Annotated in this window: 98 protein-coding genes (2 of these 98 cut by a window edge); 43 read left to right on the plus strand and 55 right to left on the minus strand. The window is 67.6% G+C overall.

Going from position 1 to position 115,343, the window contains the following annotated elements:
- On the minus strand, positions 1-94 hold the start of the coding sequence (locus tag C9424_RS04580) for a helix-turn-helix transcriptional regulator (protein WP_116765732.1). Its footprint begins 818 nt before the window's first position; 94 of the gene's 912 nt are visible here — the first part of the coding sequence; it begins with the start codon at positions 92-94; its stop codon lies off the left edge, out of view.
- A gap of 107 nt (positions 95-201) precedes the next feature.
- Here C9424_RS04580 and C9424_RS04585 point away from each other — a divergent pair, with 107 nt between their 5' ends.
- The 5 genes from C9424_RS04585 (at position 202) to C9424_RS04605 (ending at position 5,078) form a co-directional block, all read left to right on the plus strand.
- Positions 202-1,170: an ABC transporter ATP-binding protein gene (locus C9424_RS04585; RefSeq protein ID WP_116765733.1), complete on the plus strand. Its 969-nt coding sequence runs from the start codon at positions 202-204 to the stop codon at positions 1,168-1,170.
- 98 nt (positions 1,171-1,268) lie between these two features.
- The gene (locus tag C9424_RS04590; RefSeq protein WP_237563309.1) at positions 1,269-1,979 is read left to right on the plus strand and encodes an ABC transporter permease; all 711 of its coding nucleotides are present in this window, start codon (positions 1,269-1,271) and stop codon (positions 1,977-1,979) included.
- Positions 1,980-1,986: 7 nt separating this feature from the next.
- On the plus strand, positions 1,987-2,931 hold the full coding sequence (locus C9424_RS04595) for a COX15/CtaA family protein (protein ID WP_116765735.1): 945 nt from the start codon (positions 1,987-1,989) through the stop codon (positions 2,929-2,931).
- Positions 2,932-3,153: 222 nt separating this feature from the next.
- Complete coding sequence (locus C9424_RS04600) at positions 3,154-3,678, plus strand: hypothetical protein (RefSeq protein WP_237563291.1); 525 nt, start codon at positions 3,154-3,156, stop codon at positions 3,676-3,678.
- A 281-nt stretch (positions 3,679-3,959) separates the two neighbouring features.
- Positions 3,960-5,078, plus strand: coding sequence for an acyltransferase family protein (locus tag C9424_RS04605; RefSeq protein WP_237563292.1), 1,119 nt, complete (start codon positions 3,960-3,962; stop codon positions 5,076-5,078).
- Positions 5,079-5,168: 90 nt separating this feature from the next.
- Here C9424_RS04605 and C9424_RS04610 read toward each other — a convergent pair whose 3' ends face one another.
- Positions 5,169-6,131, minus strand: a complete 963-nt coding sequence (locus C9424_RS04610) for a heme o synthase (protein WP_091254060.1) — start codon at positions 6,129-6,131, stop codon at positions 5,169-5,171.
- 513 nt (positions 6,132-6,644) lie between these two features.
- Between C9424_RS04610 and tkt the strand changes: the two genes are divergently transcribed.
- The 6 genes from tkt (at position 6,645) to pgl (ending at position 14,908) form a co-directional block, all read left to right on the plus strand.
- Positions 6,645-8,762: a transketolase gene (tkt, locus tag C9424_RS04615; RefSeq protein ID WP_116765736.1), complete on the plus strand. Its 2,118-nt coding sequence runs from the start codon at positions 6,645-6,647 to the stop codon at positions 8,760-8,762.
- 62 nt (positions 8,763-8,824) lie between these two features.
- On the plus strand, positions 8,825-9,940 hold the full coding sequence (gene tal, locus C9424_RS04620; RefSeq protein WP_091254056.1) for a transaldolase: 1,116 nt from the start codon (positions 8,825-8,827) through the stop codon (positions 9,938-9,940).
- Between the two features lie 6 nt (positions 9,941-9,946).
- Positions 9,947-11,584 carry a glucose-6-phosphate isomerase gene (locus C9424_RS04625; protein ID WP_116765737.1) on the plus strand — a complete coding sequence of 546 codons (1,638 nt, stop codon included), beginning with the start codon at positions 9,947-9,949 and terminating at the stop codon, positions 11,582-11,584.
- Between the two features lie 15 nt (positions 11,585-11,599).
- A complete protein-coding gene (zwf, locus tag C9424_RS04630) occupies positions 11,600-13,162 on the plus strand; it encodes a glucose-6-phosphate dehydrogenase (RefSeq protein WP_116765738.1) in 1,563 nt (520 codons plus the stop codon).
- Complete coding sequence (locus C9424_RS04635) at positions 13,159-14,100, plus strand: glucose-6-phosphate dehydrogenase assembly protein OpcA (protein ID WP_116765739.1); 942 nt, start codon at positions 13,159-13,161, stop codon at positions 14,098-14,100. Before zwf ends, C9424_RS04635 begins: the two co-directional genes overlap by 4 nt.
- Positions 14,090-14,908 carry a 6-phosphogluconolactonase gene (gene pgl / locus C9424_RS04640; protein WP_116765740.1) on the plus strand — a complete coding sequence of 273 codons (819 nt, stop codon included), beginning with the start codon at positions 14,090-14,092 and terminating at the stop codon, positions 14,906-14,908. Before C9424_RS04635 ends, pgl begins: the two co-directional genes overlap by 11 nt.
- Here the strand turns inward: pgl and C9424_RS04645 are convergent.
- The 17 genes from C9424_RS04645 to C9424_RS04725 all read right to left on the minus strand — a co-directional run bounded on the left by C9424_RS04645 (position 14,861) and on the right by C9424_RS04725 (position 34,695).
- A complete protein-coding gene (locus tag C9424_RS04645) occupies positions 14,861-15,256 on the minus strand; it encodes an RNA polymerase-binding protein RbpA (RefSeq protein WP_091247868.1) in 396 nt (131 codons plus the stop codon). The genes pgl and C9424_RS04645 overlap by 48 nt on opposite strands.
- A gap of 114 nt (positions 15,257-15,370) precedes the next feature.
- Entirely contained in the window at positions 15,371-15,628 is a 258-nt protein-coding gene (secG, locus tag C9424_RS04650) for a preprotein translocase subunit SecG (protein ID WP_116765741.1), read from the minus strand.
- Between the two features lie 49 nt (positions 15,629-15,677).
- Positions 15,678-16,493: a triose-phosphate isomerase gene (gene tpiA / locus C9424_RS04655; protein ID WP_116765742.1), complete on the minus strand. Its 816-nt coding sequence runs from the start codon at positions 16,491-16,493 to the stop codon at positions 15,678-15,680.
- 130 nt (positions 16,494-16,623) lie between these two features.
- Positions 16,624-17,850, minus strand: coding sequence for a phosphoglycerate kinase (locus C9424_RS04660; protein WP_116765743.1), 1,227 nt, complete (start codon positions 17,848-17,850; stop codon positions 16,624-16,626).
- A gap of 10 nt (positions 17,851-17,860) precedes the next feature.
- On the minus strand, positions 17,861-18,871 hold the full coding sequence (gap, locus tag C9424_RS04665) for a type I glyceraldehyde-3-phosphate dehydrogenase (protein WP_116765744.1): 1,011 nt from the start codon (positions 18,869-18,871) through the stop codon (positions 17,861-17,863).
- Between the two features lie 265 nt (positions 18,872-19,136).
- Entirely contained in the window at positions 19,137-19,760 is a 624-nt protein-coding gene (locus C9424_RS04670) for a superoxide dismutase (RefSeq protein ID WP_018772998.1), read from the minus strand.
- Positions 19,761-19,863: 103 nt separating this feature from the next.
- Complete coding sequence (gene whiA, locus C9424_RS04675; protein ID WP_091247880.1) at positions 19,864-20,844, minus strand: DNA-binding protein WhiA; 981 nt, start codon at positions 20,842-20,844, stop codon at positions 19,864-19,866.
- A 10-nt stretch (positions 20,845-20,854) separates the two neighbouring features.
- The gene (locus C9424_RS04680; protein WP_116765745.1) at positions 20,855-21,874 is read right to left on the minus strand and encodes a gluconeogenesis factor YvcK family protein; all 1,020 of its coding nucleotides are present in this window, start codon (positions 21,872-21,874) and stop codon (positions 20,855-20,857) included.
- Entirely contained in the window at positions 21,874-22,797 is a 924-nt protein-coding gene (gene rapZ, locus C9424_RS04685) for an RNase adapter RapZ (RefSeq protein WP_116765746.1), read from the minus strand. The genes C9424_RS04680 and rapZ overlap by 1 nt, the downstream gene beginning before the upstream one ends.
- A gap of 121 nt (positions 22,798-22,918) precedes the next feature.
- Entirely contained in the window at positions 22,919-24,925 is a 2,007-nt protein-coding gene (uvrC, locus tag C9424_RS04690; protein WP_091247886.1) for an excinuclease ABC subunit UvrC, read from the minus strand.
- 68 nt (positions 24,926-24,993) lie between these two features.
- Positions 24,994-25,662, minus strand: coding sequence for a lysophospholipid acyltransferase family protein (locus tag C9424_RS04695; RefSeq protein ID WP_116765747.1), 669 nt, complete (start codon positions 25,660-25,662; stop codon positions 24,994-24,996).
- Positions 25,649-26,392: an HAD hydrolase-like protein gene (locus C9424_RS04700; RefSeq protein ID WP_202615769.1), complete on the minus strand. Its 744-nt coding sequence runs from the start codon at positions 26,390-26,392 to the stop codon at positions 25,649-25,651. Before C9424_RS04700 ends, C9424_RS04695 begins: the two co-directional genes overlap by 14 nt.
- A 170-nt stretch (positions 26,393-26,562) precedes the next feature.
- Positions 26,563-29,511, minus strand: coding sequence for an excinuclease ABC subunit UvrA (gene uvrA, locus C9424_RS04705; protein ID WP_116765749.1), 2,949 nt, complete (start codon positions 29,509-29,511; stop codon positions 26,563-26,565).
- A gap of 68 nt (positions 29,512-29,579) precedes the next feature.
- Positions 29,580-29,972 (minus strand): GntR family transcriptional regulator, encoded by a 393-nt coding sequence (locus C9424_RS04710; protein ID WP_116765750.1) that lies wholly within the window; start codon positions 29,970-29,972, stop codon positions 29,580-29,582.
- On the minus strand, positions 29,969-31,846 hold the full coding sequence (locus tag C9424_RS04715) for an ABC transporter ATP-binding protein (protein WP_237563311.1): 1,878 nt from the start codon (positions 31,844-31,846) through the stop codon (positions 29,969-29,971). The genes C9424_RS04710 and C9424_RS04715 overlap by 4 nt, the downstream gene beginning before the upstream one ends.
- A 113-nt stretch (positions 31,847-31,959) precedes the next feature.
- Positions 31,960-33,780 carry an ABC transporter ATP-binding protein gene (locus tag C9424_RS04720; protein ID WP_116765752.1) on the minus strand — a complete coding sequence of 607 codons (1,821 nt, stop codon included), beginning with the start codon at positions 33,778-33,780 and terminating at the stop codon, positions 31,960-31,962.
- Positions 33,781-33,915: 135 nt separating this feature from the next.
- Positions 33,916-34,695 carry a trans-aconitate 2-methyltransferase gene (locus C9424_RS04725; RefSeq protein ID WP_116765753.1) on the minus strand — a complete coding sequence of 260 codons (780 nt, stop codon included), beginning with the start codon at positions 34,693-34,695 and terminating at the stop codon, positions 33,916-33,918.
- Positions 34,696-34,840: 145 nt separating this feature from the next.
- Here C9424_RS04725 and C9424_RS04730 point away from each other — a divergent pair, with 145 nt between their 5' ends.
- From C9424_RS04730 to C9424_RS04740, 3 genes are all read left to right on the plus strand, one after another.
- A complete protein-coding gene (locus C9424_RS04730; protein ID WP_116765754.1) occupies positions 34,841-37,387 on the plus strand; it encodes a DEAD/DEAH box helicase in 2,547 nt (848 codons plus the stop codon).
- 87 nt (positions 37,388-37,474) lie between these two features.
- On the plus strand, positions 37,475-38,008 hold the full coding sequence (locus C9424_RS04735; RefSeq protein WP_116765755.1) for a GNAT family N-acetyltransferase: 534 nt from the start codon (positions 37,475-37,477) through the stop codon (positions 38,006-38,008).
- Between the two features lie 19 nt (positions 38,009-38,027).
- Positions 38,028-39,374 (plus strand): alpha/beta fold hydrolase, encoded by a 1,347-nt coding sequence (locus C9424_RS04740; RefSeq protein ID WP_116765912.1) that lies wholly within the window; start codon positions 38,028-38,030, stop codon positions 39,372-39,374.
- Positions 39,375-39,469: 95 nt separating this feature from the next.
- Here C9424_RS04740 and C9424_RS04745 read toward each other — a convergent pair whose 3' ends face one another.
- The 4 genes from C9424_RS04745 to coaE form a co-directional block, all read right to left on the minus strand.
- Positions 39,470-40,825 carry an MFS transporter gene (locus C9424_RS04745; protein WP_116765756.1) on the minus strand — a complete coding sequence of 452 codons (1,356 nt, stop codon included), beginning with the start codon at positions 40,823-40,825 and terminating at the stop codon, positions 39,470-39,472.
- Between the two features lie 87 nt (positions 40,826-40,912).
- The gene (locus C9424_RS04750; RefSeq protein WP_116765757.1) at positions 40,913-41,941 is read right to left on the minus strand and encodes a TerC family protein; all 1,029 of its coding nucleotides are present in this window, start codon (positions 41,939-41,941) and stop codon (positions 40,913-40,915) included.
- A 162-nt stretch (positions 41,942-42,103) separates the two neighbouring features.
- Positions 42,104-44,185: an excinuclease ABC subunit UvrB gene (uvrB, locus tag C9424_RS04755; RefSeq protein WP_116765758.1), complete on the minus strand. Its 2,082-nt coding sequence runs from the start codon at positions 44,183-44,185 to the stop codon at positions 42,104-42,106.
- A gap of 40 nt (positions 44,186-44,225) precedes the next feature.
- A complete protein-coding gene (coaE, locus tag C9424_RS04760; RefSeq protein ID WP_116765759.1) occupies positions 44,226-45,515 on the minus strand; it encodes a dephospho-CoA kinase in 1,290 nt (429 codons plus the stop codon).
- A 22-nt stretch (positions 45,516-45,537) separates the two neighbouring features.
- Between coaE and C9424_RS04765 the strand changes: the two genes are divergently transcribed.
- Both C9424_RS04765 and C9424_RS04770 read left to right on the plus strand, forming a co-directional pair.
- A complete protein-coding gene (locus tag C9424_RS04765) occupies positions 45,538-46,239 on the plus strand; it encodes an IMPACT family protein (protein ID WP_116765760.1) in 702 nt (233 codons plus the stop codon).
- Positions 46,223-46,828, plus strand: coding sequence for a GNAT family N-acetyltransferase (locus C9424_RS04770; protein ID WP_116765761.1), 606 nt, complete (start codon positions 46,223-46,225; stop codon positions 46,826-46,828). Before C9424_RS04765 ends, C9424_RS04770 begins: the two co-directional genes overlap by 17 nt.
- A 158-nt stretch (positions 46,829-46,986) precedes the next feature.
- On the opposite strand, the gene C9424_RS04775 is transcribed toward C9424_RS04770, so the two are convergent.
- The 4 genes from C9424_RS04775 to polA form a co-directional block, all read right to left on the minus strand.
- Positions 46,987-47,418, minus strand: a complete 432-nt coding sequence (locus C9424_RS04775; RefSeq protein WP_116765762.1) for a VOC family protein — start codon at positions 47,416-47,418, stop codon at positions 46,987-46,989.
- A gap of 602 nt (positions 47,419-48,020) precedes the next feature.
- On the minus strand, positions 48,021-49,496 hold the full coding sequence (gene rpsA / locus C9424_RS04780; RefSeq protein WP_091247946.1) for a 30S ribosomal protein S1: 1,476 nt from the start codon (positions 49,494-49,496) through the stop codon (positions 48,021-48,023).
- A 259-nt stretch (positions 49,497-49,755) separates the two neighbouring features.
- Positions 49,756-51,042 (minus strand): GNAT family N-acetyltransferase, encoded by a 1,287-nt coding sequence (locus tag C9424_RS04785; protein WP_116765763.1) that lies wholly within the window; start codon positions 51,040-51,042, stop codon positions 49,756-49,758.
- 106 nt (positions 51,043-51,148) lie between these two features.
- On the minus strand, positions 51,149-54,055 hold the full coding sequence (gene polA, locus C9424_RS04790) for a DNA polymerase I (protein WP_272914137.1): 2,907 nt from the start codon (positions 54,053-54,055) through the stop codon (positions 51,149-51,151).
- Here polA and C9424_RS04795 point away from each other — a divergent pair.
- Positions 54,054-54,518, plus strand: coding sequence for a hotdog fold thioesterase (locus C9424_RS04795; RefSeq protein WP_116765764.1), 465 nt, complete (start codon positions 54,054-54,056; stop codon positions 54,516-54,518). The genes polA and C9424_RS04795 overlap by 2 nt on opposite strands.
- 63 nt (positions 54,519-54,581) lie before the next feature.
- On the opposite strand, the gene C9424_RS04800 is transcribed toward C9424_RS04795, so the two are convergent.
- The 7 genes from C9424_RS04800 to C9424_RS04830 form a co-directional block, all read right to left on the minus strand.
- Positions 54,582-55,130 carry a dihydrofolate reductase family protein gene (locus C9424_RS04800; RefSeq protein WP_116765765.1) on the minus strand — a complete coding sequence of 183 codons (549 nt, stop codon included), beginning with the start codon at positions 55,128-55,130 and terminating at the stop codon, positions 54,582-54,584.
- Positions 55,131-55,222: 92 nt separating this feature from the next.
- Complete coding sequence (locus C9424_RS04805) at positions 55,223-55,444, minus strand: hypothetical protein (RefSeq protein WP_116765766.1); 222 nt, start codon at positions 55,442-55,444, stop codon at positions 55,223-55,225.
- Entirely contained in the window at positions 55,441-56,646 is a 1,206-nt protein-coding gene (locus C9424_RS04810) for an inorganic phosphate transporter (RefSeq protein WP_116765767.1), read from the minus strand. Before C9424_RS04810 ends, C9424_RS04805 begins: the two co-directional genes overlap by 4 nt.
- A 274-nt stretch (positions 56,647-56,920) precedes the next feature.
- Positions 56,921-57,607 carry a hypothetical protein gene (locus C9424_RS04815; RefSeq protein WP_116765768.1) on the minus strand — a complete coding sequence of 229 codons (687 nt, stop codon included), beginning with the start codon at positions 57,605-57,607 and terminating at the stop codon, positions 56,921-56,923.
- 97 nt (positions 57,608-57,704) lie between these two features.
- On the minus strand, positions 57,705-58,574 hold the full coding sequence (locus C9424_RS04820; protein WP_116765769.1) for a universal stress protein: 870 nt from the start codon (positions 58,572-58,574) through the stop codon (positions 57,705-57,707).
- Between the two features lie 294 nt (positions 58,575-58,868).
- Complete coding sequence (locus C9424_RS04825) at positions 58,869-60,182, minus strand: erythromycin esterase family protein (RefSeq protein WP_116765770.1); 1,314 nt, start codon at positions 60,180-60,182, stop codon at positions 58,869-58,871.
- Positions 60,179-61,561, minus strand: a complete 1,383-nt coding sequence (locus C9424_RS04830) for an MBL fold metallo-hydrolase RNA specificity domain-containing protein (protein WP_116765771.1) — start codon at positions 61,559-61,561, stop codon at positions 60,179-60,181. Before C9424_RS04830 ends, C9424_RS04825 begins: the two co-directional genes overlap by 4 nt.
- 322 nt (positions 61,562-61,883) lie before the next feature.
- Here C9424_RS04830 and C9424_RS04835 point away from each other — a divergent pair, with 322 nt between their 5' ends.
- Positions 61,884-63,623 (plus strand): long-chain-fatty-acid--CoA ligase, encoded by a 1,740-nt coding sequence (locus tag C9424_RS04835; protein WP_116765772.1) that lies wholly within the window; start codon positions 61,884-61,886, stop codon positions 63,621-63,623.
- Between the two features lie 49 nt (positions 63,624-63,672).
- Here C9424_RS04835 and C9424_RS04840 read toward each other — a convergent pair whose 3' ends face one another.
- The 3 genes from C9424_RS04840 to C9424_RS04850 form a co-directional block, all read right to left on the minus strand.
- The gene (locus C9424_RS04840; RefSeq protein ID WP_116765773.1) at positions 63,673-64,524 is read right to left on the minus strand and encodes a hypothetical protein; all 852 of its coding nucleotides are present in this window, start codon (positions 64,522-64,524) and stop codon (positions 63,673-63,675) included.
- Between the two features lies 1 nt (position 64,525).
- Complete coding sequence (locus C9424_RS04845) at positions 64,526-66,244, minus strand: multicopper oxidase family protein (RefSeq protein WP_237563293.1); 1,719 nt, start codon at positions 66,242-66,244, stop codon at positions 64,526-64,528.
- Positions 66,245-66,402: 158 nt separating this feature from the next.
- Positions 66,403-71,781: a peroxidase family protein gene (locus tag C9424_RS04850; protein ID WP_116765774.1), complete on the minus strand. Its 5,379-nt coding sequence runs from the start codon at positions 71,779-71,781 to the stop codon at positions 66,403-66,405.
- A 655-nt stretch (positions 71,782-72,436) separates the two neighbouring features.
- Here C9424_RS04850 and C9424_RS04855 point away from each other — a divergent pair.
- Positions 72,437-74,785: an FdhF/YdeP family oxidoreductase gene (locus C9424_RS04855; RefSeq protein WP_116765775.1), complete on the plus strand. Its 2,349-nt coding sequence runs from the start codon at positions 72,437-72,439 to the stop codon at positions 74,783-74,785.
- A gap of 403 nt (positions 74,786-75,188) precedes the next feature.
- Here C9424_RS04855 and C9424_RS04860 read toward each other — a convergent pair whose 3' ends face one another.
- The gene (locus C9424_RS04860) at positions 75,189-75,506 is read right to left on the minus strand and encodes a DUF6457 domain-containing protein (protein WP_116765776.1); all 318 of its coding nucleotides are present in this window, start codon (positions 75,504-75,506) and stop codon (positions 75,189-75,191) included.
- A gap of 118 nt (positions 75,507-75,624) precedes the next feature.
- A complete protein-coding gene (locus C9424_RS04865; protein ID WP_116765777.1) occupies positions 75,625-76,629 on the minus strand; it encodes a LysR family transcriptional regulator in 1,005 nt (334 codons plus the stop codon).
- A 131-nt stretch (positions 76,630-76,760) separates the two neighbouring features.
- Between C9424_RS04865 and C9424_RS04870 the strand changes: the two genes are divergently transcribed.
- Genes C9424_RS04870 through C9424_RS04915 form a run of 10 tightly spaced genes read left to right on the plus strand, consistent with a single transcriptional unit; the run spans position 76,761 to position 87,193 of the window.
- Positions 76,761-77,639, plus strand: a complete 879-nt coding sequence (locus C9424_RS04870; protein WP_116765778.1) for an FAD binding domain-containing protein — start codon at positions 76,761-76,763, stop codon at positions 77,637-77,639.
- A 5-nt stretch (positions 77,640-77,644) separates the two neighbouring features.
- Entirely contained in the window at positions 77,645-78,217 is a 573-nt protein-coding gene (locus C9424_RS04875; protein ID WP_116765779.1) for a (2Fe-2S)-binding protein, read from the plus strand.
- On the plus strand, positions 78,214-80,607 hold the full coding sequence (locus C9424_RS04880; RefSeq protein WP_116765780.1) for an aerobic carbon-monoxide dehydrogenase large subunit: 2,394 nt from the start codon (positions 78,214-78,216) through the stop codon (positions 80,605-80,607). Before C9424_RS04875 ends, C9424_RS04880 begins: the two co-directional genes overlap by 4 nt.
- The gene (locus C9424_RS04885; RefSeq protein ID WP_116765781.1) at positions 80,607-81,572 is read left to right on the plus strand and encodes an XdhC family protein; all 966 of its coding nucleotides are present in this window, start codon (positions 80,607-80,609) and stop codon (positions 81,570-81,572) included. The genes C9424_RS04880 and C9424_RS04885 overlap by 1 nt, the downstream gene beginning before the upstream one ends.
- Positions 81,556-82,296, plus strand: a complete 741-nt coding sequence (locus C9424_RS04890) for a nucleotidyltransferase family protein (RefSeq protein ID WP_237563294.1) — start codon at positions 81,556-81,558, stop codon at positions 82,294-82,296. The genes C9424_RS04885 and C9424_RS04890 overlap by 17 nt, the downstream gene beginning before the upstream one ends.
- The gene (locus tag C9424_RS04895; protein WP_202615770.1) at positions 82,293-83,216 is read left to right on the plus strand and encodes an AAA family ATPase; all 924 of its coding nucleotides are present in this window, start codon (positions 82,293-82,295) and stop codon (positions 83,214-83,216) included. Before C9424_RS04890 ends, C9424_RS04895 begins: the two co-directional genes overlap by 4 nt.
- Positions 83,217-83,245: 29 nt before the next feature.
- Positions 83,246-84,499 (plus strand): vWA domain-containing protein, encoded by a 1,254-nt coding sequence (locus tag C9424_RS04900; RefSeq protein WP_116765916.1) that lies wholly within the window; start codon positions 83,246-83,248, stop codon positions 84,497-84,499.
- Positions 84,490-85,284 carry an SRPBCC family protein gene (locus C9424_RS04905; protein ID WP_116765783.1) on the plus strand — a complete coding sequence of 265 codons (795 nt, stop codon included), beginning with the start codon at positions 84,490-84,492 and terminating at the stop codon, positions 85,282-85,284. Before C9424_RS04900 ends, C9424_RS04905 begins: the two co-directional genes overlap by 10 nt.
- A 9-nt stretch (positions 85,285-85,293) precedes the next feature.
- On the plus strand, positions 85,294-86,421 hold the full coding sequence (locus C9424_RS04910; RefSeq protein WP_116765784.1) for an XdhC family protein: 1,128 nt from the start codon (positions 85,294-85,296) through the stop codon (positions 86,419-86,421).
- Between the two features lie 10 nt (positions 86,422-86,431).
- Positions 86,432-87,193 (plus strand): DUF5134 domain-containing protein, encoded by a 762-nt coding sequence (locus C9424_RS04915; RefSeq protein WP_116765785.1) that lies wholly within the window; start codon positions 86,432-86,434, stop codon positions 87,191-87,193.
- Positions 87,194-87,239: 46 nt separating this feature from the next.
- Here C9424_RS04915 and C9424_RS04920 read toward each other — a convergent pair whose 3' ends face one another.
- On the minus strand, positions 87,240-87,788 hold the full coding sequence (locus C9424_RS04920) for an NAD(P)H-dependent oxidoreductase (RefSeq protein WP_116765786.1): 549 nt from the start codon (positions 87,786-87,788) through the stop codon (positions 87,240-87,242).
- A 387-nt stretch (positions 87,789-88,175) separates the two neighbouring features.
- On the opposite strand from C9424_RS04920, the gene C9424_RS04925 reads away from it, so the two are divergent.
- Positions 88,176-88,796 (plus strand): L-threonylcarbamoyladenylate synthase, encoded by a 621-nt coding sequence (locus C9424_RS04925; protein ID WP_116765787.1) that lies wholly within the window; start codon positions 88,176-88,178, stop codon positions 88,794-88,796.
- Positions 88,797-88,856: 60 nt separating this feature from the next.
- Here the strand turns inward: C9424_RS04925 and C9424_RS04930 are convergent, their stop codons facing one another.
- From C9424_RS04930 to C9424_RS04940, 3 genes are all read right to left on the minus strand, one after another.
- Complete coding sequence (locus C9424_RS04930) at positions 88,857-89,120, minus strand: hypothetical protein (protein ID WP_091248003.1); 264 nt, start codon at positions 89,118-89,120, stop codon at positions 88,857-88,859.
- Between the two features lie 185 nt (positions 89,121-89,305).
- The gene (locus C9424_RS04935; protein ID WP_116765917.1) at positions 89,306-90,148 is read right to left on the minus strand and encodes an AfsR/SARP family transcriptional regulator; all 843 of its coding nucleotides are present in this window, start codon (positions 90,146-90,148) and stop codon (positions 89,306-89,308) included.
- Positions 90,149-90,611: 463 nt separating this feature from the next.
- Positions 90,612-91,559 carry a S1C family serine protease gene (locus tag C9424_RS04940; RefSeq protein ID WP_116765918.1) on the minus strand — a complete coding sequence of 316 codons (948 nt, stop codon included), beginning with the start codon at positions 91,557-91,559 and terminating at the stop codon, positions 90,612-90,614.
- Between the two features lie 151 nt (positions 91,560-91,710).
- On the opposite strand from C9424_RS04940, the gene C9424_RS04945 reads away from it, so the two are divergent.
- On the plus strand, positions 91,711-92,316 hold the full coding sequence (locus tag C9424_RS04945) for an HtaA domain-containing protein (RefSeq protein ID WP_116765788.1): 606 nt from the start codon (positions 91,711-91,713) through the stop codon (positions 92,314-92,316).
- Positions 92,317-92,357: 41 nt separating this feature from the next.
- Here the strand turns inward: C9424_RS04945 and C9424_RS04950 are convergent, their stop codons facing one another.
- Positions 92,358-93,107 (minus strand): ABC transporter permease, encoded by a 750-nt coding sequence (locus C9424_RS04950; protein WP_116765789.1) that lies wholly within the window; start codon positions 93,105-93,107, stop codon positions 92,358-92,360.
- Positions 93,108-93,268: 161 nt separating this feature from the next.
- Between C9424_RS04950 and C9424_RS04955 the strand changes: the two genes are divergently transcribed.
- Positions 93,269-95,182 (plus strand): amylosucrase, encoded by a 1,914-nt coding sequence (locus C9424_RS04955; protein WP_116765790.1) that lies wholly within the window; start codon positions 93,269-93,271, stop codon positions 95,180-95,182.
- Positions 95,183-95,447: 265 nt separating this feature from the next.
- Complete coding sequence (locus tag C9424_RS04960; RefSeq protein WP_116765791.1) at positions 95,448-96,941, plus strand: sensor histidine kinase; 1,494 nt, start codon at positions 95,448-95,450, stop codon at positions 96,939-96,941.
- Here the strand turns inward: C9424_RS04960 and C9424_RS04965 are convergent.
- Both C9424_RS04965 and C9424_RS04970 read right to left on the minus strand, forming a co-directional pair.
- Complete coding sequence (locus C9424_RS04965) at positions 96,886-97,599, minus strand: response regulator transcription factor (RefSeq protein ID WP_116765792.1); 714 nt, start codon at positions 97,597-97,599, stop codon at positions 96,886-96,888. The genes C9424_RS04960 and C9424_RS04965 overlap by 56 nt on opposite strands.
- A 114-nt stretch (positions 97,600-97,713) precedes the next feature.
- The gene (locus tag C9424_RS04970; RefSeq protein WP_116765793.1) at positions 97,714-97,959 is read right to left on the minus strand and encodes a hypothetical protein; all 246 of its coding nucleotides are present in this window, start codon (positions 97,957-97,959) and stop codon (positions 97,714-97,716) included.
- Between the two features lie 284 nt (positions 97,960-98,243).
- Here C9424_RS04970 and C9424_RS04975 point away from each other — a divergent pair, with 284 nt between their 5' ends.
- Both C9424_RS04975 and C9424_RS04980 read left to right on the plus strand, forming a co-directional pair.
- Positions 98,244-98,546, plus strand: coding sequence for a DUF4193 domain-containing protein (locus C9424_RS04975; RefSeq protein ID WP_091248015.1), 303 nt, complete (start codon positions 98,244-98,246; stop codon positions 98,544-98,546).
- A gap of 169 nt (positions 98,547-98,715) precedes the next feature.
- Positions 98,716-101,034: a putative bifunctional diguanylate cyclase/phosphodiesterase gene (locus C9424_RS04980; RefSeq protein ID WP_237563296.1), complete on the plus strand. Its 2,319-nt coding sequence runs from the start codon at positions 98,716-98,718 to the stop codon at positions 101,032-101,034.
- A 13-nt stretch (positions 101,035-101,047) separates the two neighbouring features.
- Here the strand turns inward: C9424_RS04980 and C9424_RS04985 are convergent, their stop codons facing one another.
- Positions 101,048-101,995 carry a cation diffusion facilitator family transporter gene (locus C9424_RS04985; RefSeq protein ID WP_116765795.1) on the minus strand — a complete coding sequence of 316 codons (948 nt, stop codon included), beginning with the start codon at positions 101,993-101,995 and terminating at the stop codon, positions 101,048-101,050.
- 224 nt (positions 101,996-102,219) lie between these two features.
- On the opposite strand from C9424_RS04985, the gene C9424_RS04990 reads away from it, so the two are divergent.
- The 3 genes from C9424_RS04990 (at position 102,220) to C9424_RS05000 (ending at position 104,115) form a co-directional block, all read left to right on the plus strand.
- Positions 102,220-102,618 carry a cupredoxin domain-containing protein gene (locus C9424_RS04990; RefSeq protein ID WP_116765796.1) on the plus strand — a complete coding sequence of 133 codons (399 nt, stop codon included), beginning with the start codon at positions 102,220-102,222 and terminating at the stop codon, positions 102,616-102,618.
- A gap of 47 nt (positions 102,619-102,665) precedes the next feature.
- A complete protein-coding gene (locus C9424_RS04995; RefSeq protein ID WP_202615771.1) occupies positions 102,666-103,076 on the plus strand; it encodes a hypothetical protein in 411 nt (136 codons plus the stop codon).
- 259 nt (positions 103,077-103,335) lie between these two features.
- Positions 103,336-104,115: a CDP-alcohol phosphatidyltransferase family protein gene (locus C9424_RS05000; protein WP_202615772.1), complete on the plus strand. Its 780-nt coding sequence runs from the start codon at positions 103,336-103,338 to the stop codon at positions 104,113-104,115.
- Here the strand turns inward: C9424_RS05000 and C9424_RS05005 are convergent.
- Together C9424_RS05005 and C9424_RS05010 are read right to left on the minus strand one after the other, a co-directional pair.
- On the minus strand, positions 104,080-105,600 hold the full coding sequence (locus C9424_RS05005; RefSeq protein ID WP_116765798.1) for an FAD-dependent oxidoreductase: 1,521 nt from the start codon (positions 105,598-105,600) through the stop codon (positions 104,080-104,082). The two genes, C9424_RS05000 and C9424_RS05005, sit on opposite strands and share 36 nt — an antisense overlap.
- Before the next feature lie 82 nt (positions 105,601-105,682).
- On the minus strand, positions 105,683-107,113 hold the full coding sequence (locus C9424_RS05010; RefSeq protein WP_116765799.1) for a DUF2252 domain-containing protein: 1,431 nt from the start codon (positions 107,111-107,113) through the stop codon (positions 105,683-105,685).
- A 323-nt stretch (positions 107,114-107,436) separates the two neighbouring features.
- Here C9424_RS05010 and C9424_RS05015 point away from each other — a divergent pair, with 323 nt between their 5' ends.
- Both C9424_RS05015 and C9424_RS05020 read left to right on the plus strand, forming a co-directional pair.
- Positions 107,437-107,778: a carboxymuconolactone decarboxylase family protein gene (locus C9424_RS05015; RefSeq protein WP_091248033.1), complete on the plus strand. Its 342-nt coding sequence runs from the start codon at positions 107,437-107,439 to the stop codon at positions 107,776-107,778.
- A 189-nt stretch (positions 107,779-107,967) separates the two neighbouring features.
- Positions 107,968-108,546, plus strand: coding sequence for a TMEM175 family protein (locus C9424_RS05020; RefSeq protein ID WP_116765800.1), 579 nt, complete (start codon positions 107,968-107,970; stop codon positions 108,544-108,546).
- 43 nt (positions 108,547-108,589) lie between these two features.
- Here the strand turns inward: C9424_RS05020 and C9424_RS05025 are convergent, their stop codons facing one another.
- The 3 genes from C9424_RS05025 to C9424_RS05035 all read right to left on the minus strand — a co-directional run bounded on the left by C9424_RS05025 (position 108,590) and on the right by C9424_RS05035 (position 111,430).
- Positions 108,590-108,937 (minus strand): GNAT family N-acetyltransferase, encoded by a 348-nt coding sequence (locus C9424_RS05025; protein WP_116765801.1) that lies wholly within the window; start codon positions 108,935-108,937, stop codon positions 108,590-108,592.
- 50 nt (positions 108,938-108,987) lie between these two features.
- Positions 108,988-110,022, minus strand: a complete 1,035-nt coding sequence (locus C9424_RS05030) for a pirin family protein (protein ID WP_116765802.1) — start codon at positions 110,020-110,022, stop codon at positions 108,988-108,990.
- Positions 110,023-110,146: 124 nt separating this feature from the next.
- On the minus strand, positions 110,147-111,430 hold the full coding sequence (locus tag C9424_RS05035) for an SAM-dependent methyltransferase (protein WP_116765803.1): 1,284 nt from the start codon (positions 111,428-111,430) through the stop codon (positions 110,147-110,149).
- 192 nt (positions 111,431-111,622) lie between these two features.
- On the opposite strand from C9424_RS05035, the gene C9424_RS05040 reads away from it, so the two are divergent.
- Both C9424_RS05040 and C9424_RS05045 read left to right on the plus strand, forming a co-directional pair.
- A complete protein-coding gene (locus tag C9424_RS05040; protein WP_116765804.1) occupies positions 111,623-111,970 on the plus strand; it encodes a hypothetical protein in 348 nt (115 codons plus the stop codon).
- A 146-nt stretch (positions 111,971-112,116) separates the two neighbouring features.
- Positions 112,117-112,482: a hypothetical protein gene (locus C9424_RS05045; protein ID WP_133247476.1), complete on the plus strand. Its 366-nt coding sequence runs from the start codon at positions 112,117-112,119 to the stop codon at positions 112,480-112,482.
- Here C9424_RS05045 and C9424_RS21625 read toward each other — a convergent pair.
- Both C9424_RS21625 and ligD read right to left on the minus strand, forming a co-directional pair.
- Positions 112,472-112,609 carry a hypothetical protein gene (locus C9424_RS21625; RefSeq protein WP_202615773.1) on the minus strand — a complete coding sequence of 46 codons (138 nt, stop codon included), beginning with the start codon at positions 112,607-112,609 and terminating at the stop codon, positions 112,472-112,474. The two genes, C9424_RS05045 and C9424_RS21625, sit on opposite strands and share 11 nt — an antisense overlap.
- 113 nt (positions 112,610-112,722) lie before the next feature.
- A complete protein-coding gene (gene ligD / locus C9424_RS05050; protein WP_116765806.1) occupies positions 112,723-113,745 on the minus strand; it encodes a non-homologous end-joining DNA ligase in 1,023 nt (340 codons plus the stop codon).
- Positions 113,746-113,804: 59 nt separating this feature from the next.
- Here ligD and C9424_RS05055 point away from each other — a divergent pair, with 59 nt between their 5' ends.
- On the plus strand, positions 113,805-114,506 hold the full coding sequence (locus C9424_RS05055) for an alpha/beta hydrolase family protein (RefSeq protein ID WP_116765807.1): 702 nt from the start codon (positions 113,805-113,807) through the stop codon (positions 114,504-114,506).
- On the opposite strand, the gene C9424_RS05060 is transcribed toward C9424_RS05055, so the two are convergent.
- Positions 114,503-115,343, minus strand: partial view of a macrolide family glycosyltransferase gene (locus C9424_RS05060; RefSeq protein WP_202615774.1) — the 3' portion only. 383 nt of this gene lie beyond the right edge of the window; 841 of the gene's 1,224 nt are visible here — the last part of the coding sequence; its start codon lies off the right edge, out of view; the stop codon is at positions 114,503-114,505. The two genes, C9424_RS05055 and C9424_RS05060, sit on opposite strands and share 4 nt — an antisense overlap.

Raw genomic sequence — 115,343 nt, forward strand, 5'->3', positions numbered from 1 at the left:
ACCCGAGGCGAGCAGCGCCGCGGCCGGACCGGGTACCGGGCGCAGCAGCTCCAGACACAGCGGCTCCAGACACAGAGGGACTCATGGAATACACAACACAATCATGTCGTAATTTACTCCGGCGATCCAGTAAGGCATGGCTTGCCTGCAGTTGGCGCCCGTTCCGGGGGAACGCCGTACTACATCGCGTAGAATGCTGTGGTGCGATCTCCCGAATCCCCCGTTCTGACCATCAGCGGGCTCGTCAAGGATGTTGGTCCACTGCCCACCCTCGACGGCAAGATGCTGCGCGTGGTCAGCGGCCTTTCCCTCGTTGCCGAACGCGGCCAGGTAACAGCCCTGCTCGGCGCCAACGGCGCCGGCAAGACCACCACCATCGAATGCGCCCAAGGGCTGCAGAAGCGGACCTCCGGCACCATCAGCCTGCTCGGCCAGGATCCGGACACTGCCGGAGCCGGCCTCCGTGCGCGCGTCGGTGTCATGCTGCAGGACGGCGGTCTCCCGCCGTCGGCCCGTCCCATCCCGCTGCTAAGGCACATTGCCGGCATGTACCAGGATCCGTGGCCGGTGGATGAGCTCATTGCCCGCCTGGGGATCGATTCGTTCAGCCGCACCTCAGTGCGGCGCCTGTCCGGCGGCCAGAAGCAGCGCCTTGCCCTTGCGGCGGCGCTGGTCGGCAACCCGGAGGTCCTCTTCCTCGACGAGCCGAGCGCCGGCCTGGATCCGCAGTCCCGCCAGATGGTCTTCGATCTCATCGCCGAGCTGCGTAACAGCGGGATGGGAATCATCCTCACCACCCACCTGATGGACGACGCCCAGCGCCTGGCCGACTACGTCTACATCATCGACGCCGGACGGAACGTCGCTGAAGGCACCGTCGCCCAGCTCCTGCAGCATCAGCTGCCCGCCGGCGACGACGGGCAGCACATCCGCACCCTGCTGTTTGAGACCGAACCGGGCCTGGACTTCACCGGCGTGCTGACCGACGGCGTCGAGGTCACCGAGGCCCGGGCCGGCAGCTACGCGGTGACCGGCGCACTGACCCCGGCGGACCTCGCGGCGATCACCGCGTGGTGGGCCGCGCGCGGGATCATGCCCAGCTCCTTGAGCCTTGAGGCACGCAGCCTCGAGGACGTCTTCCTGGACATCTCCGGAAGGGAGATCCGATGACCCGCGTTTCCGGCGGCGCGCCGCTGGGCAGTGCCCCCCTGGGCAGTGCGCCGCTCACAGCACACGGCAGCGCACCCGCTCCGCTGCTGCGCAGGATCATGCTGCAGGGGCGGTACGAAACCATCACCATGCTCCGGAACGGCGAGCAGCTGATCCTCGCGATCGTCCTGCCGCTGCTGGCCATGGTCGGCCTGACCGTGACGCCGCTGCTGGACGGGCTGGGTTCGAGCCGCATCAACGTTGCCGTCCCCGGCATCCTGGCCCTGTGCGCCATGTCCACCGCCTTCACGGGCCAGGGCATCGCCACCGGCTTCGACCGCCGCTACGGCGTGCTGCGCTTTCTTTCCACCACTCCCCTGGGCCGCGCCGGACTGATCGCCGGCAAGATCCTGGCCGTCCTGGCCGTCCTGTTCCTGCAGGTGCTCATCGTCTCGGCCGTGGCCCTGGTGTTGGGCTGGCAGCCCAACCCCGCGGGCTGGCTGCCCGGCATGCTCATCCTGGTCCTCGGGGCCGCATGCTTCACCGCGCTGGGGCTGCTGGTCGCCGGGACGGTCCGGCCGGAGGCGACCCTGGCCATCACCAACCTGCTCTGGATTCTGCTCGGGGCCCTGGGCGGGATCGTGATCCCGTCCGAACGGCTCCCTGCGCTCTCGCAGGCTGTGGTGCACTTCCTCCCCTCCGGCTCGCTGGGCCAGGCGCTGAGGGATGCTTTCCTGTACGGCAGCGTCAACGTTGCTGCCGTCTTTGTCCTGCTGCTCTGGACGGCGATCGCCGGCGGCGCGGCAATCCGTTGGTTCAAGTGGAATTGAGAAAACTGTGAGCACGGCGTCACGCACACCCCGGATCGTTTCCGGGTTCACCTCCCGGCTGCCCGTCACGGTCGACAACAGGATCAGGCGGCTGGCCGTGTTGTCCCTCATCGGCCAGATCGTCCTGGTGGTGACAGGCGGCGCCGTCCGGCTTACCGCCTCGGGCCTTGGCTGCCCCACCTGGCCGCGCTGTACGGAAGGATCCCTGGCCACCACGCCGGAAATGGGGTTCCACGGAATCATCGAATTCGGCAACCGGCTCCTGACGTTCGCGCTGGCCGCCGTCGCGGTGATGATGCTCGTGTACCTGTGGAACCTCCGCAAGGAACGCCGCGACCTCTTCCTGCTGGCCCTCGGCCTGCTCGCCAGCATCCCGGCCCAGGCCGTCATCGGCGGCATCACCGTCCTCACCCAGCTGAACCCGTGGGTCGTGGGCCTGCACTTCCTGGTATCCATGGCCCTCGTGGTTCTGGCAACCCTTCTGGTGAACCGCGCCTACGGCCGCACGGGCAAGGCCCGGACCGTGCAGCTTCCGGCCCTGCCGGGCGCCGCGCGCCCGGTGATGACCGCCGTCGCGTTCTTCTCCGCCGTGGCCGTTTGCCTGGGCGTGGTGGTGACCGGGGCCGGCCCGCATGCCGGCGACGCCAACGCCCCGCGCAATGACCTCGACTGGGACCTGTTCGCGCACATCCATGCCATGCCGGCGTACCTGGTGACCGCCGGAGCGCTGTTCGGAGTGTTCCTGGTGCTGCGCGGGCGTATCCCGGGGCCGTTCCGTTCCGCGGTGTTCATGCTCCTGGGCGTCACTGTGCTGCAGGCCATCATCGGCTTCACGCAGTACTACAACGGCATCCCGGCGCTGCTCGTGGGCGCACACATGCTGGCGGCGGCCCTGCTGATGAGCGCGGCCACCAACGCCGCGGACCTCGCCCGCTACAGCCCGGTGAAATAGGCGCACCAACACCTCCCCCAACAAACAACGCGGGGTGACTTACCGCTCGTTCCGCACCTGGCGGATGGGCCGTAGGTGACCCCGCGTTGCTTGTGTTTGTGGGCTCCGGTCTGGCCTCGGCGGGTTCCCCGGGAGCACTATGAGATGGCATGGATTTGGATCGTTGCGGTCGTGGGCATGTGGTCGTTCACTCCTGTGACGCTTACCGGAAGGCCTTCTCACATGGATCCCATCGAACCGCCCGTGACCCTGTCACCCGCGGCCCGCCAACGCGCGGCGAGCCTTAAAGAGCGGGTCTACATCATCTTTACGAGCCTCGCCGTGGTGCTGGCGCTTCGGAGCCACGCGGACGAGACGTCGCCCGCGGCCGCCGCCGCCACCCTCAGCATCGTGGTCATCGGTTCCCTGCTCGGGATTTTCGTCGCCGATCTCCTGAGCCACCTGACGGTCCATTCGACGCTCCCCACCGGTGAAGAACTGCACCATATGATCGCAGTCAGCGCCGGCGGTCTCGGCGTTCTGGTGACTCCGCTGCTCCTGCTCGCAGCGGCCGGCCTCGGGCTGTGGTCGACGGCCGTGGCTCTCGGCTGGGCGGTCGTTGTTCTCGTTGCCTCACTCATGGTCGTCGGGTACCTCGCGATCCGGCGCCTCGATATCCCGCTCCATCACAAGGCCGCCATCATGTTCGCCGAAGTCGTCTTAAGCCTTCTGGTGATCGGGCTCGAACTCATCGCCCACAACCTCTGAATCCCGGGCTGTTGCGGGCGAACGCACCACCAGACGGACCGTGGTCAGGTTTCGTCCAGCCGCGTCCGGGATAATAGCTAACGGCGCGGTGGCGCCGGAATCACATTCATCAGAAGAGTAACGGCACGGTTTTGCCTTGATTCAGCTGAAATAGAAACCGGCCGGAAAGAGGCTCCGGAGGTTATATGGCGTTACTAGTCGGCGAAAGGGCCGCCACGGCCGCCCTGCAATCTACAGACCAACACGCTACAACCAAACAAACCGCAAGCAAGCAATTCACAGTGCGTCCGCGGCTTGACGGCCTGGACGTCCTTCGCGGCGCTGCCGTTGGCGCAGTCCTGCTCGGACATTCCTGGCCTGGAATATTTCAAGGCGCCGGCATCATCGGCGTCATTGCGTTCTTCGTGCTGAGCGGATACCTGATCACGAACGTGCTGCTCAGGGACGTGGAACGGCATCGAAAGATTCGCTACGGCCGTTTCTATGCGCACAGGGCCTTCCGGCTCGTGCCGGCCCTGATCTCCCTCCTGGGCGTGTACGCCGTCGTCGAGCTGGCCACCGACGTCCTCGGGGACCGGTCCAAGGGCATCGTCGGGTACACCGTCCTCGCCGGCCTCGGCTACCTCAAAGACCTGCCGCTGCCCTTCGACGTCAGCATGGCCATCGGACCGCTGTGGACGCTGGCGGTGGAGGAACAGTTCTATCTGATCTGGCCCGCGCTGCTGGTTCTCGCCCTGCGGCGCAACCGGCAGGGCCGGCTGATCGTCTGGTCGGCCGCCGTCGCCCTGTCCCTGATGACGGCAAGCGTGCTGGCGATGGAGATCATGGCTCCGCAACTTCATTCACTGGTCTACGCGTTGCCCACGACGTGGGGGCTGGGCCTGATCCTAGGGTCGGCCCTGCGCCTCTACCGGGTCCGCGTCTTCGGCTGGTTCGCGGGCCGCCGGCTCAGGCTGGCCGCCCTGCTCGGCTCCTCGGCACTCCTGGTCGCGCTGGCGTTCTTCCCCAAAGCCAACGAAACACCGGCCTTCTTCTTCATCGGAGGCCCGCTCGCCATGGCTGCCGCGGCCGTCCTGGTGGCCCTCGCCGCCTCCCGCACCCGTGCGATGCCGACGTGGACGCGCCCGCTGCAGCTGCTGGGCACCGTGTCCTACGCCGCCTATCTCTGGAACTACCTCGTCATTCTCTGGCTCAACGGCGGGTCGACGGCGGATCTGCCGCCGCTCGTCGCGGTGTCGGCCATCGTGGTGACCCTGGTCATCGCGGTCATCAGCTGGCACACGGTCGAGAGGCTCGGACGGATCGCGCGCCATCGCTTCGACCAGCGGTACCCGGACCAGCGGCCGGCGGCCGGCGTCGTTCCCCCGCCCGGCCCGCGCCAGGAAGTAAGCGCCGACTAGGAGCAGCGCCCTCATGGCACTGCCGCAAAACAGCAGATGCTCCCTCACCACTGGTGAGGGAGCATCTGCTGTTTTAAGAACAGCTGGGACTCAGCCGCCCATGACCGCCGAGCCGATGAACGGGTCCACCGCCAGGGCAATGAAGAGCAGTGTCAGGTAGCTGATGGAGCCGTGGAAGACCTTCATGGCGCCCTTGTTGGAGACGTCGCCGGACTGGGCGCGGTTGTACAGGGCGTGCGACTCGTACAGGAACCAGGCGCCGGCCGCGACGGCGGTCACGGTGTACACCCAGCCAGCGCCGCCGGCCGGGATCAGCAGGAGCGAGCATGCCACCATGGCCCACGCGTAAAGCACCACCTGCACCGAGACCACCTTGGCGCCGGCGATGGCGCCCAGCATCGGCACGTTGGCGTTGCGGTAGTCCTCGCCGTACCGCATCGACAGCGGCCAGTAGTGCGGCGGGGTCCAGAGGAAGATCACCATGAACAGCACGACGGCGGGCCACTCCACCGTGTTGGTGACGGCGGCCCAGGCGATCAGGACCGGGAAGCAGCCCGCGGCGCCGCCCCAGACGATGTTCTGGGCGGTGCGTCGCTTGAGGATCATGGTGTAGATGACCACGTAGAAGACGATGGCGCCGAGGCCCAGCCATGCGGCGAGCGGGTTGGCCCCGAACCAGAGGATGGCGATCGCCGCGGCGCCCAGCAGCCAGGAGAAGATCAGTGCTTCGCGGGGGGTGACCTCGCCGGTGACCAGCGGCCGGTTCTCGGTGCGGTGCATGAGCTTGTCGATGTCGCGGTCGATGTAGCAGTTGAAGGCACCGGCAGAGCCTGCCGCGAAAGCGCCGCCCACGAGCGTGGCCAGAATCAGGCCGATCGAGGGGAATCCGCGCTCGGCGTAGATCATGGTGGGCAAGGTGCTGACGAGCAGGAGCTCGATGACTCGGGGCTTCGTGAGCGCCAGGTAGGCCTTGGCTTTGCGGCCGAAGCCCATTCTTGCCGAGGCCGGGGAGGCGTTCAGCGGCGTATTTGTTGTGCTCACGGTGGCAGTCACTCTGTTCTGTCTGGGCAGTTCTGTCTGGCTGGCAGCCCCGGGTGGATGTCGCAACGCTTCTTGCTGCAGAACGGGCTCTGCGCGCAGCGCACGCCCGTGTCCTTGCCCCAGTCGAAGGCCACCACCCATCATACCGTGACGCTGCGCGCACCCGGCCCGCCGCCGGGCCCCAATGATTCGGGCGCGTTAACGCCTGCTCACGGGCGCAATAGCGCGCGGTGATTCATATAAGCGAAATCAGGTCCAATTGGTGAGATATACGCTGACCACCAAGTGGAATGGGACTAGGCTGTTCTTAGATCAGCGCACACGGGCACGCACCAACGCAATTGCCGAGTAATTGCCCGGCAATTGCCGAAACCTGCGGCTCTGGATCTGCGTCTGAATGATAGATCAACGTTTCGATGGTGAACGGCTGGTACGTACTGCAGCGGGCACCGAACTGTGCCCGGGGTGGGACCAAGCGTACCGCCGGCCGTCAGCACAGAGAGGGGCCCGGTTTTCGTGCCACATTTGGAAGAGCAAGAACTGTCATGGACTACCTTGGACCAGCGCGCCGTGGACACTGTCCGGGTGCTGGCCGCGGACGCGGTGGAGAAGGTGGGCAACGGCCACCCCGGTACCGCGATGAGCCTGGCCCCGGCCGCGTACCTGCTCTTCCAGAAGCTGATGCGCCACGACCCGAAGAACCCGGACTGGCTGGGCCGTGACCGGTTCATCCTGTCCCCGGGCCACACTTCCCTGACCCTGTACATCCAGCTGTTCCTTTCCGGCTACGGGCTGGAACTGAAGGACCTGGAAGCCCTGCGCACCTGGGGCTCCCTGACCCCGGGGCACCCGGAGTACAAGCACACCGCCGGTGTGGAGATCACCACCGGCCCGCTGGGCCAGGGGCTGGCCTCGGCGGTCGGCTTCGCGTACTCCCAGCGCCGGATGCGCGGCCTGTTCGACGCCGATGCCCCCGCCGGCGAGTCCCCGTTCGACCACACCATCTGGGTCATCGCCTCCGACGGCGACCTCCAGGAAGGCGTCACGTCCGAGGCGTCCTCGCTCGCCGGGCACCAGGAACTGGGCAACCTCGTGGTGATCTACGACGAGAACCACATCTCGATCGAGGACGACACCGACATCGCCTTCACCGAAGACGTGCTGGCCCGCTACGAGGCCTACGGCTGGCACACCCAGCGGGTCGATTGGACGCGTACCGGCGAATACGTCGAAGACGTCGCCGAACTCCATGCCGCGCTGCTGGCCGCAAAGGCCGAGACCGGCAAGCCCTCGATCATTTCGCTGCGCACCATCATCGGCTACCCGGCGCCGAAGAAGCAGAACACCGGCAAGATCCACGGCTCGGCCCTGGGCGCCGAGGAAGTCGCGGCCCTGAAGAAGGTCCTGGGCTTCGATCCGGAGCGCGCGTTCCAGGTCGACGATGACGTCCTGGCCCACACCCGCGAGGCGCAGGCCCGCGGCGCCGAGGCCCGCACCGCCTGGCAGAGCAGCTTCGAGGCCTGGCAGTCCGCCAACCCGGAGAACGCCGCACTGCTCGAGCGCATCGAAGCCAAGAAACTGCCCGTCGAGCTCGACGCCGCACTGCCGGTCTTCGAAGCCGGCAAGGACGTTTCCACCCGCGCCGCGTCCGGCAAGGTTCTGAACGCGATCGGCCCGGTCATGCCCGAACTCTGGGGCGGCTCCGCCGACCTCGCCGAATCGAACAACACCACGATTGAAGGCTCGCCCTCGTTCATCCCGGCTTCACGCTCCACCGGGGCCTGGAAGGGCAACCCGTACGGCCGGGTGCTGCACTTCGGCATCCGCGAGCACGCCGCCGCGTCGATCGTGAACGGGATCAGCCTGCACGGCCGGACCCGGGCGTTCTCGGGCACGTTCCTGATCTTCAGCGACTACCAGCGCCCCGCCATCCGCCTCGGCGCCCTCATGGGCGTGCCGTCCCTGTACGTCTGGACGCACGACTCCATCGGCCTGGGCGAGGACGGCCCCACCCACCAGCCCGTGGAACAGCTGGCCTCCCTCCGGGCGATCCCGGGACTGGACGTCGTCCGCCCCGGCGACGCGAACGAGGTCGCTGCGGCGTGGAAGGTCATGCTGGAGAACCACGAGAACCCGGCCGGCATCGTCCTGACCCGGCAGAACATCCCCACATACGCCCGCGGTGAAGGCGACGCCAGCGGCGACACCTTCGGTTCCACCGCCGGCGTGGCCAGGGGCGGATACGTCCTCGCCGAAGCCTCCAAGGACGGCGCCACGGTCCCGGCCGAGGTCATCCTGATCGGCACCGGCTCCGAAGTCCAGCTCGCCGTGGCCGCCCGTGAGGCCCTGCAGGCCGAGGGCATCGCCACCCGCGTCGTCTCCATGCCCTGCGTGGAATGGTTCAACAAGCAGGACGCCGCCTACCGCGAAGCCGTCCTGCCGGCCGCCGTCAAGGCGCGCGTCTCCGTCGAAGCAGGACTTGCCCTGGGCTGGAAGGAATTCGTCGGCGACGCCGGCCGCTCCATCAGCCTTGAGCACTTCGGTGCCTCCGCGGACTACAGGCGCCTCTTCCAGGAATTCGGCATTACCGCCGAGGCCGTCACCGCTGCCGCGAAGGACTCGCTCGCCAGCGTCACCAACTGACCCACCCCCTGGTTCCGGGGGACGCTGTGCCCCCGGAACCCATCATTTCCAGGAGTTATGACATGACTACCCCCACCCAGCAGCTCTCCGACGCCGGCGTCTCGATCTGGCTCGACGACCTCTCCCGCGGCCGCCTGCAGACCGGTACCCTGCGCAAGCTCATCGAAGAGAAGAACGTCGTTGGCGTCACGACCAACCCGTCCATCTTCCATGCCGCCATCACCTCCGGCACGGACTACGACGCCGTCATCGCTGCCCAGGCCGCGGCCGGCTCCACCGTTGAAGAGACCGTCTTCGAAATCACCACCACCGACGTCGCCGACGCCTGCGACCTCTTCGCTCCCGTCGCCGCCGCGACCAAGGGCGTCGACGGCCGCGTGTCCATCGAGGTGGACCCCCGCCTTGCCTGGGACACCGCCGGCACCATCGCCGAAGCGAAGCACCTGTACAAGAAGGTCAACAAGGACAACGTCCTGATCAAGATCCCGGCAACCCTCGAGGGCCTCGAAGCCATCACGGCCACCCTGGCCGAGGGCATCAGCGTCAACGTAACCCTGATCTTCTCGCTGGAACGCTACCGCGCCGTCATCAATGCCTTCCAGTCCGGCCTGGAGCAGGCCAAGGGCAACGGCCATGACCTCTCCACGATCCACTCCGTCGCGTCCTTCTTCGTCTCCCGCGTCGACGCCGAAATCGACAAGCGCCTCGATGCCATCGGCACCGACGAAGCCAAGGCACTCAAGGGCAAGGCCGGGCTGGCCAACGCCCGCCTGGCGTACCAGGTCTACGAGGAGCTCTTCTCCACCGAACGCTGGGCCCTCCTCGCCGAGGCCGGCGCCCTGCCGCAGCGCCCGCTGTGGGCCTCCACCGGTGTGAAGGACCCGGCCTACCCGGACACCCTGTACGTCACCGAACTCGTCGCACCGGGCGTGGTCAACACCATGCCGGAGAAGACGCTGGACGCCACGTTCGACCACGGCGTGGTGACGGGCGACACCGTCACCCGCGGCTACGACGACGCCAACGCGACGCTGAACTCCCTCGACAACCTGGGGATCTCCTACAACGACGTCGTGGCACTGCTTGAGTCCGAAGGCCTGGACAAGTTCGTGGCCAGCTGGAAGGAACTCCTGGGCGACGTCGAAGGCGCCCTGGCCTCTGCACGGAAGGCTTCCTAACCCACCATGAGCACACTCAGCTACGACGCCACCGGCGCAGCCCGCCAGGCCCACGAACAGCACCTCCCCGCACTGCTGGAGGACCGCATTGCCACCCGGATCTTCGCGAAGGACCATACCCTGTGGGGTCCCGACGCCGAAGCCGAGTCGGCTGTCCGGCTGGGCTGGGTCGAGGCGGCCACCGTCTCCCAGCCCCTGGTCAGCGGGATCCTGGCACTCCGCGACGCACTGAAGGCCGACGGCGTGACGCGCATTGTCCTGTGCGGCATGGGCGGTTCCTCGCTGGCACCTGAAGTCATTGCGGGCACCGCTGGCGTCGAGCTGACCGTGCTGGACAGCACCGACCCCGAACAGGTCAGTGCCGCCCTCGTGGACCGGCTGGCCGAAACCGCCATCGTTGTTTCGTCCAAGTCCGGCTCCACGGTGGAGACCGATTCACAGCGCCGGATCTTCGAACAGGCATTCACCGATGCCGGCATCGACGCGAAGAGCCGCATCATCATCGTCACCGACCCGGGCTCGCCCCTGGACAAGGCCTCCCGTGAGGCCGGCTACCGCGCAGTCTTCAACGCCGACCCCAACGTCGGCGGCCGTTTCTCGGCGCTGACCGCGTTCGGGCTGGTCCCCTGCGGGCTGGCCGGCGTGGACATCCAGGCGTTCCTGGATGAGGCCGAAGAGGCCGCCGAGATCCTCAACGACGACTCGGAAGACAACATCGGCCTCGCCCTCGGCACGGCCCTGGGCGGCACCAGCCCGCTGCGCAACAAGATCGTCATCGCAGAAGACGGGTCCGGGATCGTCGGGTTCGCCGACTGGGCCGAACAGCTCATCGCCGAATCCACGGGCAAGCTGGGCACCGGCGTGCTGCCGGTCGTGGCCGGCCCCGCCTCCCCCGAAGCCACCCTGGGCGCACCCGATGTCCTCGTCATCCGGCTCGTCTCGGCCGACGCCGACGACGTCCAGCTCGGCGAGAACGAGGTTGCCATTGCCGGTGGCCTGGCGACGCAGATGATGGTGTGGGAATTCGCCACCGCCGTAGCAGGCCGGTTGCTGGGCATCAACCCGTTTGACCAGCCCGACGTCGAGGCCGCCAAGGTGGCCGCACGCGGCCTGCTGGACGCACAGCCGAAGCCGACGCCGGCGAACTTCACCGACGGCGCCATCGAAGTCCGCGGCGGCGACTGGCTGGGAAATGCCTCGACGGCGTCTGCCGCCGTGTCCGCGCTGCTGGCCCAGCTCGCAGAGGACAGCTACCTCAGCGTTCAGGCCTATTTCGACCGGCTCGCCTACGCAGGCTTCGAGGGTGTCCGTGACCAGCTGGCGGCGCTGAGCCGGCGCCCGGTCACGTTCGGCTGGGGCCCCCGCTTCCTGCACTCGACGGGCCAGTTCCACAAGGGCGGACCCGCGATCGGCGTCTTCCTGCAGGTCACGGCCGCGTCCGCCATGGACCTGGCCATCCCGGACCGCCCGTTCACGTTCGGCGAGCTGATCTCGGCGCAGGCCGCCGGGGACGCCCAGGTTCTGTCCGAGCACGGCCGTCCGGTCCTCCGGCTGCACCTGACCGACCGCGCCGCGGGTGTGAAGCAGCTCCAGGAGCTCGTCACCTCCCTTGCCGGCCAGGCCGCATCTTCCACCGAAAGCTAAGGCACCCAAGCAACCATGCCAGAAACCTACTACGGCGGCAGGACCTCGGCCGGCCGCGGGCGCAATCCGCTCCGCGACCCCCGTGACCGCCGTCTGAACCGTATTGCCGGGCCGTCATCTCTGGTTCTCTTCGGGGTGACCGGCGACCTCGCCCGGAAGAAGCTCATGCCGGCCGTGTATGACCTCGCCAACCGCGGGCTGCTGCCGCCGAGCTTCGCCCTGGTGGGCTTTGCCCGCCGGCAGTGGGAGAACGAGGACTTCGCCGCGGAGGTCAAGGAGTCCGTCAAGGCCTACGCCCGGACCCCATTTGATGAAACGGTCTGGAAGCAGCTCTCGGAGGGCATCCGCTTCGTGCAGGGCGAGTTCGACGACGACGAGGCGTTCAAGCGGCTGTCCGACACGATCGATGAGCTCGACGAGCAGCGCGGGACGCGCGGCAACCACGCGTTCTACCTCTCGATCCCGCCGAAGGCCTTCGAACAGGTCTGCCGCCAGCTCTCCAAGCACGGCCTGGCCCAGGCCGAGGGTGACAAGTGGCGGCGGGTGGTGATCGAGAAGCCGTTCGGGCACGACCTCGAATCGGCCCGGCAGCTCAACGACATTGTCGAATCGGTGTTCCCGCCGGACTCCGTGTTCCGGATCGATCACTATCTGGGCAAGGAGACGGTGCAGAACATCCTTGCGCTGCGCTTCGCCAACCAGCTCTTCGAGCCGCTCTGGAACGCTAACTATGTGGACCACGTCCAGATCACCATGGCCGAGGACATCGGCACGGGCGGCCGGGCGGGGTACTACGACGGCGTGGGTGCGGCCCGCGACGTCATCCAGAACCACCTGCTGCAGCTCCTGGCCCTGACCGCCATGGAGGAGCCGGTCTCCTTCAACGCCGATGACCTTCGTGCTGAGAAGGAAAAGGTCCTCTCCGCCGTCCGGCTCCCGCACGACCTCTCCACCCACTCGGCCCGCGGGCAGTTCACCGGCGGCTGGCAGGGCGGCGAGGAGGTCCTGGGCTACCTGGAGGAAGAGGGCATCCCGGCCGATTCGAAGACCGAGACGTTCGCCGCGATCCGGGTGGACATCAACACCCGCCGCTGGTCCGGGGTGCCGTTCTACCTGCGCGCCGGCAAACGCCTGGGCCGCCGGGTGACGGAAATCGCCGTCGTGTTCAAGCGCGCTCCGAACCTGCTCTTCACCGACCACGGCGAGGACGACTTCGGCCAGAACGCCGTGGTGATCCGGGTCCAGCCCGACGAGGGCGCCACGATCCGGTTCGGGTCCAAGGTTCCGGGCACCCAGATGGAGGTCCGCGACGTCACCATGGACTTCGGCTACGGCCACTCCTTCACCGAGTCCAGCCCCGAAGCCTACGAACGGCTCATCCTCGACGTGCTGCTGGGCGAACCTCCGCTGTTCCCCCGCCACGCCGAGGTCGAGCTGTCCTGGAAGATCCTTGACCCGTTCGAGGACTACTGGGCGTCCCTGGACGAACAGCCCGAGCCCTACCGGCCCGGCAGCTGGGGTCCCGCCTCAGCCGATGAACTCCTTGCCCGCGACGGACGAACCTGGAGAAGGCCATGATCGTAGATCTTCCCGACACCACCACCTCCAAGATTTCCAAGAAGATCATGTCCCTGCGCGAGCAGGGCGGCGTGATCGCCCTCGGCCGCGTCCTGACCCTTGTGGTCGTCACCCGCTCCGGCCTTGAGGAGGAGGCCATCGAGGCCGCCAACGAGGCCAGCCGGGAACACCCGTGCCGGATCATCGTCCTCGCCGACGCCGGGGCCTCCGCCCCGACCCGGCTGGACGCGCAGATCCGCGTCGGCGGCGACGCCGGGGCCTCCGAGGTCATCCTGCTGCGCGGCTACGGCGAACTCGCCGAGGAAAGCGAATCCCTCGTCGCGGCGCTGCTGTTGCCGGACGCCCCGATCGTGGCCTGGTGGCCGCACGGCGCGCCGCGGAACGCGTGCCAGACCTCGATCGGGGGCATCGCGCACCGCCGGATCACCGACTCCGCCAACGAGGCGGACCCGGTCGCGGCGCTGGAGAACATCCGCCGCACCTACAAAGCCGGCGACACGGATCTGGCCTGGACCCGCCTGACCAACTGGCGGATCCAGCTGGCCGCGGTCCTGGACCAGGTGGACGACTCACCGGTCACGGCCGTCGCCGTCGAAGGTGCCTCGGATTCCCCGAGCACCATCCTGCTCGCGGCCTGGCTGACCCTGGCCCTGGACGCCCCGGTCACGATCGTCGCGGACCCGGCCGGCACCGGCATCCGGCGGGTCCGGCTGACCCGAACCGGCGGCGACGTCCAGCTCTTCCGGCCGGGCCTGACCGTAGCGGAACTGACCCAGCCCGGCCAGCCGGCGCAGCGGATCTCCCTGCCCCGCCGCAGCCTCAAGGACTGCCTGGCAGAAGAACTTCGCCGCCTGGACCCCGACGAGGTCTTCGGCGAAGTGATTACTATGGGACTGCCACGTACCAATCTAAGGAGTGTCCGTCCCAGTGAGCGCTGACCCCAGAGTAAGCATCCATCCTGACTCGACCGTCCTGATGGCTGCGATCGCAGCCCGCCTGATCACCAAGCTCGTGGACATCCAGGACCGGCACGGCGAAGCCACGGTGGTGCTTACCGGGGGCACAATGGGCATCGGTTCGCTCAGGGCCGTGGCCGAATCCCCGGCCGCGAAGGCCGTCGACTGGTCCAAGGTGAACTTCTGGTGGGGTGACGAGCGCTTTGTGCCGGCGGATGACGCCGAACGCAACGCCCGCCAGGCCCATGAGGCTCTCCTGTCCCGCATCACGGTCGATCCGGCGCGGGTCCACGTGCCCGGTTCCACCGATGACTTCGGGAGCCCGGAAGAGGCTGCGGCGGATTATGCGCGCCGGCTCGCTGACGCGGCCGCCGCCGAGCACGCCGCGGACATGTCCGATGACCGGCCGGAACACCCGGGCCGGCTTCCGCGCCTGGACATTGTCCTCCTCGGCGTCGGCCCGGACGCGCACGTCGCGTCGCTCTTTCCGGAGCAGGCCGGCATCCGGGAGAAGGAACTGACCGTCGTGGGGGTCCAGAACTCCCCCAAGCCGCCGCCGGGCAGGGTTTCCCTGACCCTGCCGGCCATCAACACGGCCTTAGAGGTGTGGATGGTGGTGGCCGGCGAGGACAAGGCCGGCGCCGTGGGCCTGGCCCTGGCCGGCGCCAATCCCGTGCAGGTTCCCGCGGCCGGGCCGCGGGGCCGCCGGGAGACCTTGTGGCTCATTGACGAGAACGCGGCCTCACGGGTCCCCGAGCAGCTCGTCCGGAAGGGCCCGTCCGGCGCGTAGCCGTTCCAGCGCTCCGGCCAGTACGTCTTCGGCGTCCTGGCTGGAGCGCCGTTCTTTAACGTATTCCAGGTGGGTCTTGAACCCCTCCGTTGGCACGTCGTCCAGGGCGAACTTTGTTTCGTCGCGGGTTGCCGTGCCGCCGCAGCGCCGGCAGTCCCAGACTCCCGGGATCTGCTCCTCGGGGAGTTGGGCGAACACGAGCGCGGTTTCATGGCCTTTGGCGCACCGGTAGGAGACACGAATACGGGGCTGGCGTGCGCCGGCCCCGTTCATTGGCTCGTGGCGGGGCGATGCCCCCTCGGTGGCGCCCACACGGATTCCCTTGAATCCGGAAGCAGAATGCAGCATCGGGAACTCCTGGCTACTCAGCTGGTGGATTGGTGCTTGCCAGCGACAGTGTAGTTCGAAGTTCCCGATGCCGGGAGGGCCTCAAGCCCCTTATGAAGTTCTCGAAAAGACGTGCTAGGAATCGGCGCCTGTGCTGAACCGCATGATCAAGCCGAGGGCGATGATCACGACGCCCCAGGTGACACCGAGGATGACCGTGAACCGGTTGAGGTTCCGCTCCGCGACACCCGAGGAGCTCAGCCCCGAACTCATGCCGCCGCCGAACATGTCCGACAGGCCGCCTCCGCGTCCCTTGTGGAGCAGGATGAGCAACGTCAGCAGGAGGCTGGTGATGCCCAGGAGGACCTGCAGAATGACATGAAGAACGTCCACGACGGCCTTTCAGAAGAATTGGATTGCGGGGGCCAAGCCTGTGTCCGGACTAATCCGTCAGCAGGTGACTCTCGAACCTGACAATATTAGCAAACTCCGCAGCGTCCAGGCTGGCACCGCCGACCAGCAAGCCGTCGACGTCGCGCTCCTTCAGGATCGACGCCGCGTTGTTCGCCTTGACCGACCCCCCGTAGAGCAGGCGCGTCTTGGCGGCGACGTCGGCACCGAACAGGGTGGCCAACTCGGTACGGATTGCGGCGCACATTTCCTGCGCGTCTTCCGGGCCGGCGACCTCCCCGGTGCCGATGGCCCAGACGGGCTCGTAGGCGACGACGAGTTCGGCGGCTTGTTCCGGGGTGAGGCCTTCGACGCCGGCGCGCAGCTGGGCGAGCGTGTGGTCGACGTGGGTGCCGGCCTGGCGGATCTCGAGTCCTTCACCGACGCACAGGACGGGGGTGATGCCGTGCCGGAAAGCGGCCTTGGTCTTGGCGTTCAGGACGTCATCGGACTCGTTGTGGATGGTGCGGCGTTCGCTGTGGCCGACCAGGACGTAGCTGCAGCCCAGCTTGGCGAGGAACTGTCCGGAGATGTCACCGGTGTAGGCGCCCGAGTCGAACTGGGAGAGGTCCTGGCCGCCGTAGACGACGTCGAGTTCGTCGCCCTGGACGAGGGTCTGGACGCCGCGGAGATCTGTGAACGGAGGGAAGACGGCAACCTCCACCCGGCTGTAGTCATGCTTGGCGTCGGACAGGGTCCACGCGAGCTTCTGCAGGAGGGTGATGCCCTGGACGTGGTCCATGTTCATCTTCCAGTTGCCGGCGATGAAGGGCTTGCGATCGAATTTACCGTTGGTTGACGTGGTCACATGATCTCCAAGAGTGCTGATGGTATGAGCAGCCGGCAGGGTGCCCGGTCCCTTGCGGACGGGCACCCTGCCGGCTGGATTGCCTGACGGCTGCTGCTTTAGCGGCCAGTGTTTCTAGCGGTCGGTGCTTCTAGCGGTCGAGGACGCTCAGGCCGGGGAGTTCCTTGCCTTCAAGGTACTCCAGGCTTGCGCCGCCGCCGGTGGAAATGTGGCCGAACTGGTCATCGGCGAAGCCGAGGGTCCGGACCGCGGCTGCGGAATCCCCGCCGCCGACCACCGTGAATGCGTCCGTCTCGGTCAGTGCCTGGGCGATGGCCCGGGTACCGCCGGCGAAGGCCGCGAATTCGAACACGCCCATGGGGCCATTCCAGAACACCGTCTTGGCGCCCTTGATCCGTTCCGCGAAGGCCGCTGCCGAGTCCGGTCCGATGTCCAGGCCGATGCCCTGCACGCCGAAGCTGCTGGCCTCGATGGCGTCGGCAGCAACGGTCTCGTGCTCGGCGTCGGCGGCGAACTTGCTGGCCACCACAACATCGGTGGGCACCACGAATTCCGTACCGGCGTCCGCGGCGCGCTTCAGGTATTCCTGCACGACCGGGATCTGGTCCTCTTCGAGCAGGCTGCCCGCGACCTTGTGGCCCGCGGCGGCAAGGAAGGTGAACAGCATGCCGCCGCCCACCAGGATCGTGTCCGCCTTGCCGATGAGGTTGTCGATCACGGCGAGCTTGTCCGAGACCTTGGAGCCGCCAAGGACGACGACGTAGGGCCGCTGGGTGTCGGTGGTGAGCTTGCGCAGCACCTCGACCTCCGTGCGGACGAGGTCGCCCTGGTAGGACGGCAGCCGGGTGGCGACGTCGTACACGCTGGCGTGCTTGCGGTGCACTGCGCCGAAGGCGTCATCGACGAACGCGCCGTTGTCGCCGGTGAGGGCGACGAGCTCGTCCGCGAAGGCGCCGCGTTCGGCGTCGTCCTTGGAGGTCTCCCGGGCGTCGAAACGCACGTTTTCCAGGACGAGCACTTCGCCGTCCTGGAGGGCGGAGGACAGCTCCTTGGCCGACTCGCCGACCGTGTCGCCGGCAAGGGTGACCTTGAACCCGGCAAGCTCGGCCAGTCGCGTGGCGGCCGGCTTGAGCGAGTACTTGTCTTCGGGGGCGCCCTTGGGGCGGCCCAGGTGTGCTGTGACCAGCACGCGGGCACCGGCGTCCGTGAGCTTCGCCAGCACTGGCAGGGAGGCCTTGATGCGGCCGTCGTCAGTCACTGTAGAGCCGTCGAGCGGCACGTTCAGGTCACTTCTGACCAGAACGTACCGCCCGCGGACACCATCAGCGATCAGTTCGTTGAGGGTGTGGAATGTCATGAGTCTTACCCTAGCTCAGCTTGGACGCAACAAGCTCCGTGAGGTCCACGAGGCGGTTGGAGTAACCCCACTCGTTGTCATACCAGGACACAACCTTGACCTGGTTGCCGATCACCTTGGTCAGGCCGGAGTCGAAGATGGAGGATGCCGGGTCGCCGACGATGTCCGAGGAGACAATGGGCTCGTCGGTGTAGGTCAGCAGGCCCTTGAGCTCTTCGCTCTCGGAGGCTGCCTTGAGGGCGGCGTTGACTTCCTCGACGGTGGTTTCGCGCGAAACCGTGACGGTCAGGTCCGTGGCCGAGCCGGTGGGGACCGGGACGCGGATGGCGTAACCGTCCAGCTTGCCCTTGAGCTCGGGCAGGACCAGGCCGATTGCCTTGGCCGCACCCGTGGAGGTGGGGACCATGTTGATGGCGGCGGCGCGGGCGCGGCGGAGGTCGTTGTGCGGGCCGTCCTGCAGGTTCTGGTCGGCGGTGTACGCGTGGATGGTGGTCATCAGGCCGCGCTCGATGCCGAAGGCGTCGTTGACAACCTTGGCCAGCGGGCCGAGGCAGTTGGTGGTGCAGGAGGCGTTGGAGATGATGTGGTGCGCAGCGTCGTCGTACAGTCCGTCGTTGACGCCCATCACGATCGTGATGTCCTCGCCGGAGGCGGGGGCGGAGATCAGGACCTTCTTGGCGCCGGCGTCGATGTGCTTCTGCGCGTCGGCGGCCTTCGTGAAGAAGCCGGTGGACTCGATGACGATGTCAACGCCGAGCTCGCCCCAGGGCAGCTTGGCGGGATCGCGCTCGGCGAGGACCTTCACGGTCTTGCCGTCGACGACGATGTTGCCGTCCTTGACCTCGATGGATTCCGCCAGGCGGCCGCCGACGGAGTCGTACTTGAAGAGGTGAGCGAGGGCTTCCGGGCTCGTGAGGTCGTTGACCGCAACGATCTCAAGGTCGGCGCCCTGTGCGAGGGCGGCGCGGAAGTAGTTGCGGCCGATACGGCCAAAGCCGTTGATGCCAATACGGGTCGTCACGTTTTCAGTCTCCTTGGTGCTCTTGCGAGCACGACTAGTTGAGAAGGCGTTCAAGCCAACTAACAGATCCCGCACGCCATTGGGCAGAGATAATTACCAGATCGGAGGGCGACCAGCCACGTTGCTGAAGGCTAACCGCCTTCCGTGATCCATCTTACGTTTAACTGGGACTGCCCCCGCAAGTGCGGGGGCAGTCCGTCCACATTTCGGGCCGAAGCGGCCGTAATGTGAGCTTTGTTACAAACAGGAGTCGGTCCTGTCACGCTTACAGCGTGATGAGGCCCGTCGCGTTCTTGCGGGCGGCGTCGAAGCGCTTGGCGACGTCGGCCCAGTTCACGATGTTCCAGAACGCCTTGACGTAGTCGGCCTTGACGTTGACGTAGTCCAGGTAGAAGGCGTGCTCCCACATGTCCAGCATCAGCAGCGGAGTGGTGCCGAGCGCGACGTTGCCCTGCTGGTCATAGAGCTGCTCGATGACCAGGTTGCCGCCGATCGGCTCGTAGGCCAGGAAGCCCCAGCCGGAGCCCTGCAGGCCCAGCGCCGCGGCGCTGAACTGGGCACGGAAGGCGTCGAACGAGCCGAAGGCGTCGTCGATGGCTGCAGCGAGCTCGCCTTCGGGCTTGTCGCCGCCGTCCGGGGAGAGGTTCTTCCAGAAGACGGAGTGGTTGATGTGGCCGCCGGTGTGGAACGCAAGGTCCTTGGAGAGGCGGTTGATGTTGGCGAAGTCGCCCTTTTCGCGCGCCTCGGCCAGCTGGGCGAGGGCGTTGTTGGCGCCGGCCACGTAGGCCGCGTGGTGCTTGCTGTGGTGCAGCTCCATGATCTTCGCGGAGATGTGCGGCTCCAGCGCTGCGTAGTCATAGTCGAGCTGAGGCAATACGTACTCGGTCACAAAATCCTCCAATGTCGTGGACGGGTTGTCCGGTTCGGTAACTCTCGGATTGTGCATCCGGATGCGGGGCATCCGGAAATCTGTTCTTGATTCTAAGGTGACGCTAGTCGTCGAGCATTTCCGGCGTCACATTGGCTTCCGTGCCCGGGATGCCGAGGTCCTGGGCCCGCTTGTCCGCCATCGCCAGGAGCCGGCGGATCCGGCCGGCAATGGCGTCCTTGGTCATGACAGGGTCGGCGAGGCGGCCGAGCTCGTCCAGGCTGGCCTGCTTGTGCGCGACCCGCAGCTCCCCGGCGTACTTGAGGTGGTCCGGGACGTCGTCGCCTAGGATTTCCAGGGCACGGTCCACCCGGGCGCCGGCGGCGACGGCGGCCTGGGCGGAGCGGCGCAGGTTCGCGTCATCGAAGTTCGCGAGCCGGTTGGCGGTGGCACGCACTTCCTTGCGCATGCGGCGTTCCTCCCAGACCATGAGCGCGTCGTGGGCGCCCATGCGGGTCAGCAGCGCGGCGATCGTGTCGCCGTCGCGGATCACCACACGGTCCACTCCCCTGACCTCGCGGGCCTTGGCCTGGATGCCGAGCCGGCGGGCAGCGCCGACGAGGGCCAGGGCCGACTCAGGGCCGGGGCAGGTGACTTCCATGGAGGAGGAGCGGCCGGGCTCGGTGAGTGAGCCGTGGGCCAGGAAGGCGCCGCGCCAGACGGCCTCGGCGTCCGCGGCCGATCCGTTGACCACTACGGAGGGCAGGCCCCGGACGGGCCGCCCGCGGGTGTCCAGGAGACCGGTCTGGCGGGCCAGGGCCTCGCCGTCGCGGACCACGCGCACCACGTAGCGGCTGCCGCGGCGCAGGCCGCCGCCGGAGACGACGATGATCTCGCTCTGGTGGCCGTACACTTCGGCGATGGCGGCACGCAGCCGCCGGGCGGTCGATGCGAGGTCGACCTCGGCTTCGATCACAATCCGGCCCGAGATGATGTGCAGCCCGCCGGCGAAGCGGAGCATGGCCGATACCTCGGCTTTGCGGACCGAGGACTTCTTGATATCCAGACGGGAAAGTTCTTCCTTGACTGATGCTGTCAGTGCCATGGCACCTTTCCTAACTATTCCCGAAAATATCGTGGTACGCCGTCGCCAGCCGCAACGGATCGTGGACCGGACGGCGACCAGACGCCCCCACTTTACCCAAGACCACCTCGGCACCGAGCATTCCGGCCGCCTGCTCGAAGTCGGGCAGGTCCTGGACCGACGCCGGATCGGCCAGGACGACGTCGACCGTGAAGTCCGGCGCGTACTCGCGCAGCACGCGGAGGTGGTCCGCGGCGGTCATGCCGGCGGTCTCCTTGGTGTCGGTGGCGAGGTTCATTGTCAGGCAGCGCCGGGCCGCCGTGTTGCACAGGGCCTCGCGCATTTCCGGGAGCAGCAGGTGCGGCAGGACGGAGGTGTACCAGGAGCCCGGGCCCAGGATCACCCAGTCGGCCAGTTCGATCGCGGTCAGGGCTTCCATGCAGGCGGGGGCGTCCTCCGGCAACAGCCGGACGCGTTCGAGGGACCCAGCGACGGCACACTTGGCCTGCCCCGTCAGGGTCTGCAACGCCGTGGTGCCGTCCGGGGCCGTGACCCGGACCTGGCCTTCGATGGTCAGCGGGATGCTGGACATCGGCAGGACTTCGCCGCGTGCGCCGAGGAGGGCGCCGGCCCACTTCAGGCCGGCGACCGTGTCGCCCAGGAGTTCCCAGAGGGTGACGATCAGGAGATTGCCCATGGCGTGCTCGTCGAGGGAGCCGCCGCGGCCCTTGCCGGGGGCAAAGCGGTGCTGCATGACGTCGCGCCAGGTGCGGCCCCAGTCGGTGTCATCGCACAGCGCGGACAGGGCCATGCGGAGGTCCCCGGGCGGCAGGACGCCGTACTCTTCACGGAGCCGGCCGGAGGATCCGCCGTCGTCCGCGACGGTGACGATCGCGGTGAGTTCGGAGGTGAGAAGCCGCAGGGCGGACAGCGACGCGGAGAGGCCGTGGCCGCCGCCGAGCGCCACTACGGAGGGGCCTTTGTCCTGCTGGCTTGCGAATGCCGCGCTAGCGGGCGGGACGAGGGGCAGCGGGCCGGTCAGCAGCGCCATTATTCGCGGCCCAGGTCCCGGTGCGTGGTGGTCACGGTGACGCGCGGATACTGCGCCAGCCTCCGTGAGAGCTCGACGGCCACCGCGACGGAGCGGTGCTTTCCGCCGGTGCAGCCCACGGCGATCGTGGCGTAGTGCTTGTTCTCACGCCGGTACCCGTCCAGGACCGGTTCCAGGGCCAGGACGTAGCGCTCCACGAAGTCGCTGACGCCCTGCGCTTCCAGCACGTAGTCGCTGACGTCCTTGTCCAGCCCGGTGTGCGGCCGCAGCTGCGGCACCCAGTGCGGGTTGGGGATGAAGCGGGCATCGGCCACGAAGTTGGCGTCCACGGGCAACCCGTACTTGAAACCGAAGCTCATGACGTTCAGCCGCAGGGCCACCGGACCGGTCTCACTGAAGAGCTCGGTGATGGCCGTCGCCAGGCCGTGCACGTTGAGGGAGGACGTATCCAGGACGATGTCGGCCGTGTCCCTCAGCTCACGGACAAGCTCCCGCTCGGCGGCGATGCCGTCGAGGATCCGGCCGCCGCCCTGAAGCGGGTGCGGCCGGCGGCCCTGCTCGAAGCGGCGGACCAGGACGTCGTCGTTAGCGTCGAGGAACAGCACGCGGAAGGTTACCCCGGAGGCCTCGAGGGCGCGGAGGGCAGCGCGCATGTCCGCGAACAGTTCCTTGCTCCGGACATCCATCACGACGGCAAGCTTGGACATCGAGTGCGGTGTGCGCGACACCAGCTCCGCGAGCGTGCCGAGCATCTGCGGCGGGAGGTTTTCCACGACGTACCAGCCGTGGTCCTCGAGGGCGTCCGAGGCGGTGCTCCGGCCGGCTCCGGACATGCCGGTCACCACGAGCAGTTCCGCCTCGACGGGTTTGACGGGTGTCATGCCGTCCTCATCCGTCCCGGATCCTGCCGTCGAGTCTGCCATCAGTGAAGCCCCATCTCTGCCTGTGCGTTTGCTGTTGCGGTCAGGTAGCGGCGCGGCCGCGGTGATGCCGCGCCCGTGCCGTTTCCCAAGTCTTTACCCTAGCTAAGTTTGTCGGAGCTAGCTAAGTTTCGAGGATTTCGCCGGTGGTCATGTTGATGGCCGGAACGGTGGCGGCTTCCTCGCCGTCGGCCGTGAAGTGCCGAACGATCGCAGCGGCCAGGGACGGGCCGATCCCCTTGGCGCCGGTGAGTTCCTCCTGGGTCGCCGCTTTGATGCCCTTGACGGAACCGAATTCGGCCAGGAGGGCCTTGCGTTTGGACTCGCCCAGTCCGGGCACGCCGTCCAGCGCGGAGACCGTCATGGCCTTGCCTCGCTTTTGCCGGTGGAAGGAGATGGCGAAGCGGTGGGCCTCGTCGCGGATCCGCTGCAGCAGGTACAGGCCGGCGGAGGCGCGCGGCAGGATCACCGGGAAATCGCTGTCCGGCAGCCACACCTCCTCGAGCCGCTTGGCCAGGCCGACAACGTACACGTCCTCGATGCCCAGCTCGGCCAGCGCCCGGGCGGCGGCGTTGACCTGCGGTTTGCCACCGTCGACGACGACGAGGTTGGGCGGGTAGGCAAACTTACTCCGCGGGGCCGGCGTCGTGGAGTCCGCGACCGCCGCCGCGGTTGCCGCTTCCAGCGCGGCCTGGTGTGCCGGTTTGGCCGCGGCGGCTGCCTGCTCGCGTTTCTCGTCGAGGTAGTGCCGGAACCGTCGGGTCAGGACGTCGTGCATGGCGGCGGTGTCGTCGGTGGCGGCGGCCCCGGTGACGGCGAACTTGCGGTAGTCGGACTTCTTCGGGAGCCCGTCTTCCACCACCACCATGGAGCCGACCACGTTGGTGCCCTGGACGTGGGAAATGTCGAAACATTCGATCCGCAGCAGCGCCACGGGCAGGTCGAGTGCCTCCTGGAGTTCCTGGAGGGCCTGGGAGCGCATGGTGAGGTCCCCGGCGCGCCGGGACTTGTGCAGTTTCAGTGCGTGCTCGGCATTGTCCCGCACGGTGGACATGAGCGCGGCCTTGTCGCCGCGCTGGGGCACCCGGATATCCACGCGGGCCCCGCGCAGGCCGCTGAGCCATTGCGCGAGTTCGGCGGCGTTGCTGGGTTCGGCGGGCACCAGGACCTCCCGGGGCAGCCTGCCTTGGACGCCGGCTTCCTCGCCGTAGACCTGCTGGAGCAGGTGTTCGACCAGCTCCGGGGTGGTGGAGTCCTCGACCTTTTCCACCACCCAGCCGCGTTGGCCGCGGATCCGGCCGCCGCGGACGTGGAAGACCTGGACGGCGGCCTCGAGTTCGTCTTCGTGGAGGGCGAAGACGTCCGCGTCCGTGCCCTCGGCGAGAACGACGGCGTTGCGTTCGAAGACCTTCTTCATCGCCACGATGTCGTCCCGCAGGCGCGCCGCCCGCTCGTAGTCGAGCTCGGCGACCGCGGCGGCCATCTCGCGTTCCAGCCGGTTCACGAAGGGCTTGGCTTCGCCGCCCATGAAGCTGCAGAAGTCCTCGGCCAGGGCACGGTGGTCCTCGGCGGAGATGCGCCCCACGCAGGGCGCGGAGCATTTGTCGATGTAGCCGAGCAGGCAGGGCCGGCCGCTGGCTTCGGCGCGTTTGAGCACGCCGGCGCTGCAGCTGCGCACGGGGAAGACCCGCAGCAGCGTGTCCATGGTGTCCCGGATCGCACCGGCGGTGTAGGGGCCGAAATACCGGGTGCCCTTGCGCCGGTCGCCGCGGAGCACCTGGACGCGCGGGTACTTCTCCCCCATCGTGACGGCCAGGTACGGGTAGCTTTTGTCGTCCCGGAACATCACGTTGAATCGCGGGGTGAATTCCTTGATCCAGGTGTATTCCAGCTGCAGCGACTCGAGCTCGCTGCCCACCACGGTCCATTCGACGCTGCTGGCCGTGTGCACCATGGCGTAGGTCTTGGGCATCAGCCCTGCCGGGTTGGCGAAGTAGGAATTCAGCCGGGAACGGAGGTTCTTGGCCTTGCCGACATAGATGACCCGGCCGTGCGGATCACGGAAGCGGTACACGCCCGGATTGGTCGGAATTTCACCTGTCTGGGGTCGGTAACTCGCTGGATCTGCCACGGTTCCAGTCTACTGAGCCTCCGGGGATGCCGCGGCACCGGCCCGGCCGGGAACCGCGGCTCCTCCCGCTACTCGACCGACTTGCTCTGGTTGTAGCTGGTGGAGCGTTCCTGGCCGCTCAGTTCCGCGATGGCGTCCATGATGCGGTCGGTGACCTGGCGGCGGGCCGGCAGCGAGTGGTCCGGTCCCGTCTTATCGAAGTACAGCGGCTCGCCCACCTTCATGGTGAAGTGCTGCGGTTTGACCGCTTTGCTGTCCGCCGGCTGCAGGTGCTCCGTGCCGATCAGGCCCACCGGGATCACGGGCGCGCCCGTCGTGAGGGCGAGCCAGCCGACGCCGGTGCGGCCTCGGTACAGGATGCCGTCGCGGGAGCGGGTGCCTTCGGGGTAGATGCCCACGCCGCGGCCGGCGTCGAGGATATCCAGCAGCGTCTTCAGCGCCTGGACGCTGGCGGCCTGCTCGCCGCGCTCGACGGGGATGGAGCCCACGGCCTCGAAGAAGGACTTCATGGCCTTGCCCTTGACGCCGCCGGTGGTGAAGTACTCGGCCTTCGCGAAGAACGCCACTGGCCGCGGCATGAGGGCCTGGACAATCACGCTGTCCAGGAAGGAGAGGTGGTTGGGGGCCACGATAAACGGGCCTTCCTTGGGCACGTTCTCCAGGCCGATGACCGTCGGACGGCACGTGGACGATATGAGCCCGCGCGTGGTCCAGCGGATTACGTCAAACATTTCCATCGGTGTGCACCTCGTTCAGGGCTGCGGTCCCCGGGCGTTCGGAGAGTCTTGTGATCGTTGCGTGAAGCGCCGTGGTGGTGTGCACGATCTCGACGGCGCCGGCCGCCTGCAGTTCGCCGTCGGGCGCAAAACCCCAGCCTACGCCGATGCAGTCCAGTCCGTTCGCGGCGGCCCCGGCGACGTCCTGCGCACGGTCGCCCACCATCACGGCATGGCTGGCCGTCGCCGGGACGGCGGCAGCCAGGTCCGAGAGCGCGGCGGCGACGATGCCGGCCTTGCCTTCGGGGACGGAGTCCGGTGCCGCGCCTGCCTCGTCGGCGGCCGAGCCGCGAATGCTGTGGAAGAGCCCGGCGATGCCGTGGTGTTCCAGCACGGTGCGGGCCAGACTTTCCGGTTTCTGGGTGGCGACGGCGATGGGCCGCCCGGCGGCGACGAAGCCTTCGAGGAGGTCGCGGATTCCGGGGTACAGCCGGCTCTGCGCGATGCCGGTGGACACGTAGTGCCGGCGATAGATCCGGATGACGTCCGCGAGGAGCGCTGCCGGTACGCCGGCGATTTCCGTGAGGGAATCGCTCAGTTTGGGTCCGACCATCTCGTCCATCCGGGCGGGGCCCGGAACCGGCAGTCCGAGTTCGGTGAGGGCCGCGGCGATTCCGCCCGTGATTCCCCCGGCCGGATCGACAAGAGTGCCGTCGAGGTCGAAGATCACGGGCACTGTTGTATGCGTCACCGGCTTAGTTTCTCACGAGTGCACGGATGCCAGAAATTCGCATACTCCTTCAGGAATACATCAGGGGGTTACGGCAGCCGAATACCTCGGGGGAATACTTGGCCGTGCCGCAGACCGGGAGCGCTACGCAGTGGTGCTCCCGGCCCGCACGCACGGCACGGGGTCCGATCTCAGGCGAGGAGCTCGGCGAGGAACGCCGCCGTGTGGCTTTCACTCGACTTTGCGACCTGCTCCGGGGTGCCGGAGGCCACAACCCGGCCACCGCCCGAACCGCCGTCAGGGCCTAGGTCCACGATCCAGTCGGCGCTCTTGATGACGTCGAGGTTGTGCTCGATGGTGATCACGGTGTTTCCCTTTTCCACGAGGCCCTGCAGCACCATGAGGAGCTTGCGGATGTCCTCGAAGTGCAGGCCCGTGGTGGGCTCGTCCAGGACATAGACGCTGCGGCCGTTGGAGCGCTTCTGGAGCTCAGCCGCGAGCTTCACGCGCTGGGCCTCGCCGCCGGAGAGCGTGGTGGCGGGCTGGCCGAGCCGGACGTAGCCCAGGCCGACGTCGACGAGCGTGTTGAGGTGCCGCGCGATCGGGGAGAACGCCGCGAAGAACTCGGCGCCTTCCTCGATGGGCATGTTCAGCACGTCCGCGATCGTCTTGCCCTTGTAGTGGACCTCCAGGGTTTCGCGGTTGTACCGGGCGCCGTGGCAGACCTCGCAGGGAACATAGACGTCCGGCAGGAAGTTCATCTCGATCTTCAGGGTGCCGTCGCCGGAGCAGGCCTCGCAGCGGCCGCCCTTGACGTTGAAGGAGAACCGGCCCGGCTGGTAGCCGCGGACTTTCGCCTCGGTGGTCTCGGCGAAGAGCTTCCGGATGTGGTCGAACACGCCGGTGTAGGTGGCCGGGTTCGAGCGCGGGGTGCGTCCGATGGGGCTCTGGTCGACGTGCACCACCTTGTCCAGGTGTTCGAGGCCCTGGACGGACTTGTGCCGGCCGGCCACTTGCTTGGCACCGTTGAGCTTGTTGGCGAGCACCTTGTAGAGGATCTCGTTGACGAGGGTGGACTTGCCGGAGCCGCTGACGCCGGTGACTGCGGTGAAGAGGCCCAGCGGGAAGGCTGCGTCCACGTTGAGCAGGTTGTTTTCCTTGGCGCCGACGACTTTGAGCTCGCGCTTCTTGTCGTATTTTCGCCGCTTCTTCGGTACCTCGATGGACTTCCGGCCGGAGAGGTAGTCGCCGGTCAGGGACTCCGTGTTCTTCAGCAGGTCCTGGTAGGAACCGGAGTGGACCACCATGCCGCCGTGCTCGCCGGCACCGGGTCCGATGTCCACGACCCAGTCGGCTTCGTGGATGGTGTCCTCGTCATGCTCCACCACGATCAGGGTGTTGCCCAGGTCCCGGAGCCGGGTGAGGGTCTCGATCAGGCGGCGGTTGTCCCGCTGGTGCAGGCCGATGGAGGGCTCGTCGAGGACGTAGAGCACGCCCACGAGCCCTGAGCCGATCTGGGTGGCCAGCCGGATGCGCTGGGCTTCACCGCCGGACAGGGTTCCGGAGGGCCGCTCCAGGTTCAGGTATTCGAGTCCGACGTCGAGGAGGAAGGTCAGCCGGGCCTGGATTTCCTTGAGGACCTGGTGGGCGATCTGCGCTTCGCGGCCCGTGAGGACGAGGTTGTCGAGGAAGTGCGCGCATTCGCGCATGGGCAGCGCGGCGACCTCGGCGATGGACTTGCCGTTGATCAGCACCGAAAGGGACGCGGGGTTCAGGCGTGCACCGTTGCAGGCCGGGCACGGGACCTGGCGCATGTACTCCTCGTAGCGGTCGCGCGCCGAGTCGGAATCGGTCTCGCCATGCTTGCGGTGGACGTACTGCACGACGCCCTCAAAGCCGGTGCTGTACTTGCGTTCCCGGCCGAAGCGGTTGCGGTACTGCACCACGACCTTGTGGTCCTTGCCGTGCAGCACGGTCTGCCGGACGTCGGCGTCGAGCTTTTCCCACGCCGTCGTCATGGAGAAGCCGAGTTCCTTGGCGAGGCCGCCCAGCAGCCGGTTCCAGTACTCCGTGGTGGCGGTGCCCAGCGACCACGGCGCAATGGCGCCCTCCGACAGCGAGAGCTCCGGGTTGGGGATGATGAGATCCTCATCGACTTCCAGCTTGGTGCCGATGCCGCTGCAGGCGCTGCAGGCGCCGAAGGGGTTGTTGAACGAGAAGGAGCGCGGCTCGATCTCGTCGATCGCCAAGGGGTGTTCGTTGGGGCAGGCGAGGTGTTCGGAGAACGCCCTGATCCGCTCGGGGTCGTCGGCGTCGAGGTCGACGAATTCGGCCAGGACGCGGCCCTCCGCCAGGCCGAGCGCGGTCTCGACGGAGTCGGTGAGGCGCTGGCTGATGCCTTCCTTGACCACGAGGCGGTCCACGACCACTTCGATGGTGTGCTTGAACTGCTTGCCCAGCTTGGGCGGATCGCTCAGCTGGACGAGCTCGCCGTCCACGCGTGCCCGCGAGTAGCCCTTGGCGGTCAGTTCCTTGAAGAGGTCGACGAATTCACCCTTGCGGCCGCGGACCACGGGTGCCAGCACCTGGAAGCGCGTGCCGTCCGGGAGTTCGAGCAGCTGGTCAACGATCTGCTGGGGGGTCTGCTTGGCCACGGGCTCGCCGCAGATGGGGCAGTGCGGCCGGCCCACGCGGGCCCACAGCAGGCGCATGTAGTCGTAAATTTCGGTGATGGTGCCCACGGTGGAGCGCGGGTTCTTGCTCGTGGACTTCTGGTCGATCGACACGGCCGGGGAGAGGCCCTCGATGAAGTCGACGTCGGGCTTGTCCACCTGGCCCAGGAACTGCCGGGCGTAGGCGGAGAGCGATTCGACGTAGCGGCGCTGACCTTCGGCGAAGATGGTGTCGAACGCGAGGGAGGACTTGCCGGAGCCGGACAGGCCGGTAAACACGATCATGGCATCGCGGGGCAGGTCCAGGTCCACGTTGCGCAAGTTGTGTTCGCGCGCGCCCTTGACGACGAGGCGCGTCATGTCCGGGCGTTTCAGCTCGGGACGGGACAGGACGGCCTCCCGGGCTGCCAGCGGTTCGACGGCGGACTGGACTTCAACGGCTGGATCTTCAGCTACAGCTTTAGGCACGAATCTAATGCTAATCGAAAACTTCTTCGAAAAACTATTCTGCTCGCCGTGGGGTCCGCCCGGATGTGCTAGTGGCGGTCGTAGGCGGCGGCCAGCAATTGCACGGCCTCGGCGAAGCTCGCGCCCTGCGCTTTGGCGGCCGCCGCGAACTCCGCCGCGGCGGCGGACAGCGAACTCCAGGCGGCATCGCGGGCACAGACGACCGTGCCGTTCCGGCCCCGCGTCACGACGACGCCGGCGGCCTCCAGTTCCTTGTAGGCCCGGGCCACAGTGTGGGGTGCGACGCCCAGTTCGGTGGCGAGGCTCCGCACGGCCGGCAGCCGGGTACCCGGTGCGAGCGTGCCGTTATCGGCGCGTTCAATGACGTACAGCCGTAGCTGTTCGAAGAGCGGGACGGAGCTGGCCGGATTGGTCCGCCAGGCACCGGGGAAACGCTCCCCCGCGGTGTCCGCGGGGTTCACTGTTCCGGCTCCCCGACGGCCTGCACCTGTTCGCGACCGGCGAACTGTGCGTCGTACAAATCCTTGTAGAGCCCGCTCCCGGCCATCAGCTGCTGATGGGTGCCGTGTTCAACGATCCGTCCGTGGTCCATGACGAGAATTAGATCAGCGTCCCGGACCGTGGACAAACGGTGCGCGATCACGAAGCTAGTGTGACCTTGGCGAAGCCGCTCCATGGCATGCCGGATCTGCACCTCGGTTCGGCTGTCAACGGAACTCGTCGCCTCATCCAGCACCAGGATGCTGCGGCCGGCGAGCTGCGCCCGCGCGATCGAGACGAGCTGGCACTGCCCCCGGCTCAGGGAGTCGCCATCGTTGCCGAGCATGGTGGCGTACCCGGCCGGCAGGGCCCTGACGAACTGGTCCACATGGCTGGCCCGGGCCGCCGCGACGATCTCGGCGTCGGTGGCCCCCGGCCGGCCGTACTCGATGTTCTCGCGGATGCTGCCGGTGAACAGCCACGCATCCTGCAGGACCGTGCCGAAGACGGACCGGAGCTCGTCCCGCGGGATGGTGGCGATGTCGGTCGAGTCCACCAGGATCCGGCCCGAGTCGAGTTCGTAGAATCGCATCAGGAGGTTCACCACGGTGGTCTTGCCGGCGCCGGTGTGTCCCACGATTGCCACGGTTTGTCCCGGCTCCACCGTGAAGGACAGGTCCTTCACCACGGGGGTGCCGGGGCTGTAGCTGAAGCTGACGTGCTCGAACGTGACGCGGCCCGCGGCCGTGCCCGGCGTCAGCGGAGCGTTGGCTTCCCGCAGGTCCCGGGGTTTGCGCCTGCCGTTGAACTTGTGCCGGCCATTGGTCTTGCGCGGGGTATGGATCTTGGGCGGGCTATGGACCGTGAGCGGGGTGCCGGCGCCGTGAAGCCTGCCGCCGCCGTTGGCCGCAGCGGCCGGCAGGGCGCTGTCCGGCGGGATCTCGGGAGCATCAAGCAGCTCAAAAACACGCTCCGCGGAGGCCAGGCAGGACTGCAGGAGGGTCAGCATTCCGCCGATCTGGCCCATCGGCTGGCTGAAAAGGCGGGAGAACTGGATGAAAGCCTGGATGCCGCCGATCGTCATGGCCCCGGTGGTGACCTGGAGCGCCCCCACAACGGCCACGGCAATGTAGTTGAGATTGGCGACGAACACCATGAGCGGCTGCACTATGCCGGACAGATACTGAGCGCGGGCGCTGGACCGCGTGAGTTTGTCGTTGCAGTCCCTGAAGCTCGCAGCCGACTCCTCCTGCCGGCCGAAGGCCTTGACGACTTCATGCCCCGTGAAGAATTCTTCGAGTTGGGCGTGCAGCGCCCCGGTACTGCTCCATTGTTCCGTGAAGTGCGCCTGGGAATGCTTGGCCACGAACACGGTGATGACCGTCGACACCGGCACCGAGAGAACCGCGATCAGCGCCAGCAGCGGCGAGAGCCAGAGCATCATGGCGAGTGCGGCGGAAAGCATTAGGACGGACATGATCAGCTGGTTGAGGAGCTGGTTGAGCGCCTGGGAGATGTTGTCGACGTCGTTCGTGGCCCTGCTGAGCACCTCGCCGCGGCGCTGCTCCTCGAAATGGCTGGACGGCAGCACATGGAGCTTTTGCTCCACGGAACCGCGGAGCCCGTAGCTGAGCCGCTGCACGGCCGTGGCGGTCAGGGCGCCCTGAATCCAGCTGAAGAGGGACGCCCCGACGTACAGGGCGGACACCGTCAGGAGACGCCCGGCCAGCGCCTGCTCGTCGAGGGCGCCGCCGAGGAATCCTGCGACCACGACGTCGGTGGCGTCACCCAGGACTTTGGGCGCGGCGACGTTGAGCGTCACGAACGCGCAGGTGGCCGCGATGACACCGGCCATCCGCCACTTGAGGGGCCGCAACAGGCCCAGCAGCCGGGCTGCGGCCCGCCACTTGGAGCGCTCCTTGGCCCCGGCCAGCGCGGCGGACTCCGTGCCCGATGCGCGGCCGCGGCTCACAGGGTTTCCTCCAGCACGAGCTGGGACGCGGCGATCTCCCGGTAGCTTGGCGAGGACTCCATGAGTTCGGCGTGTGTGCCCTGCGCGACGAGGCGACCGTCCTCCAGCACGAGGATCAGCCCGGCGTCCACGATCGTTGCCACCCGTTCGGCCACGATCAGCACAGTGGCCCGCTCCAGCAGAGGCTCGATCGCCGCACGGAGCCGGACATCGGTCCCGTAGTCCAAGGCGGAGAAACTGTCATCGAACAGGTAGACCGGCGAATCTTTGAGCAGTGCCCGGGCGATGCACAGGCGCTGGCGTTCGCCGCCGGAGAAGTTGGTGCCGCCCTGGCTGACGGGCGCGTCGAGCCCGAGGGGCAGGGCGCGGACAAAGTCGGCTGCCTGGGCGGACTCGAGTGCCTGCCACAAGTCCGGATCGGCGGCGGCCTGCGAACCGAGGCGAAGGTTTTCAGCGACCGTGCCGGAGAAGAGGTAGGAGTGCTGCGGGACGATGGCGATGAGGCCCCGCAGGGCCTCCAGCGGCATGGCCCGCACATTGCGTCCCCCGATGCTGATCTCGCCGCCGGTCGCGTCGAGGAAGCGGGGAATCAGGTTCAGGAGGGTTGTCTTGCCGCTGCCGGTCGCGCCGATGATCGCCGTCGTGGTCCCGGGGGCGGCGGTGAATGTGATGCCGTCCAGCACGGGCTCCTCGGCGCCGGGATAGGCGAAGGACACGTTGCGGAACTCGACGGCGTTTGCGGGGCGGGCAGTATGACGGGCATGCGACGTGCTCACCGGGCGTGCGGCATGTCCGGGCCGGGCCGCATCTTCGGGTTGTGCCTCATCGTCGGGCCGGGCAGGGCCGGCGTGCGCGCCTGCGGGGGCAGCCGGGTCCGCGATGGCCGGTTTCGTGTCCAGCACCTCGCGGATCCGTTCCGCGCACGCTGCGGCCCGCGGGGCGGTCATGAACACGTACATCGCCATCATGATGGCGATCAGGATTTGCAGGATGTAGGCGATGAACGCCGTGAGGGCGCCGAGCCGCATTTCGCCGGCGTCGATCCGGTGGCCGCCGAACCACACCACGCACACGGAGGACAGGTTGACCACCAGCATGATCATCGGCATCATCCCGGCCACCAGCAGGGCGGAGCGCAGGTTGTTCCGGGTGAGGTCCTTATTGGCTTCGTCGAAGCGGCGGATTTCGTGGTCCTGCCGGACGAAGCCGCGGATGACGTTGGCGCCGATGATCTGCTCGCGCAGCACGCGGCCGATCCTGTCGAGGAGCCCCTGGCCCTCGCGGTACAGCGGAATCAGGCGGCGCACGATCACCGTCATGATCACCGTGAGGATCGGAATCACGGCGACCACGATCCAGGACAGCACGACGTCCTGGTGCACGGCCAGCGCGATGCCGCCGATGAAGATGGCAGGGGCCGCGATCAGCATGGTGAAGACCAGGACTGCGAGGTTCTGGATCTGGGCGACGTCGTTCGTGGCCCGGGTAACGAGGCTGGGCGCACCGAAGACCCCGACCTCCTGGGAGGAAAAGGACTGCACCTTCGCGAAGAGTTCCCCGCGCAGCTGCCCGCCAAGCTCCATGGCGACGACGGCGCCCAGGTAACCGGCCGCGATAGCGGTAGCCACCTGCACGGCGGCGATTCCGGCCATCCAGCCGCCCAGATGGAGGATTTCCCCCGTGTCCCCGCCGATGATGCCGTCGTCGATGATCGCGGCGTTCAGGGTGGGCAGGAGCAGGTTGGCGGTGGTTTGCACGAGCTGGAGCACAACGATGGCCAGCACGCTCCCCTTATGCGCGGACAGTAACCGCGCCATCAGGCTTACTAGCACCGAACCTCCATCACTTGCCCAGGGCTCGGAATAGGAATCAGCCTAACGGCCGCCCCCACGCCGCCACGTCATTGTAAGCCCCATTCCGGAGTGCCTCGTGTCAACCGGCAGACACGCCTCTCACCCGCGCTTTTGCGCCACCGCAAAGGTGCGCCGGAACGGGAAGACGGTCCCGTGCCGGCCCGCCGGATACGCCTCGTCCAGTCGCGCCGAGTACTCGGCCTCAAAGTCCCTGGCCTCGTCTGCCGGAAGGGCGGCCAGGACCGGCCTGAGCCCCGTCCCGCGGACCCACTCCAGTACAGGGTGGGCGCCCGGGAGCAGTTGCAGGTAGGTGGTTTCCCACGCATCGGCGGCGCAACCGGCGTCGAGCATGATGTCGAGGTATTCCGCCGCCTCCCCCACTACGTCGTCGTGGCGCAGGACCCCGGCGAGCCGCCCGGCCCACGCCGGAGACTCGGCCAGCTCCCGCATCAGGGTGTGGGAGGGGGCGTTGAAGTTCCCCGGCACCTGTAGCGCGAACCAGGCCCCGGGTTTGAGGGCATCAAGCCACGCGGGCAACAACTCGCGGTGTCCGGGCACCCACTGCAGGGCGGCGTTGGTGACCACCACATCGGTCTCGCCGGAGGGCAGCCAGTGCCCGATGTCGGCCAGCTCATAGGAGAGGTTGGGGGACGCGGCCGCATGGTCCCTCGACTTGGCCAGCATCTCCGGCGAGGAATCCAGGCCCACCACCTGTGCCCCCGGCCACCGGTCCGCGAGAGTCGCGGTCAGGTTGCCCGGGCCGCAGCCGAGGTCGACGACGTGCCGCGGGGCTTCGGCGTGGATCCGCCCCGTGAGGTCAAAGTACGGTCTGTCCCGGTAATCACCGAACTGCACATACTTTTCGGGATCCCATTTCACGGCTACCTCCAGTCCCCGGCGCTGTTGTCCTACCCGAAGCGTAGCCCCGGCAATGTTGGCCAGCCAAGGAGCCACGCATCCGGCGGGCGCGGCGCACCAGCCCGCCGGTGCCGCCGGCAGCATGCGGGCACTAAGCTGGACAGCAATGAAACTCGTTGATCAGCTCCCCGCCCCGGCCGCCCGAGTTCCCGGCAGGACGGCCCTGGACCCGGACGAGCTCTACACCCGGTTTGTCGAGTGGACGGAGACCCGCGGCCTCGCCCTCTACACCGCCCAGGACGAGGCCATCATGGAGCTGGCTGCCGGGTCCAACGTCATCCTGGCCACGCCCACCGGGTCCGGTAAGTCCCTCGTGGCCATCGCCGCGCACTTCCAGGCCATGGCCCGCGGACAGCGCAGCTACTACACCGCCCCGATCAAGGCCCTCGTCTCGGAGAAGTTCTTCGCCCTCTGCGAGATCTTCGGGGCCGAGAACGTCGGCATGATTACCGGTGACTCCGGCGTCAACCAGGACGCGCCGATCATTTGCTGCACTGCCGAAATCCTGGCCAACATTGCCCTGCGCGAGGGTTCGGCGGCTGAACTCGGTGCCGTCATCATGGACGAGTTCCACTTCTACTCCGACCCGCAGCGCGGCTGGGCGTGGCAAGTGCCGCTGCTGGAACTGCCCCAGGCGCAGTTCCTGCTGATGTCGGCGACGCTCGGCGATGTCAGCCGCTTCGAGGAAGGGATCAGCGCCCTGACCGGCCGTCCGACGACGACCGTCAGTTCCGCCGAACGCCCTATTCCGCTGCACTACTACTACGAACAGACTCCGGTCCACGAGACCCTCGAAGAGCTGCTCGCCACCAAGCAGGTCCCGGTCTACGTGGTGCACTTCAGCCAGGTCGAGGCGATCGACCGGGCACAGAACCTGATGAGCATCAACGTCTGTACCCGCGAGGAGAAGGACAAGATTGCCGAGCTCATCGCCGGGTTCCGCTTCGCCGCGGGCTTCGGCAAGACCCTCAACCGGCTGGTCCGGCACGGGATCGGCGTCCACCACGCCGGCATGCTGCCCAAATACCGCCGGCTTGTGGAGCAGCTCGCCCAGGCCGGCCTGCTGAAGGTCATCTGCGGCACCGACACCCTCGGGGTGGGCATCAACGTGCCGATCCGCACCGTGCTGCTCACGGCACTGAGCAAATACGACGGCGTGCGCACCCGGCTGCTGAACTCCCGCGAGTTCCACCAGATCGCCGGGCGGGCCGGACGCGCCGGCTATGACACCGCCGGGACCGTGGTGGTCCAGGCCCCGGAGCACGTGACCGAAAACGTGAAGGCGATGGCCAAGGCCACCGCCAAGTTCGGCGACGACCAGAAGAAGCTGCGCCAGGTGGTCAAGAAGAAGCCCCCCGAAGGCTTTGTATCCTGGGGCGAACCGACCTACAAGCGGCTCGTAGAGTCGGTGCCGGACCCGCTCACGTCCAGTTTCACTGTGACGCACGCGATGCTGATGAACCTCATGGAACGTCCCGGCGACCCGTTCCAGGCCGCCCGGCGCCTGCTCACCGAGAACCACGAGACCCGGTCCTCGCAGCTGCGGCTCATGAAGAAGGCCCTGGGCATCTACCGCGAACTGCTCGCTGCCGGCGTCGTGGAGCGCATCCCGCTTCAGGAGCAGGGGCCGGACGGCCGCACGGTCCGGCTCACGGTCCACCTGCAGGCCAACTTCGCCCTCAACCAGCCGCTGTCCCCCTTCGCCCTCGCAGCGCTGGAACTCCTGGACCCGGAGTCGCCGTCGTACGCCCTGGACGTCGTGTCCGTGATCGAGGCGACCTTGGAGAAGCCGCGCCAGATCCTGTCGGCCCAGCAGAAGAAGGCGCGCGGCGAAGCCATCGCGGCGATGAAGGCCGACGGCATCGAGTACGACCAGCGCATGGCGATGCTCGAGGAAGTCACGTACCCGCAGCCGCTCGCCGAGATCCTCGGCGAGGCCTTTGAGGTCTACCGCAAGGCCGCCCCGTGGGTGGGCGACTTTGAACTTGCCCCCAAGTCCGTGGTCCGGGACATGTACGAGCGCGCCATGAACTTCGGCGAATTCGTGCAGTTCTACGGCCTGGCCCGCTCCGAGGGGATCGTGCTGCGCTACCTCGCCGACGGTTTCAAGGCACTCCGGCAGACCGTCCCGCAGGACGCCCTCCGGGAGGACCTGGAGGATCTCATCGCCTGGCTGGGCGAACTGGTCCGGCAGGTTGATTCCAGTCTGCTCGACGAGTGGGAAGAGCTGACCTCCGGCGCCGCGCCCACCCCGCATGACGCTCCCCCGCCCCCGCCGCCGTCGCTGACCTCCAACGTCCGGGCCTTCCGGGTGATGGTGCGCAACGAGATGTTCCGCCGCGTGGAGCTCTTCGCCGATGAAGCCGCCACGGCCCTGGGCGAGCTCGACGCCGGGTCCGGCTGGGACGCGGAACGCTGGGAGGATGCGCTGGATGATTACTTCGACGAACACAACGACATCGGCACCGGCCCGGACGCCCGCGGCCCGGGGCTCCTGATCATCACCGAGGAACCCGGGGTGTGGAAGGTCCGGCAGATCTTCGATGACCCGGCCCGCCACCACGACTGGGGCATCTCCGCCGAGGTGGACCTGGCGGCCTCGGACGAGTCCGGGACCGCCGTCGTCCGCGTCACGGACGTCAACCGCCTCTAGCGGGACTGCGCCTACTGTCTGGCATGCGGCACGGGCACCCGCGAAGGCCGTCACCCGCCCGGCAGATGCCCCGAGTAAACTCGAACAATGAGTGTAATTCGGCCTGCCGCCCCGCATGACGTCCCTGCCATCCTGCAGATGATCCACGACCTCGCCATCTACGAGAAGGAACCGGACGCCGTCCGGAACACCCCCGAGATGCTCACCGGGGTCCTGTTCGGCGAGAACCCCCGGGTCTTCGCCACCATGGCGGAAAACGCCGACGGCGAGGTCCGCGGTTTCGCCCTCTGGTTCCTGAACTACTCCACGTGGGAAGGCGTCCACGGGATTTACCTGGAGGATCTCTACGTCCGGCCCGAGGCCCGGGGCGAGGGCCACGGCAAGGCACTGCTCCAGCATCTGGCCGCCACCGCCGTCAGCCGCGGGTATGCGCGGGTCGAATGGAGCGTCCTGGACTGGAACGAGCCCTCGATCAACTTTTACAGGAAGCTCGGCGCGGCCCCGATGGACGAATGGTCCACCTTCCGCCTCACCGGCGCCGCGCTGGAAGCTTTCGGCGGCTCCGGCGCGGGCTCGGGCGATTTCCGTGCAGGCGTCCGCGAGGAGGCCACCCGTGGTTGATCTTCCGGTGACGGGGCTCATGGGAGCCGCCCTCCTCGAGTCCGGATCCAGCGTCCGGCGCCACGTCCGGGCGCGCCACACTTACCGCGGCATGCGCACCGCGGAACACTACTTCCAGGTACCCCTGGACCACTTCAGCGAGGACGGACGCCGCGGCGAGACCATCACGGTGTTCGCCCGCGAATACGTGTCCACCGAGCACAGCGAGGAAGCGGCGGCTGAGCTTCCCTGGCTGCTCTACCTGCAGGGCGGCCCCGGCGGGCGCGGTAACCGGTTGCCGTCCCTGGGCGGCTGGAGCAAGGCCGCGGCACGGGACTTCCGGATCCTCATGCTGGACCAGCGCGGCACCGGCCTGTCCTCGGCAATCGACCGCAACACGCTGCCCCTACGCGGCAGCGACGCGGCGCAGGCCCGCTACCTGACGCACTTCCGCGCCGACTCCATCGTCGCCGACGCCGAGGCCATCAGGTCGGCCCTGGGAGCCGCGCCCTGGACCGTCTACGGCCAGAGCTACGGCGGATTCTGCGCCCTCAGCTACCTCTCCTTCGCGCCCGAGGGGCTGCGCGAGGTGCTCGTGACCGGCGGCCTTGCCCCGCTGGGCGGCTCCGCGGACCGCGTGTACCGGGCAACGTTTCAGCGCGTCGCGGCCCGGAACGCCGAGTACTTCAGCTGGTACCCCGAGGACCGTGCCGCCGTCACCCGGATCGCCCGGCATCTGCGGGAGACGGAGGAATTCCTGCCCGACGGCGGCCGCCTCACCGTTGAGCGCTTCCAGATGGTGGGTTCCTTCCTGGGTGGCAACACCCGGGTGGATGCGCTCCACCACCTGCTTGAGGACGCCTTCGTGGCCACACCCGACGGCGACCGACTCTCGGACGCGTTCCTGGAACAGGTCCGGGGTCTCGTGTCCCGGGCCGCGAACCCCCTGTACGCGCTGATGCACGAATCCATCTACGGCCAGTCCGCGGCCACCGACTGGGCCGCCTGGCGGGTCCTGGCGGAATTCCCCGAATTCCGCCCCGACGCCGCGGAGCCGCTCCTAACCGGTGAAATGGTCTACCCCTGGTATTTCGAGCAGGACCCGGCCCTGCGCCCGCTGCAGGGCGTGGCACGGCTGCTCGCCGAGAAGGACGACTGGGGCCCGCTCTACGATCCGGAGCGGCTGGCCTTCAACACCGTGCCCGTCGCTGCGGCCGTGTACACGGACGACATCTACGTGGACCGCGAGCTCTCCCTGGAAACCGCGGCCGCCGTCCGTGGCCTGCAGGTGTGGGAGTCCGACGAGTTCCATCATGACGGCATCGCGGACGACGGCGAGGCGATCTTCGGTCGCCTGCTGGGGATGGCCCGCTCCGCCCCCCGCTGAGCGGGCATACGGACCCGGCTTCCGCCACTGCACGGACATCGGGCGTGCGGACATCCGCCGTGTGATCAGCTGCTGTGCGGGAAGGGGTCGTGCTGCTAGGCCGCTGCGGCGGTTGCCCGGCCCCTCGCCGCAGCGGGGACGGCGACGGCCAGCACCCCCGCGGCGAGGGCGGCTGCGGCCAGGTTCAGTCCCTGGTAGCCGACGCCGGCCATCACGAGGCCGGAGAAGCCGGCGCCGAGCGCCCCGGCGGCCCCCATGAGGGTGTCTGAGACGCCCTGGACAAGGACGCGGTCCTCGGCGGAGACGCTTTCGGCGAGGAGCGTGGAGGCCGCGATGGTGGCCGCCGACCAGCCCAGGCCGAGCAGTACCAGTCCCGCCGTGACCAGGACGGGTTGCTGCTGCCCGAATCCGGCGACGCAGACGGCGAGCAGAATCAGCCCGTGCCCCAGAATGATCACGGGGAGGCGGCCGGTCTTATCGGTGAGCCAGCCCATCACCGGCGAGAGCGCGTACATGCCGGCGATGTGCAGCGAGATCGTGAAACCGATCAGGACCAGGAGGTCCGTGCTGGCGGCATGGACATGTCCGGCCGGCATGTCGGCCATGGGGCCTTCGGCGAGGAGCTGGAGATGCAGCGGGGTCATCGACATCACGGCCACCATGCAGCCGTGCGCGGCCACGATCGCGAACAGGGCCAGGCGTGCCCGCGGTGACTTCCGGACAGCCCGGAGGCCGGCGCGGAGGCCGTGCCGGCGTCGGGCAGCCGTGGTGCCTTTCGCCGCCAGAGGCTCGCCGGCCGTCCTGATCCGGGCCGCGAGCAGCAGCGGATCCGGGCGCAGGCCGATGACCAGCAGCACGGCGGCCAGGGCCAGCCCGGCGGCGGAGAACACGAACGGTCCGGCCAGTGCCGGCAGGCCCAGGGCCTCCCCCACAGCTGCTCCCGGACGGATCAGGTTGGGTCCGGCGACGGCGCCGATCGTCACCGCCCAGACAACGATGGCGAGGGACCGTCCGCGGTGTTCGGCGTCGGCGAGATCGACGGCGGCGAAGCGGGCCTGCAGGTTGGCGGCGGTCCCCAAGCCCAGCAGCGCGGCTCCCAGCAGCAGCACCGGGAACATCCCGGACACCGTGGACGCGATGATGAGCAGGGAGCCGGCCATGGCCGACAGCTGGCCGGTCACGAGCGCCGCCCGGCGGCCCCGGCGTCCGGCCAGGCCGGCGAGGGGCAGCGCCGCGACGGCGGCGGCCAGTGTCACCGCTGTGGTGACGGAACCGGCCCAGGCATTGGAGCCGGACAGCTGGACGGCCAGCAGGGAGCCGACGGAGAGACTGGCACCGCTGCCCACGCTGCTCAGGAGCTGGGCAACGCTCAGGACGGAAACGGTGCGGCGCTGGACCCGGTGCAGGTCCAGCGCCGCAGAGTCACGTGCCGCAGGGTAGAAGGTCTTCACGGTCCGAGCATAACGCGTCCGGCACGTGCCGGCGCCTGCCGGAAGGCGCCGGCCGAAGGCCCGCGCCGCGGACCGGTCGCGCCGGAGCTATTCGACGTCGCTCAGGCTCTTGCGGGCGTCCTCTTCGAGCCGGGCGTCCAGCTTGGATTTGGACGCCTTGGAGCTGATCAGGCTCGCGATCACCGCGATGATGATGGTGCCGATGATCACGGCGAGGGAGACGTAGGTGGGGATCTCCGGCGCCCATTCGATGTGCTGGCCGCCGTTGATGAAGGGCAGTTCATTGACGTGCATGGCGTGCAGGACCAGCTTGACGCCGATGAACGCCAGGATGACGGACAAGGCGTGCTTGAGGTAGATGAGCCGGTTCATGAGGCCGCCGAGCAGGAAGTACAGCTGGCGCAGGCCCATGAGGGCGAAGATGTTCGCCGTGAAGACGATGAAGGCGCTCTGGGTGAGGCCGAAGATCGCCGGGATGGAGTCGACCGCGAACAGCAGGTCCGTCATGCCGATGGTGACAAAGACGATCAGCATGGGGGTGAAGACCTTCTTGCCGTCCACCACCGTGCGGAGCTTGCCGCCGTCGAACTTTTCGGACATCGGCAAGACCCTGCGAATCCGGGCGATCAGCGGGTTTTCCTTGTCTTCCTCGTCCTCGCCCTCGTCCTGGGCCTGCTTCCACGCGGTCCAGAGCAGGAAGGCGCCGAAGATGTAGAAGACCCAGCTGAACTGCTCGATCACGATCGCGCCGAGCATGATGAAAATGCCGCGCAGGATCAGGGCGATGATGATGCCCACCATGAGCACTTCCTGCTGGTACTTACGCGGTACCGAGAAGCGGGCCATGATGATGATGAACACGAACAGGTTGTCGATGCTGAGGCTGTATTCCGTCACCCAGCCGGCGATGAACTGGCCGCCGAACTCCGGTCCGGTGAAGGCGAACATGGCGCCGGCGAACACCAGGGCCAGGGCCACGTAGAACGTGACCCACAGTCCGGCTTCTTTCATGGAGGGCTCGTGCGGGCGCTTAAGCACCATCAGCAGATCAATGGCCAGGATGATGCCGAGAACGACAAACGAGCCGATCTCGAACCACAGGGGAAGGTCGGGCACGGGGAAATACCTTTCGTAGGGTACAGCTCAGCGGTGTAAGTCTCTCCGACCGCCGGCGCGTGGTGCCGCCGTGCTGCCCGCTACGCCCGGCACGGCATCGTAGCCGTGCGTGTTGACGATCGTAGCGCTTGGGATACTCCCCTACGTTCGTCCGAGTTTACCCTAGGCGTGCCCCGCCGACTGCATTTGCCGCAGTTCCTTCTTCAGGTCCCCCACCTCGTCGCGGAGCCTCGCCGCGAGCTCGAACTGCAGCTCCCCGGCCGCGGCGTGCATCTGCTCCGTGAGCTGTTCGATCAGCCCGACAAGGTCCTCGGCCGGGGCCGCCGCGAGCCCGTCGGCCCGGATGACCGCGGCGCCCTTGCCCTTGCCGCGGTTCTTGCCTGCCGCCGCCAGCAGTTCGCGGGTGTCCGCGTCTTCCTTGGCCAGCTGGTCGGTGATGTCCGCGATCTTCTTCCGGAGCGGCTGGGGGTCGATTCCCTTCTCCGTGTTGTAGGCGACCTGGATAGCGCGCCGGCGGTTGGTCTCGTCGATCGCGTGGGCCATCGAGTCAGTGATCCGGTCCGCGTACATGTGCACCTGGCCGGACACGTTACGTGCGGCGCGGCCGATGGTCTGGATCAGTGAGGTGGACGAGCGCAGGAAGCCCTCCTTGTCCGCGTCCAGGATGCTCACCAGCGAGACCTCCGGGAGGTCGAGGCCTTCACGGAGCAGGTTGATGCCCACGAGGACGTCGAAAACGCCCATCCGCAGTTCCCGCAGGAGCTCCACGCGGCGCAGGGTGTCGACATCGGAGTGGAGGTACTCCACCTTCACGCCGTGGCCCAGGAGGTAGTCGGTGAGGTCCTCGGCCATCCGTTTGGTCAGCGTGGTCACCAGGACGCGCTCGTTCTTGGCCGTGCGGGTGCGGATCTCGCCCAGCAGGTCATCGATCTGGCCCTTGGTCGGCTTGACGATCACCTCGGGATCGATCAGGCCGGTGGGCCGGATGATCTGCTGCACAAAGCCGTCGGACTTGCCGAGCTCGTACTTGCCCGGAGTGGCGGAGAGGTAGACGGTCTGGCCCACGCGCTCAAGGAACTCATCCCATTTCAGCGGCCGGTTGTCCATCGCCGACGGCAGCCGGAAGCCGTGGTCCACCAGCGTCCGCTTGCGGGACATGTCGCCCTCATACATGGCGCCGATCTGCGGGACGGTGACGTGCGATTCGTCGATCACCAGCAGGAAGTCGTCCGGGAAGTAGTCGATGAGGCAGTGCGGCGCGGTCCCGCCGTCGCGGCCGTCGATGTGCCGGGAGTAGTTTTCGATGCCGTTGCAGAAGCCCATCTGCTGCATCATTTCGAGGTCGTAGGTGGTGCGCATCCGCAGCCGCTGGGCCTCGACGAGCTTGTTCTGGCTTTCCAGGACCTTGAGGCGTTCGGCGAGCTCGTCCTCGATTTTCGTGATGGCCCGGCTCATGCGTTCCGGCCCGGCGACGTAGTGCGAGGCAGGGAAGACGTACATCTCGGTCTCATCCCGGATCACCTCGCCGGTCAGCGGGTGCAGCGTGTAGATGTTCTCGATCTCGTCGCCGAAGAACTCGATCCGGATCGCCAGTTCCTCGTACATGGGGATGATTTCCACGGTGTCGCCGCGGACCCGGAACGTGCCGCGGTGGAAGTCCATGTCATTGCGGGTGTACTGCATGGCGACGAACTTCCTCAGCAGGTCGTCGCGGTTCATCTCCGCACCCTTGCGGAGCGTCACCATGCCGGCGATGTACTCTTCCGGGGTGCCGAGGCCGTAGATGCAGGACACCGTGGCGACCACCACGACGTCGCGCCGGGTCAGCAGGGCGTTCGTCGCGGAGTGGCGCAGACGTTCGACTTCCTCATTGACGGAGGAGTCCTTCTCGATGAAGGTGTCCGTCTGCGGCACGTAGGCCTCAGGCTGGTAGTAGTCGTAGTAGGAGACGAAGTACTCGACCGCGTTGTTGGGCAGCAGTTCGCGGAATTCGTTGGCCAGCTGCGCGGCAAGGGTCTTGTTCTGCACCATCACCAGGGTGGGGCGCTGGACCTGCTCGATCAGCCACGCCGTCGTCGCGCTCTTACCGGTACCCGTGGCGCCAAGCAGCACCACGTCCTTCTCGCCGTTGCGGATCCGCTCGGTGAGTTCCGCGATCGCCGCCGGCTGGTCGCCCGCGGGCTGGAAGTCGCTGATGACCTCAAAGGGCGCCACGACACGGTTGATTTCCTGGGCAAGGCTCATGTATCTAATCTACCGCCGGCCCCCGACACGATGTCCTGATTCAGCTTTGGGCAGTAGCGGGACCGGCGTCGTCACCGGCGTCGTCACCGGCGTCGTCACCGGCGTCGTCACCGGCGTCGTCACCGTACGACGGGGGCTGCCAGCCGGTGCGCGACACCCACGCTTCCATCCGGGGCGCGGCGTAGTCGGTGAACCAGCCTTCCTTGTCCGCCGCGTAGCCGGCGGTGGACTTGTCGACGTCGTGCAGCCCGGCCACCCGGATCTTCTCGGCGACATAATCCGCACCGGCCCGGGCGTCGGCGCGGAGCCAGTCACGGAAACACAGGGCGTACCGCCAGCCCGGCGATCCGGCGGCGCGGAGGTGCAGGTTCACGGCCCGGCCGGGATCGGCGTTGCCGTGCAGTCGTTTGCCCCAGTCAGCGGGGTCGGAGTGCGAGGGTTTGGGGTTGTCGGAAATGATGCCGGGCCAGCGCGGGAATCCGGCCTCGGCCAGCAGCGGCGCGATCCTGTCTGCGGCCTCGAGGTCGCGGACGCCCAGCTGCAGGTCGATCACGTTCTTGGCGTCCAGGCCCGGGACGGCAGTGGAGCCGATGTGGTCCAGGGACAGCACGTCCTCCGGCACAGCGGCGCGGAGCCGGTCGATGAGCCGGCCTGCCTGCGCCGCCCAGGACGGATCCGCCGGTGCAAGGACCGGTCCGCCGGTCCGCGGCGCGATCTTTTGCTCCTTGAGGTTCAGTGCGAAGGGCGCCAGCCGCCCTTCCCACAGCGCATCTACCGCGTGCCTCAGTTCGTCGGGGGTGCCCGAGTTGTCCAGCACGACGTCCGCGGCTCCAAGCCGGTCCTCGCGGCTTGCCTGCGCGGCCATCCGGGCGTGCGCCTGGTCGACACTCATATTGCGGTGTTCGGCCATGCGCCGGACCCGGACGTCGTCCGGGGCGTCGACCACTACCACGAGGTGGAAGTTCTTCCCCTGTCCGGTTTCCACCAGCAGGGGGATGTCCTGGACTACGACGGCGCCGGCCGGGGCGGCCGCCACCATCGCCGTGGCGCGCTCCCGGACCAGCGGATGGACGATTCCGTTCAGCACGGCCAGGCGTTCCGGATTGCCGAAGACCAGGGAACCCAGCCGGGCCCGGTCCAGCCGGCCATCGGAGGTCAGGATGGCGGCGCTGAACGCCTCGACCACCCGTGCCAGCCCGGGCGTGCCGGGCTCTACGACGTCGCGGGCCAGCGCATCGGCGTCGACAAGCACCGCGCCGAGCTCCCGCAGGCGCTCGGCAACCAGTGACTTCCCCGACGCGATCCCGCCGGTCAACCCGATCTTCAACACCCCACAAGACTAAACTGAACCGGTGGAAGATGAGGCGGATTACCCCGAGAGCAGGACTTCCATTTACACCACCCTCGCCGCAGGGTCCCAGTTCCGGCACGAAATCGAGGTCAAGCGGTCCCGCTTCATCACCGTCCTTGCCCGCACGGCGGACGAAGACGCAGCCCGCTTCGTCCTGGCCGGTCTCCGCAAAGAATTCCACGACGCACGGCACCACTGCTTCGCCTTCGTGCTCGGCCCCGACCGGGACGTCCAGCGTTCCAACGATGACGGCGAACCGTCCGGAACTGCCGGCATCCCGATGCTGGAGGCGCTGCTCAAACGCGAGACCGCGCCCGGCGTGGCCGACCTCAGCGACGTCGCCGCCGTCGTCGTACGCTATTTCGGCGGTATCCTCCTCGGCGCCGGCGGCCTGGTGCGCGCGTACTCGGAATCGGTGGCCGCGTCGCTGGAACTCGCGCCCCTCGTGCGGCGCCGCCGGCTGCGGATCTGTTCGGTGCGGGTGGGGCACGCCGGGGCCGGGCGGCTCGAGAACGATCTGCGCGCCGCGGGCTTTGTCATGGCAGAAACCCGTTACGAGGCGCAGACTACTGTCCTGAGGCTTGCGCTGCCGGACAATCCGGAGGAGCTCGCCCGCGCCGCGGAGCGGGTGGCCGCCATGTCAGCCGGCAGTGCGGCGTTGCTACCCGGAGAGACGGAGTGGATCGATGTCCCCATCAGCTGAGCCGGTACCCGCGGTCGAGCTGCTTGACGTCAGCGAGGCCGTGCTCGAACAGCTCCTGGAGCTCGCGCTCCGGGATGCCGACGCCGACGAGGTCACCCCGCCGCTGGGCGAGAGCGCCGCCTGGAACACCGACCGGATCAGCTGGTTCCGCGAATTCCACCACGCCGCCGCCGCAGGCCTGGACGGCCCCGCGCAGCAGAAGAGCTGGGCCATCAGCTGCGACGGGCAACTCGCCGGTTCCGTCCGGCTGAAGCGTATAGGGCCGGGACCGGGGTCGGCGGTGGGGACGATGAAGCCGCTGGAGGCTGGTGCTGGCGGGGCTGGTGCTGGCGGGGCTGGTGCTGGCGGGGCGCTGGAAACCGGAATCTGGCTTGGTCGGAGCTTCCGCGGCCGAGGTGTCGGCCGCGAGGCGCTGCGGCTCGTGAAGGCCCTGGCCGTGTCTGCCGGAGCGAGTCATCTGGTGGCCGAGACCACGGCCGGCAACGTGGGTGCCATTGCGTTGCTGAAGTCCGCGGGTGCCGAACTCGTCACTGGTGCAGCCTCGGCGACTGCCACCATGCAGGTCAAGGGCACGATCCCGCTCCGCTGACCGCGCGGCTCGTCGCACGGGGACGCTTCACCGTCCACCCCTGGACATGTCCCACGCTGGCCGCGAGCAATGCGCAGAATGCCCTCATGCCCGCCCCACGCGTCCAGGACTGGACATGCCCTCCCGCGGCCAGATGGTTTTCGTTGGCCTGAACCGGGCTAGTGGGCGATTTCCCAGATGTGTCCGGCAGGGTCGCGGAAGCTGGCTGTACGAATACCCCACGGCCGGTCCATGGGACCGTTCAGCAGTTCCACGCCGCGGCGGGACAACTCCGCGCACATGTCGTCGACGTCGTCCACTTCAATGGTGAACTGCAGGCGGACGCCGGCCTCTACGTTGGCGACGGTTGCCGGTTGGATGAGTTGGGGGGCTTCGGAGATAGTGAGCAGATTGATCAAAGTGTTCTCGAACTTGAAGACTGCAGAGACGTCGTCCTCAAAGATGAGCGGCAGACGGAAGACTTCTTCGTAGAAACTCCTCGTCGTGGCCAGGTTTTCGACAAACAAGGTGATGGCATGGATGCCCCGTGGCCACGGACCAACTGCCCCGCCTGTGCCCTGCGCTTCAACTGCCCCCGATGGCTCAGCCATGGAACTCCCCCTTGTCGTCGGCTGCGAAAATCTCAACCTGCAAAGTGTGGACTCAGGGAAGATCCGCCGTCAAGGATTCCACGGCCAGCCGCACCTCGGGCACGCGCCGGTCCCTCGCCAGCAGGCCAGAACATGTTGCACCTCCCGACCGCTGGACATGTCCCTCGTTCTGGGCCAGGACTGGGCACAATGCCCATATGTCCACTGGTGACGCCCAAAAATGAGCATGTCCCGAGAGGTGAGTTCCAAGAGTGAGCATGTCCCCACGTGCGAGTCCCAAAAAGGAACATGTCCGGTCCTGGGAGCGGGCACGACGTCGCCGCCACTGGACATGTCCAGCGCTCGGGGCCAGGACCGGACACTATGTCCACATGTCCACTGGTGACGCCCAAGAATGAGCATGTCCTAAAGGGGAGGGCTCCAAGAATGAGCATGTCGTGTGGAGCGGGCAGCCGCGGAGCATGTCCGCGCAACGCAAAGGTGGCCGCCCCCAGAGGGACGACCACCTTTGCTGTGCATTCAAACTACTGCACCGTGACGGTGCAGCTTTAGGCTACAAACTGCCTGGACTCAGGAAGCGGACGCCTGAGAACCGGGGGCAATTAGTTGCCGGTCAGCTTCTCGCGCAGAGCGGCAAGAGCCTCGTCCGAGGCAAGCGTGCCTGCACCGGCTTCGGTTGCAGCCGGCTCGGAGGAGTAGCTGGTGGTGCCGGAGTCGCTCTCGCCGGACGTTGCAGCTGCAGCGTCGTCGGCAGCGTGCTGGGCAACCTGCTTCTTGTGGGCTTCCCAGCGGGTCTGGGCGTCAGCGTACTGCTGCTCCCAGGCGGCGCGCTGCGTCTCGTAGCCTTCAAGCCACTCGTTGGACTCCGGGTCGAAGCCCTCCGGGTACTTGTAGTTGCCCTCTTCGTCGTACTCGGCGGCCATGCCGTAGAGTGCCGGGTCGAATTCGGTGCTGTCGGCGTCGACGCCCTCGTTGGCCTGCTTGAGGGAGAGGGAGATGCGGCGGCGCTCGAGGTCGATGTCGATGACCTTGACGAACAGCTCGTCGCCAACGGAGACAACCTGCTCGGCCAGCTCAACGTGACGCACGGCGAGCTCGGAGATGTGGACCAGGCCTTCGATGCCGTCTTCAACGCGAACGAACGCGCCGAACGGAACCAGCTTGGTGACCTTACCCGGAACAACCTGGCCGAGGGCGTGGGTGCGGGCGAAGGTCTGCCACGGATCTTCCTGCGTAGCCTTGAGCGACAGGGAGACGCGCTCGCGGTCCAGGTCGACCTCGAGAACCTCGACCGTGACTTCCTGGCCAACTTCGACAACCTCGGACGGGTGGTCGATGTGCTTCCAGGACAGCTCGGAAACGTGAACCAGACCGTCTACGCCGCCCAGGTCCACGAAGGCACCGAAGTTGACGATGGAGGAAACGACGCCGGGACGGACCTGGCCCTTTTCCAGCTTGTTAAGGAACGTGGAGCGGACCTCGGACTGGGTCTGCTCGAGCCATGCACGGCGGGACAGGACAACGTTGTTGCGGTTCTTGTCCAGCTCGATGATCTTGGCTTCGATCTGCTGACCGATGTACGGAGCGAGGTCGCGCACGCGGCGCATCTCGACGAGGGATGCGGGCAGGAAGCCGCGCAGACCGATGTCGAGGATAAGACCACCCTTGACAACCTCGATGACGGTACCGGTGACAACACCGTCTTCTTCCTTGACCTTCTCGATGTCGCCCCAGGCACGCTCGTACTGAGCACGCTTCTTGGAGAGGATCAGGCGGCCTTCTTTGTCTTCCTTGGTGAGCACCAGGGCTTCGACCTGATCGCCAACGGAGACGACGTCTCCGGGGTCAACGTCGTGCTTGATGGAAAGCTCGCGGGAGGGAATGACACCTTCGGTCTTGTAACCGATGTCGAGCAGAACTTCGTCGCGGTCGACCTTGACGACGGTACCTTCGACGAGGTCTCCGTCGTTGAAGTACTTGATGGTGGCGTCGACAGCTGCGAGGAAGTCCTCAGCGGTACCGATGTCGTTAATCGCGACTACGGGGGTACCGGGCTTCTCGGTGGAGGTGATGGTCATGTAGTAGGGGCTCCGTTGTGGATAGTTAGTCGGTCAGGCAAACCGCTCCCCCCGCATTATGGAATGCAGACGAAGAACACGGCATCTCAGCAGGTGATATGCCGGGTCATCCTGATTTTGTGGATTGTAGATGCGCGCACGTAGTACACGCCCGTTTAGTCTAGTCGTTTACGTCAACGCCGGTCAAAGCGCGCGGGGTCCTCCGCGCGAACGACGCGGACGGCGGGAACTGCGCGAAGAAGCGCCCCAGGCAGTGCGGCTAGAAGTGCGTGAGGCAGTGCGGTGAGCGTTCGACGGCGAACATGAGCCTCGCGGTCAGGGCCGCTCCGGGCGCGTGCTCGGTTATCCGGCCGGCGGCCGTCAGCGTCACGGGACAGACGGCCCCCAGGTAGATGGACCCGAGGTCCGCGACATCCAGCGACAACTCCGGCTCAGCATCCGCAGCGGGCGTCACCGTGGCCTCCCCGCCGCTGACTGCCAGGGCGAAGGTGCCGGCGGCAAAGCCGAGGCTGTCCCGGACGGCGAGGACCAGGGTCCCGTCGGCAGAGTAGCGCCGGGCGCCCAGGACCCGCAACGGGTCCAGGATGCGCAGCCACAGCATGTCGCGCTGGTCCGAGGACTCGACGCAGCGGGGGTCCTCGAGGGCCCAGGTCAGCGGGTCATCCACCGGCGCGTCCTGCCAGCTGATCCGTTCCACGAGGTCGATGCTGCCCAGGAACTGCCACAGTTCCAGATAGGCGGCGTCGGTCGCCGCCACGAGGTCCACAATCTCCATGGTGTACGGCTTGGCGTCCCACCCGGCGAACTTGTAGGAGACATACCCGTCCACGCTGCCCGCGGCGTCATAGTGCAGGGCACAGCGGATGGCCTCGTCTTCGCTGCCGTCGCGGCCGAGCGTGCCCGAGGACCGCAGCCGGTAGGCCTCCTGCCGCGAGATGGATCCGGGCATGGCGCGTTGAACCCGTGCGAAGACTTCGGGGGCCAGGTCAAGCAGGACCTTCCGGTCGGCGATCTCCACCGACCCCACCGGCTCGTGGCGGAGGCGGAAACGGGGCCCGGTGTCCACCTTGATGCTGCGCTCAAAGGTGGCCACCCCGTAGCCGAACCGACCGTAGATGGACGCCTCCGAGGCGGTGAGCGCCGCCAGCGCGACGCCGTCCGCCTTGGCCGCGGCGAGGTCCTCGGTCATCATCCGCCGGAGCAGCCCCTGCCGGCGATGGGTCCCGCGCACCGTGACGGCGGTGACGAGCTGGGCTTCGAGCTGGCGGCCGTAGCCGATGTTCAGGTCCTTGCGCAGGGTGGCGAACGTCGCCACCGGAATGTCGGCCGACAGCGAGTGGGCCGCGACGCCGTCGGGCTGGTACACGCCGGTCATCTCACGGTTATCCACTCGGTACATGGCCATGATCTTGTCCACAAACTCGTCTTTGCGCGGTTCGTCGTAGAATCCGATCCCGACTCCGCGCAGCCACGCAGTCCCCTGGGCGTAGTCTGCCGAGTCCTTCCCGACCGCCCGGAACCGCCTGAGCTCGTATTTCTCTGCCACGTGCTTCTCCCCCTGAGAATCCTGAATATCCTGAAAATCCGGCAGCCCCCGGCAGAGCCGGAACGAAAACGTGCCGGAACGACACCCTGCCGGAACCGGTGAACCGTTAGTGCCCCGCCTCGTGCCAGCTGGACCCGATGCCAATCTGGACGTCCAACGGGACGCTGAGATCCGCGGCCGAGCCCATTTGCTCGGTCACGAGCTTCTCAACCGCCTCGCGTTCACCCTTGGCGACTTCGAGCACCAGTTCATCATGGACCTGGAGCAGCATCCGCGATTTCAGGCCCTGGTCCGCCAGCGCGCCGGAGACGCCCAGCATGGCACGTTTGATGATGTCCGCCGCGGACCCCTGGATGGGCGAGTTCAAGGCCACTCGCTCGGCGATTTCCCGCAGCTGCCGGTCCGTGCTGGTCAGGTCCGGCAGGTAGCGGCGGCGGCCCTCGATCGTGGCCGTGTAGCCGTCGATCCGGGCCTGGTCGACCACGCCGCGGAGATAATCCCGAACAGCGCCGAAGCGTTCGAAGTATTCCTTCATCAACGTCCGGGCCTCGTCCACGGAGATCTCCAGCTGCTTGGAAAGCCCGAAGGACGTCAGCCCGTAGGCCAGGCCGTAGGACATGGCCTTGACCTTGGAGCGCATGGCGCTGGTGACCTCGGACGGCGGCACGTGGAAGATGTGCGAACCGACGTACCGGTGCAGGTCCTCACCCTCCTTGTAGGCCTGGATGAGGCCGGGATCGCCGGAAAGGTGCGCCATGATCCGCATCTCGATCTGCGAGTAGTCCGCGGACAGGAGGCAGTCATAGCCCTCGGTCACCACGAAGATGCTGCGGACGCGCCGGCCCTCCTCGCTCCGGACCGGGATGTTCTGCAGGTTCGGGTTGTTGGAGGAGATACGGCCGGTGGCGGCCACATTCTGCGCATACGTGGTGTGGATCCGGCCGTCGTCGGCCACGGACTTCTTGAGGCTTTCCACCATTTGCCGCAGCTTCGAGGACTCGCGGTGGGCCATCAGCTGGACGAGGAATTCATGGCCGGTCTTCTCCAGCAGCGTCTTGAGCGACGCGGCATCGGTGGTGTACCCGGACTTGATCTTCTTCGTCTTGGGCAGGCCGAGCTCCTCGAACAGCACCGTCTGCAGCTGCTTGGGCGAACCGAGGTTGACCTCGTGGCCGATGGCAGCGAAAGCCTGTTCCTGGGCGTTATCGATCACCTTGGCGAGGTCGGCGAGCTGTTCTTCCATGCGCTCCATGGAGACCGCGATCCCGGTGAGCTCCATCTGCGCCAGGACCCGGCTGACGGGCAGTTCAAGGCTCGTCAGAAGCTCCTGGGCCTTGCGGGTCTTCAGTTCCGTTTCGAAGTGGTGGCTCAGGGCGTGCACGACGGCGGCCTGCTGGACCAGCGCGCCGGCCGCGGCGCCGTCGTCCTCGCCGCCGAAGGCGAGTTCCAGCTGGCCAGTCTTGGCAGCCTCGGTGGATACGGTCATCTTGAGGTGGTGCTGGGCGAGTTCGGCGAGTTCGTAACTGCGCCGGTCCGGCTGGATGAGGTAGCCGGAGATCGCGGTGTCGTCCACCACGCCGTCCAGGCCGAGCCCTCGGGAGGTGAAGGCCTTGAGCGCCGGCTTGAACCCGTGGATGACTTTCGGGGCGCCGGGATCCCGGAGCCAGCCGGCCAGCACGGCGTCGGCCTCGGCATCCAGGCCGGTGAGCTCGATGTACCCGGCCGCGTCCTTGCGGACCACGGCAAGGGCTGAAGCGTCGTCCACGATCCTGCCGGGCGCGAATTCGACGGCGAGGGCGGACCGGAGCCCCGTCCCGGCGTCGAAGAAGGTCCGCAGCTCCGCCGCGGAGGTGAGGGTCGAGAACTCGGGAACCTCGATGCTGTCCGGTTCGCCTTCGACGGGCTCGTTGCCGTAGAGGGCGAAAAGCCGGGTGCGGAGCGTCTTGAATTCGAGGCGGTCGAAAATTTCCTCGACCGCGTCATGGTCCGGGCGCGGCTCCTCCAGGTCGTGGAGGGACACGGGGAGCTCGAGGTCGGTCAGGAGGCGGTTGAGCCGGCGGTTCCGTTTGACCGATTCGACGTGCTCGCGGAGGGCGTCGCCGACCTTTCCACCGATCGAGTCGAGGTTTTCCAGGATGCCCTCGAGGCCGCCGTACTGGTTGATCCACTTCGCGGCGGTCTTGGGCCCGACGCCGGGGACGCCGGGAAGGTTGTCCGCGGTTTCCCCGACGAGCGCGGCGAGGTCCGAATAGCGCGGCGGCGAGACGAAGTACTTGGCCTCGATTGCTTCGGCGTCCATCCGGGGGATGTTGGTGACGCCCTGCTTCGGGTAGAGGACGAAGACGTTCTCGGTGATGAGCTGGAAGGTGTCCCGGTCGCCGGAGACGAGCAGGACCTCGAAGCCGGCCTCATCGCCCTGGGCGGCGAGGGTGGCGAGGATGTCGTCGGCTTCGAAGCCGGGCATCTTGATGGTCTTGATGCCCCAGGCGGTCATGACTTTTTCAATGAGGTCGATCTGGCCGCTGAACTCGCGGGGGGTCTCGTTGCGCCCGGCCTTGTAGCCGTCGTACTCGGCCTTGCGGAACGTGGTGTCGTCGGAGACGTCAAAAGCGACGGCGACGTGCGTGGGGTTCTGTTCCTTGATGAGGTTGATCAGCATGGACGTGAAGCCGTGGACCGCGTTGGTGTGCTGGCCGCTGGAGGTGGCGAAGTTTTCGGCCGGCAGGGCATAGAAAGCGCGGAAGGCCATTGAGTGGCCGTCGAGGACCAGAAGCCGGGGCTGGTCCGTGAGGGGCACCACCGGTGCCTGGGTCGCGGAGACCTCGGTCCCGACGCGTCGCGCCTTCCTGGCGGGCGTTGCGGCTTCGGCGACGGGCGGCTCGGCCACCAGGACAGAGGCTGTGGCTGCGTCCGTGGCAGTGACAGCATCTGTGCCGGCGTCTGTGGAAGGCTCGGTCGCGGGGGAAGGGGCCGGTTTGGTAGTTTCACTCACAGGTGCCAGCCTAGTTCCCATGATGGACAATTTCACGCCGGCCCCCTACGCGGCCGAGCTTGCGGCGGCCGGAGTTCCCGAGGACATGCACGATTGGCTGGGCCAGTACGGCGTCGGCGCCCTCGTGGTGAAGATGGGGATCCACTTCCTTGAAATGAGTCCGGAGCGGACCGTGGCCACCATGCCGGTGGAGGGGAACACCCAGGTGGCCGGGATCCTGCACGGCGGGGCCCACGTGGTCCTGGCCGAGACCTTGGGGTCTTTCGCGGCCGGCCTGCACGCGGGACCGAACCGGCAGGCGCTCGGGATCGAGGTCGGGGCCACGCATCACCGGGCGATCTCCGCTGGAACCGTCACCGGGACGTGCACGGCCATCCACCTCGGCCGGACCCTCACGACCCACGAGATCGTCATGACGGACGAGCACGGCCGCCGGCTCTCCACGGCCCGGATCACGAACCTCCTCCGCGATATCGCAGGGTAGGAGTTCACCGGGGCGCCGGTGGGATGGGCAGGAGGGCCGGGCCGTCGCGCCGGATGGGGCCTGCTAGCTCCTGCCCGGGAAGCGGTAGCGCAACTCCACGATGCCGCGGCCCATGGTCCGGGACGCGGTGAGCTCCAGCGGCGGCGTCGGGCCGGTCATGGGCAGCAGTTGCTTGCCGCCTCCCAGCACTACGGGAATGACCGAGAGAATCAGCTCGTCGAGCAGCCCGGCATCCGCGAATTGCGCGGCGAGGACTCCCCCGCCGACCACCCAGATGTTCCGTCCGGAGGCCTCATCCTTGAGGTCGTCCACGAACTCGCGGACGACCCCGCGGACGAACGTCACGTTGGCGCCCTTCGGGGCGGAGTGCTCGTGGTGGGTGAAGACCCAGCAGGGCGTGTCGGGATAGGGCCAGGCACCCGGTTCGTGCTCCAGGAGCCACGCGTACGTCTCACCGCCCATAACGATGCAGCCGACGTCGGCCAGGAACGCGTCGTAGCTGTCCTGGCCGCCCTCAAAGCCGTCAAACTGAAGCAGCCACGCCAGGTTGTCGTCATCCGTGGCGATGAAGCCGTCGAGTGAGGAGGCCACGAAGTACTGGAAGCTCACCATGGCCCCAGCCTAGCCAATGCGGCGCCGGGTTCCCATCCCCGGGTCGCCCCGCCCGGAGAGCGCGCCGCAGCGGCCCGCGTGAGGACGGCGGCCTACTTGTGGAAGTAGGGAATGATCAGATACAGCCCAAAGAGGACGGCGGCGCCGCACAGGGCGAAGCACGTGTAAGCGAGCGGGCGGGTCCACGACGCCGGCGCGTTCCGGACATCCCCAGCGATGGCCGTGAGCCGGACGCCGAGGGAATAGAGGACTACGACTGTGACCGCGGCCACGAGCGTGGCCCCTGCCACGCTGAACAGTTCCAACCACTTCATCGCTGGGCATCCCCGTTCTTGATCGCCTTGGCGGCAGACTTCTTCTTGCGGAACTGCACGGCCTGGCCCATTTCTTCGATCTCGACGGCGTTGTGGTGGCCCACCTGGGATTTCCGCGAATGCACGAACATGTAGGCCACGGCGGCGGTGCCGGCGGCGGCCGCGATGATGACTCCGACGACGCCCGTCTGCACGAGCACGGCCGTGAGGGCGCCCACGATACCGGCCGCCGGGAGCGTGAAGAGCCAGCCGAGGGCAATCCGGCCGGCGGTTCCCCACCGGACGGTGGTGCCGCGGCGTCCCATGCCCGAGCCGATGACGGAGCCGGAGGCCACCTGGGTGGTGGACAGGGCAAAGCCCAGGTGCGACGAGGCCAGAATGGCCGAGGCGGTGCTGGCCTCGGCGGAGAAACCCTGGGCCGGCTTCACTTCGGTGAGGCCCGAGCCCATTGTGCGGATGATCCGCCAGCCGCCGGCGTAGGTGCCGATCGCGATGGCGAGGGCGCAGGCGGTGATAACCCACCACTGCGGTCCGGAGCCGGCAGGCTGCGCGCCGGCCGAGATCAGGACGAGGGTGATGATGCCCATGGTCTTCTGGGCGTCATTGGTTCCATGGGCCAGTGCCACGAGGCTGGACGTAAAGATCTGGCCGGTCCGGAATCCGCCGCGCTTCTGGGTCAGCTTGTCGCCGGTTTCCGGGTCATGGCGTGACGTCAGGGCATAGGCCAGCCGCGTGCACAGATAGGCCGCGCCGCCTGCGATGATCGGGGCGAAGACGGCGGGAAGGATGACCTTCTGCAGGATGGATTCGAAGTTGATCGAGTGGATGCCGATGCCGGCGATCGCGGCACCGATCAGGCCGCCGAAGAGCGCGTGCGAGGAACTGGACGGCAGTCCCTTCAGCCAGGTGATCATGTTCCAGAGAATGGCGCCCATCAGCCCGGCGAAGATGATGTCCGGCGTGATCGCGACCCCGTCGGAGCCCTCTTTGATGATGCCTCCGGAAACGGTCTTGGCTACTTCCGTGGAGAGGAACGCCCCCACGAGGTTCAGCACCGCCGCCAGGGCGACTGCAGTCCTGGGTTTGATGGCACCGGTCGCGATGGGGGTAGCCATGGCGTTCGCGGTGTCATGAAATCCGTTGGTGAAGTCGAAGAACAGCGCCAGCGATACTACTAGCGCCACCATTACGGTGATTTCCACCTGTTGCCCAATCTGCAGTGTCCACGGTCAGCAGTTCCACTTCCCCGGTGCCGCATGGCCACAAACAATCATCTCATGCCTATCCGGATGAATGCTCAGTGGCCACGAACGCAGCTTGAAACCTTATCGATGGTACGTGGGAAATACGGCAGCGCAAAACATGCCGGAAGACCCTAAATTCCGCCCTTCCCGGAGGAAGTCGACCCTCAGGGCAGCGAGGCGATCCTCGTCACAGAGAGGCGGACCGGGAGCACTGCCCCGTCAGCGGTACTGCTCAGACGGACCGGCGCGCCTCAGGCGCCGGACCGGCGTCGAGCATTGAAGCAATCTTGTCCTCGAGCGCGGCGAGCGTGGCCTCCGGCAGCACGATGAGCCCGTCGAGTTCACGGCGTGCGCGCCTGTAGGCCGTCTGACGTTCGGCAGGAGTCGCCGCGGCGTCCGAGGCGATCCTCAGGAGCTTCCGGGCAGTCTCGAGACGCTGGCGTTCCGGGCCGGTGAATTTGCTGTCCCTGATCCGCTTGGCTTCGCGTTCCGCGACATCGAAGGCGATCTCGAAACTGGTGACGGCGGCCCGGTACTCCGCCAAACGGGCCGCAGTCCTGAGGTCACCGGGGGCGGCGGGCCGCAGACCGTCGGCCTCACGCTTGGCCCGCAGGAAAGCCACCGTGAGCGGCTCCCGGACATCGGTCATGACCGGGTAGTCGATCAGCTTCCCGACGTCGAGTTCGTAGTCGAGCCAGCGCCGGTTCACGGCGTCGTGCGCATTCATGAGGGCCAGGACCTGGGCCTGGCTGGCCTGTTCCGCCTGCGCGGCCTGGTTCTTGATTGTGTAGAGCTCCATCCGGCGCCGGTGCCGGCGTTCAGTGGCTTTGGACCAGGACCGGGCCCACCCGCCCATCAGTCCGCTCATGGGAAAGACGAGCCACCAAAAGTGCGAGACGAAATTGTAGAAGGGGTCCACGGCAACATCCTCCCATCCGTCGGCGGCGGCGGAAAGCCCCCTCCGCAGAGGGGGCTTTCCGGCCGGTACTCATCGGGTTGCAAGGACTTGCCGGGCGTCAGTCCCCGTGCTTGACCTTGTGCACCCGCGTGACGATGGTGGGGCACGGAACGTTCAGCAGGACGGCGTGCGCCGTGGAGCCGAGCACCGTGCGGGAGAGCCCGCCGCGGCCGCGGCTTCCGATCACCAGCACTCTGGCGTCCGCGGCGGTGTCCACGAGGGCCTTCGCGGGCTGGGTGTCCGTCTCGAGTCGCTGATGGACCACAAGGTCGGGGTATTTGTCGCCGAGCCCGGCCACCGACTCGGCGAGCACGATCCGGTTCTCTTCGACCATGCTCTCGGCGAGGCCGCTGGACGGTAGCTGCTTCTCGACCCACCGGGCGGGGGTCTTGAACGCGAGGACCACGGTGAGCTCGTCTCCGCCAAGGTCAGCTTCCGCGGCGGCAACTGCCACGGCCTGCAGCGACTCCTCGGAACCGTCCACGCCGACCACGACGCCCTTGGCCCCGGCGCCAGGCTTTGCTGGGATGACGGCCACCTGACAGTCCGAGGCGGCGACGACCTGCAGGGCGCGGTCCGTCACGGGACCGCCGTCGAGGTGATGTTTTTCATGGCCGCCCACGACGATCATGGCTGCTTCTTTGGAGATATCCCGCAGCACCGATCCCCCGCTGCCGTGGCGGAGCTGAATGTCCACCTCGACGCCAGGGGACTGCTCGCTGGCGCTCGCCTTCGCCTTCTCAAGCAGTTCCATCCCCGATTCGCGGATGAGCTCGTGGTACTGGAAATCAGGGGACATCCAGCGGTCATCCACCGCGTGGAGGGCGATGACCGGAAGCTTGTCCCGGGCCGCCCGCTGAAGGGCCCACGTCAAGGCGGCGTCGCTGCCCGCAGACCCGTTGATACCGACGACGATTGCTTTGCTCATTCTGAATCCTGCTCTTCTCCATCGCGTGATCTGAACCGGCAGCTACACACCGCATTGTCTATAGAGCGCATGATCCCTGCACTGCTTGTTAGCTGCACCGCCTAACATCTGCGTTGGGTGGTGCCTGTAGTGCATGATCGGGCGGCAGTGCCGACAGCCGGCTGGCACCTTCAGTCTCCCGCGCCCGTCATGGGCCGGGTTAGGGCCTTAAGGCCCCGCGCCGCGCTGAGGACCTGCACGTGGATCTGCAGGTGGACCCGCCAGCGGGCCTGTTACGCGGCCTAATTGCACGGCCTAGAAACCAGTGGGCTCCGTTTCCAATTCCGGTTCGCGGGGCGGCCCCTCATGGTGCACGGGACGCAGTGCCGCGGTGTGTTCGAGCCAGATGAGAGCGTCGTAGCGTTCCCCCATCCGGGTCGGAACGTAGTTCCCCGCCTCCCGCTCCGGGTGGTACACGACGCCGATCGCCCGGTGTCCGAGCCACGTCGAAAGCCACGGCCCGGTCCTGTCGTCACCGAACTCCAGCACGGACGGCACGCCGAGGGCCTGATGCAGGAAGTCTTCGTGGCTGCCCGGCCGTGCTTCCGGCACCGTGAGGATGCGCTCCGGCCGGCCCCACGCGTCGGCGGCGATCACGGAACCCCGGTGCCCGGCGAAACCGACCAGGAGCACGCCCTCGCCCGCGTGGCGTTCCCGTAGCAGTTGCCCGACGTTGACCAGGCCGTCCTGCGCCATGTCGGTGGCCCGCGCATCCCCGACATGCGTGTTGTGCTCCCAGATCAGGCCCTTCGACGCCGGCCCGAGGTGCCGGCTGACGCGGTCGATGGTGTCCGCCATATGGTGGTCGCGGACGTTCCAGGACTGCCGGTCGCCGCGGACCATGATGCGGTAGTAGTGCTCGGCGTTGGCCGCGACCTCGGCGTTCTGGACGGCGTCAAAGGCGTCCTCGTCGTGGGGGCCGGGGCTGAAGACCCGGTTCCTGACCTCGGTCAGGAGGGCCACGACGTCGGCCTCGCAGGACTGCGGGACCAGCCGCGTGCTCCAGGCATACTGGTGCGGGTCCTCGTGGTGCGGTGAGAAGCATTGCCAGGCGCGCATCGCCGCGGGTACGGCGTCCGGGACGTTTTCCTGCAGCCAGCCGATGATTTCGCGCAGCGAATCCCAGAGCGAGTAGACGTCCAGGCCGTAGAAGCCCACTCGCTTGTCCATGGGGCGCCCCGCGTTCCAGGTGCGCAGCCAGTCCAGGAACGCCGCGATTTCCTCGTTGGCCCACATCCAGGTGGGCCAGCGTTCGAAACCGGCCAGCAGGGCGTGCACTCCCTGATCCTTGCCGTCCTGGCCGCGGACCCACCGGTTGATCCGCCAGCAGTCCGGCCAGTCTCCTTCCACCCCGATCCAGTTGTACCCCTCCTCGGCGATGAGACGCCTGCTGAGGGTGTCGCGCCAGGTGTAGAACTCGTGGGTGCCATGGGACGCCTCGCCGATGGCGACGAAACGGCAGTCGGCGGCCCGCCGCACCAGGCCGTTGAGGTCCCGGTCGTTTTTCAGCGGCCGGGCGAGATCATGGATCTCCTTCAGCACGGAGGTGCGCGTGACAACCGGATTCATCGCGGATCCTCAATGTCGATCGACTCCAGATGCTCGGGTACCCGGGCCCGCCAGCCGAGTTCGCGCTTGATCCTGATGCGCAGGGCATCGGACGCATCGGGGTCGCCGTGCGTGATGTAGGTCATGCGGGGCTCCTTCGCTGCCGCTTTCATCCACGCGATGATGCCGTCGGCGTCGGCGTGCGCGGACAGGCTTTCCATTTGGATCACTTCGGCCCGGATCTTGACGTCCTCCCCGTAGATGCGCAGCTCCCGTTCGCCGGCGGCCAGGGTGGCCCCCCGCGTGCCTCCTGCCTGGTAGCCGCTGAGGATGACGGCGTTTTTCGGGTCCGGGCCGTACGCCGCGACGTGGTGCAGGATCCGGCCGCCGGTCAGCATGCCGCTGGCCGAGATGATGATCATGGGGCCGCCGCGCAGGTTCAGGAGCTTGGACTCGTCCACGGTGCGGGTGACCTTGGCCAGCTTGTACATGTCCACGTATTCCTCGCGCTTGAGCCGGTGTTCCTCGGGGTGGCGCTGGTACATTTCGGAGGCGTCGATCGCCATGGGGCTGTTCAGGTACACCGGGATGCGCGGAATCGCGCCCTTGCGCAGGAGCCGGGACAGGTACAGCATGAGCGTTTCAGCCCGGCCGACGGCGAACGCGGCGAACATGATGACGCCGCCGCGCTTCGCGACGCGGTTGATGATCTCCCCTAGTTGCTTCTCCGGATCCTCCGTGGAGTGTTTCCGGTTGCCGTAGGTTGATTCGGTCACCAGGATCCCTGTTTCGCCGAGCGGCCGCGGGGGGTACATGAAGGGATCATCGGCGCGGCCCAGGTCTCCGGTGAAGTGCACGGATTGGGAGCCTAGCCGGACGTGGACCTGGGCGGCGCCGAGGATGTGTCCGGCCGGCACGAACGTCAGCTCCATGCCACCGCCGAGGTCAAGGGGATCGTCAAAATCCCGGATTTTGAATCTGTTGAGGGACGCTACGGCGTCGGCGGCCGTGTAGAGCGGGATCGCGGGATCGTGCGCGGACGATCCCCGCTGCGAGGCATACCTGGCCTCTTCCTCCTGCAGGTGGCCGCTGTCCGGGAGGATGAGTTTGCATAGATCGGTGGTGCCGTCCGTGGCGTAGACCGGGCCGCCGAATCCGTCCCGGACCAGGGCCGGGACGTAGCCGGTGTGGTCCAGGTGCGCATGGGTCAGCACCACGGCGTCGATGGACTGCGGCGGCACCGGGAAGGGCGTCCGGTTGCGCTCGCGGCTGCGCTTGTAGCCCTGGAAGAGCCCGCAGTCCACCAGTACGCGCCGGCCGCCGGCGTCGATCAGGTAGCGGGACCCGGTGACGGTGTCGGTGGCACCAAGGAACTTCAGGCTCGGCTGCTGGTGTTTCATGGTGCTCCCGTGGACCTCTACCCGTGAATCTGTGGACCGCGCAGACCCTGTGCACTGTGCAGACTTATCCACTACACAGACCTACAAAATGCACAAACCTACAAAGATGCGCGGACCTGCCGCTCGCGGTGTACGCCCCAGCTTCCGCCCGGGCCTGCCGGGTGCCAAGGGCCGAAAGTCACCTCACGGCCCGCGCCGCCGCGGCTGTCGCGCAGTCCGGTCCAGTACTCCCGGACCGGTGCTGCCCCGATAGGATTTCCTGACGGGTCCTGCCGGGCCCGACGGCCGGCAACCCGGCACAGCCCAGTGGCAAGGACACACCATGATCAGACGATCCGCGGGGCCCGAGCATCCCGACCGCCCCTGGACCCGCCACTACGGCCCCGGTGTTCCCGTCGACCTCAAACTCCCCGCGGGGTCCCTGGTCGACCTCATGGACTCCTCCGTTCGGCGTTATGGACGGAAGACAGCGCTGGAATTCTTCGGGGCACGCACCAGTTACCGCGAACTCGGGACCGCCATCAGCAGGGCGGCTGCGGGCCTGAAGAAACTCGGCGTCAGGGCCGGCGACCGTGTGGCGCTGGTCCTGCCGAACTGCCCGCAGCACATCATCGCTTTCCATGCGGCGCTGCGGCTGGGCGCCGTCGTCGTCGAACACAATCCCTTGTATACCGACCGCGAGCTCCGTCATCAGTTCGAGGACCACGGCGCCACCGTCGCCGTGGTCTGGGACAAGGCGGTGGAGAAGGTTCGGCAGCTGCCCGTCGACGTCGGGCTGCAGACCATTGTCTCGGTTGAGCTGATTCCGGCGATGCCGCTGGTCCAGCGGATGGCGCTGCGGCTCCCGGTACCCGCTGCCCGCGCGGCCCGGGCCTCACTGGCCGCCGGCAGGCACACGCCCTGGCAAGCGGCGGCGCCGGCACACCGGACGGTGCTGCCGTGGAAGGAGCTCCTGGCCGCCGGCGAGCTGAAGAAGAAGTATCCGCGCCCGGCCGCCGGCGACCTCGCCGTCATCCAGTACACGAGCGGCACCACGGGCCAGCCCAAGGGCGCCATGCTCACCCATGCCAATCTGCAGGCCAATGCCGCGCAGGGCCGCGCGTGGGTGCCCGGGCTCAAGGACGGCCGGGAGACCGTCTACGCGGTGCTGCCGATGTTCCACGCCTACGGGCTCACGCTGTGCATGACGTTTGCCCTGAGCATCGGCGCGAGGCTGGTGCTGTTCCCCAAGTTCGACGTTGACCTTGTGCTGAAGGCCTACAAGAAATCGCCGGCCACGTTCCTGCCGGCGGTGCCGCCGATCTACGACCGCATCGCCGCCGTTGCGGCCGAGCGCGGCATTGCGCTGGACAGCATCCGGTTTTCCATCTCGGGGGCGATGAACCTGCCTACGGCGACAGTGGAGACGTGGGAGAAGGCAACCGGCGGCTACCTGATTGAGGGCTACGGGTTGACGGAAACCTCGCCCATCGCGCTGGGCAACCCCTTCGGTCCCAGCCGGAAACCGGGAACAGTGGGGGTCCCGTTTCCCCTGACCGACATCCGGGTGGTGGACCCGCGGAACGTCCTGCTGGACCGCGCCCCCGGTGAGGAAGGCGAGCTCCTGGTCCGGGGCCCGCAGGTTTTTGCCGGCTACTGGAACCGCCCGCAGGAGACCGAGGAATCACTCCTGGAAGGCGGCTGGTTCCGCACGGGGGACATTGTCTCGGCGGACAAGGACGGGTTCGTGACGGTCCGGGACCGGATCAAGGAGCTGATCATCACTGGAGGCTTCAATGTCTCCCCCACGGAAGTGGAGGACGTCCTCGCCGAATACCCCGGCATCCTGGAAGTGTGCGTGGTGGGCCTGCCGCGACCCGGCGGCGGCGAAGACGTGGTCGCCGCCGTCGTCCCCGCCGCAGGACCCGGCGTCGATCCGGAGGCGCTCCTGGCCTTCGCACGCGAGAATCTGGCCGCCTACAAGGTGCCGCGCCGGGTTGCCATGGTGGATGAACTGCCGCGCTCGCTGATCGGCAAGGTCCTGCGCCGTGAAATCCGGGACGCGCTCGTGGCCGGCCAGTAGCGTTCTCTTCGCTCCGGCCGGCCATGGGTTCTGTCAGTGCCCGGCCTCCTCAGTGTCCGGAATCGTCGCTTCCTGTGTGGTGGCCGGCCGGGTCGTCCTGTCCTGCGCCATGCGATTGGCCACCATTGTCCTCGGGCGACGGTGCAGGCTCCAGTGCCGGTCCAGGTTCGAGGGACAGGTCTACTCCTTCGCCTGTGTCCGAGCGAGGGGCCAGCGCAACGTTGGCGGGGTCCACGCCGGCGCCGCGGGCCATGCCGTTGCGGACGGATTCCACGAGCGCGTCGCTGAGCAGCGGCCCCGTGTAGCTGACCGTCAGGGCACCGTTGTCCAGGACCGTGGCGTAGTTCCCGAGCGCGTCCGAGAGTATGCCTTCCTCGGCGATGGATTTCGCCAGGGCTGCCGGATCGGCCGCGGCCACGGTGAACCGGAGGTCGTGGACCAGAACCAAGGCGACATGGACATGCTCCACACCTGGATAGCTTCCCTCCGCGCCGAAAGCGAGCCCAGCCAGCTTCTCGGCGTCGCTGCTTGTGCTTCCCGGCGGCAGCGCCACGATGACCTCCGGCGACATGTGCTCGAGGATCGCCGGTTCGAGCACGTCCGGGGAGATGTCGGAGAGAACGACGCCGCCGGCAGTCGCGGCCTGCTCGAGCCGTGCGCGCGCCGCGCCGAGGTCGGCGCCCGGGGCCGGATGGACGGCGATGACCGTGCGGCGCCGCACCATCAGCCCGTCGTGGCTTACTGCCGGACGGCCATTACCGACGTCGGTCCCCGTCTCGAGCGAGACAGCCGCGGCGCTCGCCGCGACCGACGGCGGCGCCGGCGCCGGCGGTCCGCCCGTGCAGGCGCTTAGTGCCAGCACGAGCAGGGCGGCCGCGCCCAGTGCCCCAACGTGGCTCATCTCAGGTTCCCGCGGGCAGTCCGGGCCGGTACACCGGCGGGAATGAGTCGGGCGCCGTGGTGTCCAGGACCGGCGGATCGGACGTGATGGGGTCGTTGGTTCGCAGATCGCCGACGGAGAACTGCACCATCATGTCGTGGTCCTCATGGACCAGGTTGTGGCAGTGGATCATGTAGCGTCCGCCCCCGCCGGTCCCCGTGTCGAATTGCATGAGGGCCGTGATGGACTCGTTCTCGCCGGCGTAGAAGACATCCTTGGGGCCCTTCTCCCAGGCAAACGGCTGGCCGCCGTTGGTGTTTCTCGCGATGATTTTGGCGTCAATGAGGTGGATGTGCACCGGATGGAACCAGCCACCGGACGCATTGATGATGGTCCATTGCTCGATGTCGAAGGGCTGGGGGTTGCCGAACAGCTTGGTGAACCCGGATTTTTCCACATCGGCCCAGGTGACGCCGTTGACGGTCCATTGTCCGTTGGCCCGGAAGAATTTCAGCTCTCGCTTCGCCTTGGCCATCGCCGGTGTGAGGCTCATCGTGGCGATGCCGCCCTTGGCTGCGTTGACGGAACCGCCGTCGTCCAGGGTGGCCGGGATGCTGGAAATGGAGCCCGCTCCCGACCCGGAGTCGGCCACAACCTGGAAGCGCATGATTTTCCCGGTGTTGGCGAAGTCGATGTTGTTCTTGTTGCTGAGGTTTCGCAGTTCGATCAACTGGCCGGTCCGGTATTTGCGGAAGTCGATCAGGACCTCATAGCGCTCGGCTGTCCCCTGCCGCCAGGACTTCACGGCCTGCACGGCGGGAACCATGCCGGCGTCGGTTGCCACCACGTAGATGGGGTCCCCGGTGGACAGCGTGGGCCGGTAGGACCGCGAAATCGAGGCATCGAGCACGCGGAAGCGGTAGATCCGGGGCTTGACCTTCATGGTGGGCCACGGCACGCCGTTGACCATGATGACGTCGCCCCACAATCCCTTTTGGTCGTTGTCGTTGTAGGAGAGCGAGCCGTCGGCGTTGAACATGGCGTCCGAGATCATCAGCGGGACGTCGAACTCTCCCTGCGGCAGCTGCGCCCGCTCGTATTTGTCGGACAGCGGATAAAAGCCCGCGAGGCCCGAATACACGTTCTGGGCGGTGATGTGGTGCTTGTGGTCGTGGTACCACAGGGTCCGTGCCGTCTGAAAGTTGGGGTAGTGGTAGTTCTTGACATTGCCCGGGACGGTGATGTCGTTGGCGTAGCCGTCGTACTGCGGCAGCGATGCCGAGCCGTGCAGGTGGGTGACGGTATTAAAGGCGCCCGGCTGGAGCAACCCGAGCGGGGGCAGCCCGTTAAGGATCCGCACCTCAATCCTGGTGCCCTGCCGTGCACGGATGGTGGGCCCGGGAAAGATGCCGTTGTAGCCCGCCACGGTGGTGCTCAGCCCGGGCACGAACTGGGCCTGGCCGAGTTTCTGGGTGAGGGCGTACCGGGCAAAGGGGCGGGACGGGTCGCCGTCGTCGAAGCCTGTCGCAAAGGGGACGAGCTCCGGCGGGCGGCGGAAGATCCCCGCATAGGGAACAGGCATGTTCTCCGGTGCAAGAAGGCTGGCAACCGCCGGGGCCGGTGCGGGCGCCGGGGCGGTTGCCCCGTCTGTCGGCGGTATGGTTTCATCGCCTCCTTTGAATCCGGCCAGGCCGAGGGCGCCCACTGCGCCCAGTTTGAAGATCTCTCGTCGTGTAGTCATGGCCCCTCCAAGTGGGCAATCGAACTGAATACCGGGTCGAAGAGTGACTGTCGAGAAGTGCCTTTGGAACCGTGCCTTTCGAACAGTGTCTTTCGAACAAGCGAGGAAGCCGGCCGGCGGACCGTTGCTGGCCGCCAGCCGGCGTTCTCGCACTGCTGTTAGAGTGCTGAGCCCGTAGTGAACGTCCAGATACGGGTGGTCAGCGGGTTACCCGCCAGGTCGCGGACGCCCGTGGTGCCGCCGGTGACGGTGACCCGGTACTGGGTGTTCGCAAGCAGGCTGGTTCCGGGGTTGATCGTCAGCACCCGGGTGGTGGTGTTGAACGAGATCGCCGAGGCGACCTGGGCTCCGGTGGAGACCCGTTCAATCCGGACCTTGCCGGCAACTGCGAAGCCGGTGATGGCCTCGCTGAACGTGGCGGTCACGTTGCTGTTGCGCAGCACCCCCGTGGCTCCCGCAACGGGAGTCGTGGCAGTGATGGTGGGGTTCGGGCCTGTGGTGAACGACCACGTGCTCGTCGCCATCGTGTTGCCCGCGAGGTCACGGATCCCCGAGAGGGTCGCCGTGTACACCCGGTCCGCCGTCAGCGTGACGCTTGGGTTGAGGGTCGCAACCCTGGTGAGCACGTTGTACGACACGACGGCGGGGATCAGCGTGGTGCCGAGCCGCAGCTGGAATGTGGTTCCGCTGACTCCCGTCACCGCTTCGCTGAACGTTGCCGTCATATTCGCCGTCTGGCTCACGGAGAAGGCACCGGATGCCGGTGTCCTGGCCGTGACCGTGGGAGCGATGAATTCAGTCCGTGGTGTCACCGCTGCGGTGCGGGCCGAGAACCCGCCCGTGCCCGCTGCGTTCACGGCTCCGACGTCGAACGTGTACGCCGTCCCGTTGGTCAGGCCCGTCACGACGACGGTTCCGACGTTTCCGGTGACCGCCTGCGTACGTGCCAGGACGGTTCCGGCGAAGGCCCGCACGGTGTAACCCGTGATGGCGGATCCGCCGTTGGATGCCGGTGCGGTCCAGGTCAGGGTCGCCGAGGCGTTCCCGGCCGTGGCCGTCCCGATGGTCGGCGCTCCCGGTACGGTCGCCGTCGTCGGGCTGACCGTGTTGGACAGTGCCGAGAACGGGCTGTCGCCGAGGGCGTTGCTGGCCAGAACCTGGAACCGGTACTGGGACCCGTTCGTCAGACCGGTCACCACCAGGCTGGTGGCGCCTGCCGGGGCGGTGCGCAGGGCGCCGACCTGGATGCCTGCCGGGTCCGTCGTCACGTCGAGCACCTTCACGGAGAAGGAGTCGGCAATGCCTACGGTCGGGGCCGTCCAGCGCGCCGTTGCCTGCCCGGCGCCGGCGGTTGCTGTGCCGATGACCGGAGCGTTGGGCAGAACGGTGTCCGAGAACTGCAGGAACTCGATGTTGCGGATGGTGTCCGTGCCGTCGACGCCGACGTTGTCGACCACCGTGGTGGTCGAGCCCGCCGAGCCCAGTATGCCGTTGCCGCCCGTCGTGGTGACGGTGTAGTTGGCCCGCGGGCCGGAGAAGATCGCGACGTCCCGGTTGCCCGCGGTTTCGAGGGCGGTGGGGGTCACGATCTCGCGGACAGCCACCAGGTTCCCCGGGTTGACGACGCCGGCCGCTACTGCGGCCGCCAGGGTCAGCGGGTTACCCGTCTGGTACTGGCGTTCCATGAGGTCGGTGGTGCCGATCTCGGCTCCTGCGTCGTCCCGCACGCTGATGCGGATCTTGAGGTACCGGTCGCCGTCAAGGACGTCGTTGCCGCCGCGGCCCTCGAGCTTGTCGCTGCCAAGACCTCCGACGATGATGTTGCCATCGCCCCAGACCGGACCGGCCAACGGGCAAACGCCCATGGGTGAGAGTGCGGCCACGGGTGCCAGCGGCGTCGTCGGAGCCGGGAGGATCGCTCCCAGGCCGGCGATCCGGTTGATGCCCGTCTGGTCGAGGACGTCGCAGCCGCTGAAGCCTGCACCACCTACGGTGCTGGGCACTGCATCGTCGCCCCGGATGACGTCATCAAACTTGGAACCGGAGTTGGCTTCCACTTCCTGCCAGCGGTCGCGGTTGACCACGACGGGGAGCGGGACGCCGATCAGGTTGTTGTTGATCTTCATGTCGTCGTCGGCAGCCACGGTGTCGTACTGGTGCGTGGCCCAGTCGAAGCCGGCGGCACCGGCGTAGCGGTCGATGGCGGCATTGCTGGACATGATGTCGTCCCCGCCCTCGGCGTCGTAGTCGTTTTCACCGACCTGGCCGACGAAGATGTCGTTGCCGGGCTTCGCCTGGGCCGGGTCGTCGAAGAACGGTGCGCCGTGATCTCCGATCAGCAGGTCCTGGCCGGAGCCGCCCTGGATCCAGTCGTCGCCGCCGTCGCCAAACGTCGCGTCCGCACCGTCGCCGGACTGAACGAAGTCGTTGCCGGGACCTGCGAAGGTCTCGTTGTCGTTTGCTCCGCCGTTGGTGAAGTCCTGGCCGTCTCCGCCCATGTTGATGTCGTCGCCGATACCGGAGTTGAGGTAATCGTTGCCCGGACCGCCCTTGAGGACGTCAGCGCCGGACAGATCGGTGATCCTGTCGTTGCCGTCGCCGCCAAGTGCGATGTCATCGCCGCCGTTGCCTTCAATGACGTCGTCGCCTGCGTTGCCGAGGAACGTGTCGTTGTCGTTGCCGCCGGTGACGCGGTCAGCGTTGGCCGTGCCGTTGTAGACGGACTGGCCGTTGATGCCGCTGGGATCGACCGTGTTCTTCTCCATGTACTGGATGGTGCCGTCGGGCTTGCGCAGGAGAAGCAGGTTCTCCTTGCACTCGGTGGTTGCGTCGTCCGCGACCGTCGGTCCCGAGGTTGCGTAGCCCGCTGCGGTACCGGCCAGGTTGCCCAGCTGGAACTTGCAGTCGGCGGTGCCGAACGCATCGGCCTTGAGCGAGTGCGCGTTGGTGTTGCGCATGATCATCTCCGCGAAGGAGTTGCTCTCCAACTGCGCCCGGAGGTTCATGCCCGGAGTACGCGCCAGGTAGTACAGGCGGTCGCCGTTCTGAAGGTCCGTCAGCTGGTTCTCGAACACGTAGTTGAACGTGCTTCCCAGGAGGCCGCCGAAGAGGTTGGTCTTCTCCGCCAGGCCGCCGACCCAGAGGTCGACCTTGTTCAGGCCGGTCTCCTGCGTCGCCCACGGTCCGGCACTGTTCATGAAGTCCGTCATGTCAGCTGTTGGAGGAGTGGCCAGGGTGCCCGGATCAACGATCGCCTTGGCCGCTGCCCGCTTGCCTGCCAGCGTGGTTTCGCTGGTGATGGTCGGATAGGTGCCGTAGGCGGCAACAAAGTTGATCAGCGATTCCGGGTGCTTGAGGTTCTGGCCGAAATCCGCCCAGCTCGTGTATGGGGCCAGCTGGCCGTCGCCCGTGGCGTCATGGATCTGGCGCCGCAGTTCATTGAGCGGCGGTACGCCTTCGGAGCGTGCGCGGGTCATGTTGATCGTCGCCAGGTCCAGGGGAAGGCCCAGCAGATTGTTGCGCAGGGTGCCGGTCACGAACTCGTCAAGTTCGTTGCCGACCTGGTCGCTCATGCCCATGACGATGCTGCCGGCGGCCTCTTCCGAGGTCAGGGATCCCGCCGATCCGCCGTTGGTGTACTCGGGCGGGTTCAGGAAGCCATGGAGCAGCGAGATGGAGTTATCGGTGCCGTCCGCATTGGTGCGGGAAATCGTCTCGGTCAGCATGGAGTGGCCAAAGCGGTAGACCGCATGGGCGAACTCCGCCTTGATGGCCGAGTTGATGTCCGTGTGGTAGACGTGGAACGGCTGGACCGCAGGCTGGACCTTGCGGGCGAACTCCTCGAAGACGAGGTGCTGGTATTCCATTTCCGTGACGAACCTGGCCGCCTGGAACAGGCGCTCGCCGTTCCATCCGTTGGCGCCGGCGGCCAGCTTCCACTCGGCCAGCGCGGCAACGCCGGTGGCTGAGGTGTCGTTGGTGAGGGTGTTCTCGATGTCCGCCACGAGGCGGTCATGCTCGGAGTGGAATATCTGGTGGATGGTGGTAAGTCCGATGTTCTCGTTGACGCGGCCGTCACCGGCACAGAAGTGCGCGTTGAGCATTTCGTCGTCGTAGGTCCCTGCGGGCTGGTTCGCAAAGTCTGCCGAGGCCGTGGTGTCGGCGTCCGGGGCGGGCGCGACGGGCGGCGTGGCAGGGTTGTGGTCCGTGTCCTGCGGCGACGGATCGGCGTTGTGCGCGATGTCGGTCAGGAACGGGGTGTCGAAGTACCGAACGTTCGCCGGCACCGGAACGGGATTCGCCGTGTTGCCCTCGACCAGTCCGGTCAGGGTGACGTACTGCGGAAGGCCGCGTGCGGGTCCTGGGATGAACTTTCCGTACGGGTCCGCGGCAATCATCGGGATGTTGGTGACGTCCTTGTCCTGGAGTTTGAGGCCCAGGAAGATCGCCGCCTGGGCCTTCACGTCCGCCCACGTCGCCATGCCGCCGGCGGTGGGGCCGGCGGGACCGCCGAGCAGCTTGCCGGTGGCGACCGGCTTGCCATCGGCATTGTTGATGTATTCCCGCAGGAACACCTGGTGGGAGGGATGGGACGTGTACGTCTGCGACTGGTCCACGTAGGGCGAGTCGGTGTTGGCCGCTTCCTGCACGTCATCAGCGGTACCCAGGACACCGTCCGGGCCCGGCTGGTTTTGTGCCCGGGTGAGGACCATGAACGCGTTGGGGCCGTTGGCGGCCACCTCATCGCCCGTGCCCGGCTTGCCGTCGGGGCCGACCGTGATCAGCGGGTCGTCTGCCTTGAGCGGAACAAACACCGTTCCGCCGCCCTTGACCGTCTGGTCGACGCCGTGGTCGAAGAACTGCCCGAACAGGGTGAACAGGGAGTTGTACGGCGGGGAGAGTCCGACGTCGGTGGTGACGTTGGGGATGAACAGCGTGTCCCCGGTCGGGACGCAGCCGGCCGGCACACCCGCGACCGGCGGAGCCGCCAAGGGGTCAGGATCGGTGGTGCAGGGGAACAGCCCCGGGTTGCCCTGGGTCCGGACGGGGAAACCGGCAGCGGCCACCGCTGCGGGATTGGTGGAGGTCTGGTCCACAATCAGGTTGCTGACTTGGCGGGGCTGGGAGTCGAACACATTGCCCGACTTTTGCTGGTATGACGACGGACCGGCGGGGCCGAAGCCGGCCGGAACGGAGTCCGCAGCGTTGAACGACGGCGTCGCTAAACGCGGAAATACCTGGTCGGCGGCCCCGTAGGTTTCGCGGCCGGCGAGCAGGTTGTTGCAGGAGCCGTCAACCGTGCGGAGGCCGTATGAGGTGAGGGCGTCGGGAATCTGATTGGGGCCTCGACCGACAAGCGCGCCGCAAGGGCCGGTGGCCGACGTCGTGTTTGCGACGTGCGCCTCGGCGATCTTGATCTGCTTGAGGATGTAAGCGAGGTCGGAGGGGGTGACGGTGAAACCTGCGCCGACGGGTGCCGGGGCGGCGTTGGCGCCAAGCGCCGTGGTGGTGAGTCCGATGAAACTGAGCAGGGTCATCGCTGTCCCTGCGGCTACTGCGCGGGTTGGCCGACTGAAGACACGTCTTTGGCCGTCGACCTTCCTGCATGCGAACAAATTCATTGCACACCTGCCTCTTGGAGTGAGTGATGGTGCAAGAGTGGTGGGTATTTCCTTGGAGAAAACTGGGAGCTGCCCGTGAGGTGCGATGCGGACCGCGGTCCGGGGGTGGCCAGCGTCCCGGGCCACCCGGATCGGTGCCCAGCAGTACGCGGACTGGCGCTTTGGGCTACTTGCTCCGGCTCCGACGGCGGCAGCGCGGCCTACGCACGAGGTACTGCGTGGCAAGGCTGTCAACGGATAACGAGCGGGTAACGGATACCCCTGCAGGACCCGACTTTTGGCCGCCTCCTACTTACAGCCGGCATACGGCGGGCACGCAGGTTGCGCCCAGACAGTGCTGATAGTGAGCCACGGACTGCGGTGGCTGACGTGGCCCCCTCCTGCCGGGCACGTGCCGCGACCACCCGGAGGGAACTGCGCCAGTACGTGGTCAGGGCGGCGCGTCCACCCGTGAGGGCACGCCGGATTGCTTGCGGCACTCCGGGCAAGCTGATAGGCCTGACGGTAGGGTGCATAGTGGCACATCGGCTCGTCGTCCCATCCGGGCGGCGGTTGCAGAAGGGAAGTTCACGTGACTCGCAAGACTCCTCAGGTGGAGGAACCGTCCGAGAAAGAGCTCGTTGTCGAGAACGGGCCGAAAAGCTGGGCCGCCGGCGTCCCGGGCGTGTACCACTCCATGAAGCCGGCCATCGAGCAGATGGGGCTCAACCGGACGCGGAAGACCGTTATGGCCATGAACCAGAAGGACGGCTTCGACTGCCCGAGCTGTGCGTGGCCGGACCCGCACCACCGCAAGGCGTTCGAGTTCTGTGAGAACGGGGCCAAGGCCGTCACGTGGGAGGCGACCCCGATCACGATTCCCTCCAGTTTCTGGGCGGAGCACCCGGTCAGCGAGCTGCGCAGCCGGTCCGAGTACTGGCTCGGCATGCAGGGCCGGCTCACGGAGCCGGTCTACAAGCCCGCCGGGGAGGACCATTACAAGCCGGTCAGCTGGGACGAAGCGCTCCGGATTGTCGCCGACAAGCTCAAGGGGCTGGACTCCCCCGACCGCGCGGCGTTCTACACGAGCGGCCGCACGTCGAACGAAGCGGCCTTCCTGTACCAGCTGCTGGTCCGCGGCTACGGCACCAACAACCTGCCGGACTGCTCCAATATGTGCCACGAATCCTCGGGCTGGGCCATGGGCCAGACCATCGGCATCGGTAAGGCGACCGTCAGCTTCGACGACTACGCCAACGCGGACCTGATCATCATCATGGGCCAGAACCCGGGGACCAACCACCCGCGGATGATGACTGAGCTTGAGAACTGCAAGCACAACGGCGGCGAGATCGTGGCCGTCAATCCCCTGCCCGAGGCCGGGCTGCGGCGGTACAAGAACCCGCAGCAGGTCAACGGGGTAATCGGCCACGGCGTCCAGATCGCGGACCAGTTCCTGCAGATCCGGATCGGCGGGGACATGGCGCTGCTGCAGGCCGTGTCCAAGCGCGTGCTCGACGCCGAGGCCAGGAAGCCCGGGACTGTCCTGGACCACGCCTTCCTGGCCGAACACTGCGAGGGACTCGAGGAGCTCAAGGAGCACCTGGCCCGGCTGGATGAGAGCGCTGTGCTGGAGGCCACCGGCCTGCGGAGCGAGGACATCGATGAGCTGGCGGCCCGCTACCTCAAAGCCGAGAAAGTCATCATCACCTGGGCCATGGGCATCACGCAGCAGAAAAAGGGCGTGGCCACCATCAAGGAGATCATCAACCTCCTGCTGCTCCGCGGCAATATCGGCAAGCCCGGCGCCGGTGCGTCCCCCATCCGCGGACACAGCAATGTCCAGGGCGACCGCACCATGGGGATCTGGGAGCAGATGCCGCAGTCCTTCATGGAAGCCCTCGGCAAGGAGTTCGACTTCGAGCCGCCGCGCGAACACGGCACGGACGCCGTCGAGACCATCAACCAGATGCGCGACGGCGAGATCAAGGTCTTCGTCGCCTTGGGCGGCAACCTGGTGGCGGCGATCTCGGACACGAATGCGGCCGAAGCTGCGATGGAAAACACGGAGATGACGGTCCAGATCTCGACGAAGCTGAACCGGTCCCACGCAGTGACCGGCCGCGAGGCGCTGATCCTCCCCACGATGGGCCGGACCGAGATTGACATCCAGGAATCCGGGCCCCAGTTCGTGTCCGTGGAGGACACCGTCTGCGCCGTCCACCCGTCCTGGGGCAGCGTCGAGCCGGTGTCCCATCAGCTGCTATCCGAGCCGGCCATCCTGAGCCGGCTGGGCAAGCTCCTCGTCGGCACCAAGATCAAGGCCGACTGGGACGGCTTTGAAAAGAACTACGACCTCATCCGCGATCACATTTCTCGGGTAGTGGGCGGCTGCGAGGACTACAACCAGCGGATCCGACAGGATGGCGGGTTTGTTCTCGCCAACGGCCCCCGCGACTCGCGCACGTTCCCCACGCCGACCGGCAAAGCCGTGCTGACCGTCAACGACCTTGAGCATGTCCAGCGGCCGGCAGGCACCCTGATCCTGCAGAGCATGCGCTCCCACGACCAGTTCAACACCACCATCTACTCGCACAACGACCGCTACCGGGGCATCAAGAAGGGCCGCCATGTGGTGTTCGTGAACCCGGACGACCTCGCCGAGCTCGGCCTGGCGGACGGACAGTACGTGGACATCCGCGGCGTGTACGAGGACGGCGAAGAACGCGTGGTCCGCAAGTTCCGCGTCGTGTCCTACCCGACGGCCCGCGGCTGCGCGGCCGCGTACTACCCCGAGGCCAACGTGCTCGTGCCGCTGAACCACACGGCCGAGGGCAGCAACACGCCGATTTCGAAGGCGGTCATCGTCCGGCTCGAACCAAGCCTGGACCAGACACCGGACAGCGCGCCACCCGTCTCCGCCGGGGCAGCCCGGCCGTAGGCGCACGCTTCCGTAGGCCGGGGCTCAGGGCCCGGGACATGTCCAGCCCCGGCCCCGGCCACTGGACATAACACCACCATGCCCATCCCTGCGCCCCAGCCATGAGCATGTCCTCCGGGGCAATGAGCATGTCCCGCGCAGCACCACGCCGCCGCCGCGGGACATGCCCAGCCGCGGCCCCGGCCACTGGACATAACACCACCATGCCCACCCCTACGCCCCAGCAATGAGCATGTCCTCCGCAGCAATGAGCATGTCCCACTGACCGGCCCCGAACACAGCACAGGCCGCGTCCCCTTGAGGGAACGCGGCCTGTCCGCTGACGCCTGAACCTGTAGCCGGCGAGCTGCCTACTTCCTGCGGCCTGCCCGCTGCCAGCGCCGGCGCGAGCGCCGGACCGCTGCTACTGTGCCCGCTTGACCCAGCCTTCCTCGTCCGGACCGCCGGATTCGCCGTGCTCGCAGAGCTCAATGACTTTGTTCGACGCCGCGTGCACAGCTTCCTGCGTGCCCTTCCGGCCCTTGGTGGACGCGGTGCCGGCCGCATAGCCCACCATGAATGCGCTGATGGCATCCGCGTGCGGCCCGACGGCTTTGACGGATTCTTCCGCGACCTCGACGATCTTTTCGTGGTCGACTTCAAGGTCGAGGATCTGCAGGGCCTGGATGAGCCGGCTGCTCCAATGCCGCAGCGAGCTGTCTTCGTCTCGGGACAACGTCATTGCTACTCCTTCTCGCGGGTGAACGGATCGTCTGACCCTCAAGGGTTAGCACCCGCCCCGGCGTTGCGCAACGCGACACAGCGACCGGCACCACAGCCCGGCGCCCCCGCCAGCTGCCTCAACTCCACAACGCGACGTGGAACTTGGGACCCCGGCGCTCCAGCCCGCGCGAGCCACCGGGAGCCACCATGGCCGCCGTGGCATCGGCAGTGCCGGCAAACCGCTGCAGGGTCCGTGCCATGGTGGTGGCCCGGCCCCGGTCCAGGGTGCTGGCCCACCAGAGGCCGGAGATCGGCGTTCCGGCGACCGGCACACGGACCAGGGAGCCGCTGCGGATTTCGGCCCGGACAATGTGGCCGAGCGCCAGCATCGTTCCTTCACCCGCCCGTACGGCGGCAAGGGCCTCCGTTTCGCTGCTGAGGCAGACGATCTCCGGCACCACTCCCTGGGCAGCCAGCCAGCGGCCTTCTTCGCTCGTCTCTTGGATGCCGGCGGGGCCGGCAAACCACGGCCGGCCCAGGAGTTCACTCAGCCGTACGGGTCCGTGCAGCGACGCGAGGGGATGCCCTGCGGCCACCACGAAGACCCGCTGGTACCGCAGGAACGGCACTGAATCGAGCCCGACGTCGGCAGGGTCCTTGGCGTCGGCGCTGTTGTGGGCAGCGCCGTTGCGGACAGGGGGCCTGATTCCCAGGGCGATGTCGTAGACGCGTTCCAGCATCAGCGATGCCACATCTTCCGCCTGCTCCACGACCACATCGACGGAGGCTCCCGGAACCCGCCGGGTGAACAGGTCCAGGAGGCGGCCGGCAGCGTGCTCCGCGAACGGCGCCGTCGCCACGATCTTCAAGCGTCCGGTCTCGGTCTGGGCATGCGCAACTTCCCACCGGGCCTTGTCAGCCAGGCCGACGATGTCCTGGGCGTATTCGGCGAGCGCCCGGCCGCCGGGAGTCAGCGTAATGCCGCCGTGGGCGCGAACGAACAGAGGGTCGTCAAGATCCTGCCTGAGTGCGGCGAGCGCTGCCGACACGGCCGGTTCGCTGACTCCGAGGTGGGCTGCGGCTGCATGCAGAGAGCCCAGCTTGGCCACGAGGGCGAACGTGCGCAACTGTCCCAATGTCATCGCCACGGCTTCATAACCTTTCGCTTATGACGATATTGACACCCCCCTTGGGCCGGGGCAAGACTGACCTTAATCCGGCGCAAGGCAATCACTGCCCCACGCCGCCGGCGGTTCGGAGTGAGGTAGGGACTATGCAGATTCCGGCTCCATTTGACTACGTGCGCGCCACCACCGTGGACAACGCCCTGGAACTTCTCGCCCGCTACGGTCCCGAATCCCGGGTAGTGGCTGGCGGCCATAGCCTCCTGCCGATGATGAAGCTTCGCCTTTCCCGGCCCGAATGGCTGATCGACATCAATGACCTCTACGAGCTGGACTTCATCCTCCGTGACGGCAACACCCTAAGGGTCGGCGCCATGACCCGCCACACCACCTTGCTGGAATCGTACGAGGTCGCGGCACTGTTCCCCATTGTCCGGGACGCTGAATTGGTCATTGCCGACCCCGTGGTGCGCAACCGTGGCACCATCGGCGGTTCGCTCTGCCAGGCCGACCCTGCCGAGGACCTCTCCACTGTGTGTGACGTCCTGGGCGCCGAGGCCGTGATCCGCGGGCCAGGTGGCGAGCGCGTCCTGCCCATGCCGGACTTCCACCGCGGAGCGTACCAAACAGCGGTCGGGCAGGATGAGCTGCTCTGCGAACTCAGGTTCCCCATACGCCCCCGCTCGGGCAGCGCCTACGAGAAGGTCGAGCGCCGGGTGGGTGACTGGGCCGTCGGTGCCGCCGGAGCGGCCGTCGTCCTCGCCGCTGACGGGACCGTCGAGGACGCGGCCGTCGGACTCACTGCGCTGGGCCTTGACCATACGGTCGACGAGGCCGCGGCCGTGCTCCGCGGCAAGCGTCCCACCGAGGACTTGTTCGCCGAGGCCGGCCGGCTTGCTGCCGCAGCGTGCGATCCCGTAGCGGACCAACGCGGCCCGGTCGATTACAAACGGCATCTCGCCGATGAGCTCACCCGGCGGGTACTGCGGCTGGCCTGTGCCCGCGCCGCCCAGATGCAGGAAGGCTGAAGCCGATGCAGATCAGCATGACCGTTAACGGCAGCGACGTCACGAGCGAGATTGAGCCCCGCGTGTTGCTGGTCCACTACATCCGCGAGGTCCTGGGCCTCACAGGTACACATTGGGGCTGCGACACCAGCAACTGCGGGACCTGCGTGGTCCTGATGGACGGGCAGCCCGTGAAGTCCTGCACCGTCCTGGCCGCCATGGCCGCGGGCCACGACATCCGCACCGTCGAGGGGCTGGCCGCCGGCGGCACCCTGGACCCCGTGCAGCAAGGCTTCATGGAGGAGCACGGGCTGCAGTGCGGCTTCTGCACCCCGGGGATGATGCTGACGGCCCGGGCACTCCTTGATAAGAATCCGCACCCGGACGACACTGAGATCCGGCAGGCCATTTCCGGGCAGATTTGCCGGTGTACGGGCTACGCGACGATCGTGCGCTCGGTCCAATGGGCCGCCGCCCATCCGGCCGGCACAGGCCCGGAGGACGCACCGACGGCCGAGGAAGTCCTGGACGGCACGGACACCGCCGTCCCGGATGTCGCGGCAGAGACAGCAAACACAGCCACAGAGGTGAAGGCATGACCGTCATCCATGACCGGCCGTCAAACCCGGCCGCCGGCGACGAAGACCGTCCGATCGGCTACGGGCGCATCCAACGCAAAGAAGACCCGCGCTTTGTGCGCGGCAAAGGCCACTACGTTGACGACATCGTGCTGCCGGGAATGCTGCACGGCGCCATCCTGCGGGCCCCGGTGGCGCACGCCCGGCTCGTGTCCATCGACACCACCAATGCCTTGGCGCATCCGAAGGTGGTGGCCGTCATCACGGGCAAGGACCTCCTGGGCCTGAACCTCGCGTGGGCGCCGACGCTCTCCGCGGATGTCCAGGCTGTCCTGGTCACCGACAAAGTCCGGTTCCAGGGGCAGGAGGTCGCGTTCGTCGTAGCCGAGGACCGGTACGCCGCCCGGGACGCGCTCGAACTGATCGAGGTCGAGTACGACGTCCTTCCCCCGCTGGTGGACGCCCGCAAGGCGCTGGACCCGGACGCGCCGGTGATCCGCGACGAAATCGAGGGCCGGACGGACAACCGGATCTTCGACTGGGAGATGGGCGACAAAGCCGAAACCGACGCGGTGTTCGCCAGCGCCGACGTCGTGGTGAGCCAGGAGATGGTGTACCCGCGGGTCCACCCCGCACCGATGGAGACATGCGGCGCCGTCGCCGATTTCGATGCCGTCAGCGGCAAGCTGACGCTCTACGAGACCACCCAGGCCCCGCACGCGCACCGCACCCTGTTCGCGATCGTCGCCGGCATCCCCGAACACAAGATCCGGATCGTCTCCCCCGATATCGGCGGCGGCTTCGGCAACAAGGTCGGGATCTATCCCGGCTACATCCTCGCCGTCGTCGGCTCCATCGTCACCGGCCACCCGGTCAAATGGGTGGAGGACCGCTCCGAGAACCTGATGTCGACCTCGTTCGCGCGGGACTACATTATGCAGGGCGAGATCGCCGCGACCAAGGACGGCAAGATCCTTGGCCTGCGCACCCACGTGCTGGCCGACCACGGCGCCTTCAACGCCACCGCCCAGCCCACCAAGACCCCGGCCGGGTTCTTCTCCATCTTCACCGGCAGCTACGACCTCAAGGCCGCCCACTGCTCCGTCACCGGCGTCTACACCAATAAGGCGCCCGGCGGAGTCGCATACGCCTGTTCGTTCCGCGTCACCGAGGCCGTGTACCTCGTGGAGCGGATGGTGGACATCCTGGCCCGCAAGCTGGAGATGGATCCGGCGGAGCTGCGGCTGAAGAACTTCATCAAGCCGGAGCAGTTCCCCTACGCCAACAAGACCGGCTGGGTGTACGACTCAGGCAACTACGAGGCCGCCATGCGGCTCTCGATGCAGCTCGCCGGGTACGAGGACCTCCGGCGCGAGCAGGCCGCAAAGCGCGAGCGCGGGGAACTCATGGGCATCGGCGTCTCCTTCTTCACCGAGGTCGTGGGAGCCGGCCCCCGAAAGCACTTCGACATCGTGGGCCTCGGCATGGCCGACGGCGCCGAACTCCGCGTCCACCCCACCGGCAAGGCCGTGGTCAGGCTCTCGGTGCAAAGCCAGGGCCAGGGCCACGAGACCACCTTCGCCCAGATCGTGGCCGAGGAACTCGGGATCCCGCCGGAGGACATCGACGTCGTGCACGGGGACACCGACCAGACCCCGTTCGGCCTCGGCACCTACGGCAGCCGTTCGACGCCGGTCAGCGGCGGCGCCGTCGCCCTGGTAGCCCGAAAGGTGCGCGAGAAGGCCAAGCTGATCGCCGGGGCCATGCTGGAGACCCGCCCCGAGGACCTCGAATGGGAGAAGGGCCGCTGGTTCGTCAAGGGCGACCCCAGCGTCGGCAAGACCATCGCCGAGATCGCCATGGGCGCCCACGGCACCGTGGCCCTCCCCGAAGGCGTGGACGGCAACCTCGACGCCGAAGTCACCTACGACCCGCCCAACCTCACCTTCCCGTTCGGGGCCTACATCTGCGTCGTCGACGTCGACTCCGGCACCGGGCACGTCAAGGTGCGGCGCTTCATCGCGGTTGATGACTGCGGCACCCGCATCAACCCGATGATCATCGAAGGCCAGGTCCACGGCGGACTGACCGACGGCGTGGGCATGGCCCTCATGGAGATCATCGAGTTCGACGCCGACGGCAACTGCCTGGGCGGGTCGTTCATGGACTACCTGATCCCCACGGCGATGGAAGTACCGGACTGGGAGACCGGTTTCACCGTCACCCCCTCACCTCATCACCCGATCGGTGCGAAGGGCATCGGCGAGTCTGCCACCGTCGGCTCGCCGCCGGCGATCGTCAACGCCGTCGTGGACGCGCTCGCGCCCTACGGCGTCACGCACATGGACATGCCCTGCACGCCCGCCCGCGTCTGGGCTGCCATGCAGGGCCGGGCAAGGCCGCCGATCTGATGCCCGCCACCGCAGAGTCCCTGGCCGCCAGGGCGGAAGAACTCGCCGGCCGACGCGAGCCGTTCGTCCACGCCCTGGTGGTCCGCGCCCAGCACCCCACAAGTGCCCATGCCGGGGACACGGCCCTCGTACTGCCCACGGGCGAAATCCTGGGTTTCGTGGGCGGGAACTGCGTCGAGGCGTCGGTGCGCGAGTACAGCCTGCAGGTTCTGGCCTCCCAGGAACCGCTCCTGTTGCGGGTGCTGCCCGGCGAGCCGTCGCGCACGGCGGAGGAGGGCGCCGTCGAGGTCTCCAATCCGTGCCTCAGCGGCGGCGCGATCGAGATCTTCCTCCAGCCGCGGATTCCGGCGCCCCGGGTCCTGGTGGTGGGCACGGCTCCGGTGGCGCAGGCCCTCGCGACGCTCGGCTCCGGCGTCGGCCTCGACGTCGAACTCACGGACGGCGAATCCGCGGAACCCCGCGGGGATGACGCGGCATTGATTGTCGCCTCGCACGGAAAGGCGGAGGAGGGTGCCCTGGAGACCGCCCTGCGCGCCGGAGTCCCCTATGTAGCCCTGGTGGCCAGCGGGACCCGCGGCGCCGCGGTGCTGGAATCCCTCGACGTCGACGACGCCCTGCGTGCCCGGGTGTTCACACCCGCCGGGCTGCAGCTCGGCGCCCGGACGCCCGGGGAGATCGCGCTGTCCATTCTTGCCCAGCTTGTCGGGGAGCGGTCCAAGGCCCGGCACGCCGCGGTGTCCCTGGCTGACGCCGCGGCGCAGCCCGGGGTCCCGGCGGCGCCCACCGAGCCGGCGCCCACCGAGCCGGGGCCTGCGAGCGCCGTTGATCCGGTCTGCGGCATGTCCGTCCCGGCCGTCGAAACGTCCCTGCACCTGGACTACAACGGGGTCACCGTGTACTTCTGCTCCCCCGGCTGCCGGGCGGCCTTCCGCAAAGATCCGGAGCGCTATGCCCTCGCAACCTGACATGCCCCCGCACCCTGAGCCGCTGAGGGCGGCGGCAAGCCTCGAGCCCAGGACCGCCGCCATCATCCTGGCCGCGGGAGCCTCCCGGCGCCTCGGCCGGCCCAAGCAGCTCCTTCCCTATGGCACGGGCGTCCTGCTCGATGCGGTCCTGGCGACCGCCCGGGCCTGCACTTTCAGCCAGACGGTCCTGGCCCTGGGCGGCGCGGCGGAAGAGGTGCAGCGCACCGTGGACACGAGCGGCTGCGAGGTGGTGCTCAACCCGGACTTCGGCGAAGGGTGCGCGTCCTCGATCGCCACCGCCCTCGCCGCGGTGGACCCGGAGACCGATGCCGTGGTCCTGCTGCTCGGTGACCAGCCCGGCGTCCGGGCCGCCAGTGTCGGGGCCGTACTCGGCGCCCTCCGGCAGGCGGGTTCCGGCGCTGCTCCGGTTGCCGCCACCGGCGGCCCTGCCGGCCCCGCCGCCTCGGCCATCCCTGCCCGCTCTCCCGTCCCGGCCGGGATCGCGGTCTGCCGCTATGACGACGGCGTGGGCCACCCGATGGCATTTGCCCGTCGCCTGATTCCGGCCCTGGCCGCACTCCACGGGGACAAAGCGGTCTGGAAGCTCCTCGAACAGCGGGCGGACGACGTCGTCGAGGTCCGCACGCCCGGCCCTGTCCCTTTGGATGTGGACACCGAGGAAGACTACAGGCGGCTCCTTGGCCGGCTGCGGGAGGCTGTATGACGGCGGCGGCGCGGGCCGGCGCGGAGGAAGACGTGCAACGCCGGGTCCCGGATGTCCCGTCACTGATGGCAGCCCTGGACCGCAACAACTACCTGGCCGACGTCGGGCTGGCGACCGCCCTGTTCCTGGCTGTCCGCCTGCCGCAGCCCATCCTGCTGGAAGGCGAGGCCGGAGTCGGGAAGACGGAGGCGGCAAAAGCGCTCGCCGAGCTCCTCGACACCCCGCTGTACCGGCTGCAATGCTACGAGGGAATCGACGCCGGTGAGGCCCTCTATGAGTGGAACCACCAGCGCCAGCTGCTTGGCATCCGGCTGGCCGAGGTCCGGGACGCCTCCGTCACCGAAACAGACCTCTTCGCCCCGGAGTACCTGCTGCGGCGCCCGCTCCTGCAGGCGATCGAACACCCCGGTCCGCGCCCGGCCGTACTGTTGCTGGACGAAATCGACCGCGCCGACGCCGAGTTCGAAGCCTTCACGTTCGAACTGCTCGCCGAGGCCGCCGTCACCATCCCGGAGCTGGGCACCATTCGGGCCACCCATCCGCCGATCGTGATCCTCACGTCCAACCGGACGCGGGACCTTCACGACGCTCTGACCCGGCGCTGCCTTTACCACTGGATCGACTACCCCGGACCGGAGCGGATCGCGGAGATCGTCCGCCGCAGGGTGCCGGCGAGCAGCGGCCCCCTGGCCCTCCAGGCAGCCGCCGTCATTACCCGGCTGCGCACCCTGGACCTGGCCAAGCCGCCCGGCATTTCCGAGGCGATTGACTGGGTCTCGGCCCTGGCAGTGCTCGGCATTGATCGCATCGACGCCACGACGGCGGAACAGACCCTCGGCTCCATCGTCAAGAACCGTGATGACCTCGAACTGGTCGGTGCCCGGGGGGCCGACTGGCTCGTGGCCGGCACGGGCGGGTGAGCGCCTTGACGGCCGGGACCCCGCAGGACATGCGCGCTGCGCCCCCCACGGTAGAAGCGGCGGCCCTGTCGGCGGCCTTCGTCACCGCCCTGCGCCGGACCGGGCTCGCGTGCTCACCGGACCGGGCAGTCCGGCTGGCCGAGGCACTCCGCCTGATCCCTCCCGGCGACGCAGAAAAGCTGTATTGGGCGTCCCGGGTGGTGCTGGTGTCAGCCCGCGAGCAGCTGCCGGTCTTCGACGCCGTCTTTTCCGCGGTGTTCCGCGGCGGCTTTGACCCCTCCGGGCCTCCCGCCCGCGCCGTGGCTCCGGCCGCGGCCCCGGCCGGGGCCCCTGAGGAGACCCGCACCCGCCCGTCTCCGGCCGAGGGCCGTGCGCCCGGCTACGCGCCTGCTCCCCCGCGCCCGGCGCCGGCGATTGCCTCCGCGGGACAGGACGCCGGCCAAGACGGCAACGCCCCGGAGCGGGAGGCCGTGCTGGCTATGGCCTCCCCCGAGGAGCGGCTGCACGAAGCGTCCTTCGCTCAGCTGACGGAGGAGGAAGTCGTGGAGATCAGGCGGCTGGCGTCCCGGCTGCTGCTCGCCACCCCGACGCGCCTGAGCCGCCGCGCCCGGAAGTCCGCCCACAGCAGCGCCCGGCTGGACGTCCGCGCCACGGTCCGTGCGGCCCGGCGCTCGGGCACTGACACCACCCGCTTGTTGTATGCCCGGCGCCGCCCGCAGCGCCGCAAGCTGGTGATGCTGTGCGACGTCTCCGGATCCATGGAACCGTATGCGCGGATCTTCGTCTCGCTGCTGCAGGGAGCCGTGGCAGGTGCCGGCGCCGAGGCCTTCGTGTTTTCCACCCGGCTGACACGCCTGACCCGGCAACTGGCGCTCCGCGATCCCGACGAGGCCCTGGCCCGGGCCGCCACGGCCGCCCCGGACTGGGCCGGCGGAACGCGGATCGCCGACAGCATCCGGCACTTCGTCGACGAGCACGGCCGCCGCGGCCTGGCCCGCGGCGCGGTGGTGGTGATCTTCTCGGACGGCTGGGCGCAGGAGGACCCCGAACAGGTCGCGGCCCAGATGGCGCGACTGCGGCGCCTGGCGTACCGGATCATCTGGGTCAATCCACGCAAGGCAGCGCCGCAGTACCAGCCGCTGGTGGGTGGAATGGCCGCAGCGCTGCCGTACTGCGACGAATTCGTCAGCGGACACAGCTACACAGCGCTGGCAGAGGTGGCGGCCGCAATCCGCGGCGACGGCCAGGCATCACTCAAGGGAAGAGGGAACTCATGCAGATAGACAGCACTTTCTCGGTGGTCGCCCCGATCGACACGGTGTGGGACACGCTGATGGACTTTGAACGGGTGGCCGGGTGCCTTCCCGGGGCCAGAATCCTGAACAAGCTCTCCGACGACGCCTACCAGGTGGGCATGAGCGTGAAGCTCGGCCCCGTCTCAATGCAGTACAAGGGCCTGCTGAACGTCATCGAACGCAACGCGGCCGACCACCGTGCCGTGCTCGGCGGCAAGGCACAGGAGACCCGCGGACAGGGCACCGCCGAGGCGACCGTGACCCTGACGCTCACAGAAGAAGGCGACACCACACGGGGGTCCGTCAGCGCGGACCTGGCGCTGTCCGGCAAGGCCGCCGCCATGGGCAAGGGCGTCATCGGCAGCGTCACGGAGCAGATGATGGCCCTCTTCGCGAACAACCTGCAGGCGATGCTGGCTGAAGGGGCGCCCCCTGTCCCGGAACAGGGCCCGGAGGCGTCATCGGCCGCGGCACCGGCTCCCGCAGCGCAGGCCGTCCCCGAGCCGGTCCCGGCGTCGGCTGCGGTTTCTGCTCCCCCTGCAGGCACGACGGCGGGTGCTCCAACTGCGGCGGCGCCGGCCATGGCAGGCGCCCCCAACGGTGCCGCGCCGGCCGCCAGCCTGGATGCGTTGAGCCTGGCCAAGGGAATCGCGGCGGACCAGCTTTCCAGCCCGGTGAAAGTCCTCGGCGTCGTCGCCGTGGTGGCGTGCATTGCGTACTGGGCCGGGCGGCGGTCTGCGTTCCGGATGCTCCGCCTGTGCGGCAGGCTCTGAGGAGCGCCGATGCGCGATGTCCTGGCGGCCATGTTGCCCGACTGGCAGAGCGGCGCCACCGCGGGCCTGGCCACCGTCGTGAGCACATTCAAGTCAGCACCCAGGCTCCCGGGGGCGGCGATGCTGGTAACGGCTGGCGGCGACGCCGTGGGCTCCGTCTCCGGCGGCTGCGTCGAGGGGGCCGTCTACGAGCTGGCCAGCCAGGTGAAGGCCGACGGCGAGCCCGCCCTGGTGCGCTACGGGATCAGCGACGACGATGCCTACGCGGTGGGCCTGACCTGCGGCGGGATCATCGACATCTTCGTCGAACCTGTTTCCCGGCACCGATTCCCCGAACTCAACGAAGTGGCACAGGACATCGCCGCCGGGCGCCGGGTAGGGGTCGCCACGGTCATCGAACACCCCGATGCCACGCGGGTGGGACGGCACCTGATCGTCCGGCCCGGAGGGTGTGAAGGTGATCTGGGTTCGGAGCGAACCAACCACGCCGTGGGCGACGACACCCAGGGCCTCCTCGCCGCCGGGCGCACAGGCATCCTGAACTACGGCGTCGACGGCGAACGGCTGGACACCGGTATGCGTGTCTTCTTCGCCAGCTATGCTCCACCGCCACGCATGATCGTCTTTGGCGCCATCGACTTCGCCGCCGCGCTTGCCCGCCTGGGCGCCTTCCTGGGCTACCGGGTGACGGTGTGCGATGCCCGGCCGGTCTTTGCCACGCCGGCGAGATTCCCCGACGCCGCCGAGGTGGTCAATGCGTGGCCGCACCGCTATCTGAGCGACCAGTTCGCCCAAGGCCTGCTGGATGCCAGGACCGTGCTGTGCGTCCTCACCCACGACCCGAAGTTCGACATCCCCGTCCTTGAGGTGGCCCTGCGCGGCAGCCCCGTGGCGTTTATCGGCGCCATGGGCTCCCGCCGCACTCATGAGGACAGGTTGGCACGGCTGCGGGAGGCGGGACTGGGCGACGACGAGCTATCCAGGCTCCACAGCCCGGTGGGCCTTGATCTGGGCGCCCGCACGCCCGAGGAAACGGCCGTGTCCATTGCCGCGGAGTTCATCGCCCTGCAGTGGAACGGCAGCGGCGAGCCATTGCGGCATCTTGGCGAACGGATTCATCACGACGAGCAGTCGTGACCGTGCCGACGTGACTGCGGACGAGGCCGCGCGCTGGACTACGGCGGTACTTCTCCTGGCGGCAACGCTGTACTCGGCCTGCCGGGCCATGGCCGCTTCCGGAGCGGCAGGTCGGGTCGGGCTGGCGCTGCATTCCCTCATGATGGCGGCGATGGCGCTGATGTTGCTGCCGCGCGGGCAGTGGCCCCTCCTGCCGCAGGTTCTCCTATTTGTTCTGGGCTCCTGGTGGTTCGTAGTGCAGGCCGTCTCGTACCGGACGCGCCCACGGGACGGGCCGCCGGTCCGTGGCCGGGCCGTTGCCGGCAAGCACGTTGGTGACCGGCCAGTTGCTGGCCGGGCGAAGCCCCTCTACGATGCTGCGGCCATGGCCGCGATGGCCTTCATGCTGGCCGCCGGCGACCTCGGGGCCGTCCCTCAGTCCGAAGCGGGCCCGCCGGCACCGGTTCCCGTGGCCCCGGCACACCACGGCGCTGCGGCGGCCGGGCCGCTGACGGCACGGCTCCCCGGGTGGGGCGATCAGCTATCGCTGGTGCCGGCTGTGGCTTTTGGCTTGGCCGTATTCTTTGGGCTCGCCACCGTGGCGTGGACCCTTCGGCTGCTCCTCCAGCTCTGGCCGCTAACCGGTGGCAGGTCCGTGGCCGCAGCTCTGTGCAGCCGCGGCGGCGCGCTGCGGGGTGCTCGTTGTCCCCGGTTCCGGGACGTCGCCGACACGGCCGTGGAAATCGTGGCCGCCGGGGCGCTTGCGCTCATGTTCGCCGCCCTGGCCGCCTGAGGGGCGGCCCGCACCTCGCCGCTGTATGGCTTGGGCCTGTGGCTGGTCAGCGCCCGGTGGTTGCCGCCGCTGGAGCCAGTAGTTCGCGGTACCGGTCAGCGTGCCGCTGAAGCTCATCGGCATCCACGCGGGGCGCTGAGTGCAGGATGAGCGGCTGGGCCATGTCCAGTCCGCAGAGGTGCGCAGTGGCGTCAAGGGGGCGCAGGAGCTCATCCATCGTGAAGCGGTTGTGCCCTGCCGGAGCGTAGGACGCTTCCGGGCCGCCGGTCGAAAGCACCAGCTGGAGCCGCTTTCCGCGGAGGGCGTCGCCTCCAGCCCCGTAGGCGAAGCCGTACGTGAGCACCTGATCCATCCACTCCTTCAGAACCCCGGGCACGGAGTACCAGTGCCACGGGAATTGCCAGACGATGGTGTCGTGCCCGCGCAGCAGGTCCTGCTCGCGGACAGCATCGATCCGGCGGTCCGGGTATGTGGCAGAAAGATCATGGACGGTCACGTGGTCCATGTCCATGATGGCTCTGGTGAGGTGCGCGGTGATCCGCGAGCTTTCAAGGTCAGGGTGGGCAACAAGGACGAGCGTGCGCTGGGGCGTCATGGAAATTGTCTTCTACTTTCAGGTCGTGCCGGAGACCAGACATCACTCGCGTCGGGTCCTTCGAAGCTGATTCCGGTCCCGCTGGTAGACAGAACTGTCTAGGGGGCGATGAGAACTTATCAGACAGACCTGTCTACGGACAAACTCCACCCGCCCCGGTAAGCACGGCGGCAGACCCACCGAAGCGCTGCCCCGGCCGGCGGAAAGCCTCCCGCAGACGTAGCACCGGTTTCCGCTACGACAAGGGGCAGACGCTACGCGGATCCACGCAGCGGGCGCCCGAAATCGGTGCGGAAAACCGAAACTTCACGACGGCGGGGGCGGCCGGACGCGCGTATCGGACCGTTGCGTCAGCGCCCAGACCGCCGTCGGGCGTAAGCTCGACCCATGGCGAGATACTTCGATGTGCACCCCGACAACCCCCAGGCGCGCTCCATCAGCCAGGCGGTGGAAATCCTGCGCTCCGGCGGCCTGATCGCCTACCCCACCGATTCCTGCTATGCCCTGGGCGCCCAACTGGGTAACCGGGAAGCCCTGGACCGGATCAGGAACATCCGCCACCTCGATAACAAACACCACTTCACCTTGGTCTGCAAGGACTTCGCGCAGTTGGGCCAGTTTGTCCAGATCGACAACGACGTCTTCCGCAGTATCAAGGCCGTCACGCCAGGCAGCTACACGTTCATCCTCCCCGCCACCCGGGAGGTCCCCAAACGCCTGTTGCACCCGAAGAAGAAGACGGTCGGCGTGCGCATCCCCGACCACCCCGTGGTCCAGGCACTGCTGGCCGAGCTCGGCGAGCCGCTGCTGTCCAGCACGCTGCTGCTCCCGGATGAGGACGAGCCGCTGACGCAGGGGTGGGAGATTAAGGAGCGGCTGGATCACGTCGTAGACGCCGTGATCGATTCCGGCGACTGCGGGGCCGAGCCGACCACGGTGATCGACTTCTCAAGTGGTGTCGCCGAAGTCGTCCGCCGCGGCATGGGCGACGCTTCCCGCTTCGAGTAGGGAGCGGCGCAGGCCGCGCGACCGCTGTACGGTCGGGGCCGTGTTGCCGGGGAGTGCAGGCTAGGCGGATTCCGCCTCGCGTGCCTGCCGGTTTCGCAGCCAACGGCGGACGAGATCGACGGCGGCGACGAGCCCCGCGAGGGGCGACAGTACCGCTGCGGCGTAGACGAACAGCAGCCAGGTCAGGGTGGTCACCGGAGACTGGCGGGTACTTAGGAGGGACAGTCCGCCGAAAAGGCCAAGGACCCAGAACAGGATGACCCCGGACAGCACTGCCGCAGCGGGGAAGTACTCGTTCGTGACGACGTTCTTCAAGGTTTCCATGGGCCCTCCTCACACCCGGCGGTCGGACTGCCCGCCAGGGACCTTCCCAGTATGACGCCCGGCACGGCCGGATTTCTCGAGAATCACGGCCACGTGACCAAGCTAACGCCCCGCCCCGGTTGCGGCGGCCGCGGGTGCGCAAAATATGGCGCGTCCGGGCGCCCCGGGCGTCCCTCGTCAAGGAGTTAGACCGCGGCCCGGACGCGCTGGAGAAAAGAATCGAGCACCCGCCCGGCGTTCTCATGCATGCGCCGCGACTCCGCCGGCGGCAGTTGCCGCCCCTTGGGCCCGTTCAGCCGCTCCCCCAGAAAGAGCAGGGCCGCCAGTACCTCTGAGAGCTCGGAGTTGCTTTCGGCGCGCTGCCGCAGGAGCCTCAGATGTGCCTCCTGCAACGCAGGGCCCGGCGCGCAGCCGAGGTCGCGGTCGAAGAGGCGGCGGCAGCGGTCGTACGCCGCGAGTCCTTCGGCGGGCAGGCCGGCCTGCTCATAGGAAGTCACCAGCACCGTCCAGGCCCGTTCATTGAGCGGCTCGGCACGGATGGCCGCCTGGACCAGGTTGACGGCGTCGTCCGGCTTGTCCAGCGAGGCGGCCGTTTCTGCGGCAAAGATCTGCAGGGCGACTTTTTCTGCCGCATGGCGGCTGCGCGCCTCCTCTGCCCAATCGGAGGCAAGTTCGAACCCCAGCAGGGGCTCGGCACAAATGTCGAGGGCCTCGAGCAGCAGCGGATACGCCTCGTCAGGAGGCAGTTCGCCGGCGTCGCGGACCAGTCCACGGAACCGGAACAGGTCCAGATCCACCAGTGTGGGATCCAGGACGTAGCCGCTGTTGGCGGTGCGGAGCGGACCGGTCTTGGTCTGGCCGGGCTGGATGGCACGCCGTATGCCGCTGATGTAGCTCTCCAGTGTGGCCACGGAACCGTCGCTGGCTGCCGCGCCCCAGAGAAGATCGATCAGGCGGGTTTTAGACACGGGCGTTCCGAGGTTCAGGAGGAGGATTTCCAGTATGTGGCGGGGTTTGCAGCCCCCCATGTCGGCGGCCGTGAGGGCTACGCCGTCACGGCGTACTTCGAATGATCCGAACAATCGGACCGAAATGGAGGGTGTTGGTCCCGTTAGGCTTTCCACGATGCTCTCCGATTTCCCCAGATAAAACGAACTCAATCGTCTGCGAAGAGCCGGATCAACATCGAGACCAGGCCGTACTGAGACTCTGTTCCCTCCGGCTTTCCAATGTCACCGTGACACGCCTGGCTGGGCGCAACAAGGCATGCCGCTACCCGATCTTTCGGCCGAAGAAAGACGCGTACAGGCATCAGTACCGCCAAGTAAGGCCGCGCAATCGCAGGCAGGTGTTTCCGGCGCAAAACAAGTAATTCCGCGGGCCTCCGCCGAACGCATTCAAGTAGTTCGCGGGACGCCTCAGGGCGGCAGAATTTCGGCTCGAGCCGGGTCATTCCGTCCTGAAATGCCACCCGGTCAGGCTGGACTTTCCCTATTGGTTCTCGGTCATCTCGGCGGGTACAGCGACCACACGCAGCTCCGTGCCGTCGCGAAGTACCGCAAGATCCAGCGGCTCACCGATTGCCTCGGCAAAGAGCAGTTTCTGTAGGCTCTCAGCGTTGGACACAGACACCTGCCCGACCTTCAGGAGGATGTCGCCGGCCCGAAGCCCGGCACGTTCGGCGGGCGAGCCGGGAAGGACTTCCACCACGAGCAGACCCTGCCTGCGGCCTGTCCGGACGACGGCGCTTGGCTGCAGCTGGACCGGCGTGTTGACCAGGCCCAGATAGGCCCGGCGGACACGGCCGTCCTTGAGCAGCGACGCGATGATCCGACGGGACGTGGCGTTGACGGGGACAGCCAGACCCAGGCCCACTCCGGCGACGGCCGTGTTGATTCCGACGATCCGCCCGCGGGCGTCGGCCAGCGCCCCTCCGGAACTGCCGGGGTTGAGGGCCGCATCGGTCTGGATGACGTCCTCGATTACGCGCCGGTTCCGTCCGGACCAGACGGGGATGGACCGGCCAAGCCCGCTGACCACCCCGGCCGTGACCGACCCCGAAAGTCCGAGCGGATTGCCCACGGCGATCACGAGTTGCCCGACCCGGAGCGATTCGGCGTCGCCCATGTCGGCCGGCGCCGCCGTGGGCGCCCGGCCGTGGACCACGGCGAGATCGGATAGCGGGTCGGCACCCACCACCTCGACGGCGGTGCTCGTGCCGTCGGCAAAGACTGCGTGTCCGGATGCGGCGCCGCCCACCACATGGGCGTTGGTGAGAAGGTACCCGTCCGAGGTGAACAGGACGGCAGAACCGGCGCCGCCCGTGCGCCTGCCGGCGCGCCCGGTGCCGGTCATTTCGAGCGCTGCAACAAGGGGCGTGACGGCCGCGGCGACGCGGATGACCGTTGCGGAATAGGAATCCAGCGGGTCCCCGGACATCTCGGATCCGAACGCCCCGGGTCCGGACGCTTCAGGTCCGGGCACCCTGCTCACGGCTGCGGCCATTGTGCACCTCCTGCTCACCGGTACTCACCCAAGTCAACCACCGCGGCCCGGGGAGTAGTCCCGAGGTGGCTACGCCGTCAGAGAAATGCGACGAATCCGGGGCCGTTGGCGCTGCAACAGTTCAGCCGGGCGCGGATCCACGGCTAGGCTCGGACGTAGATCCGCCCGACAGCCCAGGAGAACCTACGTGATACCAGCGTCCGCTTCCCCCGCTTCGCTGCCCTTGCCGGGTCTGACCTGGGGCATCAAGCGCAGCTTTATGGATTACATTTCGGGGCTTCCTGACGGAGCCGTTTCCGCCGCGGACGGCGCCACCGTGACCGCGTCCGGAGAATTCTGTTTCGCCCCGGACGGCGCCGAGTACGATCCCGCCAGCGGCACGGGTGTGCTGCGGTTCCGCGGCGACGTCCGCGTCGCCGGCCACCACGGAATGATGTTTGTCCGGCTGCTGGATCCCTGGGTCGAATTCGCGGCCGGGCACGGGGTCCTGTCCATCAGCACCGGCGACGGCGGCGGGCAGGAGCGCACCGATGTCGGTACCCTGCGCACCGCTGCGCCACGCAACATGGAGGGATTTCTGGTCTGGGAGCGCGTCGACGTCGCCATCTCCCAGTCGGGCTCGGAACTGTTCGACGGCCAGTACGCCGACGGCCAGGCCATGGACCCGCTGGTCATCCGGGTGCCGGCCTAGCCACAACGCCCCTGCGCAGGCTTCAGCGGGCGGGGCATGCTTCAGCGCGGCCGGGCGGGCCGCACCCTCACCGGCGCAAGGACACGGATGAGGACGACGGCGGTAATGGACCCTGCGGCCATGATCGAGGCGAGCACGACGATCTGGAAGCGGCCCGCTTCCAAGGGTGACAGTCCCCCGAAGATCGCGCCGACGAAAGCCCCCGGGAGGGTGACCAGGCCGGTCGTCTTCGTCTGGTCGGTCGATGGGATGAGTGCCGAATAGACCGCACGCCGGGCCAGTTCCAACGTCGATTGGCGCCGCGTCGCGCCCAACGCCAGCCAGGCTTCGACTTCATCCCAGCGCTCGTTCACTGCCTCGGCGAAATGCCGGCCCGCCAGTGTGGCAATCGTCATCGCGTTGCCGATCACGATCCCTCCGATGGCCAGGGCATACCGGGGCGTGAAGGCGATCGCGCCCGTGCCGAAATCGATTGCCAGGGTCACCAGGATGCCTGCGGCCATCGCGCCGCCGACGACGCCCACCCGGCTCCAGGACCAGCCGAGGCGCCGTGCGGCCGTCACCGCTGCCACCGTAAACATCACGAGAAGCGCAGCGCCGACCCACACGGGACTGGTGATGATTCCACCGAGTATCAGGCTGATGACGGCCAGCTGAGCGGCTCCACGGAGGATGGCCACCGCGGGCGCGGCGCTGTGCGGGATCCGGGAAGCCACCAGAAGCCCGACAGTGACCACCATCAGGAGCCCGACGCACAGCAACGTCGGCAGGAGGGCGGCGGGCTCGGTCATCTGGCAAGCCTATAGACCCAGCCCGTGGCGGCCACCTCCGGAAGGGTCGCACGAGCGTGCCGAAACACGGCCCTTGTGCTTGGGCACCGGTCCGTCCGTCTGCAAGGATGTGACATGTCGTGGCGCCGCCGAGGGCCACAGTTCGTCGAAGGAGACCCTCCATGGTTGAACCGGCCGTTTTGGATCACGAGGCGCGCCAGCATGTGCTCAGCGTCCTGGCATCGGACCCGGGAGTCGCCTGGGAGGACCCGGACCGGTCCGTCTTCGAAGAACGCTTCGACCGCCATTTCCCGGTACTGCTCCGGCTCTTCCAGGATCTCTACGGCGCACGGCCCGATTGGCTGGACCAGCTCACGGAGCTCGTGCTGCAGTCCGCCCGGTCGTGGGCCGGGAGGCCGGCCGATCTCAAGGCCCTCGACGCTGAACGAGAGCACAACAGCGGCTGGTTCCAGGCCAACACCATGCTCGGCGGCGTCTGTTATGTCGACCGGTACGCCGAGGACCTGGAGGGCGTCCGCGCCCGGATCCCCTACTTCAAGGAACTCGGCCTCACCTATCTGCACCTCATGCCGCTGTTCCTGGCACCCGAACCGCATTCCGACGGCGGCTACGCCGTCTCCAGTTACCGGCAGGTCAACCCCAAGCTGGGCACCATGCAGCAGCTGCGCGACCTCGCCGCCGAGCTGCGGGCCAACGGCATCAGTCTGGTGGTCGATTTCATCTTCAACCACACCTCCGACGAACACGAATGGGCCCGGAAAGCGGCCGAAGGTGAGGCGGGGTACAGCGACTTCTACTGGATCTACCCGGACCGGACAATGCCGGACGCGTTTGAGCAGAACGTGCGCGAAATCTTCCCGGACGACCACCCCGGATCCTTCATTGAAATGCCGGACGGGCGCTGGGTCTGGGCCACTTTCCACACGTTCCAATGGGATCTGAACTACGCCAACCCGGCCGTCTTCCGGGCCATGGCCGGTGAGATGCTCTTCCTGGCCAACCAGGGCGTGGATATTCTCCGGATGGACGCCGTCGCCTTCATTTGGAAGCAGCTCGGCACGCCCTGCGAGAACCTGCCGGAAGCCCACACGCTGCTTCAGGCGTTCAATGCCGTGTGCCGGCTGGCCGCGCCGTCATTGCTGTTCAAATCCGAGGCGATCGTCCACCCCGATGAGGTGGCACGGTACATCGACCCCGCCGAGTGCCAACTCTCCTACAATCCCCTCCAGATGGCGCTGATCTGGGAGTCGCTGGCCACCCGCGACGTGTCGCTGCTTTCGCAGGCTCTGGACCGGCGGCACAATCTCCCGGCCGGCACGTCCTGGGTGAACTATGTCCGCAGCCACGACGACATCGGCTGGACGTTCGCGGATGAAGACGCAGCTGAACTCGGCATCAACGGCTTCGATCACCGGCGCTTCCTCAATGCCTTCTACGTCAACCGCTTTCCCGGAAGCTTCGCCCGCGGTGTGCCGTTCCAGGACAACCCCCGCACCGGCGACTGCCGGATTTCCGGCACGACGGCGTCCCTGTGCGGGCTTGAGGACGGAACCGTGGCTGCGGTGGAGCGGATTCTGCTGGCCCATTCGGTAGCTTTCAGCACCGGCGGGATCCCGCTGCTCTATCTCGGCGACGAGGTCGGCCAGCTCAATGACTACCAGTATGACCTCGAGGCAGGGCATGGAGCGGACAGCCGGTGGGTGCACCGGCCGCACTACCCGGCTGCGGACTACGCGCTGCGCGCGGACCCGGAAACTCCGGCCGGGGCGGTCTACGCGGGGCTGCGCCGGATGGTTTCCGCGCGGTCCGCGACGCCGGAACTCGCCGGCACCCGGCTGATCGGGTTCGCCACGAACAATCCGGGCGTCCTGGGGTACCAGCGCCCCGGAGCCGAAACACTGATTCTGGTGCTGGCCAACTTCAGCGACGGGCCACAGGAGGTGTCACCGGGGACGCTGTCCGGCTTCACGGGGGACGCCGTCGACGTCCTGACCGGCGCCAAGGTGCGCATCGACACCGGAATCGTCCTGGACCCGCGGCAATTTGTCTGGCTCCGCGTGGCTGCCCGGTCGTGAGGTCCGCGCCCGCCACCCATCGCTTCGCGGGTGCGACCGGGCCGGCGGGCCGCCGGCGGCGCTCGTAAAAGGAACCTGGCCGGCCGCACGCTGGTTGAGGAGAGCATGCGGCCGGAATCTTTGGAGGCGGCTGGCGTCCCGGGTCCTGTTCTTACTGTCCCCCATGCTGCTGAGAAGAGGCTGAGAGCGGCGCCTTGCGCGGCAATGTGGCCGGATCGCTTGTCCCCTGGTTGTCCGGAGCCGCACGGTGCCGCATTCTTGGACCATGGCACCGAGCAAGCAGGCCCCGCGCGGCACCCCCGGACCGGACGCGAGCCGTTGGGGCGCGACGCGCTGGGGCGTACGAAAGCGATCGACGGCGGCCGCCGTCGGCGTTGTGGCCTTGGCACTTTTGCTCGGCGGCCTCGTCCTACTGGTGTTGCTACACACATCCCTGAGCAGGGCCACCGAAGCCACAGCACGGCAGAAGGCGATGGACGTGATCGCCGAAATGGCGGATCAAGACATCGAGGACGCCAGGACCTATATCGTGGGTACCTCGCATGCGGGGCAGTTCGTCCAGTTGCTTGACGCTGCCGGGATCGTCGTGGCCGCCTCGGATCCCGTGGTCGCCAGTATCCCGCTGTCTGCCCAGCGGCCCGGCCCGGGCCAGATCATGATCCAGGACGTCTCGGGCCTGCCCCGCATTGACGACAACGACAACTACCATATCGTCACCGTCGGTGCGGGTTCCGGTTCCAAGAAGTACGCGGTGGTCGTGGCCCAGGCGTCACAGATTCAGGCGGACACGATCTCGACGGTGGCGTGGTTCATGCTGGGAGCCACGCCGGTGCTGCTGCTCACCGTGGCAGCATCCGTGTGGCTGCTGGTGGGTCGCTCCCTTCGCCAGGTGGAACGGATCCGGGGCCAGGTGGCGCGTATCAATGCAGGGCGGCTGGACGGGCGCGTCGATGTGCCGCCGACCAACGATGAAGTCCGGGCCCTGGCATTGACCATGAACACAATGCTGGACCGGCTGGAAGCTTCGGACACTGAACAGCGCCGGTTTGTCTCGGACGCCAGCCACGAACTGCGCAGCCCGTTGGCCACGCTCAAAGCGGGAATCGAGATCGCGGCGGCAGACCCCACCGGGGCGATGTGGCTGCACATGAAAGATGTCCTCGCCGAAGAGACGAACCGCATGAGCTTCCTCGTGGAGGACCTGCTGACGCTGGCTAAAGCAAGTGACGGCGGCCTGAAAGTGGAACAAAAGGACGTGGACCTTGACGACGTCGTGGACCAGGAGATCCGCCGGCTGCGGTCGACCAGCCGCCACCAGGTTTCAGTGGACCTCGTCCCGGCACGGATCCGCGGCGACGGCCGCCGGCTGGCCCAGGTGCTGCGGAACGTCCTGGACAACGCCGATCGCCATGCCCTGTCCCGGATCGCCGTGGACCTGCACACCACCGGAGACCGGGCGGTCATCACGGTGGAGAACGACGGCGACCCCATTCCCGAGGCTGACCGGGACCGGATCTTCGAACGCTTTGTCCGGCTCGACGGCAGCCGCTCCCGGGACGGCGGCGGCAGCGGACTGGGATTGGCCATCGCGGCGGAAATTGTGGCCGCCCATCACGGGACCATCCGTCCCGCCGACGCACCGCCGGGGCTCTGCCGTTTTGAGATTGCCCTTCCCAGCCCGGAACCTGCCGGGGAGTCAGCCCTCAGTCTCCGCGACTCCGGACGGCAGGAGACGACTCAGGGGTCGGGTCGGCTTTGAGCAGATAGCCCATGCCGCGCACGGTGGCCAGTGTGTGGAGATCGAAGGGGGCATCGATCTTGCGCCGGAGGTAGCTGACGTAGACCTCCACAACGTTGTCCGCGCCCTCGAACGCCGGGTCCCAGACGTTTTGCAGGATCTCCACCTTGGAGACGATCTGGCCGTGCCGTCGCATCAGGTACTGGAGGAGCCCGTACTCCCTGGCCGTGAGGCTGATGACGGTTTCCCCTCGGCGGACGCTGCGGTTAACGGGATCCAGCGTCAGCGTGCCCACCGTCATGACGACGGGCCGGGCGGGTGCTCCACGACGGATCAGCGCCCTGATCCGGGCCACCAGAACCAGGAAGCTGAATGGCTTCGTGAGATAGTCGTCCGCTCCCAGGTCAAAGGCATCGGTCTGGTCGTATTCGCCATCCTTGGCCGTGAGCATCAGGACGGGAGCCCAGACTTTGCGCTGCCGCAGTTCTTTGAGGACGTCATAGCCGTTCATCCGCGGCAGCATGAGGTCCAGGAGGATCGCATCGTACGGATTCTCGAGCGCTGCCAGGAGTCCGGAGACGCCGTCATGGGCGACGTCGACGACGAACCCTTCGTTCTTCAGCCCGCGGCGGACCGTTTCCGCAAGTGCGCGCTCATCCTCAACCATCAGAATCCGCAATCCAGGACCCCTCTCTTTGAGAGAAGTATGGACCTTCGCGGGCAGGTCTGGGTGGAGAATCCTGCGTGTCCCGGCGCACGGCCTGGGCACGCGCGCGATACGAGCCGTCGCCCGCTAAGCCGGCCGGGCCGGCCCGAACAGCCAACCTGACACGTCGCTGCGCAGAATCACGTGCGGGCCTCCGGTGGAACTGACGCTCCCGTTGGGGACGTAGTAGCCGCGCCCGGCCCCGGGACCGCCTGCCGCGCGATCGAGGGCATCGGTAAGGCGTCGGGTCAGGTGCCCGTTGGGACCGAGGGACCGCAATTCGTCGAGTTCGTCCGGCGTGAGCCGTCCCAGCACTGCAGCGATGTCGGCCATGGTAAATCCCTCCCGGCGGATGAAGCGGATGGTGCCCGTGCTGGATGGTCCCTAAGGATTCAGGCTAGGGCACGCAAATGAACGGCACATGACGCCAGTGTGACCAGTAGCGAACGAAGTGGAAGGGCCGCGGGGCAGGCTGCTTCCGCCGGGTGTCACGAGCGTCACTGCCGCGACTCCCCCTGTCCCCAGCATTCACCCGGTGTAATGCTGTACCGTTCAATCCCGGAGATCCGTCAGAGGCTCCCGATCACACACCCAGCAACGGAAATGAGTACCACCAGGTGGCAACCGATTATGACGAAGTACGCTCCGACGTTGCGGAATCTCGTAACGCTTCCCTCGAGGCTCTCCGTTCGGCGAACGCGCCCGATGCGCGGAGCGTCGTCCGCGAGCTCGACGAGGCCGATACCTCCGAGGGCGTAGAGCTCCCGGGTGCGGACTTGTCCGGCGAGGAGCTGACCGTCACGGTCATCCCGCAGAAAGAGGATGAGTTCACCTGCTATTCCTGTTTCCTCGTCCGGCACCGGTCCCAGCTCGCCAAGGAGAAGGACGGGCACGCGTACTGCGCGGACTGCCTCAGCTAACCCCCGGCGAGACGGCGCGTGACCGTGACGGTCGTCCTCCCACTGCACTTCTGTCACACGCTTCACAATAGTGTCGGGAAGCAGCCGGACATGACCCGTCGGGGCGCCTTCGGCTACGCTCCTGATTGACGATGCGGCGAGTGCCGGCACGTGGCCGGAGGCTGACCCCATGAGTGACTCCAACAGCAAGTTGGCGGACCCAACTGTTGCGTCGCCGTCGAACGCCGCTGCCACCACGCCGGGGCCTTCCGGCGGCGCTGCCGTGGCCGCCGCGGGACGCACCGGCCGTCGAAGGCGCCGCCGTCGGCCTGCCCGCACCGGGAGCCTGAAGCGCGAATGGTCCCGGGCGTTCATGCTGATGCTGCTGGCCCTGCTCGCCGGGGCCGCGGCAACCGTGGTGGGCGTGCGTGTTGTCACGGATCAGATCCAGCGGGCCGCCGCCCAGCACCGCGTCGAGTCCGAAGCGATCGCCGAGTTGCGGACCGATCTTGACGCCCACGAACAAGCCGGCCTGCAACTGTTGTCCTCGGCGCCCGTAGATACCTCGGCCTTCCTGCAGCAGCAAGAGGATATCTCCGCCCGGTTCGATGCGGCCTCGGTGATGCTGCCGGACGAACACGGCATGCGGTCCACACTCCGCGAGGCTCGCGCTTCGTGGCAGGAGGGACTGTCGGCGCACGGTCTCTGGGGCAGCCAGGTGTCCGTCCTGCACGGCAACCACGTGGCTGAGGTCCCGGCATTCGCCGCCTCCGGGACCACGGCGCGCGCGCTGCTGGCCGACATCCGTCGCGCCTCCCTGGACGCGCTCGACGACGGCGTCGCCTATGGCGCCCAGCTCCAGCAGATGGTGGTGGCCGGCCGGACGGCTCTCTTTGCGCTGGCCGCCGTCGGCGTGTTCTACTTCCGACGCCGGATGACCAAATACCTGATGCGCCCCATCGAGGGGTTGTACCAGGGGGTCCTGAAGCTGCAGGCCGGCGACTACAGCCACAGGATCACCGTTGTCCGCAATGACGAGCTGGGCCAGTTGGCGGAGGCCTTCAATTCCATGGCCGCCACGGTGCACGACAGCCACTTGGAACTGACTTTCCGGGCCACGCATGATCCCCTCACGGGGCTGGCCAACCGGGCGGTCGTCACCGAACGCCTCGCTGCCGCGTTTGGCCCGGACATCAACAATGCGGACTCCAAGAATGCGGACGCCCGGAACGTTCACACCGACAATGCACGCACCGGGCATGGGGGCCCGCACGAGGGCCTGTTGATCATCGACGTCGACGACTTCAAGGATGTCAACGACTCACTCGGCCATGAAGGCGGCGACGCGCTGCTCATTCAGCTCGCCCAACGGTTGCGGAGCTGCGTCCGCGGTCATGACCTCGTCGCCCGGCTGGGCGGCGATGAATTCGCGATCGTCGTCCTGGACGACGCCGGCACGGCCACGGACGACGTCGCCGGACGGATCCAGGATGCCCTGCGGGCGCCGTTCTCGATCGACGAGGTCAGGCTCAAGGTAACGGTCAGCATGGGAGCCGCGCAGCGTACCGCCGCAACAGCGGATCCGGCCGAGCTGATGCGGCAGGCAGACTTCGCCATGTACATGGCCAAGCATGGCGGCAAGGGCCGCTACCAGCTCTTCGATGCACGGGGCTACGACGAAATGACCTACCGCGCCGCCCTCCGGGCCGATCTCGCCACTGCCGTGCAGGCCGGGCAGCTGCGCCTCGATTACCAGCCGGTGGTTGATCTCCGGACCGGCGGGATTGTCGGCGTGGAGGCCCTGGTCCGCTGGGAACACCCGACGCTCGGCCGGCTGTCCCCTGCGGACTTTATCCCCCTGGCGGAGGAAACCGGCGAGATCGGCCCCATCGGCTCCTGGGTGCTCGACACGGCCACCCGGCATGTCGCCGGCTGGCGCCGCTCCCCGGGCACTCCCGCAGACATCTGGGTCTCGGTGAACCTCTCCACGCTGCAGTTGTCCAGCGACAGGAACCTCGCGGCCCTCGAGCGGATCCTGTCCCAGCCCGCCGCCCAGGCCGACAAGGTCATCCTCGAGGTCACCGAATCCGCCCTGGCCACGAGCACCGATGGCGGCGTGGGCGCCCTCAACCGGCTCAAGAGCTTCGGCGTGCGCATCGCCATCGACGACTTCGGAACCGGGTTCTCGTCGCTGAGCACCCTGGCGGTCCTGCCGGCGGACATCCTCAAGATCGACCGTTCATTCCTCTCCGGACTGCCCGGGGACGCTCCGGCGGCGGCGATGCTTGAGGGCATTCTGGAAGTGGCCCGGAAGCTGAACCTGGCCGTCATCGCCGAAGGCATCGAAGACACCGGGCAGCTCGGTCTCCTGCGCTCGCTCGGCTGCGACATGGGACAGGGCTTCCTCTTGGCCAGTCCCAGCCCGTCCCCTGTGCTTGAGGCACTGCTGACCTCGGGGTCGCGTCTGCAGCCACCGGCCGGCGCGGCAGCATCGGCGGCAGATTTCTAGCGCAGCCCTATCCTTAACCGGCGGGAAAGACCAGCGACGGTTCGTCCGCGGTAGCGAGTGTCAGAACCGCTTCCTCGACTGTTTCGTGGTCCTCGAGTTCGCGTTCAACCCGGCGCAGGGCCACGGCAACATCGTGTTCCCGCTGGTCCCCCTGCATGTCCACTGCCGCCACAACGTAGAGCTTGCGCGGGCCAACGAACTCGAGGTGCAGGTAGGTGATGCGCTCGATCTCCGGGTGTGCAAGGAGCCGCCGGGCCATGCTGTCCTCAATATCGCTGGTCACTGCCTGGCCCACGAGGAAGCGCCGGTTGCGGTCGATGAGCACGACGGCGACTGCCGCCAGCAGGATGCCCACCAGAATGGACCCCACGGCATCCGGCACCGCAGACCCGGTGACCTGGTGCAGGAACATCCCGGCGAAGGCGATGAGCAGGCCGACCAGCGCGGCCGAGTCCTCGGCAAAGACGGCACGCAGGGTGGGATCGGAGCTCTTCAGGACCTGTTCCAGGGTATTCCGGTCCAGCTCGCGCGCGGCCTTCCGGCTCTGCCGGAACGCCTGGGTGAAGGACACGCCCTCGAGGACAAAGGCGACCGCCAGGACCGCATAGGCGATCGCGTAGTCGCCGGCCGGCTCCGGTGTGAAGAGCTGCTGGATGCCGTGCATCACCGACACGACGGCCCCGGCCGTAAACAGGCCGAAAGCGGCGATCATGGACCACACGTAGGCCTCGCGGCCGTAGCCCATGGGGTGAGACCTGTCCCTCTTCCTTGCGGCCTTCCGTTCTGCGATGAGCAGGAAGACCTGGTTGCCGGTGTCGGCCCAGGAGTGGGCTGCCTCGGCGGTCATGGACGCTGAACCGGAGATGAGCGCGGCCGCGGTCTTGGCTGCCGCAACAAGGATGTTCGCGGCAAAGGCAATGATCACCGTCAACGAAACCGGCCCGGACTTCTTACGCTTCACGCGATCGTGCCTCCTGCGGCGGTTGGAATGCATGCAGTCCCTACGCTATCCCGCCGGCCGGACCCCGGGCAGCATGCCGCGGAGCAGCACGCAGCGGGCGGTGGCGGCGCGGGTCCATTCGGCAACAATTCATCGGGGCAGGTTCCATTCAGGCCCGGCAGGCGCACAATGAATTGCATACGTAGATTCGCTCATTTCCCATAATCCATTCGGGGTGGTGCGCCATGAAGGCTGGCCGGAAGCTGTCGTCGCTGTGGGTGGTTCTGATCCTGGTCGGAACCGGCGGGTGCGCGGGCGGAGGCGGCATGCCGGCAACGACGTCGGCGCCCGCTTCCGGTTCCAGCTCCGGAGCCAGTCCGACGGCGGCCACCGCCGCCGGCACCATCACGATCAAGGACTTCGCCTTCGGCGACCCGCTCACCGTGGCGCCCGGCGCGACGGTCGCCATCACCAATATGGATACCGCTGCGCACACAGTCACGGCCGACGAGGGCGCAGCGTTCGATACGGAGGTCAAAGGCGGCGGCGGCACCGCCACCTTCACCGCTCCGACCAAGCCCGGGTCCTACCCCTATCACTGCACTTTCCATCCGGGCATGCACGGGGTGTTGATCGTCAAATGAGCGCTCAAAGCCACCCCGGGGAGTCTGTGGTCGTCCACCGAACCGGCATGACGTTGCGTATCCTCACGGCCGGTGCCTTGTTCATTGACGCCGGCGTCCACATCCACCTGGCCCCGGGCTACCAGGCGGGAAACTCCGCGGGGATCGGCCAGGGCAACCTCTTCCTGCTGGAATCGGCCGCCGCCGTCCTGGCCGGGCTGTTCGTCCTGCTGCGCGGGAGCCGGGCCGCCTACGCCGTCGCGTTCGTCGTTTCGCTCAGTGCCTTCATCGCGGTGGTCGTGTACCGCTACGTGGACATTCCTGCCTTTGGTCCCTTCCCGGCTATGTACGATCCCGTCTGGTTTTTTGAGAAGACGGTGAGTGCGGTGGCCGAAGCCGCCGGAGCCGTCCTGGCTGCCGTCGGCTTCGCCCGGGCCGGGCGCCGGACACCCCGGCGGCCTGCCCGGTCCTCCGCCTGAACGGCGCGGGAGTAGGCGGCCGGACGTTCAGGGTTCGACACAGAGGCGCGGAATCGCGGTCCAGCGAGGGCCGGGAGCGGGCCGACCAAGGCCGCCCGCGCGGGGCAACCGGAGGGCCGCCCCCGCAATTGCTAGCATGTGGGCGGGGTGGTTCAGTCTGAAATCATGTGAACAGGACGCGGCACACAAGGGCACGAAGCGCGAGGGAACAACGTCTCACCATGAGCGGCAGCCAGCAGGCACCAGCGCCCGCCGGGCCGTGGCCGATGCCGCAGCTGCCGTCGCAGCCTATGTGGTCGCCGGGATCTGGCTTGGCACCGTGCTCGTGGCTGATCCTGCTTTCTGGTGGCTGGCGCTGGTGGCCGGGGCCGCGGTGATTGTGCGGGCCGCCGGCTCCGTGCTGCGCCGCGTGCCGCGGTTTTCGACCCCCGCGGACCGGGTCACCCTCGGCCGGGCAGCCGTCGTGGCCTGCTGTGCCGCGGTGACGGCGTGGGACCTGTTCACAGGACCCGGGGCCCACGGACTGATCGTCGTGCTGGGGACGGCAGCGTTCCTGCTTGATGCCGCGGACGGACGCGTGGCCCGCCTGACAGGGTCCGCGACGGCCGAGGGCGCGCGGCTGGATTCGGATACCGACGCCGCGCTGGTTCTGGTGTTGTCGTGCGCGGCGGCGGGATCGTTTGGCCCGTGGCCGTTGGGCATCGGCCTGATGTACTACGTGTTCCTTGCCGCAGGATGGCTCCGGCCGTCCCTGAAGATCCCGCTGCCGTCCAGCACCCTTCGCAAGGCGATCGGGGCCATCCAACCCGCGGCGCTGCTTTTCGCCCTGCTGCCCGGCGTCCCTGTGTGGCTGGGCAGCGTGGCGCTGGGCGCGGCACTTGGGCTGCTGGTGTATTCGTTCGGCCGGGACGTCGTGGGGCTTGAACGGCTCCGCCGCGCGGACACTACCCGCGCGAACCCTGCCGCGGCCGCTGAACGGCGGCCGGGCCGGACGGCCGAGGAATCAGCCGGGAACGGGTCCAGCCGGACGGGATGGTGAAGGCCGCGCCGCGAGGTTCTCGGTCGCCGGTCCCTGGATAACCGTGCCGTCGGTCGCAAACCGGGAGCCGTGGCAAGGACAGTCCCACGTCGTGTCCTCGGCGTTGAACTCCACGGTGCAGCCCAGGTGCGTGCAGATGGCTGAGACGGCGTGGAGCTTTCCGGATTCGGCGGCATAGACAGCAGTCGCCCCGCCGTCGACGTCGACAACGGTCCCTTCGCCCGGGCGGAGCCCGGCGACGCCGGTCTGTCCCCTGGGTTCCGGATTCCCGGGGTCCGCCTGCAGAACTCCTGCCCCGCCGGCCGGCCCGGCGGCCCCTGGAGGGCCGGCCGGAGCCGTCCGGTTGCTGTCGAACACCGCCGCCCAGGGGTTGTGACGGCCGGAGAGCGTGTCTGCCAGGATCAGTGCTCCGGCAGTGCCGTTGGTCAGGCCCCATTTGCGCAGCCCCGTGATCACATGAAGGTGTCCGGCGTCCGGGGACATGCGTCCCACGTAGGGCAACCCGTCGACCGGCATGGAATCCTGCGTGGACCATCGAAAACTGACGTCTCCGGTGCCGAGGCGGTCACGGGAGAATGCTTCCAGGCGGCGGTACCGGGTGGGGGTGTCGCCAGGTTCGGCGGCACGGTGCCCCTCGCCGCCGGTGAGGACAAAAGACGCGCCGCCAACGTCGATCGCCAGGATAGAGCGCATCGGTTCGTCGACGCTAATGAAGGTCCCGTCCAAACGCTCCGGCGCCCCCGGGGCGGCAACGATGTAGGACCGGTGCAGGTAGCAGCGACCGGCAAACAGTCCGGCGTCGCCGATCGGAACGTTGGTGGCCACGATGACCTCCCGAGCCCGGGCTGTGCCCCGCGCGGTCTCGACGACGCCCGGCGCACCATCGCGCAGCGACGTGACGCGCGAGTCCTCGAAGACGTGGCTCCCGCCTCCCTCGACGGCGCGGGCGAGGCCTTGAAGGTACTTCACCGCGTGAAGCTGCGCCTGGTGATCGAACCGGACCCCGCCCCGGACAGCGAACGGCAGCGGCACCTCGGGGGTGAAGACCGAAGGAAGGCCCAGCCTAGCTGCCAGTTCGGCTTCGTCGCGGACGCGGGTGAGGGCGTCGTCGGATTCCGCGTAGGTGTAGTTGGACACCCTGCGGAAATCGCAGGCGATGCCTTCCTCCGCCACCACCCGCGCGATGTGTTCGATCGCGGCTTGGTTGGCCTGCCCGTAGGCGCGCGCGACATCCGGGCCGTGCCGGTCCGTGAGCTCGGTGTAGGCCAGGCGGTGCAACGAGGTGACCTTGCCGGTGGTGTGCCCTGTGACTCCGGTGCCGATGCGCGCGGCCTCGAGGACGGCGACGGTGTGCCCGGCCCGTTTGAGGGCCAGCGCCGCGGTCAGGCCGGCGATCCCTGCTCCGACCACCACCACGTCGGCATCCAGATCCGTGTTCAGGGACGGATAGCTGGTGGCACCGGCTGTGGCAACCCAGAGAGACATCTGTTGTCCTGCGAGTCTTTCACTCACGGCGCCGCCTTCGGGGGAGCATGCTCTTTGCCGTCCCGCAATTTCTCCCGTCGGCCTAAAGGCCCTCGATCGATTCCAAACGGCCGGAATGTACGGCGTCGGCGAAGGCCTGGTAGTCCTGGTCGTTCTGGTCGGCGTATCGCTCGGAGAAGTCGGTGATCGAGACGTCGAACTTGTCGCTCTTTCCCAAATAGGCGGCGATCGCAATCGGGTCGCCGGACCGGGCATGCGCCCGTGCCAGCGTCCAACCGCATACGTTGGCATACAGGTTCATGCCCAGCGGTTTCATCGCTTCCACAACGGCCGAGCCCTTCATATCGCGCAGTTGGCGCCAGTACAGGTACCGGTTGTCCTGCGCTCCCCGGGTCCACCCCAGGAAGATGTCGCTCGCGGCCTGCATCATCCGCTGCCCCTGCACCACGCGCTCACCGGGCTGCTTGAACTTGCTCTTCGGCAAGTGGTCCTCAAGCACCGACCGCGTGGCCTCCTTGACCTGCAGGAACAACGGATCCTGCTGATCGCGGCCCTGGAGCAGCGCGATAAACGCCCGGGTGCCGACGCTGCCGACGCCCACGACCTTGCGGGCGACGTCGATGACTTCAAAGCGCTCCAGCAGGTGACGCCGGTCGTCCTGCAACGAGGCCCGGTAGGACCGCAGCTGCTCACGGATCACGTGCTGAAGTTCATCGGCCGACACGCCAAGCGACTCACCGAGCTCCCGGGCAGGGATGACGATCGGCGGCTGGCTGACGATGCGGTACTGCCCGTCGACGAGTTCGCCGAGCTTGGACAGTGCCTGCAGGCTGTCGCGGGTGCGCGCCTTCGCGACATTCGCCCGCGCCGTTTTCTCCATGCCCTGGGCCGCCTTCTTGAGGGCCTTGCCCTTCTGAGTCGCCACGGCCATGTCAATGGTTTCCAACAGTTGTTCCTCGGACAGGCGTGCATACCAGATATCCAGGGTGCCCATCTGCGCGAATTGGGCCATCGCTTCCCGGTAGGCCCGAACGGCGGTGAGGGTCACGTCGTGCGTCTCCTCCTTGGTGAACGCGTTGTTCCGCGCCGCAATCGTGAAACTCGCGGCCATACGCTTGACGTCGTACTCAAACGGCCCCGGAAGGGTCTCGTCGAAGTCGTTGAGGTCAAACAGCAGGGTCCGCTCCGGGGAGGCGAACACACCAAAGTTGGACAGATGGGCGTCCCCGCACAACTGGGTGATCAGGCCTGCCCGCGGGGTGTCCTTCAGGTCGGCGGCCATGATCTTGGCCGCACCGCGGTAGAACGTGAACGGCGACGCGAGCATCCGGCCGTGACGCACCGGCACGAGGTCCTGTTCGCGGGTGAGGTTCTGTTCCTCCAGGAGCGCGACCGGGTCCGGTCGGTCCGGCGCGGGTGTCCAGCCCGTGTGGCTGGAGACGGGCGTGTCCTTACGGTACCCCTTGCCGTTCGCAGCACGTTCCTCGACGCTCCGGTGCTTGACTTTGGCCATGGTCGGCGACCTCCCTTTGACGTCAGGAACCGCCACCGGCACTGGTTGCCGGGGCAAGTTCCTCCTGAGCGCACAAACGCGCCTCGGCTCAGGTTAATGCGATTCTGGCCCCGAAACGGCCCCTCGTCAACGCGCTGCCGAAGGTTCCGGCAGCGCATCCACAAAGCGCCGTCTGCTCCCGACCGGGTGGCGGACGGTCGCCTCATGCCCTTCGGGTGATGTCCTCCCCCGATGTCGCGCGTTAGGTTAATACCGAGTCGCAGCGGCCCGCACTGGCCGCGCCAATCGGCACTCAACCATTGCAACCAGATGGAGGCATCACCATGGCCGAAGAAGAAACCCCCGTCCTCAGCACCCTCGCCGATATCACCGCCGTATCGCTCGAACGCTCCACACTCGATCCGCGGGAGTTGATGCTGGCCCGGATCGCGGCCCTAGCGGCAGTCGACGCTCCGGCTGCTTCGTATCTGCTCAATGCCGGTACCGCTATGGAAGTCGGCATCACCCTGGAGGACGTCCAAGGCGTCCTGATTGCCGTCGCCCCCATCGTCGGGACGCCCCGCATTGTGGCGGCCTCCGGAAACCTCGCCAGTGCACTGGGCTTCGCCCTCGAAATGGCCGAGGCCGAGCTCGAAGCAGAACTCGCGGAAGAACCCGAGGGCTAGGGTTACGTCGCAGGCGCCGTCGGGCTCAGCGCCGGGCGGCTGCTCGCGGAGCGTGGCCGACGCCGGCCGGTTCCCGGTAGACTCCTCGCAGAAATGCGGACGCGCGGTCCCGGTACCTGCGAAGCAGAGGTCACGACGTCGGCAGTCCCTCGCTGCATCGGCCACGATGCCCCGATCGAAGGCGGCCCCGTGAACAAGACCCGACTGGAGGCCTTCAGCGACGGCGTGCTTGCCATCGTAATCACCATCATGGTCCTGGAGCTGCACGTCCCGGCCGAACCTACGTGGCCGGCCCTGCTCCACGAGCTTCCTACGTTTCTCAGCTACGTGCTGAGCTTCGTCTATGTCGGAATCTACTGGAACAACCACCACCACATGCTGCACCTAGCCGGCAGGATCAACGGTGGAGTCCTCTGGGCCAACCTGCACCTGCTGTTCTGGCTGTCGCTCTTCCCGTTCACCACGCGCTGGATCAATGACGCGGGCCTGGCCCAGGTGCCCGTCCTGGTTTACGGGCTGAACCTGCTGCTCGCGGCGATTGCGTACTACATCCTGAAGCTGGCCCTGATCCGTCAGCAGGGCCGGGGCGGCGCGCTGGAGGAGGCCATGGGACGGGACTGGAAGGGCAAGGGTTCTCCGGCCCTGTACGTCGCGGGGATGGCCCTGACCTTTGTGAACCCTGTCCTGGGGATCGCCACCTACGCGGCGGTCGCCGCACTCTGGCTCATCCCCGACCGGCGGGTGGAACGGTTCCTCGCGCATACGTGAGCGCCAGGCGCTTTAGCGGCAGGCACGGTGGCGTTCGCCGGGGTCACTGCCGGACGCGTTGGGCCAGCGCGGCGCTCAGGAATTCCAGATGTGCCGGAGTGGGGGCCACCACGTTGGCCGAATAGCCGGGGTGCTTTCCAAGGTACTTCTTGATGAACGGACACACCGGAACGATCACGAGGCCCGCGGCGATGGTCTCGTCGAGTGCCTGCGCGGCCAGCGTCCCGGCCAGCCCCTGGCCACCGTATTCTTCGCTGATCACCGTGTGATAGAAAATGCGCTGATCCGCCCCGACGTCGTCCACATAGGCGGCCTGGCCGATCACGGCGCCGGCGTCGAGTATTTCGAAGCGGCTGCGCTCGGCGTTGTTCCTCATGGTGATCGCGGCCAATATGGTCTCCTTCGTTGGGGGCAGCGGGTGGTCTTGCCGGCGAGCACGAGTCAGCCGCGCGGCCGGATGCGGGCATTCGGCAGGGCCGGGGCCGGGAGCGGCGCCGGCTCTCCCGGCGGGAATGAACCGAACCGCAACTCCGTGTCTCCCCCGCCGGGCCCGGCACCGGCCGGGCCGGTGTCGGTATGGGCGCCGTCCTGCGCAGCGGTCCCGGCACCGATCTCGGCCTGCCACTGGGTCCTGTAGGCGACAATCTCTTCGTGGCTGCGCCCGACGAAGTTCCACCACATGACAATCTTTTCGCCCAGCGGTGCTCCGCCGATCAGGAGGACGCGGGCGCCGTCGCTGCCCGCTGTCAGCGTCAGGGTCCCGTGACCGACCGGCAGGTATGCGAGGTTGTCTTTCGGGACGGGGTGCCCGTCCAGGCTGAGGCAGCCCGTGTCCAGTAGGAGGCCGTGTTCAAAGGAAGCATCCGTGTCGAGGGTCAGTTCCGCGCCCGCTTCGAGCACCAGCTCCGCACCGACGAGGGGCGTGTGAGTGGTGACAGGCGAGACGGACCCGCCGAGCGAACCCAAGAAGACACGAAGTGTCCAGCCAGTTCCGCTCACGGGTTCCGGGCGATAGTGCTCGAACCCGGGGGCCATGTGGCGGGCCGAGTCCGGCAGCGCCACCCACAGCTGCGCGCCGTGCAGGACGGTTGTGTCCGGGGTGGAAAATTCAGAGTGGCTGATGCCGCGGCCGGCGGTCATGAGGTTCACTTCACCCGGCCGCACGGCTGCGTGGAAGCCGGCAGAGTCCCGGTGTTCAATCTCCCCGGTGAAAAGCCAGCTGACGGTCTGCAGCCCGGTGTGCGGGTGGCGCGGGACCTTCATGCCGCCGGAGTCACCTACCCGGTCCGGACCGTAGTGGTCCAGGAAGCACCAAGCACCGATGAGGCTCCGCTGGCGCTGCGGGAGAGTGCGCCGGACGTCCATGGCACGCGGGCCGCCCAGCGGGACCTGCCGCGGAACCAGCAGTTCGACGCCGGCGCAGTTCGCGTCCGTTTCGCAGAGAATTTCCTGGGGCGCCACTTCGGTATTGCTCATGATGTCAGCCTAGCCTCGCGCGGGCTGCGGGTCAGCCGCCGGGACGCCGCCGCGTCCCGGCCGTGGCCGGACTGTGGCCGGGCCTCGTCGCCGCGCCGCCTCGTGAGTTCGCCGCGGCATGGCATCAGATCCACGCCGTGCGGCGCAACGGCGGTTCCTCGCCGCCCGGGCGCTGGACCAGGACCTGGTTCACGCCCGTGATGCCCGCCTCGAAGCCGAGGGCACTCGCTGCCATGTAAAGCCGCCACACCCGCGCACGTCCCACGCCTGCGAGTCGGACTGCCTCATCCCAGTGCTCCTCAAGGTTCCGCACCCAGGCCCGGAGCGTCAGGGCGTAGTGCTGCCGCAGGGCCTCGACGTCAAGCACCTCCAGGCCCGCGGTTTCAAGTGCCGCGACCATGTCGGTGAGGCTGAGCATCTCGCCGTCGGGGAAGACGTAGCGGGGAATGAAGGAGTCGGGGTCCGGCGCGGTCGCTCCGGCGTTCCAGGAGATCGCGTGGTTGAGCAATCTGCCTCCCGGACGGAGCAGATCCTGCAGCCGGGAAGCATAATGCCCGATCTGCTCGCGTCCCACGTGCTCCGACATGCCGATGGAGCTGATCGCGTCGTACGGACCGTCGTCGACGTCGCGGTAGTCCTGGACACGGATGTCCACCCGGTCCGTCAGGCCGGCGTCCGCCGCCCGTTTGCGGGCCAGGGCTGCCTGTTCGACCGAAAGCGTCACCCCGACGACGTCGACCCCATAATGTTGCGCCGCGTGCAGCGCGAAGCTGCCCCAGCCGCACCCCACATCCAGCACGCGCATGCCGGGCTTGAGACCCAACTTGCGGCAGACCAGGTCGAGTTTGGCGGCCTGGGCTGCGTCAAGCCCGGTCTCCTTCGATTCCCAGACCGCACAGGAGTAGGCCATGGATGGTCCCAGGACGAGCGCGTAGAAGTCGTTCCCGACGTCGTAATGGTGGGAGATGGCCGCGGCGTCACGGCCCTTGGAATGACGCCGGCCGTACCGGCCCACGCGGGCTTCCTCCGGGGGCGGCGCCGGGTTTGGTCCGAGTGCGCCGAGCCGGACGGCAGTCCTGATCAGCGCGTAGACTTCGGCGGGAGTCGGCGGCCGGAACGGTCCTGGCTCGGCAAATTTCCCGGCCGAGCTGAGGGCCGCGAAGGCTGCGAAAATATCACCGGGTGCGTCGATTTCGCCGGCCACGTAGGCGCGGCTGAGTCCCAGCTGCCCGGGCGACCAGAGCATCCGGCGCAGTGCCCGCCGGGAGCGGAAGACAACAACCGGAGCGTCCTCCGGGCCCGCTTCCGTGCCGTCCCAGGCCCGCAGCCGTAGGGGAATCCTGTCGGTGCCAAGGACGATTGCCAACGCGTCGGCGAGCCGTGATGCCGCAGTGGTGGATTTTTTCATGTCCAGTGCCTCGATTCCGGTGCCTCGATGTCCACGGTTGGGCAGTGCCCCCGCCTGCTCCAATCTAAGGGCAAGCCACGGCCCGGAACCAGAGCTAGGGCCCGATTACTTCCCGCCGCATTGCGTCCCGCCGCAGGTGGCGGGGCCGGGCGGCTATGGCGCTCCACGCGGCCGTTGCCTATCGTGTGTCCTATGTCTGAGTCCTTTTCGTCCCTCGTGGACGCGTTCAAGAATGTGGGAGTGTCCAGGGCGTACGGCCCCGCCGCGACTGTCGCCGGGGAAGAGCTCATCCCCGTAGCACTCGTGTCGTTCGGCTTCGGCGGCGGCAGCGCCCCGGAAGACGGCCAGCCCGGGAGCGGCGGAAGTGGCGGCGGCGGTGGGGGTTTTGTGCTCCCGCTGGGCGTTTATGCCAAGGGTCCCTCCGGCCGCGTGATGTTCCGTCCCAACACCGTGGTGGCGCTTGTAGCGCTGGCTCCGCTCGTGTGCGCCGTCGGCGTTACGATCCGTGGCATTCTTCGGACTGTCCGCCCCCGCGGTTAGCGCCGTGGCCTGACGAGTGCTTCTCCCGGCGGCCGGCCCAAGGATTCCCCAAGCAGGGCACGGCATCGTGTGCTTTGTGGCAGCCCGGGTCCCGGGTAGCTCCATGAACGTGCCTGTGTACGTGCGTCGGATGGAAATGGTCGGCGATGAAGCATCTCAGAACTGCGTGTGCGGCATCCATGGGCGGGGTGCTTCTACTGGCAGGCTGCGCCGCCCCCGCGGCCGCTCCGGGACCAACGACCACAGTCACGGCTACTCCCCCGCCGACGGTGGTGATCTTCGATCCGCAGACCAGCGGCAAGATCCTGGCGGAGAGGATCACGGCCCGCGCCAAGCCCAAGGATCCCGGGGTTACGATCTCCGCGGTGGAATGCAAGAACTTCCCGGACATCAAGGTGAACACGCATACGGACTGCCAGATGGTGGTCAACGGGGTCAAGCGCGGATACCGGGCCACGTTTACCGAGCGTGACGGTCACTACGAGATCAAGGCGCAGGACCTCACGTGGTAGGCGGCGTGGAGTAGGACATGGCGGGGTCCTGGTCGTCGTCGGACTCGACCCATGCCGCGAAATCCTTCAGCGACATGAAGCAGTAATAGTCGCAATACCGCAGGTTCTTTTTCTCCGACTTGCTCATGCCGGTAATTCGCTACGGCGGCCGGACCGGATGGGATGGCCACGGAGGCGGCCCCGATTCCGGAGTCAACGCGGTCGCGCTGAGAGAAACCAATCCATAGGACCGCCGCTGCGTCAGCCCTGGGTGCGCGCCCGGCTGGGCTGCACCCGTGGCGGCTCCCCGGGCATCTTCGGAAAGTCCGGCGGGAACGGCAGTTCGCCCAGCCCTGCCGCGAGGTCCCGCTCCCACCACTCCAGGAGGAGGTCGACGGCGCCCGCGCTCGAATGCATGTCGGCCCACGGATCACCGGCCATCTTGAGCCGTTCCGGCACGGTAACGATGGTGAGGGTTTTCGGATCAGCGTCGTCGAGCTCCTCCCAGCGGATCGGACATGACACCGTCGCCTGCGGGAGGGCCCGCGGACTATAAGCTCCAGCCATGGTGCGGTCGCGGTTGGCCTGGTTGAAGTCCACGAAAATGCGGGCGCCGCGTTCTTCCTTCCACCACGCGGTGGTGACCTGCTCCGGCATGCGCCGCTCAAGTTCGCGCGCTGCCGCGATGACTGCATGGCGCACGTCCAGGAACTCCCGGGTGGGTTCGATCGGGGCGAAGACGTGGATCCCCCGGCTTCCCGAGGTCTTGATAAACGCGTCAAGCCCGGCCTCGGCCAGCACACGCCGCAGCTCCCGTGCGACCGGCACAGCCTCGGCGAACCGGGTACCGGGCTGCGGGTCGAGATCGATCCGGAGCTCGTCCGGATTGTCCGGATTGTCGGCCCGGGAGGCCCAGGGGTGGAACACGACCGTATTCATCTGCACCGCCCACACAGCGGCGGCGATTTCGTCGATGACCAGTTGGGGATGCGAACGCCCGCTGGGATAGACGACGTCGACCGAACGGACAAATTCCGGGGCGCCCTTGGGCGGGTTCTTGGAGAAGAACTGTTCGCCGTCCACCGTGTCCTTGAACCGTTGGAGCGTGACCGGCCGGCCGCCGTTAGCCGCCAGGAAGGCGTCCCCGACGTCGACCAGGTAGCGGGCCAGGTCCAGTTTGGTGAGTCCCGGCCCGGGCCAGAGGACCCTGCCCGGGCTCGACACCCTCATCTCCCGGTCGCCGTGCGGACCGCTGACAGTAAGGTGGGCTTCTTCCCTGGCCATGGGGACAACGTACCAACGTGACGTGGGCAATTGAAGAGCGAACCCGGCATGATGGACGCATGAGCACCCCAGAGTCCCCGATTACCATCGACGTCGGCGATGCCGCCGTCTCGGGCGTCTTCGCAGACCCCGACGGCGCTTTCGCAACCCTCGTCGTTGCCCACGGTGCCGGGGCGGGAATGGACCACCCTTTCCTGGTGGGCTTCACCCGTGCCCTGAACGCACTGGGCATCGCAACGCTGCGGTTCAACTTCCCCTACCGCGAGGCCGGCAAGAAATTCCCGGACCGGCCGCCGGCGGCAATCGCGGCCTGGCGGGCGGCCATGGGCGCCGCCGCGTCCCGGTCCGGCGACAGGCCGCTGTGGGCCGCCGGAAAGTCGTTCGGCGGACGCATGGCCTCCATGGCGGTGGCGGAAGGCATGCCCGCCGCGGGACTGGTGTACCTGGGCTATCCGCTGCACCCGCCGGGGAAACCGGAGAAACTCCGCGACGAGCACCTCTACGGGCTGACGCTGCCCATGCTTTTCCTGCAGGGCACCCGCGACACGTTCGCCACCCCGGAACTGCTGGAGGCCGTGGCAGCGAGGATCGGCACGTCCGCCACCGTGGAGTGGTACGAGGGTGGCGATCACTCGTTTGCCGTCGCCGGGGCGAAGCGCAGCGCCGACGAGGCGGGGGCGTCGCTGGCGTCCGCGGTGGCTGGGTTCCTCAAGACGCACGGCACGGTGCACGGCGGTAATCCCGTGCTCCCGCTCCCCTAACCGACGGTCCCGAACCGGCCCGCTCCATGCCGCACGTGCGCTTCGATGGCGTCGGCGGCGGCCGCGGCACCTCCCGCGCTGCGGACGATTTCGCTCATGGCGGCCACATTCCGCCGGATCTGCGCATCGGCACGGAGCGCGTCGACCCCGTCGCGGAGCGCCTCCGGCGTGACGTCCTCCGCCGCCAGTCGCCGGCCCAGACCCAGTTCTTCAAGCCGGCGGGCGGTGGCTGCCTGTTCCGGTTGCTGCGGTACGGCCAGCATGGGGACGGCAAAGTACAGCGCCTCCATGGTCGAATTCATGCCGGCGTGGGTGATGAAGACCTCAGCCTCGCGGAGCACCTGCACTTGCGGGAAGAACGGCCGGAACCGGACGTTGGGCGGAACGGTCCCGAGCTCGGCCGGGCTGGTCTGTTCCCCGATGGCCATGGCGACGTCCCAGTCGGTGCCGGCGAAGGCGTCCACGCACATCCGGAAGAAGTCGGGCCGGCGGTTCAGCGGGGTGGTCCCCAGCGAAATGAACAGCAACGGGCCGGTTCCCTCGCGGACCCAGTCGCCGTCATTGTCCCGGCCGCCGATGCTCGGTCCGACAAACCGGAATCGGTCATCGAAGGTCTCGCCCATGGGCTGGAACTCGCGGGGCAGGAACACGATGTTGAACGGCGCCGGCGGACCGTCGAACATCCGCGGCGTCCGCACGCCCTGTTCGGCCGCGAACTCCGCCACCAGCCGGCCCATGGCCATCCCCACTTTCGCCATCTCATCGGCGCCTCCCGGAGGCGGCGCCGGCATCAGCGATCGCAGCGAGAAGTGCTCGTTCGTGGCGTAGGTGGGCATC

The sequence above is a fragment of the Arthrobacter sp. H-02-3 genome, from assembly GCF_003097355.1.
Lineage (GTDB): Bacteria > Actinomycetota > Actinomycetes > Actinomycetales > Micrococcaceae > Arthrobacter > Arthrobacter humicola.

Excerpts from the sequence above, each read along its gene's own strand:
- C9424_RS04590 (WP_237563309.1), top strand. The coding sequence starts at position 1,269 with ATGCTGCAGGGGCGGTACGAAACCATCACCATGCTCCGGAACGGCGAG.
- C9424_RS04600 (WP_237563291.1), top strand. The coding sequence starts at position 3,154 with ATGGATCCCATCGAACCGCCCGTGACCCTGTCACCCGCGGCCCGCCAA.
- tal (WP_091254056.1), top strand. The coding sequence starts at position 8,825 with ATGACTACCCCCACCCAGCAGCTCTCCGACGCCGGCGTCTCGATCTGG.
- C9424_RS04625 (WP_116765737.1), top strand. The coding sequence starts at position 9,947 with ATGAGCACACTCAGCTACGACGCCACCGGCGCAGCCCGCCAGGCCCAC.
- zwf (WP_116765738.1), top strand. The coding sequence starts at position 11,600 with ATGCCAGAAACCTACTACGGCGGCAGGACCTCGGCCGGCCGCGGGCGC.
- C9424_RS04635 (WP_116765739.1), top strand. The coding sequence starts at position 13,159 with ATGATCGTAGATCTTCCCGACACCACCACCTCCAAGATTTCCAAGAAG.
- C9424_RS04645 (WP_091247868.1), bottom strand. The coding sequence starts at position 15,256 with ATGCTGCATTCTGCTTCCGGATTCAAGGGAATCCGTGTGGGCGCCACC.
- C9424_RS04660 (WP_116765743.1), bottom strand. The coding sequence starts at position 17,850 with ATGACATTCCACACCCTCAACGAACTGATCGCTGATGGTGTCCGCGGG.
- whiA (WP_091247880.1), bottom strand. The coding sequence starts at position 20,844 with ATGGCACTGACAGCATCAGTCAAGGAAGAACTTTCCCGTCTGGATATC.
- C9424_RS04680 (WP_116765745.1), bottom strand. The coding sequence starts at position 21,874 with ATGGCGCTGCTGACCGGCCCGCTGCCCCTCGTCCCGCCCGCTAGCGCG.
- rapZ (WP_116765746.1), bottom strand. The coding sequence starts at position 22,797 with ATGGCAGACTCGACGGCAGGATCCGGGACGGATGAGGACGGCATGACA.
- C9424_RS04695 (WP_116765747.1), bottom strand. The coding sequence starts at position 25,662 with ATGGAAATGTTTGACGTAATCCGCTGGACCACGCGCGGGCTCATATCG.
- C9424_RS04715 (WP_237563311.1), bottom strand. The coding sequence starts at position 31,846 with ATGGCCGGTGTCATCGCGGCCACCTGCGCGTTCGTGACGCTCAACGTC.
- C9424_RS04720 (WP_116765752.1), bottom strand. The coding sequence starts at position 33,780 with ATGGCGCGGTTACTGTCCGCGCATAAGGGGAGCGTGCTGGCCATCGTT.
- C9424_RS04730 (WP_116765754.1), top strand. The coding sequence starts at position 34,841 with ATGAAACTCGTTGATCAGCTCCCCGCCCCGGCCGCCCGAGTTCCCGGC.
- C9424_RS04735 (WP_116765755.1), top strand. The coding sequence starts at position 37,475 with ATGAGTGTAATTCGGCCTGCCGCCCCGCATGACGTCCCTGCCATCCTG.
- C9424_RS04740 (WP_116765912.1), top strand. The coding sequence starts at position 38,028 with ATGGGAGCCGCCCTCCTCGAGTCCGGATCCAGCGTCCGGCGCCACGTC.
- uvrB (WP_116765758.1), bottom strand. The coding sequence starts at position 44,185 with ATGAGCCTTGCCCAGGAAATCAACCGTGTCGTGGCGCCCTTTGAGGTC.
- C9424_RS04770 (WP_116765761.1), top strand. The coding sequence starts at position 46,223 with ATGTCCCCATCAGCTGAGCCGGTACCCGCGGTCGAGCTGCTTGACGTC.
- C9424_RS04775 (WP_116765762.1), bottom strand. The coding sequence starts at position 47,418 with ATGGCTGAGCCATCGGGGGCAGTTGAAGCGCAGGGCACAGGCGGGGCA.
- rpsA (WP_091247946.1), bottom strand. The coding sequence starts at position 49,496 with ATGACCATCACCTCCACCGAGAAGCCCGGTACCCCCGTAGTCGCGATT.
- C9424_RS04795 (WP_116765764.1), top strand. The coding sequence starts at position 54,054 with ATGATGGACAATTTCACGCCGGCCCCCTACGCGGCCGAGCTTGCGGCG.
- polA (WP_272914137.1), bottom strand. The coding sequence starts at position 54,055 with ATGGGAACTAGGCTGGCACCTGTGAGTGAAACTACCAAACCGGCCCCT.
- C9424_RS04800 (WP_116765765.1), bottom strand. The coding sequence starts at position 55,130 with ATGGTGAGCTTCCAGTACTTCGTGGCCTCCTCACTCGACGGCTTCATC.
- C9424_RS04805 (WP_116765766.1), bottom strand. The coding sequence starts at position 55,444 with ATGAAGTGGTTGGAACTGTTCAGCGTGGCAGGGGCCACGCTCGTGGCC.
- C9424_RS04820 (WP_116765769.1), bottom strand. The coding sequence starts at position 58,574 with ATGAGCAAAGCAATCGTCGTCGGTATCAACGGGTCTGCGGGCAGCGAC.
- C9424_RS04825 (WP_116765770.1), bottom strand. The coding sequence starts at position 60,182 with ATGAATCCGGTTGTCACGCGCACCTCCGTGCTGAAGGAGATCCATGAT.
- C9424_RS04830 (WP_116765771.1), bottom strand. The coding sequence starts at position 61,561 with ATGAAACACCAGCAGCCGAGCCTGAAGTTCCTTGGTGCCACCGACACC.
- C9424_RS04835 (WP_116765772.1), top strand. The coding sequence starts at position 61,884 with ATGATCAGACGATCCGCGGGGCCCGAGCATCCCGACCGCCCCTGGACC.
- C9424_RS04840 (WP_116765773.1), bottom strand. The coding sequence starts at position 64,524 with ATGAGCCACGTTGGGGCACTGGGCGCGGCCGCCCTGCTCGTGCTGGCA.
- C9424_RS04845 (WP_237563293.1), bottom strand. The coding sequence starts at position 66,244 with ATGACTACACGACGAGAGATCTTCAAACTGGGCGCAGTGGGCGCCCTC.
- C9424_RS04850 (WP_116765774.1), bottom strand. The coding sequence starts at position 71,781 with ATGACCCTGCTCAGTTTCATCGGACTCACCACCACGGCGCTTGGCGCC.
- C9424_RS04860 (WP_116765776.1), bottom strand. The coding sequence starts at position 75,506 with ATGACGTTGTCCCGAGACGAAGACAGCTCGCTGCGGCATTGGAGCAGC.
- C9424_RS04865 (WP_116765777.1), bottom strand. The coding sequence starts at position 76,629 with ATGACATTGGGACAGTTGCGCACGTTCGCCCTCGTGGCCAAGCTGGGC.
- C9424_RS04870 (WP_116765778.1), top strand. The coding sequence starts at position 76,761 with ATGCAGATTCCGGCTCCATTTGACTACGTGCGCGCCACCACCGTGGAC.
- C9424_RS04875 (WP_116765779.1), top strand. The coding sequence starts at position 77,645 with ATGCAGATCAGCATGACCGTTAACGGCAGCGACGTCACGAGCGAGATT.
- C9424_RS04880 (WP_116765780.1), top strand. The coding sequence starts at position 78,214 with ATGACCGTCATCCATGACCGGCCGTCAAACCCGGCCGCCGGCGACGAA.
- C9424_RS04885 (WP_116765781.1), top strand. The coding sequence starts at position 80,607 with ATGCCCGCCACCGCAGAGTCCCTGGCCGCCAGGGCGGAAGAACTCGCC.
- C9424_RS04890 (WP_237563294.1), top strand. The coding sequence starts at position 81,556 with ATGCCCTCGCAACCTGACATGCCCCCGCACCCTGAGCCGCTGAGGGCG.
- C9424_RS04895 (WP_202615770.1), top strand. The coding sequence starts at position 82,293 with ATGACGGCGGCGGCGCGGGCCGGCGCGGAGGAAGACGTGCAACGCCGG.
- C9424_RS04900 (WP_116765916.1), top strand. The coding sequence starts at position 83,246 with ATGCGCGCTGCGCCCCCCACGGTAGAAGCGGCGGCCCTGTCGGCGGCC.
- C9424_RS04905 (WP_116765783.1), top strand. The coding sequence starts at position 84,490 with ATGCAGATAGACAGCACTTTCTCGGTGGTCGCCCCGATCGACACGGTG.
- C9424_RS04910 (WP_116765784.1), top strand. The coding sequence starts at position 85,294 with ATGCGCGATGTCCTGGCGGCCATGTTGCCCGACTGGCAGAGCGGCGCC.
- C9424_RS04920 (WP_116765786.1), bottom strand. The coding sequence starts at position 87,788 with ATGACGCCCCAGCGCACGCTCGTCCTTGTTGCCCACCCTGACCTTGAA.
- C9424_RS04925 (WP_116765787.1), top strand. The coding sequence starts at position 88,176 with ATGGCGAGATACTTCGATGTGCACCCCGACAACCCCCAGGCGCGCTCC.
- C9424_RS04930 (WP_091248003.1), bottom strand. The coding sequence starts at position 89,120 with ATGGAAACCTTGAAGAACGTCGTCACGAACGAGTACTTCCCCGCTGCG.
- C9424_RS04935 (WP_116765917.1), bottom strand. The coding sequence starts at position 90,148 with ATGGGGGGCTGCAAACCCCGCCACATACTGGAAATCCTCCTCCTGAAC.
- C9424_RS04940 (WP_116765918.1), bottom strand. The coding sequence starts at position 91,559 with ATGTCCGGGGACCCGCTGGATTCCTATTCCGCAACGGTCATCCGCGTC.
- C9424_RS04945 (WP_116765788.1), top strand. The coding sequence starts at position 91,711 with ATGCGACGAATCCGGGGCCGTTGGCGCTGCAACAGTTCAGCCGGGCGC.
- C9424_RS04950 (WP_116765789.1), bottom strand. The coding sequence starts at position 93,107 with ATGACCGAGCCCGCCGCCCTCCTGCCGACGTTGCTGTGCGTCGGGCTC.
- C9424_RS04955 (WP_116765790.1), top strand. The coding sequence starts at position 93,269 with ATGGTTGAACCGGCCGTTTTGGATCACGAGGCGCGCCAGCATGTGCTC.
- C9424_RS04960 (WP_116765791.1), top strand. The coding sequence starts at position 95,448 with ATGGCACCGAGCAAGCAGGCCCCGCGCGGCACCCCCGGACCGGACGCG.
- C9424_RS04970 (WP_116765793.1), bottom strand. The coding sequence starts at position 97,959 with ATGGCCGACATCGCTGCAGTGCTGGGACGGCTCACGCCGGACGAACTC.
- C9424_RS04980 (WP_237563296.1), top strand. The coding sequence starts at position 98,716 with ATGAGTGACTCCAACAGCAAGTTGGCGGACCCAACTGTTGCGTCGCCG.
- C9424_RS04990 (WP_116765796.1), top strand. The coding sequence starts at position 102,220 with ATGAAGGCTGGCCGGAAGCTGTCGTCGCTGTGGGTGGTTCTGATCCTG.
- C9424_RS04995 (WP_202615771.1), top strand. The coding sequence starts at position 102,666 with ATGACGTTGCGTATCCTCACGGCCGGTGCCTTGTTCATTGACGCCGGC.
- C9424_RS05005 (WP_116765798.1), bottom strand. The coding sequence starts at position 105,600 with ATGTCTCTCTGGGTTGCCACAGCCGGTGCCACCAGCTATCCGTCCCTG.
- C9424_RS05010 (WP_116765799.1), bottom strand. The coding sequence starts at position 107,113 with ATGGCCAAAGTCAAGCACCGGAGCGTCGAGGAACGTGCTGCGAACGGC.
- C9424_RS05015 (WP_091248033.1), top strand. The coding sequence starts at position 107,437 with ATGGCCGAAGAAGAAACCCCCGTCCTCAGCACCCTCGCCGATATCACC.
- C9424_RS05030 (WP_116765802.1), bottom strand. The coding sequence starts at position 110,022 with ATGAGCAATACCGAAGTGGCGCCCCAGGAAATTCTCTGCGAAACGGAC.
- C9424_RS05035 (WP_116765803.1), bottom strand. The coding sequence starts at position 111,430 with ATGAAAAAATCCACCACTGCGGCATCACGGCTCGCCGACGCGTTGGCA.
- C9424_RS05040 (WP_116765804.1), top strand. The coding sequence starts at position 111,623 with ATGTCTGAGTCCTTTTCGTCCCTCGTGGACGCGTTCAAGAATGTGGGA.
- C9424_RS05045 (WP_133247476.1), top strand. The coding sequence starts at position 112,117 with ATGAAGCATCTCAGAACTGCGTGTGCGGCATCCATGGGCGGGGTGCTT.
- C9424_RS21625 (WP_202615773.1), bottom strand. The coding sequence starts at position 112,609 with ATGAGCAAGTCGGAGAAAAAGAACCTGCGGTATTGCGACTATTACTGC.
- ligD (WP_116765806.1), bottom strand. The coding sequence starts at position 113,745 with ATGGCCAGGGAAGAAGCCCACCTTACTGTCAGCGGTCCGCACGGCGAC.
- C9424_RS05055 (WP_116765807.1), top strand. The coding sequence starts at position 113,805 with ATGAGCACCCCAGAGTCCCCGATTACCATCGACGTCGGCGATGCCGCC.